This is a genomic window from Chitinophagaceae bacterium, from assembly GCA_016710165.1.
GTDB lineage: Bacteria > Bacteroidota > Bacteroidia > Chitinophagales > Chitinophagaceae > Ferruginibacter.
Genome location: JADJLJ010000005.1, coordinates 1 through 115,343, shown reverse-complemented (window position 1 = coordinate 115,343; position 115,343 = coordinate 1). Strand labels below are relative to the sequence as shown.

At 46.3% G+C, this 115,343-nt stretch carries 111 protein-coding genes, 1 tRNA gene, 1 other RNA gene and 5 pseudogenes (1 of these 118 running past the window's edge); 50 read left to right on the top strand and 68 right to left on the bottom strand.

The annotated features are described in order from the left end of the window. A protein-coding gene (locus tag IPJ02_16570; protein ID MBK7377094.1) for an acyl-CoA carboxylase subunit beta crosses the window boundary here: on the top strand, window positions 1-100 show its final stretch. The gene continues 1,529 nt to the left of window position 1, outside the view; 100 of the gene's 1,629 nt are visible here — the last part of the coding sequence; the start codon falls outside the window, past its left edge; its stop codon occupies window positions 98-100. Window positions 101-283: 183 nt separating this feature from the next. Further along, a pseudogene (locus tag IPJ02_16565) lies at window positions 284-669 on the top strand (ribonuclease HI). Window positions 670-699: 30 nt separating this feature from the next. Here the strand turns inward: IPJ02_16565 and IPJ02_16560 are convergent. Beyond that, entirely contained in the window at window positions 700-1,239 is a 540-nt protein-coding gene (locus IPJ02_16560) for a hypothetical protein (protein MBK7377093.1), read from the bottom strand. 108 nt (window positions 1,240-1,347) lie between these two features. Here IPJ02_16560 and IPJ02_16555 point away from each other — a divergent pair, with 108 nt between their 5' ends. After that, on the top strand, window positions 1,348-1,704 hold the full coding sequence (locus IPJ02_16555; GenBank protein MBK7377092.1) for a YraN family protein: 357 nt from the start codon (window positions 1,348-1,350) through the stop codon (window positions 1,702-1,704). 102 nt (window positions 1,705-1,806) lie between these two features. On the opposite strand, the gene IPJ02_16550 is transcribed toward IPJ02_16555, so the two are convergent. Continuing rightward, window positions 1,807-2,313, bottom strand: coding sequence for a YkgJ family cysteine cluster protein (locus tag IPJ02_16550; protein ID MBK7377091.1), 507 nt, complete (start codon window positions 2,311-2,313; stop codon window positions 1,807-1,809). Window positions 2,314-2,407: 94 nt separating this feature from the next. Between IPJ02_16550 and IPJ02_16545 the strand changes: the two genes are divergently transcribed. Both IPJ02_16545 and IPJ02_16540 read left to right on the top strand, forming a co-directional pair. Then, window positions 2,408-3,085, top strand: coding sequence for a tyrosine-type recombinase/integrase (locus IPJ02_16545; GenBank protein MBK7377090.1), 678 nt, complete (start codon window positions 2,408-2,410; stop codon window positions 3,083-3,085). Beyond that, the gene (locus IPJ02_16540; GenBank protein ID MBK7377089.1) at window positions 3,085-3,306 is read left to right on the top strand and encodes a tyrosine-type recombinase/integrase; all 222 of its coding nucleotides are present in this window, start codon (window positions 3,085-3,087) and stop codon (window positions 3,304-3,306) included. The genes IPJ02_16545 and IPJ02_16540 overlap by 1 nt, the downstream gene beginning before the upstream one ends. Before the next feature lie 103 nt (window positions 3,307-3,409). Here IPJ02_16540 and IPJ02_16535 read toward each other — a convergent pair whose 3' ends face one another. The 3 genes from IPJ02_16535 to IPJ02_16525 all read right to left on the bottom strand — a co-directional run bounded on the left by IPJ02_16535 (window position 3,410) and on the right by IPJ02_16525 (window position 6,744). Further along, a complete protein-coding gene (locus tag IPJ02_16535; protein ID MBK7377088.1) occupies window positions 3,410-5,005 on the bottom strand; it encodes a carboxypeptidase-like regulatory domain-containing protein in 1,596 nt (531 codons plus the stop codon). Between the two features lie 96 nt (window positions 5,006-5,101). Next, window positions 5,102-5,896 (bottom strand): polyprenol monophosphomannose synthase, encoded by a 795-nt coding sequence (locus tag IPJ02_16530; GenBank protein ID MBK7377087.1) that lies wholly within the window; start codon window positions 5,894-5,896, stop codon window positions 5,102-5,104. A gap of 77 nt (window positions 5,897-5,973) precedes the next feature. Then, a complete protein-coding gene (locus IPJ02_16525; protein MBK7377086.1) occupies window positions 5,974-6,744 on the bottom strand; it encodes a 3'-5' exonuclease in 771 nt (256 codons plus the stop codon). Between the two features lie 309 nt (window positions 6,745-7,053). On the opposite strand from IPJ02_16525, the gene ytxJ reads away from it, so the two are divergent. Beyond that, the gene (gene ytxJ / locus IPJ02_16520) at window positions 7,054-7,395 is read left to right on the top strand and encodes a bacillithiol system redox-active protein YtxJ (GenBank protein MBK7377085.1); all 342 of its coding nucleotides are present in this window, start codon (window positions 7,054-7,056) and stop codon (window positions 7,393-7,395) included. Here the strand turns inward: ytxJ and IPJ02_16515 are convergent. After that, entirely contained in the window at window positions 7,388-9,889 is a 2,502-nt protein-coding gene (locus tag IPJ02_16515; protein ID MBK7377084.1) for a cation-translocating P-type ATPase, read from the bottom strand. The two genes, ytxJ and IPJ02_16515, sit on opposite strands and share 8 nt — an antisense overlap. A gap of 101 nt (window positions 9,890-9,990) precedes the next feature. Here IPJ02_16515 and IPJ02_16510 point away from each other — a divergent pair, with 101 nt between their 5' ends. Beyond that, window positions 9,991-11,256, top strand: coding sequence for a PAS domain S-box protein (locus IPJ02_16510; protein MBK7377083.1), 1,266 nt, complete (start codon window positions 9,991-9,993; stop codon window positions 11,254-11,256). A 24-nt stretch (window positions 11,257-11,280) separates the two neighbouring features. After that, entirely contained in the window at window positions 11,281-12,339 is a 1,059-nt protein-coding gene (locus tag IPJ02_16505; GenBank protein MBK7377082.1) for a response regulator, read from the top strand. A 2-nt stretch (window positions 12,340-12,341) separates the two neighbouring features. Here IPJ02_16505 and IPJ02_16500 read toward each other — a convergent pair whose 3' ends face one another. The 13 genes and pseudogenes from IPJ02_16500 to IPJ02_16440 form a co-directional block, all read right to left on the bottom strand. Continuing rightward, the gene (locus tag IPJ02_16500; GenBank protein ID MBK7377081.1) at window positions 12,342-12,722 is read right to left on the bottom strand and encodes a hypothetical protein; all 381 of its coding nucleotides are present in this window, start codon (window positions 12,720-12,722) and stop codon (window positions 12,342-12,344) included. A 120-nt stretch (window positions 12,723-12,842) separates the two neighbouring features. Continuing rightward, window positions 12,843-13,556 carry a sulfite exporter TauE/SafE family protein gene (locus IPJ02_16495; protein MBK7377080.1) on the bottom strand — a complete coding sequence of 238 codons (714 nt, stop codon included), beginning with the start codon at window positions 13,554-13,556 and terminating at the stop codon, window positions 12,843-12,845. Between the two features lie 27 nt (window positions 13,557-13,583). Further along, window positions 13,584-14,015, bottom strand: coding sequence for a FixH family protein (locus IPJ02_16490; protein ID MBK7377079.1), 432 nt, complete (start codon window positions 14,013-14,015; stop codon window positions 13,584-13,586). Between the two features lie 11 nt (window positions 14,016-14,026). Then, on the bottom strand, window positions 14,027-15,508 hold the full coding sequence (locus IPJ02_16485) for a 4Fe-4S binding protein (GenBank protein MBK7377078.1): 1,482 nt from the start codon (window positions 15,506-15,508) through the stop codon (window positions 14,027-14,029). Window positions 15,509-15,512: 4 nt separating this feature from the next. After that, window positions 15,513-16,706 carry a c-type cytochrome gene (locus IPJ02_16480; GenBank protein MBK7377077.1) on the bottom strand — a complete coding sequence of 398 codons (1,194 nt, stop codon included), beginning with the start codon at window positions 16,704-16,706 and terminating at the stop codon, window positions 15,513-15,515. A 10-nt stretch (window positions 16,707-16,716) separates the two neighbouring features. Next, the gene (locus tag IPJ02_16475) at window positions 16,717-16,908 is read right to left on the bottom strand and encodes a CcoQ/FixQ family Cbb3-type cytochrome c oxidase assembly chaperone (GenBank protein MBK7377076.1); all 192 of its coding nucleotides are present in this window, start codon (window positions 16,906-16,908) and stop codon (window positions 16,717-16,719) included. Window positions 16,909-16,911: 3 nt separating this feature from the next. Beyond that, entirely contained in the window at window positions 16,912-19,047 is a 2,136-nt protein-coding gene (gene ccoN / locus IPJ02_16470) for a cytochrome-c oxidase, cbb3-type subunit I (protein ID MBK7377075.1), read from the bottom strand. Window positions 19,048-19,059: 12 nt separating this feature from the next. Beyond that, complete coding sequence (gene ccoS / locus IPJ02_16465; GenBank protein ID MBK7377074.1) at window positions 19,060-19,251, bottom strand: cbb3-type cytochrome oxidase assembly protein CcoS; 192 nt, start codon at window positions 19,249-19,251, stop codon at window positions 19,060-19,062. Window positions 19,252-19,335: 84 nt separating this feature from the next. Further along, window positions 19,336-21,770 (bottom strand): annotated as a pseudogene (locus IPJ02_16460) (heavy metal translocating P-type ATPase metal-binding domain-containing protein). A gap of 56 nt (window positions 21,771-21,826) precedes the next feature. Then, on the bottom strand, window positions 21,827-21,967 hold the full coding sequence (locus tag IPJ02_16455; GenBank protein ID MBK7377073.1) for a hypothetical protein: 141 nt from the start codon (window positions 21,965-21,967) through the stop codon (window positions 21,827-21,829). A 101-nt stretch (window positions 21,968-22,068) separates the two neighbouring features. Then, on the bottom strand, window positions 22,069-22,788 hold the full coding sequence (locus IPJ02_16450) for a TIGR00730 family Rossman fold protein (GenBank protein ID MBK7377072.1): 720 nt from the start codon (window positions 22,786-22,788) through the stop codon (window positions 22,069-22,071). 58 nt (window positions 22,789-22,846) lie between these two features. Beyond that, window positions 22,847-23,314 carry an OsmC family protein gene (locus IPJ02_16445; protein ID MBK7377071.1) on the bottom strand — a complete coding sequence of 156 codons (468 nt, stop codon included), beginning with the start codon at window positions 23,312-23,314 and terminating at the stop codon, window positions 22,847-22,849. 6 nt (window positions 23,315-23,320) lie between these two features. Further along, entirely contained in the window at window positions 23,321-24,145 is an 825-nt protein-coding gene (locus tag IPJ02_16440) for a hypothetical protein (protein ID MBK7377070.1), read from the bottom strand. Window positions 24,146-24,380: 235 nt separating this feature from the next. Here IPJ02_16440 and IPJ02_16435 point away from each other — a divergent pair, with 235 nt between their 5' ends. Then, window positions 24,381-24,953, top strand: coding sequence for a fasciclin domain-containing protein (locus IPJ02_16435; GenBank protein ID MBK7377069.1), 573 nt, complete (start codon window positions 24,381-24,383; stop codon window positions 24,951-24,953). Between the two features lie 68 nt (window positions 24,954-25,021). Here IPJ02_16435 and IPJ02_16430 read toward each other — a convergent pair whose 3' ends face one another. The 8 genes and pseudogenes from IPJ02_16430 to IPJ02_16395 form a co-directional block, all read right to left on the bottom strand. Beyond that, a complete protein-coding gene (locus IPJ02_16430) occupies window positions 25,022-25,417 on the bottom strand; it encodes a group III truncated hemoglobin (protein ID MBK7377068.1) in 396 nt (131 codons plus the stop codon). An 11-nt stretch (window positions 25,418-25,428) separates the two neighbouring features. Further along, on the bottom strand, window positions 25,429-25,863 hold the full coding sequence (locus tag IPJ02_16425; GenBank protein ID MBK7377067.1) for a hemerythrin domain-containing protein: 435 nt from the start codon (window positions 25,861-25,863) through the stop codon (window positions 25,429-25,431). Window position 25,864: 1 nt separating this feature from the next. Then, a complete protein-coding gene (locus IPJ02_16420) occupies window positions 25,865-26,632 on the bottom strand; it encodes an ABC transporter permease subunit (protein MBK7377066.1) in 768 nt (255 codons plus the stop codon). Between the two features lie 8 nt (window positions 26,633-26,640). Then, window positions 26,641-27,347, bottom strand: a pseudogene (locus IPJ02_16415) (ABC transporter ATP-binding protein). After that, window positions 27,344-28,579 (bottom strand): nitrous oxide reductase family maturation protein NosD, encoded by a 1,236-nt coding sequence (locus tag IPJ02_16410; GenBank protein MBK7377065.1) that lies wholly within the window; start codon window positions 28,577-28,579, stop codon window positions 27,344-27,346. Before IPJ02_16410 ends, IPJ02_16415 begins: the two are co-directional and overlap by 4 nt. Continuing rightward, entirely contained in the window at window positions 28,576-29,586 is a 1,011-nt protein-coding gene (locus IPJ02_16405) for a nitrous oxide reductase accessory protein NosL (GenBank protein MBK7377064.1), read from the bottom strand. The genes IPJ02_16410 and IPJ02_16405 overlap by 4 nt, the downstream gene beginning before the upstream one ends. 66 nt (window positions 29,587-29,652) lie before the next feature. Beyond that, window positions 29,653-31,647, bottom strand: coding sequence for a Sec-dependent nitrous-oxide reductase (nosZ, locus tag IPJ02_16400; GenBank protein MBK7377063.1), 1,995 nt, complete (start codon window positions 31,645-31,647; stop codon window positions 29,653-29,655). Between the two features lie 29 nt (window positions 31,648-31,676). Continuing rightward, window positions 31,677-32,156: a cytochrome c gene (locus IPJ02_16395; GenBank protein ID MBK7377062.1), complete on the bottom strand. Its 480-nt coding sequence runs from the start codon at window positions 32,154-32,156 to the stop codon at window positions 31,677-31,679. A 266-nt stretch (window positions 32,157-32,422) separates the two neighbouring features. Here IPJ02_16395 and IPJ02_16390 point away from each other — a divergent pair, with 266 nt between their 5' ends. The 5 genes from IPJ02_16390 to IPJ02_16370 all read left to right on the top strand — a co-directional run bounded on the left by IPJ02_16390 (window position 32,423) and on the right by IPJ02_16370 (window position 38,097). Then, window positions 32,423-33,016, top strand: coding sequence for a Crp/Fnr family transcriptional regulator (locus IPJ02_16390; GenBank protein MBK7377061.1), 594 nt, complete (start codon window positions 32,423-32,425; stop codon window positions 33,014-33,016). 61 nt (window positions 33,017-33,077) lie between these two features. After that, complete coding sequence (locus IPJ02_16385) at window positions 33,078-34,304, top strand: hypothetical protein (GenBank protein ID MBK7377060.1); 1,227 nt, start codon at window positions 33,078-33,080, stop codon at window positions 34,302-34,304. 49 nt (window positions 34,305-34,353) lie between these two features. Next, the gene (gene ric, locus IPJ02_16380; protein ID MBK7377059.1) at window positions 34,354-35,082 is read left to right on the top strand and encodes an iron-sulfur cluster repair di-iron protein; all 729 of its coding nucleotides are present in this window, start codon (window positions 34,354-34,356) and stop codon (window positions 35,080-35,082) included. Window positions 35,083-35,330: 248 nt separating this feature from the next. After that, a complete protein-coding gene (locus IPJ02_16375) occupies window positions 35,331-36,704 on the top strand; it encodes a tryptophanase (protein MBK7377058.1) in 1,374 nt (457 codons plus the stop codon). A gap of 10 nt (window positions 36,705-36,714) precedes the next feature. Further along, the gene (locus IPJ02_16370; GenBank protein MBK7377057.1) at window positions 36,715-38,097 is read left to right on the top strand and encodes a tyrosine phenol-lyase; all 1,383 of its coding nucleotides are present in this window, start codon (window positions 36,715-36,717) and stop codon (window positions 38,095-38,097) included. A 59-nt stretch (window positions 38,098-38,156) separates the two neighbouring features. On the opposite strand, the gene IPJ02_16365 is transcribed toward IPJ02_16370, so the two are convergent. The 7 genes from IPJ02_16365 to IPJ02_16335 form a co-directional block, all read right to left on the bottom strand. Next, the gene (locus tag IPJ02_16365; protein ID MBK7377056.1) at window positions 38,157-39,974 is read right to left on the bottom strand and encodes a hypothetical protein; all 1,818 of its coding nucleotides are present in this window, start codon (window positions 39,972-39,974) and stop codon (window positions 38,157-38,159) included. A 105-nt stretch (window positions 39,975-40,079) separates the two neighbouring features. Then, complete coding sequence (locus IPJ02_16360; protein MBK7377055.1) at window positions 40,080-40,532, bottom strand: pyridoxamine 5'-phosphate oxidase family protein; 453 nt, start codon at window positions 40,530-40,532, stop codon at window positions 40,080-40,082. Beyond that, window positions 40,529-40,750, bottom strand: coding sequence for a ferredoxin (locus tag IPJ02_16355; GenBank protein ID MBK7377054.1), 222 nt, complete (start codon window positions 40,748-40,750; stop codon window positions 40,529-40,531). The genes IPJ02_16360 and IPJ02_16355 overlap by 4 nt, the downstream gene beginning before the upstream one ends. Beyond that, complete coding sequence (locus tag IPJ02_16350) at window positions 40,722-41,993, bottom strand: U32 family peptidase (protein ID MBK7377053.1); 1,272 nt, start codon at window positions 41,991-41,993, stop codon at window positions 40,722-40,724. The genes IPJ02_16355 and IPJ02_16350 overlap by 29 nt, the downstream gene beginning before the upstream one ends. 97 nt (window positions 41,994-42,090) lie before the next feature. Continuing rightward, entirely contained in the window at window positions 42,091-42,573 is a 483-nt protein-coding gene (locus IPJ02_16345) for an acyl-CoA thioesterase (protein ID MBK7377052.1), read from the bottom strand. A gap of 12 nt (window positions 42,574-42,585) precedes the next feature. Beyond that, entirely contained in the window at window positions 42,586-43,005 is a 420-nt protein-coding gene (locus IPJ02_16340) for a putative zinc-binding protein (protein ID MBK7377051.1), read from the bottom strand. Between the two features lie 103 nt (window positions 43,006-43,108). Beyond that, a complete protein-coding gene (locus tag IPJ02_16335) occupies window positions 43,109-45,391 on the bottom strand; it encodes a cbb3-type cytochrome c oxidase subunit I (GenBank protein MBK7377050.1) in 2,283 nt (760 codons plus the stop codon). A 56-nt stretch (window positions 45,392-45,447) separates the two neighbouring features. On the opposite strand from IPJ02_16335, the gene IPJ02_16330 reads away from it, so the two are divergent. From IPJ02_16330 to IPJ02_16315, 4 genes are all read left to right on the top strand, one after another. Then, a complete protein-coding gene (locus tag IPJ02_16330) occupies window positions 45,448-45,864 on the top strand; it encodes a cytochrome c (protein MBK7377049.1) in 417 nt (138 codons plus the stop codon). Continuing rightward, window positions 45,839-47,257: a cbb3-type cytochrome c oxidase subunit I gene (locus IPJ02_16325; GenBank protein ID MBK7377048.1), complete on the top strand. Its 1,419-nt coding sequence runs from the start codon at window positions 45,839-45,841 to the stop codon at window positions 47,255-47,257. Before IPJ02_16330 ends, IPJ02_16325 begins: the two co-directional genes overlap by 26 nt. Further along, on the top strand, window positions 47,258-47,710 hold the full coding sequence (locus tag IPJ02_16320) for a 6-carboxytetrahydropterin synthase (GenBank protein MBK7377047.1): 453 nt from the start codon (window positions 47,258-47,260) through the stop codon (window positions 47,708-47,710). 195 nt (window positions 47,711-47,905) lie between these two features. Beyond that, window positions 47,906-48,349 carry an Rrf2 family transcriptional regulator gene (locus tag IPJ02_16315; protein ID MBK7377046.1) on the top strand — a complete coding sequence of 148 codons (444 nt, stop codon included), beginning with the start codon at window positions 47,906-47,908 and terminating at the stop codon, window positions 48,347-48,349. A 5-nt stretch (window positions 48,350-48,354) separates the two neighbouring features. Here the strand turns inward: IPJ02_16315 and IPJ02_16310 are convergent, their stop codons facing one another. From IPJ02_16310 to IPJ02_16300, 3 genes are all read right to left on the bottom strand, one after another. Further along, on the bottom strand, window positions 48,355-49,113 hold the full coding sequence (locus IPJ02_16310) for a DUF2236 domain-containing protein (GenBank protein MBK7377045.1): 759 nt from the start codon (window positions 49,111-49,113) through the stop codon (window positions 48,355-48,357). Window positions 49,114-49,235: 122 nt separating this feature from the next. Next, window positions 49,236-49,724, bottom strand: coding sequence for a YbhB/YbcL family Raf kinase inhibitor-like protein (locus IPJ02_16305; GenBank protein MBK7377044.1), 489 nt, complete (start codon window positions 49,722-49,724; stop codon window positions 49,236-49,238). A 23-nt stretch (window positions 49,725-49,747) separates the two neighbouring features. After that, window positions 49,748-51,085, bottom strand: a complete 1,338-nt coding sequence (locus IPJ02_16300; protein MBK7377043.1) for an erythromycin esterase family protein — start codon at window positions 51,083-51,085, stop codon at window positions 49,748-49,750. Window positions 51,086-51,310: 225 nt separating this feature from the next. On the opposite strand from IPJ02_16300, the gene IPJ02_16295 reads away from it, so the two are divergent. Genes IPJ02_16295 through IPJ02_16285 form a run of 3 tightly spaced genes read left to right on the top strand, consistent with a single transcriptional unit; the run spans window position 51,311 to window position 53,141 of the window. Next, the gene (locus tag IPJ02_16295) at window positions 51,311-51,835 is read left to right on the top strand and encodes a DUF892 family protein (GenBank protein MBK7377042.1); all 525 of its coding nucleotides are present in this window, start codon (window positions 51,311-51,313) and stop codon (window positions 51,833-51,835) included. Between the two features lie 10 nt (window positions 51,836-51,845). After that, complete coding sequence (locus IPJ02_16290) at window positions 51,846-52,487, top strand: dienelactone hydrolase family protein (protein ID MBK7377041.1); 642 nt, start codon at window positions 51,846-51,848, stop codon at window positions 52,485-52,487. A gap of 21 nt (window positions 52,488-52,508) precedes the next feature. Continuing rightward, on the top strand, window positions 52,509-53,141 hold the full coding sequence (locus tag IPJ02_16285) for a phosphoribosyltransferase (protein ID MBK7377040.1): 633 nt from the start codon (window positions 52,509-52,511) through the stop codon (window positions 53,139-53,141). 57 nt (window positions 53,142-53,198) lie between these two features. Here the strand turns inward: IPJ02_16285 and IPJ02_16280 are convergent, their stop codons facing one another. The 4 genes from IPJ02_16280 to IPJ02_16265 all read right to left on the bottom strand — a co-directional run bounded on the left by IPJ02_16280 (window position 53,199) and on the right by IPJ02_16265 (window position 55,071). Continuing rightward, window positions 53,199-53,531 carry a hypothetical protein gene (locus IPJ02_16280; protein MBK7377039.1) on the bottom strand — a complete coding sequence of 111 codons (333 nt, stop codon included), beginning with the start codon at window positions 53,529-53,531 and terminating at the stop codon, window positions 53,199-53,201. 148 nt (window positions 53,532-53,679) lie between these two features. Further along, window positions 53,680-54,072, bottom strand: coding sequence for a hypothetical protein (locus tag IPJ02_16275; protein ID MBK7377038.1), 393 nt, complete (start codon window positions 54,070-54,072; stop codon window positions 53,680-53,682). 40 nt (window positions 54,073-54,112) lie between these two features. Further along, window positions 54,113-54,517 (bottom strand): hypothetical protein, encoded by a 405-nt coding sequence (locus tag IPJ02_16270; protein ID MBK7377037.1) that lies wholly within the window; start codon window positions 54,515-54,517, stop codon window positions 54,113-54,115. Between the two features lie 35 nt (window positions 54,518-54,552). Then, window positions 54,553-55,071, bottom strand: coding sequence for a nitroreductase family protein (locus IPJ02_16265; protein MBK7377036.1), 519 nt, complete (start codon window positions 55,069-55,071; stop codon window positions 54,553-54,555). Window positions 55,072-55,276: 205 nt separating this feature from the next. On the opposite strand from IPJ02_16265, the gene IPJ02_16260 reads away from it, so the two are divergent. After that, window positions 55,277-55,474 (top strand): hypothetical protein, encoded by a 198-nt coding sequence (locus tag IPJ02_16260; protein MBK7377035.1) that lies wholly within the window; start codon window positions 55,277-55,279, stop codon window positions 55,472-55,474. Window positions 55,475-55,530: 56 nt separating this feature from the next. Further along, window positions 55,531-57,210, top strand: a pseudogene (ftsH, locus tag IPJ02_16255) (ATP-dependent zinc metalloprotease FtsH). 55 nt (window positions 57,211-57,265) lie between these two features. On the opposite strand, the gene IPJ02_16250 reads toward ftsH, so the two are convergent. Both IPJ02_16250 and ssrA read right to left on the bottom strand, forming a co-directional pair. Continuing rightward, the gene (locus IPJ02_16250; GenBank protein ID MBK7377034.1) at window positions 57,266-58,198 is read right to left on the bottom strand and encodes a 1-phosphofructokinase family hexose kinase; all 933 of its coding nucleotides are present in this window, start codon (window positions 58,196-58,198) and stop codon (window positions 57,266-57,268) included. A gap of 76 nt (window positions 58,199-58,274) precedes the next feature. After that, window positions 58,275-58,647: a transfer-messenger RNA gene (gene ssrA, locus IPJ02_16245) on the bottom strand. A gap of 251 nt (window positions 58,648-58,898) precedes the next feature. Between ssrA and IPJ02_16240 the strand changes: the two genes are divergently transcribed. After that, window positions 58,899-60,689: a hypothetical protein gene (locus IPJ02_16240; protein ID MBK7377033.1), complete on the top strand. Its 1,791-nt coding sequence runs from the start codon at window positions 58,899-58,901 to the stop codon at window positions 60,687-60,689. A gap of 203 nt (window positions 60,690-60,892) precedes the next feature. Here the strand turns inward: IPJ02_16240 and rseP are convergent, their stop codons facing one another. The 12 genes from rseP to IPJ02_16180 all read right to left on the bottom strand — a co-directional run bounded on the left by rseP (window position 60,893) and on the right by IPJ02_16180 (window position 74,375). Further along, entirely contained in the window at window positions 60,893-62,278 is a 1,386-nt protein-coding gene (rseP, locus tag IPJ02_16235) for an RIP metalloprotease RseP (protein MBK7377032.1), read from the bottom strand. Window positions 62,279-62,358: 80 nt separating this feature from the next. Next, entirely contained in the window at window positions 62,359-63,528 is a 1,170-nt protein-coding gene (locus tag IPJ02_16230) for a 1-deoxy-D-xylulose-5-phosphate reductoisomerase (GenBank protein MBK7377031.1), read from the bottom strand. 27 nt (window positions 63,529-63,555) lie between these two features. Then, entirely contained in the window at window positions 63,556-64,887 is a 1,332-nt protein-coding gene (argH, locus tag IPJ02_16225; protein MBK7377030.1) for an argininosuccinate lyase, read from the bottom strand. Window positions 64,888-64,957: 70 nt separating this feature from the next. Continuing rightward, entirely contained in the window at window positions 64,958-66,040 is a 1,083-nt protein-coding gene (locus IPJ02_16220; GenBank protein MBK7377029.1) for a M20 family metallo-hydrolase, read from the bottom strand. After that, window positions 66,040-66,855, bottom strand: coding sequence for an acetylglutamate kinase (gene argB, locus IPJ02_16215; GenBank protein MBK7377028.1), 816 nt, complete (start codon window positions 66,853-66,855; stop codon window positions 66,040-66,042). Before argB ends, IPJ02_16220 begins: the two co-directional genes overlap by 1 nt. Beyond that, window positions 66,855-67,808 (bottom strand): acetylornithine carbamoyltransferase, encoded by a 954-nt coding sequence (locus IPJ02_16210; protein MBK7377027.1) that lies wholly within the window; start codon window positions 67,806-67,808, stop codon window positions 66,855-66,857. Before IPJ02_16210 ends, argB begins: the two co-directional genes overlap by 1 nt. Before the next feature lie 98 nt (window positions 67,809-67,906). Continuing rightward, complete coding sequence (locus IPJ02_16205) at window positions 67,907-69,037, bottom strand: aspartate aminotransferase family protein (GenBank protein MBK7377026.1); 1,131 nt, start codon at window positions 69,035-69,037, stop codon at window positions 67,907-67,909. A gap of 81 nt (window positions 69,038-69,118) precedes the next feature. Then, window positions 69,119-70,096, bottom strand: a complete 978-nt coding sequence (locus IPJ02_16200) for an N-acetyl-gamma-glutamyl-phosphate reductase (protein MBK7377025.1) — start codon at window positions 70,094-70,096, stop codon at window positions 69,119-69,121. Then, window positions 70,086-71,339, bottom strand: coding sequence for an argininosuccinate synthase (locus IPJ02_16195; protein MBK7377024.1), 1,254 nt, complete (start codon window positions 71,337-71,339; stop codon window positions 70,086-70,088). Before IPJ02_16195 ends, IPJ02_16200 begins: the two co-directional genes overlap by 11 nt. An 11-nt stretch (window positions 71,340-71,350) precedes the next feature. Further along, the gene (locus IPJ02_16190) at window positions 71,351-72,049 is read right to left on the bottom strand and encodes a GNAT family N-acetyltransferase (protein ID MBK7377023.1); all 699 of its coding nucleotides are present in this window, start codon (window positions 72,047-72,049) and stop codon (window positions 71,351-71,353) included. A gap of 251 nt (window positions 72,050-72,300) precedes the next feature. Further along, entirely contained in the window at window positions 72,301-73,851 is a 1,551-nt protein-coding gene (locus IPJ02_16185) for a GH3 auxin-responsive promoter family protein (GenBank protein ID MBK7377022.1), read from the bottom strand. Between the two features lie 71 nt (window positions 73,852-73,922). After that, window positions 73,923-74,375, bottom strand: a complete 453-nt coding sequence (locus tag IPJ02_16180) for a DUF4258 domain-containing protein (protein ID MBK7377021.1) — start codon at window positions 74,373-74,375, stop codon at window positions 73,923-73,925. Between the two features lie 123 nt (window positions 74,376-74,498). Between IPJ02_16180 and mtaB the strand changes: the two genes are divergently transcribed. The 10 genes from mtaB (at window position 74,499) to IPJ02_16130 (ending at window position 83,099) form a co-directional block, all read left to right on the top strand. Next, window positions 74,499-75,782, top strand: coding sequence for a tRNA (N(6)-L-threonylcarbamoyladenosine(37)-C(2))-methylthiotransferase MtaB (gene mtaB / locus IPJ02_16175; GenBank protein MBK7377020.1), 1,284 nt, complete (start codon window positions 74,499-74,501; stop codon window positions 75,780-75,782). Continuing rightward, entirely contained in the window at window positions 75,770-76,084 is a 315-nt protein-coding gene (locus IPJ02_16170; protein MBK7377019.1) for a hypothetical protein, read from the top strand. Before mtaB ends, IPJ02_16170 begins: the two co-directional genes overlap by 13 nt. 86 nt (window positions 76,085-76,170) lie before the next feature. Further along, a tRNA-Val gene (locus tag IPJ02_16165) sits at window positions 76,171-76,245 on the top strand. A gap of 99 nt (window positions 76,246-76,344) precedes the next feature. Then, entirely contained in the window at window positions 76,345-76,638 is a 294-nt protein-coding gene (locus IPJ02_16160) for an ATP-dependent Clp protease adaptor ClpS (GenBank protein MBK7377018.1), read from the top strand. Window positions 76,639-76,647: 9 nt separating this feature from the next. Next, window positions 76,648-77,295 carry a leucyl/phenylalanyl-tRNA--protein transferase gene (locus IPJ02_16155; GenBank protein ID MBK7377017.1) on the top strand — a complete coding sequence of 216 codons (648 nt, stop codon included), beginning with the start codon at window positions 76,648-76,650 and terminating at the stop codon, window positions 77,293-77,295. Between the two features lie 37 nt (window positions 77,296-77,332). Further along, on the top strand, window positions 77,333-78,487 hold the full coding sequence (locus IPJ02_16150; protein MBK7377016.1) for an acyl-CoA dehydrogenase: 1,155 nt from the start codon (window positions 77,333-77,335) through the stop codon (window positions 78,485-78,487). Window positions 78,488-78,596: 109 nt separating this feature from the next. Next, a complete protein-coding gene (locus IPJ02_16145; protein ID MBK7377015.1) occupies window positions 78,597-79,655 on the top strand; it encodes a hypothetical protein in 1,059 nt (352 codons plus the stop codon). Between the two features lie 20 nt (window positions 79,656-79,675). Continuing rightward, window positions 79,676-80,710 (top strand): hypothetical protein, encoded by a 1,035-nt coding sequence (locus IPJ02_16140; GenBank protein ID MBK7377014.1) that lies wholly within the window; start codon window positions 79,676-79,678, stop codon window positions 80,708-80,710. 2 nt (window positions 80,711-80,712) lie between these two features. Next, window positions 80,713-82,374, top strand: coding sequence for a hypothetical protein (locus IPJ02_16135; GenBank protein MBK7377013.1), 1,662 nt, complete (start codon window positions 80,713-80,715; stop codon window positions 82,372-82,374). Between the two features lie 71 nt (window positions 82,375-82,445). Continuing rightward, the gene (locus tag IPJ02_16130) at window positions 82,446-83,099 is read left to right on the top strand and encodes a YggS family pyridoxal phosphate-dependent enzyme (protein MBK7377012.1); all 654 of its coding nucleotides are present in this window, start codon (window positions 82,446-82,448) and stop codon (window positions 83,097-83,099) included. Window positions 83,100-83,103: 4 nt separating this feature from the next. On the opposite strand, the gene IPJ02_16125 is transcribed toward IPJ02_16130, so the two are convergent. Next, window positions 83,104-84,630: a hypothetical protein gene (locus IPJ02_16125; GenBank protein ID MBK7377011.1), complete on the bottom strand. Its 1,527-nt coding sequence runs from the start codon at window positions 84,628-84,630 to the stop codon at window positions 83,104-83,106. A gap of 258 nt (window positions 84,631-84,888) precedes the next feature. Between IPJ02_16125 and IPJ02_16120 the strand changes: the two genes are divergently transcribed. After that, window positions 84,889-85,707, top strand: a complete 819-nt coding sequence (locus IPJ02_16120; GenBank protein MBK7377010.1) for a hypothetical protein — start codon at window positions 84,889-84,891, stop codon at window positions 85,705-85,707. A gap of 36 nt (window positions 85,708-85,743) precedes the next feature. Further along, a complete protein-coding gene (locus IPJ02_16115) occupies window positions 85,744-87,039 on the top strand; it encodes a bifunctional folylpolyglutamate synthase/dihydrofolate synthase (GenBank protein ID MBK7377009.1) in 1,296 nt (431 codons plus the stop codon). Between the two features lie 78 nt (window positions 87,040-87,117). Here the strand turns inward: IPJ02_16115 and IPJ02_16110 are convergent, their stop codons facing one another. Then, entirely contained in the window at window positions 87,118-88,467 is a 1,350-nt protein-coding gene (locus IPJ02_16110; protein MBK7377008.1) for an MFS transporter, read from the bottom strand. 118 nt (window positions 88,468-88,585) lie between these two features. Beyond that, window positions 88,586-89,338: a hypothetical protein gene (locus IPJ02_16105; GenBank protein MBK7377007.1), complete on the bottom strand. Its 753-nt coding sequence runs from the start codon at window positions 89,336-89,338 to the stop codon at window positions 88,586-88,588. Window positions 89,339-89,574: 236 nt separating this feature from the next. Here IPJ02_16105 and IPJ02_16100 point away from each other — a divergent pair, with 236 nt between their 5' ends. Beyond that, the gene (locus IPJ02_16100; GenBank protein MBK7377006.1) at window positions 89,575-93,669 is read left to right on the top strand and encodes a response regulator; all 4,095 of its coding nucleotides are present in this window, start codon (window positions 89,575-89,577) and stop codon (window positions 93,667-93,669) included. Between the two features lie 137 nt (window positions 93,670-93,806). Here the strand turns inward: IPJ02_16100 and IPJ02_16095 are convergent, their stop codons facing one another. From IPJ02_16095 to fbp, 7 genes are all read right to left on the bottom strand, one after another. Next, window positions 93,807-94,349, bottom strand: coding sequence for an NUDIX hydrolase (locus IPJ02_16095; protein MBK7377005.1), 543 nt, complete (start codon window positions 94,347-94,349; stop codon window positions 93,807-93,809). A gap of 106 nt (window positions 94,350-94,455) precedes the next feature. Then, window positions 94,456-94,980 (bottom strand): putative metal-dependent hydrolase, encoded by a 525-nt coding sequence (locus IPJ02_16090; GenBank protein ID MBK7377004.1) that lies wholly within the window; start codon window positions 94,978-94,980, stop codon window positions 94,456-94,458. A 5-nt stretch (window positions 94,981-94,985) separates the two neighbouring features. Then, the gene (locus IPJ02_16085; GenBank protein ID MBK7377003.1) at window positions 94,986-95,456 is read right to left on the bottom strand and encodes an FKBP-type peptidyl-prolyl cis-trans isomerase; all 471 of its coding nucleotides are present in this window, start codon (window positions 95,454-95,456) and stop codon (window positions 94,986-94,988) included. Beyond that, window positions 95,357-95,737, bottom strand: a complete 381-nt coding sequence (locus IPJ02_16080; GenBank protein MBK7377002.1) for an FKBP-type peptidyl-prolyl cis-trans isomerase N-terminal domain-containing protein — start codon at window positions 95,735-95,737, stop codon at window positions 95,357-95,359. The genes IPJ02_16085 and IPJ02_16080 overlap by 100 nt, the downstream gene beginning before the upstream one ends. A 59-nt stretch (window positions 95,738-95,796) precedes the next feature. Beyond that, the gene (locus IPJ02_16075) at window positions 95,797-96,558 is read right to left on the bottom strand and encodes an ABC transporter ATP-binding protein (GenBank protein ID MBK7377001.1); all 762 of its coding nucleotides are present in this window, start codon (window positions 96,556-96,558) and stop codon (window positions 95,797-95,799) included. A 1-nt stretch (window position 96,559) separates the two neighbouring features. After that, a complete protein-coding gene (locus tag IPJ02_16070; GenBank protein MBK7377000.1) occupies window positions 96,560-97,024 on the bottom strand; it encodes a GNAT family N-acetyltransferase in 465 nt (154 codons plus the stop codon). A gap of 1 nt (window position 97,025) precedes the next feature. Further along, window positions 97,026-98,018 carry a class 1 fructose-bisphosphatase gene (gene fbp / locus IPJ02_16065; GenBank protein MBK7376999.1) on the bottom strand — a complete coding sequence of 331 codons (993 nt, stop codon included), beginning with the start codon at window positions 98,016-98,018 and terminating at the stop codon, window positions 97,026-97,028. Between the two features lie 273 nt (window positions 98,019-98,291). Here fbp and IPJ02_16060 point away from each other — a divergent pair, with 273 nt between their 5' ends. Next, complete coding sequence (locus IPJ02_16060) at window positions 98,292-99,554, top strand: aspartate kinase (GenBank protein MBK7376998.1); 1,263 nt, start codon at window positions 98,292-98,294, stop codon at window positions 99,552-99,554. On the opposite strand, the gene IPJ02_16055 is transcribed toward IPJ02_16060, so the two are convergent. Continuing rightward, a complete protein-coding gene (locus IPJ02_16055; protein MBK7376997.1) occupies window positions 99,551-100,318 on the bottom strand; it encodes a L,D-transpeptidase family protein in 768 nt (255 codons plus the stop codon). The two genes, IPJ02_16060 and IPJ02_16055, sit on opposite strands and share 4 nt — an antisense overlap. 160 nt (window positions 100,319-100,478) lie before the next feature. Next, window positions 100,479-101,612, bottom strand: coding sequence for a 4-hydroxyphenylpyruvate dioxygenase (gene hppD / locus IPJ02_16050; GenBank protein MBK7376996.1), 1,134 nt, complete (start codon window positions 101,610-101,612; stop codon window positions 100,479-100,481). Between the two features lie 417 nt (window positions 101,613-102,029). Here hppD and IPJ02_16045 point away from each other — a divergent pair, with 417 nt between their 5' ends. The 10 genes and pseudogenes from IPJ02_16045 (at window position 102,030) to IPJ02_16000 (ending at window position 113,224) form a co-directional block, all read left to right on the top strand. Next, window positions 102,030-103,535, top strand: a complete 1,506-nt coding sequence (locus IPJ02_16045; protein MBK7376995.1) for a 5-(carboxyamino)imidazole ribonucleotide synthase — start codon at window positions 102,030-102,032, stop codon at window positions 103,533-103,535. A 205-nt stretch (window positions 103,536-103,740) separates the two neighbouring features. Then, window positions 103,741-104,679 (top strand): efflux RND transporter periplasmic adaptor subunit, encoded by a 939-nt coding sequence (locus IPJ02_16040; protein ID MBK7376994.1) that lies wholly within the window; start codon window positions 103,741-103,743, stop codon window positions 104,677-104,679. Between the two features lie 11 nt (window positions 104,680-104,690). Further along, a pseudogene (locus IPJ02_16035) lies at window positions 104,691-107,779 on the top strand (efflux RND transporter permease subunit). Window positions 107,780-107,792: 13 nt separating this feature from the next. Next, window positions 107,793-109,118 carry a TolC family protein gene (locus IPJ02_16030; GenBank protein ID MBK7376993.1) on the top strand — a complete coding sequence of 442 codons (1,326 nt, stop codon included), beginning with the start codon at window positions 107,793-107,795 and terminating at the stop codon, window positions 109,116-109,118. 96 nt (window positions 109,119-109,214) lie between these two features. Next, on the top strand, window positions 109,215-109,613 hold the full coding sequence (locus tag IPJ02_16025) for a four helix bundle protein (GenBank protein MBK7376992.1): 399 nt from the start codon (window positions 109,215-109,217) through the stop codon (window positions 109,611-109,613). Between the two features lie 90 nt (window positions 109,614-109,703). Further along, window positions 109,704-110,273, top strand: a complete 570-nt coding sequence (purE, locus tag IPJ02_16020) for a 5-(carboxyamino)imidazole ribonucleotide mutase (protein MBK7376991.1) — start codon at window positions 109,704-109,706, stop codon at window positions 110,271-110,273. A 267-nt stretch (window positions 110,274-110,540) separates the two neighbouring features. Continuing rightward, window positions 110,541-111,275, top strand: a complete 735-nt coding sequence (locus tag IPJ02_16015) for a hypothetical protein (GenBank protein MBK7376990.1) — start codon at window positions 110,541-110,543, stop codon at window positions 111,273-111,275. Window positions 111,276-111,385: 110 nt separating this feature from the next. Next, window positions 111,386-111,889 (top strand): GNAT family N-acetyltransferase, encoded by a 504-nt coding sequence (locus IPJ02_16010; GenBank protein MBK7376989.1) that lies wholly within the window; start codon window positions 111,386-111,388, stop codon window positions 111,887-111,889. A 176-nt stretch (window positions 111,890-112,065) separates the two neighbouring features. After that, window positions 112,066-112,431, top strand: coding sequence for a DUF2200 domain-containing protein (locus IPJ02_16005; protein MBK7376988.1), 366 nt, complete (start codon window positions 112,066-112,068; stop codon window positions 112,429-112,431). Between the two features lie 343 nt (window positions 112,432-112,774). After that, complete coding sequence (locus tag IPJ02_16000; GenBank protein MBK7376987.1) at window positions 112,775-113,224, top strand: FKBP-type peptidyl-prolyl cis-trans isomerase; 450 nt, start codon at window positions 112,775-112,777, stop codon at window positions 113,222-113,224. Between the two features lie 134 nt (window positions 113,225-113,358). Here IPJ02_16000 and IPJ02_15995 read toward each other — a convergent pair whose 3' ends face one another. Further along, complete coding sequence (locus tag IPJ02_15995) at window positions 113,359-113,775, bottom strand: hypothetical protein (GenBank protein ID MBK7376986.1); 417 nt, start codon at window positions 113,773-113,775, stop codon at window positions 113,359-113,361. A 641-nt stretch (window positions 113,776-114,416) separates the two neighbouring features. Between IPJ02_15995 and IPJ02_15990 the strand changes: the two genes are divergently transcribed. Further along, complete coding sequence (locus IPJ02_15990; protein ID MBK7376985.1) at window positions 114,417-114,560, top strand: hypothetical protein; 144 nt, start codon at window positions 114,417-114,419, stop codon at window positions 114,558-114,560. A 293-nt stretch (window positions 114,561-114,853) separates the two neighbouring features. Further along, window positions 114,854-115,069, top strand: coding sequence for an alpha/beta hydrolase (locus tag IPJ02_15985; GenBank protein ID MBK7376984.1), 216 nt, complete (start codon window positions 114,854-114,856; stop codon window positions 115,067-115,069). Window positions 115,070-115,343 lie beyond the last annotated feature (274 nt).

Sequence of the window (115,343 nt, the reverse complement as noted above, 5' to 3'; positions counted from 1 at the left end):
TGACCCGGGAGAAACAAGGAAATACATTTCAGAAGGCATTGCTGCAGCGGATCACAACCCGGATATCCCGGAATTTAAAACAGGGGTTTTCCAGGTTTGATGAACGTTTCCACGTTTAAGGATTTAAGCCATTTAAAGGGTTTAAAAAATTTATACCTTCTTTAAGCCTTCAACCCTTAAACGACTTAAACCTTTAAACGATTACTAATTGTCTGAAATAAAGATCTATACCGATGGTTCTTCCCGTGGTAATCCCGGCCCCGGTGGCTTTGCCGTTATACTGATGTGGAATCATCACCGCAAAGAGATCTCCAAAGGCTTTCGCCTTACTACCAACAACCGGATGGAATTGCTGGCCGTTATCACCGGGCTGGAAGCCATTACCAAAAAAGAGCTGCCGGTGGTCATTTATTCCGACAGCCAGTACGTGGTGAAGGCCATTGAGGAAGGCTGGCTGAATAACTGGATAAGAACAGACTTTAAAGGCGGAAAAAGAACAAAGACCTTTGGACCAGATATTTTCATCTTTCCCGGAAGATGAAAATAAAAATGAAATGGGTGAAAGGCCATGCCGATAACCCCTTTAATAACCGCTGCGATGAACTGGCCACGGCTGCAGCCGACGGGAAACATCTTGCCGTTGATGAAGGCTATGAAGAATTGATTTGAAGATCAGTTAATCTTCAGATATCAAATTATTCAAGCTACGACTTTCTTTCTGGCAGTCTTAAACAAAAACACATAGCTTCCAAAAAGAATTGTACTGAAAATAAGATCCTGTACCCACTTGATAAAAGGAATCCCTGCGGTCATGCAACTAATGTACCCGCTGAAAATATTATCGTAAGCATTTAACGTATCAAAAAAGAAGGTGTTGGTATTACTGAGAAAATAAAACAAAAGCGATGAAACCAGTGAAAATCCGGCCACGGTAATAATGTTGATCTTCTTCATTGCAAACCCAAGCAGGGTGATGAACAACAAAGCGGCATAGTTGCCTATCTGCTCTAACCCATAGAATCCGGGGGACGTAGTGAAAACTTCCAGGATAATATCCGATGCAAACATGGCGAACAAGGGCATGGCAAAAGAAAGTCTTTTATCTGTTATAACTACCCCGCTGAATAATGCGATCGCTATGATCGGACTAAACGTATGTGGATGGGTTGCTACTTTTAAGATCACCGCAAAAATTACCAATACAGCAGCAACCAGTAAATTCAGTTTATTTTGTTTCATACCTTCTGGAAGATTTTCACAAAAATAAGCAATAATATTTTTCCGGTGGCATTTTGTAAATGCAGTTATCCTCAGCCTGTGAATTAAGCAAATCAATAACTTTGAACCATGGCACAGCACAATAAGACCGGCAGCCTGGGGGAAAACATGGCCGTGGAATACCTCTCCGGCAAAGGCTTTGCTGTGCTGCACCGGAACTGGCGTCATTTGCACTGGGAAGTGGACATCATTGCCCAAAAAGACGGCATCCTGCATTTCGTGGAAGTGAAGACCCGCCGTACAAAAAAATTCGGCCACCCGGAAGAAGCGGTTTCTAAAAAAAAGATACAGAACCTTATAAATGCCTCAGAAGAATATCTTTACCAGCAACCCCAATGGAAAAGGATACAGTTCAACATACTCGCCATCACGATCATAAAGGATGAACCCGTTGAGTATTTTCTGATCGAAGATGTGTATTTGTGAGAGGGAATACGGGATACGAGATACAAGATACAGGATACAGGATACTGGATCAGGGTTCAGGGATCATGGATCTTAAACAAGTATTCTCCTAATGACCAATGCCTAATGCCCAATTTCCATTGCTTCCTGCATCTTCTCCACCAGTTTATACGTAGCCGGGCAGTATTCAATGTTCTGCTTGTGTATGTGCATATAGTCCAGCATCTTTCTTTTGGGTAAATGAGGAAAGCCGGAACAATCGGCAGGCCTTATTTCGTAAATGGAACATTTATTATCCGCTAAATTCAGGAACTGGCAGGGCTCCACCTTGTTGAGCATGTCGCCGATCCTGTCCTTACGAAGCCATTTTTTAGTGAACTCCTCCGGCGTTTGTCCAAAATGTTTTGATATCCGTTTGATATCGGTTTTGGTGAACGTAGGACTCATCGTCTTGCAGCAGTTGGCGCAGCTAAGGCAGTCCACTTCCTTCCACACTTCGGGCTCCAGTGACCGGGTAAGATTATCCAGTCCCCGTGGGGGATCCTTCTCGATCTTTGTAAGAAATGCTCTCAGTCTTTTTTTATTGAAACGTACTTTTTGCCTGAACGAACGGAGGTTAACTGCCTGCATATTGTATATTGATGACTATTGACGAAATTTAGGCTGCGAAAATAGTGTATATTGACTTTAATGAATAATCTTAATTTTCAAACGCCTTCGCCGCATGTGGGAACCCTATAAGAAAGGATTTAAAGCCTGGCTGCAGCTTGAAAAATCACTGGCCGATAACTCGGTAGAGGCATACCTGCGTGACATTGAGAAACTGACGGATTACCTGCAAACAACAAGAAGAATGGTAACCCCGCAGGAACTTAAGCTGAAAGACCTGGAAAATTTCGTGCAATGGACAGGCGAACTGGGCATGACCGTTGCTTCCCAATCGAGGATCATTTCGGGCATGAAAAGCTTTTACCGGTATTGCGTTATGGAACAGATCGTTACAGCAAACCCCACGGAACTGCTGGAATCGCCCAGGCAAAAAAGAATGTTGCCCGACACCCTGAGTTTTGAAGAGATCGAAAGCATCATTGCACAAATTGACCTGAGCAAACCCGAAGGCGGCCGCAACAAAGCCATACTGGAAACCATGTACAGCTGCGGGCTACGGGTGAGTGAACTGGTGAACCTGCGTATCAGCTGCCTCTTCCTGGATGTGGGTTTTATCAGGGTGATCGGCAAGGGCGATAAGGAGAGGCTGGTGCCCATTGGCAGCGAAGCCATCCGGTACATCAACATTTACCGGAATGATATCCGGGTACATATAAAAATCAAACCCGGGCAGGAAGATTTTTTATTCCTGAACAGGCGGGGTAGCAAACTCAGCAGGGTTATGATCTTTTGATGCTGAAAGAGCTGGCACAGAAAGCTGGCATTACCAAGAATATCTCCCCGCATACCCTGCGCCATTCCCTTGCCACACACCTGGTGGAAGGCGGGGCCGACCTGCGGGCCGTTCAGGAAATGCTGGGGCACGAAAGCATCACCACCACCGAGATCTATACACACCTCGACCGGGAATACCTGCGGGAAACCCTGCACCAGTTTCACCCGGCTTTTAAATAGTACCTGGTCAGACGGGACGCCAGGCCATAAAAAACCGGTCAGTTGCTCCTGTATTTATTAATCAGTTTCAGGCAGCAAACATGACCGGCGTAAACAACCATCACTATCGAACTATGAAACTACTTTTACTTATTAACTGGTTTTTGTCATCGAATACCCGGATATAATAAACGCCCCCACTCCATTTACTGTCGGCAATTATTTTTTCTGTATGACCGTTTACTGTTGCAGTGATCTGTTTTTGCAGCATGATACGCCCGGAAGCATCCGCAATTTGAATAGTGTGAATGCCTGCTTGTTTTAATTTTAATGATACATTGATTGCATTGCCCCGCTGAACGGGATCGGGAAATATTCTTATGGAGTCGGTCAGCAAAGTATTGATACGGGCTTTTACTTCATTATATGCGGAGATCTTTTTTACCACACTCACCGCACCAACCATTCCGGCCACTCTCCTGGTTCCGAAGTCAGAAATAACTGTCACACTATCCAGCGTCTTCGCTTTTGCCTTCCGGGTGGTTATAACTATTGCCCCGTTTGAGCCATCCGGGCCAAATAAGGCAGTTGCTTCGGGCCCCTTGAGTATTGAGTATTCTTCAACGTCATCCGGGTTAATATTAACGCTGCCTGGCATGATCGTACCATCCACCACATACAGAGGCTCACTGCTATTTGCAATAACACTTACAGCACCAAGCAGTACCGTTGCGCCTGGACAGTTTTTTCTTGCCGGCGGTTTATTACCAGGCAGCTCCTTTAATTGCCTGGTCAATAAAACTTCCCAGTTTTTTTTCTTGTCCTTAAAATTATCGGCGTTGATGGTAAATTCACTAACACCATAACCTTCAGCTTCTACTTTAATAAAATACTCCTCATTTCCTTTTAACCCCTTCAGTTTATATTCTCCTTTCTTATCTACTAAAACAGTATCTGCGTCATTGTTACTTCCTTTTATAACAATAATTTTAGCGTTGCCAACAGGCTGTCTGGTTTCATCGTCTTTTACATTCAGTACAGCAACATGTTTTGAGTTATTCATACTTTTCCTGCCTGCTACAACTATTTCCATAAGTCCGGATGCATATCCATAGTCCAAGATGATATTTATTATTCGTTGCGTTCCTATCGCGACTTCTGTTTCCCGGAAACTTGCACCTGCAACAAGAAGTATGTCATTTGGTTTTACTTTAATTGAGTAGCTGCCATTGGCATCCGCTGAAATTCCATAGCGGGTACCTTTAATTTTAATTGAAGCAAAAGAAACAGGATTGCCATCAATATCGGTCACGTTACCCTTTACAACCCAACTGGCCATTGCCGGCTCACCAATATTATCAACAGCAGGCTTAACCGGGCTTAGCTCAGTAACCGTCCTGATCCCTCCCTGCGATTTCACTGTATTTGCTTTTGAAAAGAACATAAAGAACATCAGCAGGTAATTCCAATACCAGAACAGCCTTTTCTTAGGTTCTTTCGGACGGAAAATGGTCCTGTTCAATTGAGCGGGTAAAGCCCGGCCGCAGACTTTTTCGTGGGTGAGCCTGGTAAAATAGTTCAGCACTTCGGTATCGGTCATCATGCTGAAGTCAACCACTTCCTTTGCACAGGCATTGCAATAGCGGCCCTGTTGCGTGGGCGTCATGTGGTGCCAGTTCTCGTGGCATGGATCGGGAATGGAGAGATGTAACTTCTGCATAACAGCCGGTTTGCTATACGGATGCCGCATCAGAAATCATTACATAAATTGGATGGAAATATTTTCAGAGAAAGGTTGGGTGCAGTAAGGAAAGGATCATTTACTTTCCAGCACGATATCGGGTTGCTGAAAACTCACCCGGTCATCGTAAACACTCCTGGTGACCTTCTTACGGTAGTTCTTGAACATGCTTTGCCAGCGCAGTTTTAAAACTCCCAGCACGCCTTCCTTGATGATGCCTTTGTTCATCTTGCTGGCGCCAAATTCACGGTCGATGAACGTGATGGGTACCTCGGTTATCTTAAAGCCCAGTTTCCAGGCGGCAAATTTCATTTCGATCTGGAAGGCATAGCCAACGAAACTGATCTGGTCCAGGTTGATGGCCTCCAGTACTTCGGCCCGGTAACAGACAAAGCCGGCGGTAGGGTCTTTTATCGGCATCCAGGTTATGATCCTTGTATAAAGCGAGGCTCCTTTTGAAAGCATGATACGGTCCGTTGGCCAGTTGGCCACCGCCCCGCCTTTTATGTAACGGGAACCTACAGCAACCCCCGCCCCGTTCTTACAGGCCAGGTACAGTGCATCAAGGTCTTTGGGATTGTGTGAGAAATCGGCATCCATCTCAAATATAAAACGGTAACCTTTTTCCAGGGCCCAGCGGAAACCATGTATATAGGCAGTGCCCAGCCCCAGTTTACCGATCCGTTTTTCCAGGAATAACTGCCCGGGATATTTTGGAATAAGGGCATCGATGATATCAGCGGTGCCGTCCGGGGAATTGTCGTCGATGATAAGCAGGTGATAACCCGATCGCAAACCAATGACCGCATCAATTATCTTTTCGATGTTTTCTTTTTCATTGAAGGTTGGTATGATGACTAACTTTTCCAAAAATACGGGAAGGGGTTTGATCCAAATTTACAATAAATAACACATTGCCCTGGCAACTTGTTTTCTACAACCTGTATTTAATTATTCTTTAACAGGGTCCGGTTCAGTATCTCGGTCAGTTTCTGCTTGGTATGCAACGGAAAATCGCCCCGCATCATCCAGTCATAATACTGGGGCTCAGCCCTTAGTACATCCGATACTGCCCTCCCCTTGTGTTTGCCGAAATTGAATATTTCTTTACCATGATCGTTGTAGCTGAACCGGCGGGCATAGTCCACGATCTTGTCTTCGCCGATCACGCCGAGTATCGAGTCGACCGAGTCGCCCAGTTTTTCATAGCGTTTCAGCTGGGCCATCAAAACATCAATGGTTGCATTCACATCCGTCTCGGCACTGTGGGCACCTACCAGTTCCTTTTCGCAAAAGAATTTGTAGGCGGCAGTAAGTGTCCGTGGCTCCATGGTATAAAAAATATGCTGCACGTCGATCATCTTACGGGTACTCAGGTCAACATCCATGCCAGCCCTTAAAAATTCTTCCATTAAAATGGGAATATCAAAGCGGTTGCTGTTGTATCCACCCAGGTCGCAGTTCTCAATGAACATCTTTATTTCGTTGGCAGCCTGCTTGAACGTGGGGGCATCTTTTACCATTTCATTGCTTATGCCATGAATGTCGGTTGATTCCTGCGGGATAGGCATTTCGGGATTGATCAGTTTTCGCTTGGTCAGCCTGCTTTTGTCGGGCATTATTTTTACCAGGGCGATCTCTACAATGCGGTCTGTGGAGAGGCTTACTCCGGTTGTTTCGAGGTCAATAAAAACAATGGGACGTTTAAGTTGCAACATGTTGGATTTTATTTTATCAGATGAACATTCAGTTTTCACAGGGCGGCAACCCGCTTTTGGGTATAAAATTGATGCCGAAGGTAATATTAATTGTATTTCGTCGTTTACCGTTGATAAATTATCTTTGCGGAAACCCTTATCTGCAATAATAGGTTTTTTAATCTCAAAAGAGAAATGATGAAAAAATTATTTTTTGCCCTGCTGGTAATTCTTACTGTTTCAGCCATTGTAAGCAGTTGTGCCCCAAGCCGCAAGTCAGGTTGCCCCATGAATGAAGGCATCATTCACTAACCCCAGGTACCATATTATATGAACTGGATCGAACTCAACAGCCTGCAGCAGCTTTCCCGGATCAAAGAACTGTCTAAAACCCGTGTACAGGTCATCTTTAAACACAGCTCCCGTTGTTCCGTCAGCAGTATGGCCAGGAACCGGCTGGAAAGAAATGTACACGAACAACCTCCCACGACTGATTTTTATTTTCTTGACCTGCTTCGCTTCCGTTCCCTTTCTGACCAGGTCGCCGAAGACTTTTCCGTTCATCACGAATCGCCGCAGGTACTTTTAATAAAAGATGCGGAATGCTTTTATGAAGAAAGCCATGGCGGGATCGATATGGCTGACATTGCAGAACAGGTACGCCTTAACTGACCTTCCTCCTTTTAAAGAATTTTACTCCCTCGAACCAGGCAACCGAAATAAACCCGGTAAGTATACCGATCGCCGCCATGACCAAACCGGGATTTTCAAACTGGAATAATCCTGCAAGCAGGGGAATGCTTACAAATAAAACGGTGAGTAAAACAGTAACAGCAATTATGATGACGACCAGGTTATTCCTGTACCTGCTTGTTTCCAGCACGGAATAGTAGAAGGAACGGTTCACAAGTGTTAAAAAAACATTGGCGGAGATGAGTGTTATAAAGACCAGGGTACGGGTCGTTTTTTCATTGCAGCCCTGTTGTACGGCATACTGGTAGATAAACAAGGTGCCGGCAGTGATAACAATTCCCTGGATGATACTTGTCAGAAGTTCCTGCCAGTTGAAGAAAGTGGTGCTGAACTCCCGGGGCTTCTGCTGCATCATGTTCTTTTCAATGGGTTCATTCTCGTAAATGATGGAACAGGTAGGGCCCATGATCAGTTCAAGAAATATCACATGCACCGGTGTAAAGATATTCGGATATACCCAGCCAAGGGCAAGGGGTATAAAAACAGTAAGTATAATGGGTATGTGAATGGAGATGATGTACTGGATGGCTTTTTTCAGGTTGCTGTAAATTTTTCTTCCCATGGCCACGGCATCCACCATCTTTGCCAGGTCATCATCTGTAAGGATCAGGGAAGAGGCCTGCTTTGCGATCTCACTTCCCTTTTTTCCCATGGCGATGCCGATGTGTGCCGATTTTAAAGCGGGGCCGTCGTTCACCCCGTCCCCGGTCATGGCCACGATCTTTCCATTTCCCTTCAGCGCATTGATGACCCGGAGCTTGGCATCCGGAAACACCCGGGTAAAAATGTTCACCGCATTTACTTTTGTCACCAGTTCCGCATCCGTCAATGCATGCAGCGCTTCCCCGTCAATGATCCTGTCGGCTCCCTTAAATCCCGTTTGCATGGCAATGGTATGGGTGGTGGCCATATTATCGCCGGTGATGATCTTTACATCAATGCCGGCATCCTCAAAGGCCTTGAAAACTGCCTGTATGTTCTTCTTGGGAGGGTCATAAAATGCAAGCAGCCCCTTGAATGAGAACCTGAACTGCTGCTGTTCCTTTGGAAAAGTACCTCCTTCATGGCTTGTTTCGGCAACAGCCAGTACCCGGTATCCTTTTTCAGACAATTCATTCACGGCTGCCGTTATTATATTCTTCTCCCCGGCAGATAAAGCAGAAACCTGTATGATGGCTTCTGGTGCCCCCTTGGCTGCAATAATGCGGTGCCCTGAACCATCTTCAAACACATGCGTCATCATGGGGGGCCTTCCCCCCAGCGGGTATTCATGAACCATTTTGTAAAAAGGACGTTCATCTACTGCATACAGATCCTGGTACCATTGGTGCAGGGCCACTTCCATCGGGTCGAAGGGGATCGGTTCGCTGGCCCACATGGCCGTACGGATGAGTTCCTTTTCTTTCCCGGATAACGAATTACCGGGAATGGAAAAGCCTTTCTCCCCGGGTACAAAGATCCGGGTCAGTTCCATCCTGTTCTCGGTAATGGTCCCCGTCTTGTCTACACAAATGACCGAAGCGCTGCCCAGTGTTTCAACGGTTCTTGTTTGTTTTACGATAACCCCTGTTTTCATCAGCCGCCAGGCGCCCAACGCCATAAAAGTGGTGAAGGCAACAGGTATTTCCTCGGGCAATATGCTCATGGCAAGCGTAAGTGCTTTCAATAAACTGTCGAAAATATTGCTGGATTGAGCGTAATTGATGCCCCACACAATGAGAAAGATGATGATGCCGGCAACAGCCATCTTCTTTACGAAATTGTTTATCTGCAACTGAAGCGGCGTTTTTTCTTCTTCAATGGAAGAAAGGGCGCCGCCTATTTTTCCCAGGTTGGTCTCGTTGCCAATAGCTGTTACCCGGCAAATGGCCAACCCGCCCGACACAAACGTTCCCTGGTAAACCTTGTTATTCTGGTCCTGCTCCGACTTGAACACACTCAGCGATTCACCTGTGAGTATGGATTCGTTGACCGAAAAATCATTTGACCGGATGATGACCCCGTCTGCAGGAACAGAACCTCCTTCTTCCACGATCATCAGGTCACCCACCACGATCTCTTCACTGTTTATTTCTGCTGTTACCCCGTTTCGTATCACTTTGCTCATGGGCCGGGTAAGCGCCCTCAATGCTGCAATGGCATTGCGGCTGCGAAAGTCCTGGAAAATGGATATGGCAGACACAAAAACAATGGCTGCCGACATAAAAATACCGTCGTTGCGGTTGCCGGTGATAAAGTAGATGGTGGCTGCCAGCACCAGCATGATGAACATGGGTTCTGCAGCTACATCTTTCAGTACCAGAAAGAACCCCGATTCCTTCTTAAAATGCTGCCGGTTGAACCCGTATCTCTTCCGGGAATCAGCTACCGCCTGCTGGTTCAAGCCTTCCGCTTTAAAATTAATGTCTGCCATTACCCGCACGACTGCCTGTTTTTGAGCCGCAATTAAAATTAATGCAATTACCTGTTCGGCATGTATTTCCTTTATTGTAATTTTAGCACCACAAATCATACATGCCGCCAAGCACATTTACATCAACGGAAAACCTGCAGCAGGAAAAAGAAAAATTTGAGGCCCTGTTTCAATTTGCCTCCATGGGCATATTGGTTGCCGGCAAGGGGGGTGTGATACTCCTGGTGAACAACTTCCTCCTTTCACAGTTTGGATACAGCCGTGCAGAGGACCTGGTTGGGAAAAAAATTGAACAGCTTATCCCCCATCGCTATCACCCCCAACATACAAAATACCGGGATAACTATAATAAGAATCCCGAACCCCGGCCCATGGGGGTAGGCAAAGACCTTTTTGCAGTGAAGAAAGACGGTACCGAGTTCCCGGTGGAGATAAGCCTGAGCAATTACATAATGGACGGCGAAAGTTATACCATTGCATTTATCATTGACATAAGCAAGCGAAAAGAATATGAGAATGCCGTTATGCAGCAGCGGGAACAACTGGCAGAAACAAATAAGAAAATCGAAGAGCTCAACGATGAACTGGAAGAAAAAGTGGAACTGCGTACCCGGCAGTTAAAAGAAACCCTGGCCCAGCTGGAGTCATCCAGGGACGAGCTCACCAAGGCACTAAGCAAGGAAAAGGAACTGAGTGACCTGAAGAGCCGCTTTGTTTCCATGGCCTCACATGAGTTCCGGACGCCGCTCAGCACCATACTCTCTTCCGCCTCGCTGGTGGCCAAATATACCGAAACCGAAGAGCAGGAAAAAAGGGACAAACACATTCAACGGATCAAATCATCCGTAAATAACCTTACCAGTTTACTGAATGAATTCCTGTCCATCGGGAAAATTGAAGACGGGAAGATCCTCGCCAATAATATTTCTTTCAATATCAAAGAACTCATTTCCGCTCTTTGTACCGAAATGGAGGGCATAGCCAAAAAAGACCAGCAGATCATTTACACACATACGGGCGACGAAATGGCCTTCCTGGACCCCTCGCTGCTTCGGAATGTGATCACCAACCTGTTATCCAACGCCATCAAGTTCTCGTCCGACAACGGGATCATCCAGGTAAAAAGCACCACTTCGGCCGGCGAGATAGTAATAACGGTCCAGGATAACGGGGTGGGCATATCAAAAGAAGACCAGGAACACCTTTTTGAACGGTTCTTCCGGGGTGCCAATGTGATCAATATACAGGGTACGGGACTGGGGCTGCATATTGTAGGCCGTTATATAGAGATCATGGACGGCAAAATTGAATTCAGCAGCCAATTGGAGAAAGGGACCAAATTTATCATTACATTTAAGAAAGAATAACCGGATTAAACTGTCTTTTTATATATGAAACAACTACTGCTGATAGAAGACAACGATGAAATAAGAGACAATACGGCCGAGATACTTGAGCTGGCCGGTTATAAGGTACGTACAGCCGAGAACGGTAAAGTGGGCGTGGAGATGGCCCTGGAAGAGAAACCCGACCTCATCATCTGCGACATCATGATGCCCGTGCTGGATGGCTATGGCGTGCTGCACCTGCTGAACAAGAACCCGGACCTGACCGGCATCCCATTCATTTTTTTGACCGCCAAGGCCGAACGCGGTGATTTCAGGAAGGGAATGGAAATGGGCGCCGATGATTACATCACCAAACCGTTCAGCGATATAGAACTGCTGAATGCGGTGGAAAGCCGCATCCGCAAGACCGACCTGTTTGCCAAGAATTACGAGAGCAATGCAGCAGGCATGCACCAGATGCTGAATGATTTCCGGGGTGATAATGCCTTAAAAGAACTGGCATCTGACCGGCACATCAACCATTACCGGAAGAAACAGATCATATACTCCGAGGGCAACCACCCGAACCGTTTATTCTATATTCAAAAGGGAAAAGTAAAAACTTTCAAGACGAACGATGCCGGCAAGGAATTGACCGTGGGACTTTACAACGAAGGTGATTTTTTTGGCTACACCGCCCTGCTGGAAGAAACCGTGTATAAAGAAACCGCAGAAGCCATTGAAGACTGCGACATTTCCATCATACCGAAAGAGGAATTTGAGAATTTGCTTCTCAATAACCGGGAAGTGACACATAAGTTTGTAAAACTGCTGGCCAAGAACATCTCGGAAAAAGAAGAACAACTGCTTGGCCTGGCATACAATTCCCTCCGTAAACGGGTGGCCGATGCGTTGCTGACCCTCCAGCATAAATATCAACGGGAAAACCAGGATAAGTTCTCCATGCACATATCCAGGGAAGACCTGGCCAATATTGCCGGCACCGCTACCGAATCCCTCATCCGCACCCTGAGCGATTTTAAGAGTGAAAAGCTGATCGAAATTGCCGAAGGGAATATCATCATCACCAATCAAAAGAAACTGGCAGCGATGCTGAACTGACCTTACAGGTTCGTGGAAAGGTACTTGTTGAACTCGTTCTTGAGTTTTGCAAAATCGGCTTCCAGGTACTCCATCTCGTTGCGGAGTTTTTCCTGCTTCTTTACTATCTTAGGATCCAGTACGTTCTCATCTTTACTGGTCAGTGACTGGGCCTGTATGTTCACATCATGGCGCAACTCATCAATGAATTCATCTTTTAAAATGAAACTGTTCTGAAAGTGCTCTGCGTGCGCCAGGAAACCTTTATCGGTCTTGTGATCCAATACTTCTGCCAGCCGGTTTTTCAAAACGGTATTTTCCTGTTTAAAGAATTCCAGCAAGCGCAGCCAGGTTTTATTTTCATGATGAAACTGCCCTGGTTTTAACATTTCAACAGTTGCCATAATTATCATTTGATCTTTTCTCCTTTCTGTTCCACTTATATAGTCTCTATGGATGTTACAAATCTATTTTCTAATAGTGCCGGGATAAAGGACAAACATCACCCCGATACCTGAGATTAATCAGGGTTTCACACAGCATTCAATTGCATCCACCTTTTTTTCCGCAGCTTTCGGACTCACATACGGTATACCCAGTCCCATTCCCCGCAGAATGAGCAGGCAGGCCATACCTGCCATCATATAGGGATATGCTTTACGGATCCTTTTCCGGATACCCAGGCTTACAAAATTGCCCAGGAATGCAACGCTCCACATGACCGGCAAGGTACCCAGTCCGAAAAAAGCCATGAACACAATACTGTAAACAATGTCGCCGGTGGCAACCGCTCCCGCCGCAGCCATATAAACCAGCCCGCAGGGCAATAAGCCATTCAGCAACCCGATGGAAAATAAAGATGCACCGGTACCCTGCAGGAAAAGCCTGCCGATCGCTGAACGTACTTTTTCATACAGCCACAAACCGGCATTACGGTTCTGCAATGCCGATATCCTTTTCGGCAGAATGATGAATACAATGATAAGCACTCCCAATACAATGCTCAACCATTGCTGGTAACCAAATAACGAAAAGGTCTTTCCTATGGCGCCAAACAGCAGTCCAAACACAGCATACGTTACAATGCGGCCGGTGTTATAAATCAATGCGCCTGAAAATTTAGACCAGTGGCTGTCGGTGCGCAGGGGCAATGACATGGCCAAAGGTCCGCACATGCCTACACAATGGAAACTTCCCAGTATCCCCATGGTAAATGCCGCAAGTATCAGTTCAGTCATTTTCCGGTCTGCTTTTTTTGGATCGTTTTATATGAATATCCTCTTCTCAAAATAATAGCTCACGGTACCCTCCTTCCAGCTTAGCTGCAACTCATACATTCCCGTTTTGCCCTGCCCCAGCGGGATGCTCAGTGGTTCATCCTGCACAGAAAAATTCTTTTTTATGTCCTTGTTCTCATCGGAAGGACAATAAAGTACGGCCTCGCCAACCAGTTTCTTACCCGTGAAATCCTTCGGGAAGGAAATGACCAGTTTATCGTCCGTAAGCTCATACGTTACCGGCGCCGATAATGCGGCAACCCGTCCCAACTCATCGATCTTATCCTGGTACTTCAGCTCTTTGGCATAATAATCCGGCGTTACCAGGTCTACTTTCTGAGAAGATGATCCGAAGACCATTGCCAGGATGCCCGCCACAAATGCGATGTACACAAACAGTATTTTATATCCCCAGTTCATAATAGTTGGTTTTAATTATATACTTCCGGCCCGATAAATTTGGCCGTGATCGTCTTTATTTTTTTCCCCTTCTCATACATACCCATCCGGATCTCTGTTTTCCAGCCCTTCAGTTGTTTGGGATCCAGTATGATCAGGAACTGCAGGTTTGAATAGGCTTCTTTCCGCACCGTCATACTACCGCTTCCCACAAAGGAGATATCGCCCTTCAGGCCTTCCAGCATCAGGCTGAAATCAATGTCCTGGTGGGTCTTATTCGCCAGCTTCAGGTTGTAGAGGTTGCTTATCCTTCCGTCCGGCAACGTGGTGTATGTCATTCCTGCCGTACGCATTAACCGGGCATCCAGGTCGGTCCTGCTTACAATTAGAAATGCCAGCAGGGATAAAAGCAGAAGAAGCACAGCAGAATAGGCTTTGATCCTTGCATTGATCTTCAGTTTCACCCCACTGCTGATGCTGTTCTCCGATGCATAGCGGATGAGGCCCTTTGGCTTTTCAATGCTGTCCATGATCGCATCGCAGGCATCAATGCAGGCGGTACAGTTCACGCATTCAAGCTGGGTACCGTTGCGTATGTCGATGCCCGTAGGGCAAACCCGTACACAGGCAAAGCAGTCGATGCAATCTCCCTGCCTTATCATTGCCTCCAGTTTCGAATTCATGCTTTTACAGGCACCCTCTTCCTTGCAATCAACACATTTGCAGTCGTGGTCTTCGGCCTTTTTAAGCTTGCCCCGTGGTTCCCCCCTTTTATGATCATAGGCAACCACGATGGAATTTTTATCAAGCAACACCCCCTGCAGCCTGCCGTAGGGGCAAACCACAATGCATGCCTGCTCCCGGAACCACCAGTACACAAAAAAGAAAACACTGGTGAATACCAGCAGGGAGATGAGCGTACCAACATGTGCTGCAGGATTTTCAATATACCCGATCAGCTTATCCATGCTGATGAGATATGCCAGGAAGAAGTTTGCGATAATGAAAGAGATGAGGAAGAACACAACGAACTTCACGACCCGCTTTCTTATCTTCTCCCCATTCCACGGCATTCCTTTTAACAAACGTTGTTTATTTGAATCCCCGTCGATCCAGTATTCAATTTTGCGGAACACCATTTCCATAAAAATGGTCTGGGGACAGGCCCATCCGCAGAATACACGTCCGAAAACGACCGTGAAGAGAATAACGAAGACAATGAACGCAAGCATGCCGATCCCAAAAATGAAAAAGTCCTGCGGCCAGAAGATCATCCCGAAAAAGATGAACTTTCTTTCCAGCACGTTGAACATGAACAGGGGTTCATCATTCACTTTTATGAAAGGCAGGGTGAAAAAAATGATAAGATAAAAGATGCTGAACCAGGTACGGAGGTTGTACAGCCTGCCCCTGGGCTTTTTGGGCATGATAAAATTACGTCTGCCCTCCTTGCTGATGGTAGCAACCGAATCCCGGAAGGATTCCTTTTTATCTTTTACAACAGTTTCTGCCATTTTTTTATTTTTTTACCGAAACCGAGTCTGCCTTCACGGCAGCCACTGAATCGGGCCTTGCAACCGATGCTGAATCCTTTACAGCCGCAGCACCTTCCACATACAAATCGCCCTGGGGCGCTTTTGCACCGGGTGGATTGGTTCCCCGCAGGGTTTTGATGTAACTGGCCAGGTAGCTGATCTCCTTGGGAGTAAACTGGTTGCTCCACGATTGCATACCCTTGTCGGGATAACCCACTTTGATGGTATGGTATATATCATTCAGCGATCCTTTGTGCAGCCAGTAATCGTCTGTGAGGTTCGGTCCAACATTTCCTCCCCCGCTTTTTAAATGACAGGCAACACAATTCAGTTCAAAAAGTTTTTCCCCGGCTTTGAGGCCGGCTGCATCTGCCATGGGCACATTATTCTCATCCACCTTATCCTTGTTGCTGGCCTCGTAAATCTCTTTTTCGATCCGGGCCTTTTCCATTTCGGCATTGTATTCTTCGGTAGGGTTCTTACCAATGCCAAATACATGAAAGTTGAGCAGGTAAACAAAAGCAACCACGATGGTAATATAGAAACCATACTTCCACCAGGGTGGTAATGCATTATCCAGTTCCTTGATGCCGTCATAATCGTGATCCAGCAAAACATCTGCTTCCTGTTCCACCGCCACGGCCCTGGTAAATATCCTTTTATCCATACCCGACCACCAGGTTGCAAATTTTGACCGCTCCTTTACTGCTTTTGCTTTCTGCGGCAACAGGTCGGTATATATCCTGCGGATCGAAAAGGCAAGAAAGAGGATCACCAGGATCTCCAGCCCTATTACGGTAACAAAGAGGTAAAAGGAAGTGGAAGAAAGTCCCCCGAAATTTGGTTCTGCCGCTTTAACAGCACCAGCATCCTGAGCAAAACCCAACTGGCTCAGCAGGGAAAGACCGGTAAGCATGATCACCGGGAGCGCCCTGGATGCTTCTTTGCTTTTATCAAGCAATAGCCTGCCCAGCGCAGTAAGCACACGGCCCATGCCCCAGATGACGAAAGCCAGTGCAATGATCATCACCACCAGCAGAACAGCCAGCTGGTTGTACCCCGAAGAAGCCGGCTGGGCGGTTGCCGGCGTAGTGGTCTGTGCTGCCAGCACATTGCCTGCAAGCAATGCCAGGGCAGTGAATGTAATTTTATGTTGATTGGATCTGTTGCGTATCATACTGTAAATTTTAACTGATTGAGTTGGTTGTTTCTTCGTTGTCAAAAGGAATATTGGCCAGCGTTTCCACCCGTTCCTTCTTCATCCGTTTAACCAGCACCAGCAATACCACAAAAAAGGTAAAAAAGATGAACAGGGAGATGATCGGGTAGATGTCTACGTTGTTGATCGTTTCGGCATATTGTTTTATGAATTTGAACATGGCTTATTGATTTACGGTGGCGGTTTTATTTTTACTGATGTCTTTTCCCAGGCGCTGCATGTAGGCGATCAACGCGATCACTTCCCGGTCGGCAGGTATCTGGATGCCTTCCACTTTTAAGTTGATGCGGATACCATTTGCCTGCTGCATCAGTTCTTCGTTGGCATATTTTTCATACCCCTTATCATAAGGCACTCCCAGCTTGCGCATGGCATTGATCTTTGCCGCTGTGCTTGAGGTATCAATCACCTGTTCCATCAGGAAGGGATAAGAAGGCATGATGGAACCCTCGCTCATGGAAGAGGGTTCCCGGAAGTGGCGGAAGTGCCATCCATCGGATTTTTTCAGGTCGCCCGTGCCTTCTCTTGCCAGGTCAGGGCCGGTACGCTTACTGCCCCAAACGAATGGCCGGTCGTACACAAACTCGCCTGCTTTTGAATATTCGCCATAACGTACGGTCTCACTCCGGAAGGGCCGTATCATCTGAGAGTGGCATACATAACAACCTTCCCGCACATAAATATCCCGGCCCTGCAGTTCAAGAGCTGTATAGGGTTTTACCGCAGTGATGGTTGGCACGTTTGATTTTATTAAGAAGGTCGGAACAATTTCAATGATACCCCCGATCAGTATCACCACTAAACTCAGTATCATGAACTGAACGGGTTTTCTTTCAATGGCACGGTGCCAGTGTTCGCCGCTGTGTTTTACATATTCCTTGGCCAGCGGGGCGGCTTCTGCTTCTTCATTGGCTACCAGGCTTCCCTTTTTAACGGTCTTGTAGATATTATAGAACATGATGAACACCCCGATCAGGAATAAGGTACCGCCTACAGAACGCATCGCGTAGAAGGGTTTCAGGTACGTAACTGTTTCCAGGAAAGTATATTTCAACTGGCCGGCTTCGGTAAACTGCTTCCACATGGAGCTTTGGGTGAAACCAGCCCAGTACAACGGAATGGCGTAGAACAGAATACCCAGTGTGCCCAGCCAGAAATGGTTGTTGGCCAGTTTCTTTGAATACAGTTCGGTTTTGAATATGCGGGGTATCAGCCAGTAGATCACCCCAAAGGTCAGCATACCGTTCCAGCCCAGTGCACCCACATGTACGTGGGCAATGATCCAGTCGGTAAAGTGTGCCACGGCATTTACATTTTTTAGGGAAAGCATCGGGCCTTCAAAAGTTGCCATACCATAAGCGGTAACCGCCACCACAAAGAATTTCAGGATCACATCATCCCGTACCCTGTCCCAGGCGCCACGTAAAGTGAGCAACCCATTGATCATACCGCCCCAGCTTGGAAAAATAAGCATCACCGAAAATACAACACCCAGTGATTGTGCCCAGTTTGGCAAAGCGGTATATAACAGGTGGTGCGGACCGGCCCAGATATATAAGAATATCAGCGCCCAGAAGTGGATGATGGAAAGCTTATAGGAATAAACAGGACGGTTGGCAGCCTTGGGCATGAAGTAGTACATCAGTCCCAGGTAAGGCGTTGTTAAAAAGAATGCCACCGCATTGTGGCCATACCACCACTGTACCAATGCATCCTGTACGCCGGAATACCAGCTGTAACTGTGCAGCCAGGAATAAGGCAATTGCCCGGAACGGATGATGTGCAGTACAGCAACCGTTACAAATGTGGCAATGTAAAACCAGATGGCCACATACAGGTGTTTTTCCCTTCTTTTGATGATGGTACCAAACATATTCCAGCCAAATACCACCCAGATGATGGTGATGGCCAGGTCAATTGGCCAGATGAGTTCTGCATACTCGGCGCCCTGGGTCAATCCAACCGGGAGTGTAATGGCGGCAGCAACAATGATGAGCTGCCATCCCCAGAAATGGATATTACTCAGTTTATCGCTGAACATCCTTGCCTTGCACAGGCGTTGCAGCGAATAATACACACCCATGAAAATGCCGTTTCCGACAAAGGCGAATATCACTGCATTGGTGTGCAGCGGACGAAGTTTGCCGAAAGAACCATACTGGGTTATGTTAAGCTGCGGAAATACCAGCTGCAGCGCAACCCAGAGGCCGACAAGCATTCCAACAGCGCCCCACAGGATGGTAGCGTATGTAAAATTCTTTACAATACGGTTGTCATAATAAAATTTTTCTACCTGCATGTTGTTATTTGGTTATTTGGTTTGAGTTAAAGTTGTATCAGTGGATGAGGAGGATTTTGGTTTTTTCATATCGTCAAACAATATCCTTACAGAAGGGGTATAATCATCATCGTACTGGCCGTTTTTAACGCTCCATAAAAAAGCAGTTAAAAAACCTGCCGCTACCAGGATACTTATCCCGATCAAAATGAATAGTGCACTCAAATGAGGAAGTTTTTATAGATTTCAAAAATAAAATTCGCTGTACCCTTCCGGGATGATGACTATCAAAGTGAAATATGATTTTGGTCATGTTGAAATTCCGAGGCCTTTTTGCCGGGCAACAAAGGAGGAGAGCAGGGTCACAAACAGCACAATACTGATGCTGCTTGCCGGCATCAGTATTGCGGCAACAATGGGAGAAAGCGTTCCCTGTACGGCAAAGGACAACCCAACAATATTGTACAGGATGGAAAGTATGAAACTGGCAAGTACGATCCGTTTACCCGCCCGGGCATACGCAATGAATTTATCCACCGATCCTGCTTTGCTGCTGTCCAGTATGGCATCGCTTGCCGGGGAGAACCGGGACGAGTTTTCACTCACGGCAATGCCCACATTGCTCTGCATCAACGCACCGGCATCATTCAGGCCGTCGCCAAGCATCAGCACATTTCTTCCTTCCTGCTGAAGGCTTTTTACAAAATCAAGTTTTTGTTGCGGGGATTGATTGAAATAAAGCGGGGTCGATTGCCCGAATATCTTCTCCAGGTTTGGTTTCTCAGCGTTGTTATCGCCCGACAATACGAACAAGTCGAAATGCTCACTGCGCAGCTGGCCGATCATCTCACTGATCCCGTTCCGGTACCGGGTACTCACCGTGAACCGCCCCATATGCACATTATTCAGCATCAGGTGAACATGGGAGCCCGTATCATAGGACGCAAAACCCTGGCTGAACTGATTGATGAATCCTGCAGAACCGATCTTTACATCGATATCGTTCACCGTTGCTTCCAGGCCCTTGCCGGTATATTCCCTGAAATGATCAATGGTCATTTCTTTCAGCCCTGCCGGCTTTAATTCCGATGCGATGATCTTGCTGAGCGGGTGTGATGACTGGCGGGCTATATTCCTTACTGCAACCAGTTCCATCTCGGTAAGCGGGGTGCCTTCATAGCTTACCACCGAAGATTGGCTCTGGGTAATGGTGCCGGTCTTGTCAAAAACAATGCTGTTCACATTTGCCAGGGCCTCGATCACGCCGGCATTCTTCATGTACAACTTGTTGCGGCCAAAAATGCGGAGCATGTTGCCGTACGTGAATGTGGCGGAAAGCAGTAAGGAACAGGGACAGGCAACGATCAGTACCGCGGTCACCGCAGGCAATATCTTTGAGGGATCGGATATCCACCAATAGATCATTGCGCCGGCCGCAACGGATAATAATACCAGGGTGAAATACCGGCTCCAGGGATGAATGAATGATCTTTCTTCGTTCTTCCTGCTGTTGAATACCTCATTATTCCACAAACGGGTGATATAACTCTGCGATGCTTCTTTAATGATCTCCAGTTCAATGGCGCTGCCCGTTTGTTTACCGCCGGCATAGATCAGTTCGCCCTTTTGTTTCTCCACCGGCGTATTCTCGCCGCTTACAAAACTGTAATCAATGCGGGCAGTACCTTTCATAAGCACGGCATCTGCCGGTATCATTTCTTCATTGCGGATGATGATGCGGTCGGATACTTTCAGCTGGGTGACCGGTATATTCCGCTCGATCCCCTTTTCAATAACAGTAACACCCAACGGGAAATAGGACCGGTAATCCCTGTCAAATGAAAATGAGTCGTAGGTCTTGTTCTGGAACCAACGGCCTACCAGCATGAAGAATACAATGCCGGTCCCGGAATCAAGGTAACCGGCACCGGTGCCGCTGATGATCTCGTAATAACTTCTTGCAAAGGTAACGATGATGGCCAGCGCAATGGGGGCGTCAATGTTCAGGAATTTCTGCCGCAGCCCCTTCCAGGCGGAAATAAAAATGGATGAAGAGCTGAAAAACAGGACCGGGAGTGAGAGGAGCAGGTTGATCCAGGTAAACGTTTCCTTCAACCCCGCTTCTTCAATATTTCCCGAAGAAAAATATTCGGGAAAACTTAACATCATGATGTTGGCAAAACAAAATCCTGCCACCCCGATCCTGTATAGCTGGTTTTTACTGAAGTTGTTTTTCTTCTTCGCCACCGTATCGTTCAGGCTTATATAAGGTTCATACCCGATGAAGGCCAGCAGTTCCACCACGGTACGCAGCGATACCTGCTGCGGATCATACACCACGAAGACCTCCTTCTGCTGAAAATTCGTTTGCGACTGCTTGATGCCGGGTTCAATGCGATGCAGGTTCTCCAGCAGGTAAATGCAGGATGAACAGTGCATCTGCGGTATGGAAAAACTGATATTGACCTGCCGGTCGCTTTTGAATTGTGCCAGTTTCTGTACAACGGATCCGTCATCCGGTAGGCGAAGCGGGCCGAAACAAATTTTCCCTTTGCTTTCAGGCCCGGGGTTTTATCCAGGTCGTAATAACCGCAGAGATTATTTTCATTCAGCAGCAGGTAAACCTGTTTGCAACCCTGGCAACAGAAATCTTTGTTTTCCACCCGGATGGGTGTGCTGTCGCATACGTCTCCGCAGTGATAACAATTAACCGGTATGTGTGATGACCTGCTGATCTTTTTAATTTTAAGATAAAAAAAGCCGCCGCACAAGAATATGCAGCGGGTAAAATAAACAGAAACTACTGTACACTTTTGGTTGAACTGATGTCCAGCCCCGAAAATTTAAAAGCAGGACCATTTGAAACAGCACCGGTAACCGGCGGCGCCATCCCTATGAAATACCCCCTTGTCCTGCTGGCGGTTCCATAAATATTTTGCATAGCCAACGATTACAGAACAAAAGTGGGGAAACTCTGAAAGCAATAAAATGACGGGTATCAAAATAAACCATGACTTTGGTCATGTAAGGAGAAGAACAGGTTCAGCCTCTTTCAAACAACCACCGGAAGGGCTTGAACGGTTTTTCAGGGCGGAGGTTGAATTTTTTGATCGCATTATGCTGAATGTAATGTACGGCCTCGTCAACATTATCGGTAAAGAAAAAAAGGTTCATGTCATCGGGGGAGATGGTGCCCTCCTGTTTCATTAAATAGATGTGGGCAATGATGTGTTTGTAAAATTCCTTGTCCATGATAACAACCGGGAATTCGCTGATCTTTTTTGTCTGGATCAACGTTACGGCTTCAAAGTATTCATCAAGGGTGCCAAAACCACCGGGGAATACCACGAAGGCGTAGGAATATTTTGATAACAGGGTCTTGCGGATAAAAAAATAACGGATGGAGACCCATTTATCCATGTACGGATTGGGTTTCTGTTCATGCGGCAGTTCAATATTACAGCCCACGCTCCTGCCGCCTGCTTCCCGGGCGCCCCGGTTGGCTGCTTCCATGATGCCGGGCCCGCCACCGGTCATGATGGTAAATCCGAGCTTGGCGATCTTACCCGAAAGTTCCCGGGCCATTTCATAATCAGGATGCCCTTCTCCAAAACGTGCGGACCCGAAGATCGTTACACAGGGCCCTACAAAATGAAGGGCACGGAGGCCCTTGATGAATTCGTACAATACAGTTATGGTAAACTTCAGTTCTTTCCAGCGGCTCTGGGGGCCTTCTAAAAAACGGATCTCAGTTTTCGACATACGTACTCTTTATTCCTTTCAAACTTAGGTAATTTAAAAAGAAATAAACGGTTAAAATTCAGGCAACCTGCTGCTTGCTCAGCAATACCTCCCCGTGATGGACCAGTAATGGCTTTACCGAATTGGCAATGATGCAATGCTTGTAGGTCTTTAACAACGTTTCATTGGCAACGGGGATATCTGCTTCTGTTTCCACGTATATTTTCGGGAACAGGTCGATGATGGTGAATTCCAGGTGGCCTTCATACAACCGTACCTGGCCAATACTGCTGCACTCAAAATCACTGACCTGCAGATGCTTTTTTTCTGCTATGGCAAGAAACGTGGTCATCAGGCATCCGCACAGGGAACTCAGGAACAGGTGCTCGGGACTCCATTTATCCGGAACCCCACCCGCAAATTCGGGTGGTGTGGCCACTTCAATGGTTCCCTTCACATCTTTAGCCGACAGCGTGCCGATCCTTCCTTCCTTCCGGTTCAACTGCACTTCAAAATAATACTGGTGCTGTTCTGTTTTGGAAATCATGACTGTTTATTTATGTGATATAAAAATGGGCATCCTGATATCATGGATCACCCGGTTCGCAAAACTCTTTTTGAACAACTGGGAGAACAGGGACCGGGAAAATGCACCCAATACAACATACCCGGGCTGTTGGTTTTTTATCCAGCTTGAAAAATCCGTTCTGTTAACCAATGGCAGCGACATGATCCTGAGGTTGGGGTAATGCCTGGCCACCAGTTCAGATATCATGCTGTATTTCGGCATCTCATTCTTTTTGCCAACGGCGGATAAAAGCGTTGTTTCATTGTCAGAAAGTTCAGGGAAAATATACGCAAACTGCTTGATGGCAAAAACAGCGGATTCACTTCCGTCATAGGTAAGGAAATTCTGCGCCGGTTCTTTGTAATTCTCGGGCACCAGCATCACCGGGCATTCTGCTTTCTTCAGCACTTCCTCCAGGTAAAAGTTGGGTTGTTCCTTCTGCACATTCTCATAAAAAAGGTCGCTGCTCACCACCAGCAGGTCGGCAAAGCGGGTCTCCTCTATCAGCGAAGAAATGGCCATCATATCGGTATCCTTGTGTACCCTGTATTCTATCCCTTCTGCAATACAGGCTTCTTCAAAGACCTGGATGTTTTTACTGACGATCACATCGTCATCATTCCGCATAAGCCACTCCGGCATCAGGGCCACTCCTTCCATCCCCGTAAAGGCCAGCACTTTTGAATAATCCACCGGGCTGAGGAAAACACCTGCCAGCAATACCTTGCTCCGGTTATTGATGCTTTTAACAAATTCAAATGCGCCCTGGGGGAAATGTTTTCCATCCAGCGCTATGATTATCTTTTTCATCGTGAATGGTTTTATTGCCTGACAAATCTATTCTTAACCCGCGCCAAATTTACTGATAACAGGTGGCAGCAAAAATGATCCTCATCATAAACGCTCGCCCCAAAATCGTACCAACGATGGCCGGCTTTCCCCTTTTGCTACGGGCTATTTTTATCAATGTGATTAAAGTCATAAATGATTGTGGTTTCATCTGTTAGATTTACACAAAACTTTCTTAAAAGAAAAAACATTATTTATGAAAAGTAAACTAATTGCAACTGCTTCCATAACATTCCTGCTTCTTGCCGCTTCCTGTAATTCGGGCGATGAAACCAATGCTGCGGCAGCATCTTCCGCTACCGACAATACTCCTGCGGTAGGACAATCGGGTGTAAAGGATGACCTGTCTGCAAAAAACGTAGTACAGGTGGCTGTTGGAAGTAAAGACCATACAACGCTTGTTACGGCTGTAAAAGCAGCTGAACTGGTGGATGCCTTGAGTAATGCAGGGCCTTTCACTGTTTTTGCACCCACCAATGCCGCCTTTGATAAATTACCTGCCGGAACCGTTGATGGCCTGTTGAAACCCGAAAAGAAAGATGGCCTCACCGATATTCTGCAGTACCACGTTTCCGTGGGCGTATTAAGAGAAGATATACTGCAGGATGGCCAATCGATCGGGCAGGTAAATGGCGGCAATATAACCATCACCCGAAAGGCGGACGGCATCTATGTGAACGGAACAGCAAAGATCATTGCATCTGTTCCTGCTTCCAATGGCATTGTACATGTAATTGATGGGGTATTATTACCCCCGCCGGCAAAATAGTTTTGTAGTGAAGTGATATATGGAAAAAGCGTCCCGGTAATTACCGGGACGCTTTTCATTTTGTGCAATCAGAATATCCTGTCCATCGTGGAGGTATCCAGTATCTTGATCTTCATAACAGCGGAGATGCTTAATGCCCGTTGCTTCACCAGGGAAGCGGTTTCCCCTTCAAACAATTCATCCACCGTATTGCAAAAGAGCAGCTCCCATTGCTGAAAATGTTCCCTGGTGAGAGGCAGGAGGCGGTTAATGTGCCGGTGCAGTTCCATCGGGTTGCCGGTATAGCTGCCGGTGTAGAATAACATGTTCTCAAAGAAATCATACATCACCGGTAAATGCTTTTCCCAGTTCACCTGGGCTACGTCTGTAAAGATAAAGCCAATAACATCGTCCTGCTTTACTTTATCGTAAAAGCTGTTCACCAGCAATTCAATATCTTCTCTAGAGGTTATATCTTTTTTCATACATGGCTGATTTAATGTAAAACAGTATGGATCTGTTCCAACACATCCCGGGAGCAATATTGCTGTAAAAGCGGGAAAAGGACCCGTTCCTCCTTCCGGATATGTGCTTCCAGTTTTGTACCCAGTTCATCCATTTTAGTTTCCTGGCCGGTAGCAGGGTCCAGGGAAAGAAACAAGGCTGCCAGTTCTCTGTGTTCGGCCTTTATTTCGCTGCAAAGGCGCCCGATCACTTCGCTGCAATCCTTTGCTTTGTCCAGCACCCGCTCTTCTTTCTCAAAATGATCCCTGATCTCTTTTTCAAACAGTTCCCTTGCATATACCGACCTCCCTTGCATGGTATCCGGCAAACCTTTATATGCAGGCGCTCCTCTCTTTAACAGTTGTGCCAGGATAAGAGAATTGTGATGGTCTCTCGACAATGGGGCCAGTGCTTCTATTCTTTTCATGTTACAGGTCTTTCCGGTTGAATTTTCTGAGGGAGAACCAGGCGGGCATGATCACCCAAACCAATAAAACAACAAAAGAAGCGATCAGCCCCGCCTGCGTTCCGAAAAAATCCTTGAAAATGGCGCCGGTATATCCCATCATTACCGATACATCCATTTTAAGCAGTATCAGTATCCTGGCCAGGTCAATCGGGTTTAAAGCGGTTAAGCCGATCATCGGTCTTTCAAGCGGGTAATCAGCGAACTGGAATAAGATGAACAGCACCAGCCCGTCGAAAATGATGGAAAAATAAAGCCACAGCAAGATAGATACGCCGATGCCCTTCGCCTTATCCCTCGTTTTTACAGCAGCCAGCATGGCGATCGCGACAAAAATAATTGACAGGAACAAACCGGTACCAAGCATCATGAACCCGGTAGCTGTTGCTTCGAACAGTATGATGGGAATGCCCACGCCCACAAAGAATGCCGTTGCCATGCTCACGGAAAGGCCGGCAAAGAGACTAAGCCAGATGGTCCTTCTTTTCAAAGGCTGGCTTACCAGCAATTCCAGGAACTCGGCGCTGTTGTAAACATAGATGGCAGAGAATAAAAGGCTCACCAGCGGCACAATGATCAGGATGATATTCAGCAGGCTCAGCAAACCCTTGGCAGAATTATCTTCCAGGTTGAATATGCTGAATGATATCAGGAACAGGAACAAAGTATACCCCAGCATGATCTTGTTGCGCAGGATATCTATTATGACATATTTGATTATTTTTTTCATGGCCTGTTTTATTTACCCAGCATTACCCGGGCAATGGCTTTTGATAATTTTTCTTCACCGGTCTCTTCCCGGAGTGATGCGATGTTCTTATGAAAGCACAACCTGCCCTCCTGCATGAAGATGACCTGTGTCACGAGGTCATCGAGTTCACTTAATATGTGTGAAGTGATGAGCACCAGTTTACCCTTGCTTTTTTCAGCGATGATCTTTTCTTTTAAGATCTCGGAAGATACCGGGTCAAGCCCTGCCGTTGGCTCATCCAGAATCAGCACATCGGGATCGAACAAAAAAGCCAGTGATGCACTTACTTTCTGCCTGGTTCCGCCTGATAAGGTACGCATCCGCTTATGCATGATCTCCTTCAGTCCAAAAGGTTTACCAGTTCTTCATCGGGCTGCCCGGCTGACCTGCCCCGGATATCTTTCATCATATCCAGCACCTGGCCAATGGTCATGTTCTCGGGGTACCTGCCGATCTGCGGCATATAGCCGATCTTTGCACGGTATTGCCAGTCGTGCGATATATTCTTACCATTGAACGTGATGAAACCGCTGTTGGGGATCACCATGCCCAGGATGCATTTGATCAATGTTGTCTTACCGCATCCATTTGGCCCGATAAGCGCAATGCATTCCCCTTTGCCGCAGGTGACAGACACATCATCGAGTGCCTTCAGTTTACCAAACCGCTTTGATACGTTGCTTGCAATGATCATAATGGTAAAGATTTCATGAACGGGTGATCGTCTTTCAGGTCTTCGGGCGTTAAGGAAGGCATTATCTTCTCGGTTTTATCCAGCAGCGAAGACATAAAACTCCGGAACAGGATCATGGCCGGCGGGTTTTGTTCAATGATCATGGCATACATGCTTACCGGCCGGTAAGGAACATCCCCGAGTTTATCTTTATCCAGGTCGTATCCCTCGTACTTATCCCAGTAATTATTATTGAATTTATTCAGCACCAGGCTGCCGTTGGTACCCACATCAAATGTATTGGAGAGGAAATTGTTCCTGAACACATTCACTTCCATGCAACTGGCCTGAATCTTCATGGCCCAGCCGTTGCTTTTAAAAACATTTCTTTCCAGTTGCACCCTGCTTACGCCTTCCATAAAGATGCCGGTGGTATTTTTCACAAAGCGGTTGTTCTCAATAGAACTGTTGCTGATCTCCTTGAGCAGCAACCCATAGGAACCATCGCCCCAGTTCTCCTCAAAATAGTTATTCTCCATGGTCACATACTTCGAAAACATCACGGCCACACCGGCCCCGTTATTGGCAAATACATTACTGTAATAGGCATCGTTGTTGGAGAACATAAAGTGCAGCCCGTAGCGGAGGTTGTTCTCAGAAATATTCCGCCAGATGACCGAATGGGTGACGAACTCAAAATAAATACCATCCCGGTGCCCCGTGATGGTATTGGCAATGACCTGCATGCTGTCGCTTTTCCAGCAGTGAATGCCGTTGCCGCTTTGTTGTTCTTCTACACCATAGGCTGTTAATTGGTTGTCGCGGATGATGCAGTTGGTTCCATACTGGATATAAATACCAAAGAAAGTATCTTCCAGGATATTATCCCGGATGGTCACATGGCCGACGTTATAAATCTTGATACCGGCAATGTCTTCAATACTGGACACTCCCGAATGCACGATCTTAAAACCTGCAACCAGCACTCCTTTCGTTTTCACGGAGATCACTTCGTATTTATGATCGCCATCGAGTACCGGGTAATTGATCCCGATAAGGAAAATGGACCGGTGGATCACCAGGTTGCCTTCGTGATAATGACCGGCATCAACCAGCACGGTATCGCCATCCACCGCAAGTTTCAGCGCCTGCTGGATGGTACGGATGTTTTGTTCTTTCCCGACCCGTATCGTCCTGCTCCATGCGCTGCACGAAAAAAACAACAGCATTGATATAATGATCACCCGGTTCATTGCTTGCTCAGTTCATTCCAGGTATAGGTATTTCCCGGGTACTTTTTCATCACAAAAGCCATGCTGTCCCTGTTATCGAACGCAGCGATATTTCCACCCATGGGGCTTCGCAGGTCATTGGCTTTTAACAGCAGTGCATCCTTTACATTGATGAGGGGGTGACCGCCGCTGTAACTGGTAACATAAACATCCCCGACCTGCTCCTTTCCAATCATATCAGAACGAAGAAAGGTAAGCAGGCAGTGCATGTCATCAAATTTGTACACCTTCCCTTTCTTTGTCACGATCTCTGCAGCAAACCGTATATCGCTGATGGTCATTTTGCAGAAATAGCAATTATCAACACCCGGGTTGATGGTTTGTGGCCCGGTATTACATGCCGAAAGGAATAACGGGGATACCAGCAGCATCACGATCCCTTTCCGGATCTTTATGGAATGTCTCCATTCCATGATAAAGCAGAAAAGCAATACTGCTCCCACAGCCACAAATATCCAGCCACCCACATCGGGCATGGAGTAAGCCCCGAAATTGAGCAGTTGTTTAAAGCCGATCAGGGGAGGCTGGTATGCCATCCCCGGAACGATGATGGCTGCATCCGGATCCAGGTTATGTCCGTAATTGTATTCCCAGCGCCAGAAATCATACATGGCAAGTATGCCGAAAGAAACAAAAAGTATAAAGAGTATATAAAGTAACTTCCGTTTCCCTGCAATGGCAGTTGCCAAAAAGAGCAAGGAGAAGAAGCCAATAATATAAGGAAGTAAGGTAAACTCAATGAAGTCTTCTGTATGCAGTGTCTTCATTCCAATATAATGGTTAAGCCCGTTGATGATATCAACATTGCCGCCCAGTTTGGAAGGGTAAATGAGAAGCATCAGCCCCTCAGGATATTGTGGTGCCTGCAGGTCAATACGCCACAGGGGTACAAATATAACGGGTACCAGTGCAAGCCCGCAAAGAACCAGGAGTAATCTTACCCAGGTTTTCATTCTGTCATTTTTCATCGTATCAGGTTTTCAGGCGTCATAAAGAAGAACAGACTGCTTTGCAGTCTGTTCCTTTATCATTTCTTATTTCTTGACCGCAGAATCAGACGCAGGCAGATTTTTACCGGTACTGAATAATAATGGTACCGTGCTTCCGGCAGGCGATACCCGGATGTAACCGGTCATCTCCTGGTGCAATGCACTGCAGAAATCGGTACAATACATCGGGAATATGCCGACTTTATTTGGATTCCATTTCAATGTTTGTGTTTCACCGGGCATGATCAGCAACTCTGCATTGGCGGCGCCTTTGATCGCAAAGCCATGCGGTACATCCCAGTCCTGCTCAAGGTTGGTAACGTGGAAATAAACTTCGTCCCCCATTCGTATGCCTTCTATATTATCGGGTGTAAGGTGAGAGCGGATAGCGGTCATGTAAACATCTACCCTGCTCCCGTTGCGTACCACTTTGGTGGCCGCTTCACCGTTGGCGAAATAGGGATTTTTATTCTCTTCCATCTTAAAGAACTTCTGCGAATTACCTTTTACCAGGTCGGCTGGTATGATCTGGGCATAGTGTGGTTCGCCAATGGTTGGGAAATCCAGGATCAACTGCATCTTATCCCCGCTGATGTCATATAGCTGTGCGCTTTGTGATAATTCAGGACCGGTTGGCAGGAACCTGTCTTTGGTGATCTTATTATAAGCAACCAGGTATTTACCATTCGGTGTTTTGGTATCGCCGCCCGCTACGGTCAGGTGACCAACGGAATAATAGGTTGGCGCCCTGTCTACCACTTTCAGATCTTTAATATTCCATTTCACCACTTCAGAAGAAACAAACATGGACGTATAGGCATTGCCTTTGTTATCAAATTCGGTATGTAAAGGGCCCAGACCCGGTTTCTTAACTTCCCCATATAAAACGGATTCATATTTCAGAACAGGGATACCGTCATAGTCCCCGATAAAATCTTTTGCAGCAATGGCCTTCAGCATTTTATCAAAACTGAAAACAGGGATCAATGCAGCCAGTTTACCGCTGCCTACGATGTATTCGCCTGTGGGGCTTACGTCACAGCCATGTGGTGATTTAGGACATGGGAAAAAATAGCAAATGTCTTTCAGGTCCTTTGCATCCAGCACGGTGACCTCTGTTTTTATTTCTGAAGTGGCAGAGTGGGTGATATCGCTGTAGGTATTGTGTGCATACCGTACGGATTGTTTCCTGCCTTTGCCTGCTTTCAGGTATTCTTCCGCCTTCTTCCAGTTCACGGCCATTATAAAATCCTTGTCCTTCTGTGAAGCATTCACTTCCAGTAAGGTATTTGCCTGTTCGGTATTATAGCAGGAGAAGAAGAACCATCCATGAGACACGCCTTTGCCGGCACGGCTCAGGTCGAAGTTAACACCGGGGCACTGGATCTGGAATGCGATCTCCATCTTGCCATCTTCCTTTGCCACGCTTATAAAACTGATGGTTCCTTTAAAATTCTGTTTGTAGGTATTGATCGGAATGTCCCCGTTCTTATCATCCGGCGGCACACTGAAACGGGTGCCTGCCACCACATACTCGGTATTTTCGGTGATGAACGGAGAGGAATGGTTTCCACCGCTGTTTGGTAATTCAATGATCTCGGCAGTACGGAATGTTTTGAGGTCGATCCGTGCTACCCGGGGTGTATTATTGGCATTGCCAAAGGCCCATTTACCGTCATAATCGCCATTTGTTTTTGACATCTGAACGTGATGCAGGTCATCCCAGGGTACAAAACCATGCGACGTATTGAGCATGGGCTTGGTCTCTTCACTGTAACCATAACCTTTTTCCGGGTCAACAGAGAATACCGGGATAACACGAAGCAAACGGCCCGATGGTAAACCATACGCACTCATTTGTCCGCTGAAACCACCCGATACAAAATTGTAAAACTCATCGTACTTACCCGGAGCCACATAGACTTTGGCCGCCGCATCTGAACTTACTGCTGAACCGGCATTTTTTGGTTTACAGGCTGTAAAGCCCAACAGCAGGCTGAATGCGAAAACAGCAAGCGTTATTACTTTATACTTTTTCATATTGAGATTGTTTTGTGTTGTAGTGTTAATTATTTAACGCCGTCATTTTTACGCATGAACTCATACAGGGCACGTGCGTCTTCATCTGACAAATTCTGGTTCGGCATGCGAACCAGGCATATCTCCAGCTGGGCCTGGGCTTTGGGGTCCTTATCCAGCATGGCATCGGTATTGGTGGTAAAATTCATGATCCAGGGAGCGGTATGCCTCTCGGTCACTCCCAGCCATCCCGGGCCAACGAGTTTTTCGCTGGTGAGCTTATGACAACTGCCGCATTTTACACCATATACTTTCTCCCCGTTTAGAGCCATGGCTGCATCAAGTGTTGCACCAACTTCAACTGAAGTAAATTTTCCTTCGCCCCTTTCCGGGTCGTATGAAGGATTACCATTTGCTGTTTTTTTTGCTTCCGGCGCAGGAGTTTCTGTACTTGCCGTATTGGTATCTGAACCGCCGCCACAGGCAGCTGCAAAAAGGCCCAGAAAAAGAATGACTGCAATTTTTTTCATAAAAAGGAATGTTTTTTGTTAAATTTATGACACAAGATTACTGGCATATACATTAAATTTTTATGCGTAAGGTCATATCCTTTACAAATAGTTAGCAGGATGAACCTTCCGGAGCCCGGAATCCCTTTGCAGCAAAGGATTTGGTCAAACCCTTCCATTAAAATGTACTAATATGACTTTAATCATAGCCCAAACTGCCCCCGGTCATTCAGCCCATCCCGGGGCCCGTATATATTTGCTCACATTAACTAAACTACTTTACCATGATGATTGATATTGACATGCTGCTTGCATGGGGGGCAGCCTACAAAAAGGTAAGTGCCGGGGAAATGATCTTCCGGGAAGGCACCCAATCTTCATTCTATTATCAACTGGTAAGCGGTACGGTAAGGTGGGTCAATATTGATGAGGAAGGAAGGGAATTCATCCAGACCATCATTGAACCGGGTGAATGTTTTGGCGAATTCCCGTTGTTTGATGACGAACCATTCGCAGCTTCAGCCATTGCAGACGAAGACTCCGTCATCATACGGCTTCATTGTTCTTCTTTTCACCAGCTCATTAAAGAAAACCCCGAAATACATTTTGCATTCAGCAGGCTGCTTACCCAGCGGCTGCGTTTCAAATTCCTTATCCTCAAAGAACTGGCAACCCATAATCCCGAGAACAGCATCTCTACTTTACTCAGTTATTTTAAACAGCACCGGAAAAATATCTGCACCAAGTGCAACCGGTTGAAATTAACCCGCCAGCAGATCGCCGACATGACCGGCCTGCGGGTGGAAACCGTTATCCGGACCATGCGGAATATGCATTCGCATGGCCTCCTTCGTATTGATAAAGGCAAAGTGTATTGCTGAATGTGATTGAAATCATACGGTTTTAAATTACACGGTCGTTAATTTGCCTGAAATAGAAATTATGGTATTACCGGTTCAGCGCTGGGTCAGGATCGCCCTGTTCAATTTACTGATAGTAGCCAGCCTCGGCGTGATTCTCCGTTATAAGATCCTTTACCCGCTTCCCTTTGTTGACCAGAAACACCTGCTGCATGGCCACTCCCACTTTGCTTTTGCCGGATGGATATCGCAAGCCATCATGACATTGCTGGTTACGTACCTTTCCAGGCAGGGTGGTGAAGTTGTTTACAAAAGATACCAGTGGCTGCTATACGCCAATCTTTTTACTGCCTATGGAATGCTGGTGGCATTCCCGATAGAAGGATATGGATTGTATTCCATAATTTTTTCCACGGCTTCCATTGTTGTTTCCTATGTATTTGCCGTTTTAATATGGCGTGACCTGAACCGGCTCCCGCAAAAGAGTCCAACTCATTTATGGCTCAAGGCCGCTGTATTCTTCAATGCCTTTTCATCGCTGGGTGCATTTGCACTTACCATTATGATGGTGCAACGGGTCGTTTTTCAGAATGCCTACCTGGCGTCTGAATATTTCTACCTGCATTTCCAGTATAACGGCTGGTTCTTTTTTGGCTGCATGGGCTTATTGAGTGAAGTACTCCGCAAAGTGGAAGTGGACCCGAAAATACTTACCCGCATATTCTGGATCTTTTTCTTTGCTGCTGTACCGGCTTATTTCTTATCTGCCCTGTGGATGGACCTCCCGGTATGGGTTTATATCCTGGTAGTGATCGCCGCCGTTGCACAGGTAGCCGGCTGGGGCATGGTATTGATCCAGCTGAAAAAGAAATGGGTGGTGCTGAAAAATACCCTGCCCTTAACGGCAAAATGGATCATGGGGTTCTCCGCGGTTGCTTTAACAGCAAAATTATTACTGCAACTCGGCTCAACGGTTCCCTCACTGAGTGACCTCGCTTTTGGCTTCCGGCCTATTGTAATCGGCTACCTTCACCTGGTATTGCTGGGCGTTATTTCTTTATTCCTGCTGGGCTATTTCTTTGCCGGGGAGTATATACACGCAAACAAAAAAACATCTTTCTCCGTTTTCCTGTTTGCCTCCGGGGTCATCCTGAACGAGATACTGCTCATGGTACAGGGCGTTTCGGCCATGAGCTATACAGGGGTCCCCTTCATTAATGAATTGTTACTGGCTACCGCTGCTGTTTTATTTTCCGGGGCGTTCTTATTATTCGTTACCTCATCAAAAATTTTCAGGAAAGTGATTTGAATCACAGTTTGCTCTTTTTAACCGCTGCAACTTTGGCAAAAATCATCTTATGTCAACAATCGCAGAACAAACATTAGCATCCATTCTAAGCAGCAACCACCAGTCCGTACCCGTATTGGAGAAATACCATCTTGATTTTTGCTGTAAAGGAAAAAGGACACTGGCAGAGGCCTGTACAGAAAAGGGCCTGCCGGTGGAGGCCATCGCGGAAGAACTGGAGAACAGGATGAAGGCTGAACAGGGAAAGATCCTGCCTTTTGGTTCCATGACCGCTGAACAACTGATCAGTTATATACTCATCCATCACCATTTTTATGTAAAACAGTCCATGCCAACCATACTTTCGCACCTGGAGAAAGTGGCCATGAAGCACGGTGAGCGTTTTCCGTATATGACAGAAGTGCTTTACCTGTTCCGGAGCATACAGGAGGAAATGACCATGCACCTGCACAAAGAGGAGGTCATTCTTTTCCCCCGCATCAAAGAGATCGAAGCAGTGTCTTCCATAAAGCAGAAACGGAACTTTACCGAAGGCTATATTGCCGGGCCTATCCAGGTGATGGAAACAGAGCATGATCATGCAGGGGAATTACTGTACCGCATCCGTGAGCTGACCAATGGATACACGGCACCCGCTGATGCCTGTACAACCTTTAAAGTAAGCCTTGCTGAATTAAAAGAGTTTGAAGAAGACCTGCACCGGCACGTGCACCTGGAAAACAACCTGTTGTTTCCCCTGGCAGAAAAAATGCTGTCGCAGCAAACCATGCTGAACTGATGTGAATATAAAAGATTCCCGCTTTATTATCTTTCTATGAATATCCCCCGGGTGGTACTGGTTATCTTTTTAACAGATCACTGATCTTTATTTTTCTGCTGCATGACGAAAGTCATTTCCCCGGGTTGACCCGGCATATAACTTTGCCCCATGCAGATCTGGAAAAATATAATCAGCCGCCCGTCTTGATCTTCCCCTCCCGCATTACTGCAACAGCCTGTATATTTTTTTTAACGTTAAACTTTTATATGAAAACCATCATAGAACCATTCCGGATAAAATCTGTTGAACCCATTTATTTCAACAGCAAGGAAGAAAGAAAAGCCATTTTAGAAAACGCTTTTTACAATCTTTTTTACATACATGCCAGTGATGTACTGATCGACCTGCTTACCGACAGCGGGACCAGCGCCATGAGCAGCAATCAATGGGCCGGTATCATGCAGGGCGACGAATCGTATGCCGGCAGTTCCAGTTTTTTTCATTTTGAGAAGACCATTAAAAATATAACCGGCATGCCGCTGGTGATCCCCACGCACCAGGGAAGGGCTGCAGAAAAGATCCTGTTCAGCATCCTGGGCGGTAAGGGAAAATATTTTGTAAGCAATACGTTGTTTGACACCACCCGTGCCAATATTGAATTCACCGGTGCCGAAGGAATTGACCTGTTGTGCGAAGCCGGAAAACATGCTTCGGTACCGGCACCATTCAAAGGGAATATGGATACAGAAGCCCTGGAAAAGATCATCGCGGAAAAAGGGGCTGCCAATATTCCGCTCTGCATCATTACGGTAACCAACAACTCCGGTGGCGGGCAACCGGTAAGCATGCAGAACATCAAGGAAGTAAAAGATATCTGTGCAGCAAATAATATTCCCCTCTTCATTGATGCCTGCCGGTTTGCTGAAAATGCCTACTTCATCAAACTGCGTGAACCGGGTTATGCCGATAAAACAGTTGCAGAAATAGCGCATGAGCTTTTTTCCTATGCAGCAGGATGTACCATGAGCGCCAAAAAAGATGCGTTTGCAAATATCGGCGGGTTCCTGGCTATGCATGATAAAGAACTTGCCCAGCAATGCCGGAACCTCCTGGTCATCACCGAAGGATTCCCGACATACGGCGGCCTTGCAGGCAGGGACCTGGAAGCCATTGCCATTGGCCTGGAAGAAGTGCTGGATGAAAGCTACCTGCAATACCGCATCCGCAGTATTGAATACCTCAACAACAAACTGGTAGCTGCCGGTGTGCCGGTGATGCAGCCGGCCGGTGGGCATGCGGTTTACATTGATGCAAAGGAAATGCTTCCGCATATCCCTGTTGACCAATACCCGGGGCAGGCACTTGCCGGGGCTTTGTATACAGAAGGCGGTATCCGCTCGGTTGAAATAGGCTCCCTCATGTTTGGCAGGTATGATGCCGGCAAAGAATTAATCCCTGCACCGATGGAACTGGTCCGTCTGGCCATTCCAAGAAGGGTGTACACACAAAGCCATATTGATTATGTGGCCGAAGTGATCATTGAAGTATTCAAAAACAGAAATGAGATAAAGGGCCTGCAGATCATTGAAGAAGCACCGGCACTCCGGCATTTCACCGCAAAACTAAAACCCGTTAATTAAATCAATAAAAATGAAGAATATAAGAAAAAGCTGGGCCGAGCCCTACAAGATAAAAATGGTGGAGTTGCTGAAAATGACAACGGCAGGCCAGCGTAAAAAAGCATTGCATGAAGCGGGGTTCAATACGTTCCTGCTGAGATCGGAAGATGTGTACATTGACCTGTTAACCGACAGCGGAACTTCGGCCATGAGCGACCGCCAATGGGCCGGCATGATGATGGGTGATGAAGCCTATGCTGGAAGCCGTAATTTTTATAACCTGGAGAAAGTGGTAAAAGACACGTATGGTTATAAATACCTTGTGCCTACCCACCAGGGCCGTGGTGCTGAGAATATCCTGTCGAAGATCCTCATCAAAAAAGGGGATATCATCCCCGGCAATATGTACTTCACCACCACCCGCCTGCACCAGGAACTGGCCGGAGGAAAGTTTGAAGACATCATCATTGATGAAGCGCACGACCCGGAAAATGAATTCCCGTTCAAGGGAAACGTTGACCTGGAAAAACTGGAAAGGCTTGTTAAAAAATACGGCGCTGAGCGGATCCCGTACATAAGCATTGCCACCAGTGTGAATATGGCCGGCGGACAACCCATCAGCATGAAGAACCTGAAAGAACTGCGGGCATTCACAAAAAAACACCGCATCCGCATCATTCACGACATGACGAGGGTGGCAGAGAATGCATACTTCATTCAGCAAAAAGAAAAGGGCTATGAAAGGAGATCGATAAAAGAGATCGTAAAGGAGATCTGCTCATACACCGACGGGGCCACCATGAGCGCTAAAAAAGATGCGCTGGTGAATATCGGTGGCTTCCTGGCCGTGAACGATTGGGATGTTTTTGAAGAAGCAAGGAATATGGTGGTGGTGTATGAAGGGCTGCATACCTATGGCGGCCTTGCCGGCAGGGATATGGAAGCGATGGCCATTGGCATTGGCGAAAGTGTGAGTGATGCCCATATCCGGGCAAGGGTTGGACAGGTCATCTACCTCGGCAATAAAATGACGGAATACAATGTCCCGATTGTGAAACCCATCGGGGGGCACGGAATTTTTGTGGATGCAAAAAAATTCCTGCCGCACATCAAACAGGATCATTTCCCGGCACAGACACTGGCCGCAGAGATCTACCTTGATTCCGGGGTACGTACCATGGAGCGGGGCATTGTTTCTGCCGGAAGAAAAGCGAATGGCGAGAATTATTATCCGAAACTGGAACTGGTACGCTTCACCATCCCCCGCCGTGTATATACCCAGGCACACATGGATGTGATCGCCGAATCGGCTGCCCGGGTGTATGAGCGCAGGAACAGGATCAACGGAATGAAAATGATATACGAACCGAAGTACCTGAGGTTCTTCCAGGCAAGGTTTGAAAAATTGCCCTGATGGACCCACATGAAATTGAAAGTAAAAGCCGGCAGATCAATTATTGAAGTGCCAGCTTTTTATTCAGACTGCGGCCTTATAAAAGGATATTGAGAACCCAAAGCATCCAGTTCAGATCCGGCATTTTTCAGTGCCTGCTTAAACGGATCGCCTGCTGAATGAGCCAAACAGGAAAGTTTAAAATAGTACCTGATGCCGTCCCGCAGATTTTGATAAAACGAACTATAATACTTGATCATTCTGGGTATCTTCTGTTCAAAAACCAGATCCTCCAGTTGCTCTTTCAGGTATTTGACATACAGGTTTAATTCGGCAATGAACATATGGGGCCTTTCAGGATTGGAAATGATATTTTCCCTCCCATAGATGTGATCAACCATGGTTTGCAATGAAACAGTTTTGGAAAAATTTGCAATATTCGGGCCCGGACATACCGCAACAGCCTTCAGTTTTTTGATCATCGTTCCGGAATAATTAAGCATAGCAGCATTACTCAGTCCAATACACAGGCACTCCTTATCCAGTACTTCCGTTAGCTGCTTTTGGTAAACCGGCCCGGGTAAGCCAAGTGATTGCAACTGGGCGATCTTCAATTTCTGGTATTTCCGGGAAGCAGTACAGATGGGCTCTTCCGTAAATTCTGTATTGAATGCCAGGTGTTTTTCGGTACAGGGACTCCCGGGTTTCCCGGTTGAGATTCTTGCCTGTTTTTCTTTTTCAGAACTGGTGCCTTTCAGGTAATGGAACCTGACACCGAACGGGGAGTTCTTACTGAGCTGAACATCCTCCTCTTTTGCTTTGCACAAAAGGGCCAATGTTTCTTCATCAACGGTTGTGGCTTCCGGAACCAGCAGGAATGGGGTTCCCCAGCCTGTGCTGTCCATTTTATAATGCCGGCGCAAAAAGTCATCCTCCGCATGCGTACCGATACCACCCTGGACAGAAAAGCTTATCCTGGGTGGATAAACAAATTTTCTTTTGTACTTTTCAAACAAGACCCTGTTATAAATATCAAAAAGTGTATCAACCAGTTCCTGTCTTTTGTTCATGAACTCATCCAGTATTGGCCCCAGCAGGTAGCCTTCTGTAGCAAAGGCATGACCCCCGCAGTTCAATCCCGATTCGATCCGGAACTCACTTACCCAGATCCCTTTTTTAGCAAGGTATTTACCCTGGATCAGCGCCGAACGGTAATCACTCACTTTAATGACCACTTTTTTTGTGAACACCCCGTCTTCATTAACATGAAATGACGTACAGTTTTCGAGGTAATTGAATAACCGGAGGTTTGTACCTGCAGAGAATATCACGGATGAGTTTTTCAATTCGCTTCGTTCATATCCCCGCAGGGCAGCTACCGCATCCGACCCGTCTTCAAGCAATGTTCCTTTTTCATCATAATTATTCCGGTCGGTCTTGGTCATAATATTTACATCAATGCTGCCCGGGCGTATCTGAGCCCGCAATTGTTCCTCAAGCTTTTTCTTTTCCGCCAACCCCGCCGTATTGGTCATTTTATGATACAACTGTTTGACCGCACTGTCATCCGGCAGCATTTCAAAATACCTGACGATCTCTGATCCCTTTTCAAACGCAGATCTTCTGAGTTCTTCTACCTGGGATTCTACGATCTTATTTACCAGGTTGAGATAATCCGTGACCCGTTGGGCCCGGAAATCCTTTTCCCTGGCCGAAATAGCGAAATATTCCCGGCTGATATAAGGATAGTAATGTTTTCGCATCATTTCGATCAACCTGCTTTCCACAATGGAAATAACAGAAGAGATACCGAAGCGGGCGATCTTCACCGGGGTGTCGATGGTAAACGCCAACCCCATTACCGGGATATGGAATTTATGGTGACCTGGATAAAGCATGAAAGTTTTTTTTTACACTGCGATCCGGCATAAGCTGAATGGCAGCAATGGTTACTATTACCGGCAACGGGCCTGGTTCAAATCTGATCCCGGACCTGCCCCTGTTTATTTATCGATGAATAAAGGTTTTGGTAGCTCATTCCTGTACCAGATAATTTTTTTCCCGAAACCCAATGTATTGTCGGTCATTTTGATACGGTCAATTTGCAAAGCCCAGATCTGGCCAGGCATGGCCAGGGCCATGGGATATTTTTTAAAGTAATCGTTCAGTCCCCTATTGACCTCCGGGAGTTCAGTGTCTAAAACGATCCCTTCAAACTGTATTCCTTTAATTGCCAACGTATTCAGTTTATCAGGTAAAACGGTTCCGGCAATGAATGGGTTCTTCTTCATAAACCCGGCATGATGAGAGTTTACAGATGACTTAAAGTAGATCAGCGCCTGTTTACTGTTGAATACATAGAAACAACTAAAACAGTAAGGCCTGCCTTCTTCATCTATACAGCAAATACTTGCACAATTTTGCTCACAAAGAAATTGAATGATGGTCTTGTTCATGATATTTTTATACTTTTTACCGGGCAGACCTGGATCACTTCGAGTGTTTTTTGGTGAGCTGAATTGTTCATTGGCAATACAAATATTTCCTTCTTCTTCACCGCCCTTAATAAAATAGCTTTGCCGTCTTTTCTTGACATACGCCAGAGTTCCGGTTGTTGTTCTGCACAAACACCACAACCGATACACTTATTTCTGTATTGAACTATCTTCTGCATGGCTGACTGTTTCAATAATTTTATAAAGCTTGTCACTGACGGTGACTTTTGAATCCACCAGAAAAGTAATTCTATCACCCTTAACCGCTTCATTACCATCTATTCCATTTACCCGGAATGTCTTTATCCTATCTTTCAGCATTCCACATTCCGGCCCTGTTCGCAACATTGTATCTCCAGCTTTCAGATTGCCTGATTCAAGAATAAATTCCCCGATATGAATTTCTGGATAATACCGCACCCCTTTACCGATATAGATTTTCTTTTCCGTAGCCGCAGAACCGGGATGAAGTGTCCACTCACCGAACTTTCTTCCAAGATAATAACCTTCCCAGAAGCCACGGTTATAAACCTTTCGCAATTCATTTTTCCATCTTGTCACTTTTTCTGCTGTAAATGTTCCTTCCTTCACTGCCTGTATTGCTTCACGATAACACTGTGTAACCACCCGGACATAATCGGCCCCTTTGGTTCTCCCTTCAATTTTTAAAATGCCTGCCCCGCTATCGATTACCCGGTCGAGTATCTCAATCGTACACAGATCTTTTGGTGACATGATGTATTCATTGTCGATGCTGAGTTCGTCTCCCGACTCAGCATCCCTTACCAGATAAGCCCTTCTGCAATTCTGCATACAGGCCCCCCGATTTGCAGAAGCATTTTGTACGTGCAGACTTAAATAACATTTTCCTGAAATGGCCATACATAAAGCACCATGCACAAATATTTCAATCCGGATCAAATCACCGGAAGGTCCTACTATTTTCTTCCGTTGTATTTCACGTGCAATATCCTTTACCTGTTTTAATGTAAGTTCCCTTGCCATTACGATGGCATCTGAAAAACCGGAAAAGAACTGTACTGATTTAACATTGCTGACATTCGCCTGGGTTGAAATATGCAACGGTATATCCAGCTTTTTGCAATATTCGATCACAGAAAAATCCGATGCAATCACAGCATTGATTCCGTATTTCTTCACTTGCCGCAATATGACTTTCAGCAGTTGCATATCATGCTCATACATGACCGTATTAAGCGTGATGTACGACTTCACACCACTCGTTTTGCAAATATTGCTTATTGTTTTTATATCAGTAACGGAGAATGAACCGGAGGAACGTGCACGCATATTTAGCTGCTCCACCCCGAAATAAATGGAATCCGCGCCTGCGACTATTGCTGCCTGCAGGCTTTCGTATGACCCTGCCGGGGCTAGTAATTCAATTTTTCTGTCATTCATCCGAAATTTTTTATTCCACTGGAATTCCAATAAATCAACATTATGCCATGATGTACATGAGATAGTCCATGCATTTTCCGGTTTACCAGGATGCAGATTACATGACCGAACGAATAAGCCTGTTGCGCATCTTCCGGTGAAGTGCAGCTGCATATTGCCTTTTTTCAGAAGCAGCTACGGGCTTTAATTTCAAAACGGATGTTGCTATGCCATTCTCATCAATAGCTACGAAAGTGAAATAAGCCTCACTGATCAATGAATTTTTCAGGCTGGCCACTTTCCTTGCAAAAGCCTGTACAAAGATCTCCATCGAAGTGGTAAATGCCCGGGTGATCTTTGCATGGATTGTGATGATGTCACCCACCGTTGCTGAAGTGTTGAAATCAACATGATTGATGGATGCAGTAACACAGATATTTCCAGCATGCGTTTGTGCACATACCGCTGCCGTTACATCCATCCATTCCACCAACCTGCCTCCTTTCAACATGCCCATCGGGTTTGTATCATTGGGACAAACCACTTCAGTTTTAATGATACTAGATTCTGCAGCCGTTTTATTATTCTTCAGCTTCTTCATTTAATCCTGTTTTTAATATTGTTTTGTAAACGCGGCCACTTTTGCCTTTACCACATTGAATACCGCATCAGCCTGAAACAGGTCAAAATCTTCATGTTGTATTTTTTTAACCCCCATACTGGTCAATTCAAAATGCATGGCAGGTTGCAATAAATGATTACCCAGGCATGCTTTAGAGCATGCCAATGGGCAACCATCAATGGTAATTATTCCCCTTCCGGATAAAGCAGTATGTACCAGTTTCTTTACATTGCCTCCTACACCAACTATGCACGACATTTCCGCCAATCCGTTTCTGTCAAGCCGTACAGCAAGGTAATTGGCCATTTGTGCAGCACTTGAACACCCCGAACAGGAATATACCAATGGTTTATCACAGGTGCTTTTTTTATTAAATGACAATTCCCCTTTGGCTTTTTTTGCACCAGCCATCAGGAAATAATGTGTTGGCCACCAGATAATATTTATTTTAATATTCAGCCAGAGGCGCTGTATTCTTTTCATCAGATGATTGTTTCAATATACCGGACCCTGTTTATATTTTCAACCCTTTTCTTCCCCGGGTGATAAACCAAACCAGGGGTATCACTCCTCCCAATGTGAATAGCGAACCACCTGCAATACGTAGCCAGGTCAGGGTTTGAAATCCGTTACTTTCTATAAATGAACTGCTACGGGCATACCATAGGCCCTGCTCCGTTACTGTTTTAAACTGGTAAATTCCTGCAGGAAACAGATCAAGGAAAACCATCAGCAACAGGCCTATGTTGATCGACCAGAAAACAGTTTTAATAACGCCGGGTTTCCACCAGTCTGCTTTAAATAATAACTGGCAGCAAAATAAAATAGTGGTCAATGCAAGGTTTCCGTACACCCCCATCAGTGCTGCATGACCATGCTTGTCTGGTAAATAGGTTTCAAGCTCATAATAATTAGCAATGGGAAGATTGATAATAAAACCCAACACCCCGGCTCCGAAAAAATTCCAGAAATTAACAGCCACCAAAAAAAGGAATACCCCTGAAAAACCAAACTGCTTTTGCTGGCCACCGTTTACTTTGTTATTATTTTCCAGCACGTTGGGGAATTTACTGAATCGCCACGCTTCCAATGTCAGCAATACCAATGGGATAACCTGAAGCGTGGAGAACACAGCTCCCAAAGCCATGGTACCAACAGGTTTTGCATTCCAGTAAAAATTATGCGAGATGCCCAGCAGGCCCGAACCCAGGAATAATAACGTAGCCAGGTAAATAACCCGAATCACTGCCTGCCTGCTTACCAGGCCCATTACCACCATAAAGTAACCGATCAGTACCGTAGTGAATACTTCGAAAAAAGCTTCAGCCCACATATGCACCACCATCCATCGCCAGAAATCAGCGATCACAAAATTCGTCTTGGGAGTTGCAATGAAACCGGATATCAATAACAGGATAATACTGAACGTTGCATACACAAGCCAGTTCGGCAAAGCCCATGGCTGTTTCAGTTTCATTACCGGTTTGATACCCCGGTATAGTGTTAATGCCCATATGATAAATATAACCGCAAGTATTACCTGCCATAGTTTTCCAGGTTCCATATACTCCCATCCCTGGTGACCCAGCCAGTACCAGTACTTTCCGATGATTCCCATTGGGCCCAGGAATATGCCCGCAAAGGACCCGGCCAACAGTAAAAAAGTAAGCCAGAAAACGGTATTGATAAGCGTAACCTGTTTTTTGGGTTGTTGTGGCGAAACCAATGACATCATAAAAAACGAAGCGCCTATCCAGCAGGCAGATATCCATAAAATAGATAATTGCACATGCCAGCTCCTGGTTACGGTAACAGGAAGAGATTCGGAAATATTGAATCCAAAGAAGTTTACCAATCCAACAAAATCATGAACCGTTAAAATACCTGACAGAACCTGGACAGCGAATAACAAAACCGCCACATAAAAGAATTTGTAGGTAGCCTTTTGAACAGCATCGGGTTGAAACTCATTTACATCGCCCCTTGACATAAATGGCTGGGCTTTGTTTGTAAAAGCCTCATCATCGAGTTTTTCCAATTTTCCATGGTAATACAATACAATACCCAATCCGAATATCAGCCCCAGCGAACCTATGATACTCCATAGTATGATGGCCGAACTGGGAGTATTTCCGGCCGCGGGATCATAAGGCCAGTTATGCGTATAGCTATACTGTTGCCCAGGTCTTTTCACACCACATACCCAGGCGCCCCAGAAGAAAAAGGCCGTCAGGGACCTGATCTCAACTGTATCCCTGATATACCCGGATGGTTTAAAAGCTCCCGGGAAGGAAGGGTTGGTAAATTTCTGATGATACAACCCAACCAGTTCAGAGGCTGCATAGACCTGGGCATCGGTAAGTACAACCTTGTTAACAGCCTTGTCATATTGGTTCGATTTGATCTCTGCTTTCACCTGTTCCATCACCCCTTTTCTCATCAGATCGCCTGAAGAATCGGCTTTCACCAGGGATTGGTAATATTCATTCATGTAATGGGAAACATAGTGCAAGGCTTCCGCTGTATAGTCGGGCCCACGGTTGGCACCATCCCCAAACATACTCCCGTATTCCATAAGTGCGTATTGCTGAAATACGGCTTGTCCTTTCAGCACTTCTTCGTCAGAAAAGATGACTTTATTTTTTGATGAAGTATAAGATGGAATGGGCGGGGCTTCTGTATATGTATGAATCCCGATCATCGTTACCCCTGTAATGCTGATCACAAAAATAACCAGTAGCGGCAGCCACCAATTTCTTGGATTAAGCAGGTAGTTGATAATGTTATACTTTGCCATGAAAGGGAAATTTTGGCAAATATACCAATTAAGGATAAATTTGTCCTTAATTATTTATGCGTTATCATTTATCCAGCGACCGGCAGCGGATCTCAGTACTGATTCTTTTACTGTCATCCTTCCTGTGTTATTCCGTTTACCTGTATTCCAACCTGCCGGTAAAAAGGATCAAACAGGACCTGGAAGCCGCTGCCGGGAAACTGTCATGGCAAAAATATAATTGCAATGCATGCCACCAGGTATATGGCCTGGGCGGATACCTGGGCCCGGACCTCACGAATGTTTACTCGGTAAGAGGGCCGGCATATATTGAAGCATTCCTCAAGAACGGGACCAGCATCATGCCCGATTTTCATTTGGACCAGTCGGAGATAAAAAACCTGCTGGGATTTTTCAGGCAACTGGATGCCTCCGGCAGGTCGGACCCAAAAACCTTTACGCTCAGTTATGATGGAACCATTGAACAGAAATAAACCCGGTGTCACAAAATTTTTCCTGGTAGCCGGTATGCTATTACTTGCAGCCGGTATGTTATTCGGGCTCACTGGTGCTTTACAATACCTGGTACCGGGGTTCTTAAAATCACATCTCTCTTTTGAAATGACCAGGCCCCTGCATGTATCTTCCATGGTCTTCTGGATCATACTGGGTGCTATGGGAGCCGTGCTCACCTATTTACGGGAATATACGGGCAGGGAACTTTATTCACCCCTTCTCGCCAGGATCCAATTGTTCATTTTTGTGATCTCCGTTCTTGCTATTTTGATATCGTATTGTGCCGGTGTGTTCGGCGGCCGGGAATACTGGGAATTTCACCCGGCCCTGGCCATGCCCATTGCAACCGGCTGGGTACTCTTCATCATTAACTTCCTGGGATCAATTGACGGCTTTAAAAAACAACCGGTCTACGTATGGATGTGGCTCACCGGCCTGGTCTTTTTCCTGTTCACTTTTATTGAATCCTATTTATGGTTATTCCCTTACTTCCGGAACAACGTAGTAAATGATATGACCGTACAATGGAAATCCTATGGTTCCATGGTTGGCGCATGGAACATGCTCATCTATGGCTGCAGCATATTCCTGATGGAAAAGATCAGCGGTGAAAAAAACTACAGCCGGGCCCCCATTGCCTTCCTGCTCTATTTCACGGGCCTGTTCAACCTGATGTTCAACTGGGGACATCATATTTATACCCTGCCAACCTATCCATGGGTGAAACACATCAGTTATGCCGTAAGTATGACCGAACTTTTTATTTTAGGAAGGATCATATGGCAATGGAGGTCCACGTTAACTGCTGCAAGAAAGCATTATCACAACACGGCCTACCGGTTCATCGTGGCGGCAGATATCTGGATATTCCTGACGCTGGCTTTGGCGATCGCCATGTCGGTACCCGCCATAAATGTGTATACACATGGCACACATATCACGGTGGCCCATACCATGGGAGCAACGATCGGCATCAACAGTTTCCTTTTGCTGGCCATGGCATCGGATATCCTGCAGGATACATGCATGCCGGTTAAGCAGCGGAGGAACTGGTTCAACCGTGGTTACCTCATTGCAAATCTCTCCCTGCTTATTTTCTGGATCAGCCTCATTACTGCAGGCATAGTAAAAGCCAAATGGCAGATGAGTTCGGCCAGGGTCCCTTTCAGCACGATGATGCTGCAACTGCGGCCTTACTTCATCCTTTTCTTCATAGCCGGAACAGTGATGACGGCAGGCTTCTACCTGCTGATCTTTCCCCTGCTGAGGAACCAGCTCGTATGTTTCTTCAAAACAGCCATCCGGAAAAGGAAGGAAAGCGCCGGGGAACAAACCAACTCATTAAACTGGTCAACCCAAATAAAAACATAGATGCTGAAGCTTACAAAAATATTTCACTTTGAAATGGCACATGCCATACACGGATACCAGGGCTCCTGTAAAAATATCCATGGCCATTCGTATGAGTTGCACGTAACGGTTTCCTCTGTTACAAACCGGGATGCTTATATACCTGCACCCGGCTTTGTGATGGACTTCAAAGAGATCAAAAAGATCGTAAGCAATACGGTTCTGGAAAAATTCGATCACAAGCTATTGTTGTCTGCCGGCTTTGTAGCTGCCAATCCCGGCTTTGCATCCATGGAAAACCTGGTTGTGTTTGCGGCTGAACCTACCGCAGAAAATATGCTGGTCTTTATAAAGGATGAATTAAGCACAAAACTACCCGGGAATACCCGCTTAGAATACCTGAAGATCTATGAAACAAAGGATTCGTATGCGGAATGGGCGCTGAACCCGCCGGCAGGTAGTGTCCTGTTTTGAATATTTTGTGACCTGTCATGCTGAGGAACGAAGCATCTCAGGTTAAGTAAACGATCCTGATCAGGAGATCCTTCGTACCCTGCCTACCGGCAGGCAGGCTCAGGATGACAATCATTCAAAATAGAACACTACCCGCTGGCGGATCAATGACCGGCTCATTAAAAAATATTGTAGTTTCCCGGTTTAATAAAAGCTATGTTTTCAAAAGCAACGGAATATGCACTGAGGGCCACCCTTTTTTTAGCCCAAAAAAGTTCGGAAGAGAATAAGATGGGTATTGAAGAAATTGCCCGGGCGATCGATTCTCCCCGCTCTTTTACGGCAAAAATATTACAGCAACTGACCCGGGGAAATAAGGTGGTCAGTTCTGCCCGGGGCCCGCAGGGCGGTTTTTTTATTCCGGAAAAGGCAAAACAATTACCTGTTCGTGTGGTTTTGGAAGCGATGGGCGAAGAGGAGATACTGGAAAAATGCGTGATGGGTTTAAAGTTATGTTCCGAAACCCGGCCATGTCCCATGCATGCACAATACAAAGTGATAAAAACGCAATTGATAAATCTGTTCACCGCAAAGACAATCCAGCAACTTGCTGATGAGATACAGGACGGAGTGATCTTCATCCGGAATAAAAAAAGCTGACGGCATCAATTATTGTCAAGTGCATTTATCTGTTCCCTGTATGCGGAAGGCAGTATGACAGACTTTATTAAACCATCCAGTTTTATTTTCCTGCTGAATTTATAAAATGGCAGAATGGATTTAAGCCAGTAATGTTCATTAAGGCCCAGCATTTTCTTTGCCGCTGCAGGCACAACAAGTTTTTGCGATTCCAGCAGCAATTTATACCTTGACCTCCCCAGGTGTTTTTTGTACTGCTTGTACAGGTCAACCGTGTAATCACTTTTTACCAGGTCAGTCTCCAGGTGCTTCTGCCGGCTGCTGAGCCAGGCGGTATAATTTTCCGGGAGTTCTTTTAAGTTCATCCGGGAGCCAAGCCGGAAGAACACATCATACAGTTCCTCTTTCTCAGCATCACTCAATTTTCTTTCCAGCAGTTCAAAAGAAGCGATGGAATAATGAATGAGCATGAACAAAACATCCCGGTAAGCCCAGTCTGGTATTTTTGCATTACGGCTTTTTTCCACCCCGTCATGAATGGCATTAATTCTATCAATCGCTGCATGCGCCTTACCCAGTTCTGAAAAAACGATCTGTCTTGCATACGAAACGGTGGAAAATAACCTGCCCAGCGGATCAGCCGGAAGTTTACCGGTGAAGTACAACCAATCAACGGCCTTGTTCAGAGCGAACTCTGCCGCAGAGCCGGCGAAGATAAAAAGGATGGTATCGGATTTCCCCCATATCGTTCTCACAATGGAGTCCTTCTGAACAAAATATTCAATGGATGTGCTCATCATTGGGTGAAATAAAAGAAAGATAGCCAACCGGTGAATTCAATACCACCGAAAACATCCGGAACCCTGTTGGTAATGATAACAACTAATCCGTACAAATATACCCGTCTTTATCTTATTCTTTTATACAAGCCGGTCAGTTCACCGAAAGCCAGGATATGTTCGCTCATTGCTTTTTCCAATTGCAGTTTATCCGTATCGGCAGGCAGCTCAAGTAATGAATCGAGGGCATATACTTTAAAGAAGTACCTGTGAGTGCCGGATGGAGGGCAAGGCCCGCCATAATGATGCTGCCCAAAGTCATTAAGGCCTTCCATACCATGTACATTATTCTCTTTCATGTGATGGGTCAGTGGGATATTCCAAACGATCCAGTGCACCCAGGTACCCCCCGGGGCATCGGGATCATCAACGATCAATACCAGGCAGCTGGCTTCTTCCGGAATATGTTCAATATCCAGCGGGGGATTGATGTTACTCCCATCACAGGTATATCTGGAGGGGATCATTTCCCCGTCGCCGAAGGCCGTACTGCTGACCTTTAACTGTATATAATCAACGGCCCTTGTTGCCCCGGTATGTTCCAATGGATTGTTCATGGTATTTTAGTTTAAGGTAATGGTTATACAGCAAATGGATACGTCTCAGGCATCTGCTGGCCGTCGGGTTCTATATGCAGCGGGTGCAATGCCCTGGTTTCATCTACGTAAATAAAAGCATCATACCGCAAAGGCAGGATAGTAGGCACATAATTCCCGTACTGCTCATATTCGGGGTTATATACCACGCCAATCGCCCGATGGCCGATGTGATGTTCCATCAGCATATCACTGCCGGTAAGGTCATCCATCAGCAATAACTTATTTTCCGTTCCGGCCCGGTGCAGTAAATATTCCCAGCTTCCCTTCCTGGCCTCCGGCACTTCCACCGTTTTCATTTTGGCACCCCAGCTTCTGCCCGCCGTTACCGTTCCTTTGTAAGAACCAAAGCCCACCAATACCACTCCTTTATCGTGATGCTGCATCCTGGCCAGTTCACCAATGTTGAACATGCCTTCATCCACCATATCCGTTGCCCTTGCATCACCTACATGGGTATTATGAGCCCACACGATCACTTTGGATCCTTCCCCGTGAAAATCCAGTAAGCGTTCCAGGGTATCGGCCATATGCCTGTCCCGTACATTCCAGCTGTGCGGACCTCCCTTGATCATAGCCCGGTAATATTTCTCAGCATGCACGGCGATCAATGCATTCTGTTCTGCACTGAAAACATTTTCATGATCCGTATTGTAGGTGGGCATTTTTTGCTGTATCTCTTTCAGCAAATGCAGCACTTCATTTTCGCATAATTCCGGAACAAACTGCGATGCCCTTGCATACGAGCGCCCTTCATCATCCTGGTAAGGTTCAAAACACCGGAACGCAGCCTCTGCCATTTCCAATGCTGCGGGATCCGTTTTTTTCAGGTACTGCATGATGCTTTGCATGCTTTCCCAGAGACTGTAAACATCCAGGCCATAAAAGCCGGCCCTTTTATTTACGGACAATCCTTTGTTGTGCCGGTGCATCCAGCCCGCCAGCGCCATTACTTCCCAGTTTGCCCACATCCAGGTAGGCCAGCGGTTAAATGAATGCAATACGTGAAATGCATTCCTGCTCTCCCCGTCATAGCCTTTTATAAAACGGTTGAGGCGGTAACAATCCGGCCAGTCACCCTCCACGGCAATGAACTGAAAACCCTTTTCCTCGATCAATCGCTTTGAAATATGTGTCCGCCAGGTGTAATACTCATGTGTACCGTGGCTTGCCTCCCCAAGCATTACGATCCTGGCATCGCCTACCCGGTCGAGCAGCGGCTGCAGGTCGGATTTATTTTGTAATGGATATGACCATTGTTTGATGGAGTTTATTGTTTCCCGTTCGTCCAATAAAACATCCCTGGTGAAGTAGCGTCGCATGATGTTTGGTTTTAACGGTTATGCCCGGTATCCCGGACGGGTTCCTTTCCCAAAGCAACGGAATCGGGCCCCTGTTTAAAATGCCGCCCATCAATGCATTTAATGATTATTATCAGTTAACGCCATCCAGGGCAGCATTATGAGGTCAATCAAAATTTTTGGTGACCAATATCATTCATTCCGGGCAGCAGGAAACGTAGATTCGTAGCAATAAAACTGAATATCATGGAAGCAAACTATCAACCCATCGCCACACTGCGCAACCTGCTGGATGATGATGCCCGTAAGTTCACCAGTGCAGAAGTGCAGTTAAAGAACAAATTACCGGAATGGATAAATAAAGCGGGCTCGCTAAAACTTAAAACGGTGCTGCAGCGGTATCTTTTGTACGTAGAAGAGCATATACAAAAACTGGAGGTCTTTCTTGATGAAGAGCATATCACTTCGCTCAGCGTTACAAACCGGGTAATGAGAGCCTTTATTGAAGACACGGAAGAAAAACTTTCCGGTTGCTCAGACGTTGAAATAAAAGATGCCTGCCTGCTGGCGAGCATACAGGCCATTAACCATTTTAAAATAAGTACCTATGGCACGGCAGCTGCATTTGCCAAAGTAGTAGGTACCGAACAACAGGCAGCCGTATTTCATGAAGCGGAAGTGAATGAAAAACAGATCGACGACCGGCTGACTCAACTGGCCGAACACGAGATAAACATCAATGCCCGGGCGCCCATCGTAATACCCGGATAAAAAATTAAAAATGGATTTTCGTCTTAACAGGGAAACAGACATTCCGCTTGGCAATGTAACGGTACAGGGGGAATTGATCATCCCGCTGAAGGCAAATGCCATTGTTATTTTTTCACACGGAAGCGGCAGCAGCCGGTTCAGCAGCCGCAACCGGCAGGTGGCAAGTTACCTGCAAGGGAAAAATATCGGAACATTATTGTTTGACCTGCTGACAGAGGAAGAAGACGAAGATTATTCCAACCGGTTTGATATCAATTTACTTTCCAAAAGACTGGCCGGTGCGACTGAATGGCTGGAAGGACTTCCTGCTGTAAAAGAATGCCGCATCGGCTATTTTGGCGCCAGCACGGGCGCTGCCTCTGCCCTGAGGGCTGCTGCATACCTGCCGCAGATAGCTGCCGTGGTTTCCAGGGGAGGCAGGCCTGACCTGGCAATAGATGTTTTACCCAGTGTACAGGCTCCTACCCTGTTGATCGTGGGCAGCCTGGATCACGAAGTAGTGGAAATGAATAAGAAAGCGTATGCAAAACTGCAATGTGAAAAAAAACTGGAGTTGGTAGAAGGAGCAACACATTTGTTTGAGGAACCCGGGAAAATGGAAATTGTTTCTGAACTCGCTGGCAACTGGTTTGAAAAACACCTGGCCGGGTAAGAATGAGAAAAAGTAAATTTTATGTTTCACGACAGACTGGAAGCAGGTTTATTACTGGCAGCCAAACTGAAAAAGTATAAGAACGATCCCGGAATTGTATTGGCAGTTCCCAGGGGAGGTATGCCGGTTGCTTATGCCGTTGCCCGGGAACTGGGCTTGCCGGTAGAAGTAATACTGACCAAAAAGATCGGCCACCCGATGAATAAAGAATATGCAATTGGCGCAGCAAGCCTTACCGATCATTTTGTAGTGCCGCATGAGGGTGTTACCGAAGAATATATCGAACAGGAATTACAACGCATCCGCAGCAGGCTGAAGGAGATGCATGCCCGTTTCATGGGTGATAAAGAACCGGAAAAACTCGAAGGGAAGACGGTCATTGTGATCGACGACGGCATTGCCACCGGCAATACACTGCTGGGTACGGTGAATGTGTTGCGAAAAAGTAATCCGGCTAAGATCGTGATCGGTGTCCCGGTGGCCTCGGAAACTGCGGTTCAAAAACTGGAAAAAGAAGTGGATGAAGTGGTGGCCGTTTTAATACCCGAAGATTTTTACGGGGTAGGTGCTTTTTATGAAGACTTTGAACAGGTAAGTGATGAAGAAGTGATGCATTACCTGGATAAACTGAAAGAACTGAAAAAAACAGGCTGAGATCATCCTCGCCGGAATGATCCCTGCACAATTTCTATTCCCGTTTATCCGCTCTCATCAAACCTTTACCGTACTGAGTTTTTGATCAGGAACTTCCTTTTGCTTCTTTACCTGCTGGCGTACCAGTCGTTTCAGTTCTTTCAAAGCGATCCTTGCTGCTTTCTCAAAGCTAACAGCCTGGCCATGTACAAACAGATTATCGCCGTAGATACTGAGCCGGATCTCGCAGACATCATTCTCTCCCTGCAGGTTGTTCATTTCCTCCCTCATCATCACTTCTGCCCGGGATATCTTTTTATTGATATGCAGAAGTTCGAGCACTTCGTTGCGGATGGTACTTACCAGTTTTTCAGGTACTTTTCCATGCGGTGTGTGAAATTCGATGGTCATAAAATATTTTTTATATGGTCTGAAAAAAAATCCTGCATTAAAAGTAAACGGACCGGGAGCCATTAACCATGATATCCATCAGCTAAACGAATGATACAGGAACCAGAACCCCCGTCGGGGATATTCAGATCGCAGAACCCGCTGCCGTTCATTTTTTCTGCAAAGTGCCTGCCAGGAATCCATAGCAATCAAACTTCACATCAATAAATTGCTTTTCTGCTGCCTGCATCCGCTGGCGTAATTCATTTTGCCTGTTCGCTGTTTCATGGTTAATATGTTCATTGTCAAGCAGGGTACTGTCCATTTTCAGTGCTTCTTCCTGCTGCTGTATACCCGTTTCCAGCCGGTAAAAATTATCGGCTGCCTGGTTCAGCATATCCTGGTGGACCTCCACCTTTTCCGCAATACCGGTAATGGAATTCCGGCGGATCACATCTGCCAGTTTTCGGGTCAGTTCATCTATCTCATGGTAACAGTGCGTTACCGAATCTTTCCATTCCGAAAGTTCATCTGTATAATATACTGCGATCGTATTGGGCATATGGCTGCTTTTTTTGAAATTGATCCATTAGTAATAACCTTTATTGTTCCGGGTATTCCGAATCGGGTTCAGAAAGAATATATTCATCAGAAGAATTCCTGCTCAGCACATTCAGTTCCTTCAGCGTAAAATCATCCATTCCGGTTGTCTGGACCCATATCCCCTTTTCTTTCCGCAGGATCTGTACGGAAAGTCCGAACCGTTGCTGGAATTCACTTTCAATATCCCGGATCCGTGATACCGGTGTTATTTCCAGCAGGGCCGATACATGTGTTTGCCTGACCTCACTGATCTTTTTAGCCGGAGAGACCTGGTCCCCCGGATCGGATGCTTCATATTTTTTATGCGGTTTACTGTAAAATTTTACCTGCAGGTACGGATAATAATCGGCAATTTTCTGCTGGATATCCCGGATCACGGTGTTATCATTTATTTCGATATACATGGTTCTTCATTTTAGTATTATCCGAATATATTTATTTACCATTTTTCCCAATGGACATTCCTGGGATCATATTTATCTGTTGCTTTCTCCTCCCCGGTTGGATAGCCGACCGGGATCAGGTTGAGCGGAATTACATTTTTGGGGATCCCCAATTCCTCCCTTACAAAATCCATCAGCTCCTGGTTGGGATATATAGCTGTCCACACTGCCCCCAAACCGAGCGCCTCCGCTGCCAATAATATGTTCTCACTGGCGCAGGCACAATCCAGCACCGCGTATGCTTCGCTGTTCATGGCAGCTTCCTCCGGCACTGCACAAACCACAATGCCGGTTCCTGCCCGGTTTACCATTTGAGCAAACGGCAGACCGCCGGCCAAAGCCTTTAGTCTTTCCTTATCGGTGACCACAATGAATTTCCACGGGAGCATATGAATGGCAGCAGGTGCAGCCATGGCCGCATGAAGCAGTTTATCAATGAATTCCCTGCTTACCGGTTCACCGGTATAACTCCGGACACTCTTCCTTTCGCGTATGGCATCCAATGTATCTTTCATAACTGATGGAGGCTGATCAAACCGATCCGGCCAATTCAAAGCTAACAACAGGATGCTGTCGTATGGATGATCGCAGATACCCGGTAATATGACAGTGGTCAATAAATTTCATTGCTGATCTGTACAGGCCATTCCATGAATCAAATCATTGACCGGATTGATCTTTATCATTTACAGAACAGCAAAGGATGTTAAACTTTACTGCATGAATAACACCAGGAACAAAGGCCCCCGCCGTTCAGATCCGCCGGGTAACCGTTTCAAGCGGTACTGGGTATACCTGGGGTTATTGGCGTTGGTTCTGCTGCCTTCCCTGCTGAATAATTTCACGGGTACGCAGGAGATCAGCTGGCAGCAGTTTGAAAAAGATATCCTGGCCGCAACGCGGTTGAAGAGATCGTGATCATAAATAATGAAAAAGCGGAAGTGTACATAAAGAAAGAAAGGTCGAATGACAGCATGTTCAGGGATGTCTTTAAGCCATTCATCGGACGATCCTTAAACCCGGGGCCCCACTATACCCTCCGCATCGGCTCGGTGGAATCCTTTGAACGGAAACTGGATGAAGCAGAAAAAAAATATTCTACCGGCGATGATATCAATGTACGTTACACCAGGAGAACAAACTGGTTCTGGAATATCGCCGGATGGTTATTGCCGTTCGTTTTTCTTTGCTGATGTGGGAATTTTCTCCTCAGAAGGTCCGGTGGAATGGGAACAGGTGGTTCATCTATTTTCAATTTTGGTAAATCAACAGCGACCCTGGTTGAAAAGCAAAAAAGCAATATAACTTTTGCGGATGTGGCCGGGCTGGAAGAAGCGGAAATGGAAGTAAAGGAGATCGTTGATTTTTTAAAGACCCCGGAATCATTCACCAAACTGGGCGCAAAGATCCCCAAAGGCGTCATATTGGTCGGTCCGCCCGGCACCGGAAAAACCCTGCTTGCAAAAGCGGTGGCCGGGGAAGCCCAGGTCCCGTTCTTTTCCATTTCAGGCTCCGAGTTTGTAGAGATGTTTGTGGGCGTGGGTGCTTCGAGGGTCCGGGACCTGTTCAAAAGAGCCAAGGAAAAAGCGCCCTGCATCATATTCATCGATGAGATCGATGCAATCGGGAGATCACGGGGGAAAGGTGCATTCCTGGGCGGAGCCAATGATGAAAGGGAAAGTACCCTCAACCAGCTGTTAACAGAGATGGATGGTTTTGGCACCAACAATGGCGTGATCGTGCTGGCCGCCACCAACCGGGCGGATATGCTTGACCCTGCCTTGCTGCGGCCCGGCAGGTTTGACAGGCACATATACCTGGAATTGCCTAACCTGAAAGAACGGGAAGAGATATTCAAGGTGCATCTCCGCCCCCTGATCGTTGACAGCGGGATCGATACCGCTTTCCTGGCTGCACAAACCCCGGGGTTCTCCGGTGCCGACATTGCCAATATCTGTAATGAAGCTGCCCTGATCGCTGCCCGGAAGAAAAAGCAATTCATAGACCGGCAGGATTTCCTCGATGCCATTGACCGGATCGTAGCCGGGTTGGAAAAGAGAAGCAAGATCATATCACCGGAAGAGAAGAAGATCATTGCCTACCACGAAGCAGGACATGCAGTGGTAAGCTGGCTGCTGAAACACGTTGACCCATTGATAAAAGTGTCCATCATTCCCCGGGGCAAATCACTGGGGGCCGCCTGGTATCTACCGGAAGAGAAACAGTTAAGGAGCAGGACCGCTTTTATGGAACATCTTTGTGCCACTTTAGGCGGACGGGCAGCCGAAGAGATCACATTTGGCGATATTTCCACCGGTGCACTGGATGACCTGGAAAAAGTCACAAAAGAAGCCTATATGATGGTGGTTTATTACGGGTTCAATAAGACCATCGGAAATATCAGCTTTTACGATTCCACGGGCCAGCGGGATATGAGTATTCAAAAACCGTACAGCGAAGAAACCGGCAAACTCATTGATGAGGAGGTTCGCAAACTGGTCAGTGATGCCTATGCACAAACGACCGCGTTGCTGCAGGAGAATAAAACATCCTTGAACCGGGTTGCTGAATTACTCCTGGAAAATGAAGTGATCTTTAAGGAAGACCTGGAAAATATTTTAGGCAGGCGGGAAACCGGCCCTGCTGCCCATTAACCTTCTGGCAGATTCATAAGGAGATATGATAACAGTTTTCCGATACCAGCCTGGGTCATAAAACTTTTTTCACCTGGTCATATAAACGGTCTGCATCTTCTTTTTTGCACAGTTCCGTTCCGGGATTCAGTGTGGCCGCGGTACCGCAGGCAACACCATATTGCACGGCTTCGCTGAGCGTTTTCCCCTGCGACAGGTAATGAACGATCCCGGCCACCATGCTGTCCCCTGCTCCCACGGTGCTTTTCCTCATCACCGGCGGAGGTGTGAATACCTCTGCCTGTTCATGGGTAACAAGCATCGCACCTGCTGCCCCCATGGAGATCACCATCACCGTGCAATTCCCTTTGGCAATGATCTCCCGGGCAATATCCCGGATCTCACCAGGCTTCAATTCGTTTTTACCCACCAGGGAACTCAATTCCCCGAGATTTGGTTTGAGCAGGTAAACCCCTTCATCCGCTGCATATTTCAATGGCTCACCGGAAGTATCCACTATGAATTTTGCCTTCCTGCTTTTGGCGATCCTTGCCAACTGAGCATAGATATTTAACGGAACTCCCGGTGGTAAGCTACCGCTTGCAATGATAAATTCAACATCACTCATTTCTTCCACGGCCTGCAGGCATTTTTTACATTCCTGTCCGGTTAATTCAGTACCCGGCATGCCAAAACGATACTGGTCATTGGTGGAGTCATCCAGCACAATGATATTCTCCCTGGTTTCATTGGCCGATTCAATGATCACCGATGGTACTTTTTCCTTTTCCAGCAGGTGGTTAAAGAATTTCCCGGTATAGCCACCCGAAGGAAATATGGCAATGGCTTCTCCCCCCAGTTTTTTAATAGCCCTTGCCACATTGATCCCCCCGCCTCCCGGCTCCAGTTTAGGGGCAGTGCATTTTAATTTTTTTTCAGGGATCAAAGCCGGCACGGTCGTGCTTTTATCAATACAGGGACTGAACGTTATGGTAATGATCTTTGACATAATGAGCGTATGAATAACGCATGATCCGGAGTAAATAAAAAGGGACAACTCTTCAAAAATACAGAGTTGTCCCGCCAGGTGGAGCTGCAGGAATCGAACCCTGGTCCAAACATATCCGCCGTAAGCTTTCTACATGTTTATTTAGTTATTGATTGTCGGGACAAAGCAGGAACCTAACCAACCAACCCTGTCCTTAGATGAATGGTCTTAAGCAATAGTCACATCATTCCACTGCAGCATTCCGTTTTGTTTTTGAGTCGGCGGCGGAACATGGTAACAGAACTGACCTGTTCGGCGGCCCATATGGATGTTAATCTATCGATTAAGCAGCCATGGCATACGAAGTATTGCCATTTAAAGTTTTCGTATTCATATTAAAGTGCTAATTACGCAACGCACTACATGCTTACACTTACAAAAGAACTATGCTGTCAAAACCGGTCAGCCCCGGATATATAGTTTAATCAACTTATCTTTTTTTCATACAAGGTTATCAACCTGGCAGGAATTTCAGCATTTCCGATCATATGTAATCCCGGTATTCATCGGGATAAAAAGAACTATGCTGTCAATCCCGATAGCTATCGGGAGGTCAGCCCCGGGAATTACCAAACAATACAAAATTACGAAAAGAATCCCGAAGACCGTTGATCGCAGCGTGAAACCAATTTGTAATACCTTCATTTAACAAATCATAAAAATGCAGCCGGAAACCTTTTATATACAACAGACCGAAAAGCTGAGAACAGATCTGAACACATTGCTCAATAAAAGATCGTTATTTGCCTGGCTTCGTTTTGCAACGATCATTGCTCTGGCCTTTTCCGTTTATTTCCTGGTCCCCTCCGGGTGGCCCTATGTGGCAGTTGCCGCCCTGCTTTTACTCACGCTTTTTACCCGGCTGGTCTTTGCAGACCTGGAAAACAGATCGGCCATTGAGCATACCAGGTTCCTGGTCGCCATCAATGAGAAAGAATTAAAAGCACTTGATCACGATTACTACCGGTTTGGAGACGGCCATGAATTCATACCCAAAGAACATGCATATGCCAACGACCTGGATATTCTTGGCCATGCGTCGCTTTATCAATACCTGAACCGGACCTCTTCTGATATGGGCAGCAGCACACTGGCAAACTGGCTTTTACAACCATCGGATGAGCAAACCATATTGCAAAGACAGGCTGCTGTGAAAGAACTGGCTGCACATACAGCATGGAGACAAAAATTACAGGCCCTCGGCGCAGCAAAAAAGATACAAACTGCCACACAAACCCGGTTGCTGGAATGGTTCAGGGAAGGAGACCGGTTCATCAATAATAAAATATGGCTATGGCTGAGGTTCCTGCTGCCGGCCCTTATTATCACCGTGGTGGTTTTAAACATTGCCGGTGTGGTGGACGATCACCTGCGGAATTATTTCCTGCTGTTATCGGCGTTGTTTGCCCTTTATCTCAGTAAAAAAGTAACCCCGCTTCACCAGCAGGTATCCAAAATGGCAGATGAACTGGAAGTGCTGGAAGACAGCATCCGGCTGATCGAACAAACAAAATTCACCGCTGAATTTTTACAAACCTTACAGTCGCCGTTTGGTCACCAGGATGAAAAAGCATCCGCAAAGCTTAACCGGCTTAAGAAAATTCTGGAGCGGCTTGACCTGCGTTTTAATTTCCTGGTTTTCATTCCGCTGGATATTCTGTTGCAGTGGGACCTGCAGCAGGTGATCGCCCTGGAAAAATGGAAACAGCAGAACAAGGAAAATGTGATGCACTGGTTTGAGGCGTTGGGCAGTTTTGAAGCGATCAGCAGCCTGGCCACTTTATCTTTCAATCACCCGGATTGGTGTTTTCCTGTCTTTGCGGAACAATATTTCTTTATGGAAGGAAAGCATGTTGGCCATCCCCTGATACCTGTTGAAAAGCGGGTGAATAATCCCGTTAAAATTGATAAGGCCGGAGAATTGATGCTGGTCACCGGAAGTAATATGGCCGGCAAGAGTACCTACCTGCGCAGCATTGGCATCAATACCATCCTGGCCATGGCGGGGGCACCGGTCTGTGCCGGGTACTTTTGCTTATCCCCGGTGCAGATCATCAGCAGCATGCGGATCGCCGATAACCTGGAAGAAAGCACTTCCACCTTTTACGCGGAACTGAAAAAACTAAAGACGATCATTGACAAAGTAAACAACAACGAAAAGGTATTCATCTTACTGGATGAGATCTTACGGGGTACCAATTCGCTGGACCGGCATACCGGATCGGTGGCCCTTATTAAACAACTCATAAAAAAGAATGCATCGGGGATCATTGCCACGCATGATGTGGAACTGGCAAAAATGAAAACAGAATTTCCTTCCAATATCCTGAACCATCATTTTGATGTGCAGGTAAACAAGGATGAACTTTATTTTGATTACCGGCTGAAGGAAGGCATCTGCACCAGCCTGAATGCCTCCATCCTGATGAAGAAGATCGGGATCGAATTATGACGTTGCAGGGTTGAAATCGTTGCAGGGTTTAAATCGTTGCAGGGTTGAAATCGTTGCAGGGTTTAAATCGTTGCAGGGTTGAAATCGTTGCAGGGTTTAAAAAGGTTGCAGGGTTTAAAAAGGTTGGAGCATCCTGCATGAAACGACTTCAACGACTCAAACGATTTAAACGATTTAAACGATTTAAACGATTTAAACGATCATTACTTCCCCCTTCCCCATCCAAACCAGTCATTGCCATTGGCATAAAGCATCAGCGCCAGTAAAACAACCATGCCGGCGATCTGTGCATACTCCAGGAATTTTTCGCTGGGCTTCCGGCCCGTGATCATTTCACCCAATGTGAACAGGACATGGCCGCCATCCAATGCCGGTATCGGTAACAGGTTCATAAAAGCCAGCACAATAGAGAAGAATGCGGTTATATTCCAGAAATGCCGCCAGTCCCATTCGCTGCCCGAGAAGACGGAGCCCATCGCTTTAAAACCTCCGACTGCTTTATAGCCGCCGGTGCTGGGAGAAAGTATGAGCTTGAACTGGTCAATATAATCCTTCAAAGAGGTAACAGCTAAATTAAACCCTGCCGGGAATGCCGTAAAGAACCCATAATCGGTGTGTTCAATTTTCAGTACACCCAAACTATCATATTGCCGGTTATTCAGTATGGTAGGATTCATTTTACCGTCTTCATCCAGTTGCACAGGCAGGCTCATCTCCGTTCCGTTCCTTATGACCGTGAGCATTACTTTCTGGTTCTTCTTTGTACCAAAATAGGCGGCAGCTTCATCCAGGAAGTATACCGGCGTGGAATCCACTTTTACTATCTTATCCCAATATTGAAGACCGGCCTTCTTTGCATTGGAAGTATCCGCTTTGTCAAAGTCACCTATGATTGCCGGGATCCTTGGAAAAAACAACCGGCCCCTGGATTTTTTCTTCTCCACCAACTGCCCGATAAGACTTCTTGGTATCTCGATACTGGTATCCTTGTTGTTCCGTACCACATTTATATGCCCGCCGCCGCTGAACAGTATCCGTTTAGGAATGTCTTCAAAATATCCGATGCTGTCATTATTCACCGCCATTATCTTATCACCGTCCCGTAACCCGATCTCATACATCAGTGAATCGGTGACCCACACACCGTTCTTTACCGACTGGTTCGGCATTTTATCTTCACCCCAAACCATCAATATCCCGGCATAGATCACAAAAGCCAGTAACACATTTACCGTAACGCCGCCCAGCATGATGATCAAACGCTGCCAGGCCGGTTTGCTCCTGAATTCCCACGACTGCGGGGGCAGTTTGAGCGCTTCCTTATCCATGCTTTCATCAACCATACCGGCAATTTTCACATAACCTCCCAGCGGAAGCCAGCCAATGCCATAAACGGTATCGCCGATCTTTTTCTTTACAATGGAAAACCAGGGATCAAAAAAAAGATAGAATTTTTCCACCCGGCACTTGAACCACCTGGCGGTAATGTAATGCCCGAATTCGTGGAGAATGACAAGGATCGACAGGGACAGGATCAATTGCGCTACTTTAAGCCCCACACTGCTCCAGTTTATTGCTAATAATTCCATTTAAAGATTTGTATTAATGTTTATTGTTGCTGAAAAAAACTCCGGCTTCGCCCGGTACAAAAGCGGTCTCATGATCCCGTTTACAGGTTTATCAGCGAAGCCGCAAAATTACGGGCTTCACCGTCGCTGTCAAAATATTGTTGCAGGGTTGGTTTTTCGATGAAAGATATTTTTTGCATGGTCTTTTCCACCATGGCTGTCATGTCTAGAAAGCCAATGCGGTTACGGAGAAAGGCCCAAACGGCTATTTCATTGGCTGCATTCAGCACGCAGGGCATATTTCCTCCCTGGTTAAGCGCTTCGGTTGCCAGCAGTAAATTTCTGAAAGTTTTAACATCCGGTTCTTCAAAAGTGAGCGAAGGATAGCGGCGGAAGCTGAAACGGGGAAGGTCGTTCTTTACCCTGCCCGGGAATGCCATGGCATACTGAATGGGCAGTTTCATATCGGGCAATCCCATTTGTGCTTTTATACTCCCGTCTTCAAACTGAACCATGCTGTGTATGATGCTTTGCGGATGGATCACTACCTGTATCTGGTCGGGCCGCAGGTTGAAAAGCCATTTGGCTTCGATCATCTCCAGGCCCTTGTTCATCAGGGTGGCTGAATCGATCGATATCTTGGCACCCATGCTCCAGTTGGGATGCTGAAGTGCATGCTCTCTCTTTACATTCACCAGGAAGTTCGGTTTCTTTCCGAGGAAAGGGCCCCCGCTTGCGGTAAGGATGATCTTCTCGATGGGATTTCTCATCTCACCGACCAGGCATTGGAAAATGGCAGAATGCTCACTGTCTACCGGGATGATAGGAACCCTTTTGTCTATGGCTGTCTGCATCACGATATCGCCCGCCACCACCAGGGTCTCCTTATTGGCAAGGGCCACAGCCTTTCCTTTTTCCACCGCCTTTAATGTGGGTTTAAGGCCGGCAAAACCAACAATGCCTGCCAGCATCATATCATAGGTATCAAAATCGGCCACTTCTTCCAGGGCAGATTCTCCGGCAAACACTTTGATGTCGGTGGAAGAAAGCGCTGTCCTGACCTTTTCATACCGGGTATGGTCGCCAATGACCACCGCATTGGGCCTGAATTCCATGGCCTGGGTGATCAGTAATTCATCATTGGTCTGGGCTGTAAGGATCTCCACCTCAAACAAGGAAGGATTGGCACGGATAACATCCAGCGCCTGGGTGCCTATAGAACCTGTGGAGCCAAAAATCGCAATTCGCTTTTTAGAAGCCTGATCAGTCATTACCAGAATACAGTTGTAGCGACAAATCTAACTTAATAATTGTTGCAACGCAATTTTCACTTTAGTAAAATTGAACTTTTGGATAATATCATCCATCATTTGCCGGATCGCATCATTGCAGAGATTACCGGCTGAACCGGCGTGTGTTTGCTGCAAAGTCTGTGTGGGACTGAATTTCCCCTGTTCAATATCCGCTGCCACTTTTTTATATGCATCCCGGAAAGGGATTCCCTGCAGCACGAGCTTATTTACCTCTTCCACGCTGAAAAGCAGTGCGTACTTTTCGTCTTTAAGAATGTCTTTTTTAACCTGGATGTTTGCCAGCATCAAGTGGGTCATTTGCAGGCAGTGCTGCAAATTTTCAAAAGCAGGGATAATGTGTTCCTTTATCAGCTGCAGGTCACGGTGATAACCCGACGGCAGGTTGGTGGTCATCAGCATAATTTCATTAGGCAATGCCTGGATGCGGTTGCAATGAGAGCGGATGAGTTCAAATACATCCGGATTTTTTTTATGGGGCATGATGCTGCTGCCCGTGGTCAGCTCTTCGGGGAAAGAGATAAAGGCAAAATTCTGGTTGAGATAGAGGCAGGCATCCATGCTCAGCCTGGAAAGGGTGGCTGCTATATTTGCCAAAGCCGATGCAACGATACGTTCTGTTTTGCCCCTGCCCATCTGCGCATACACCACGTTATAGTTCAGGGCATCAAAACCCAGCAGGTCCGTTGTCATTTGCCGGTTGATGGGAAATGATGAACCGTAACCGGCCGCCGAACCCAATGGATTTTTATTTACCACCCGGTAAGCCGCTTCCAGGGTGAGCATATCATCTGCCAGGCTTTCGGCATAGGCTCCAAACCATAAACCGAAAGAAGAAGGCATGGCCAGCTGCAGGTGTGTATAACCGGGCAGCAGATCGTCTTTGTATTCTTCGCTTTGGGCAATCAGCAGATCGAATAACCCTTTTGTTGATACAACCAGTTTTTCGATCTCACCACGCATATATAGTTTCAGATCAACCAATACCTGGTCGTTCCTGCTCCGGGCGCTGTGGATCTTCTTTCCAACATCGCCCAGTTTCTGCGTAAGCATCAACTCCACCTGCGAATGAATATCCTCCACCCCTTCATCCAGTTTAAAACGGCCGCTTGTTATTTGTGCATAGATCTCTTTCAGCGCTTTTTCCAATGACTGCAACTCATCTTCTGATAACAACCCAACCGACTCCAGCATTTTGATATGTGCCAGGGAACCCAATACATCAAAGGGGGCAAGATAGATATCCAGTTCCCTGTCATTGCCAACAGTGAACTGCTCCACTTCCTTCAATGATGCTTTTTCTTTTTGCCAGAGTTTCATACCCCCATCCCCTAAAGGGGAGCCAGCGCTTTCTGAGTTTACCATTTCATTTTTATTTATGGTGAATGATCTACATTATTTGTTGAAGTATGTTGATGTACGTTTCAATACCTTCCTTAATTTCTTCCAGGTAAATGAATTCGTCTGCTGCATGACTTCTTGCGCTATCGCCAGGGCCGCACTTTAAAACGGGCGCATGGATCAAGGCTGCATCGGAAGTGGTTGGTGAACCATAGATCTGCTTTCCCAGCATAATGCCAGCCTTTACCAAGGGGTGATCAACAGCTATTTTGGATGAACGCAACCGCATGCTCCTTGGCTGCACTTCACATTTCACATGATGCTTTATTGTTTCCAGTATCTCTTCATGCGTATATTCATCTGTAACCCGGATATCTACCACAAAGCTACAGATGGCCGGCACCATGTTGTGTGCCTTGTTCTCCGTATTGATGGAGGTTACAGACATTTTCACCGGGCCCAGGCTTTCAGATAGTTTCGGGAATTGATATGTTCTGAACCATTCAATACCAGGCATGGCTTTGTAAATGGCATTCACTCCTTCTTCTCTTGCAGCATGTCCTGCTTTACCGTTTGCAACGCAATCCAATACCAGCAACCCTTTTTCAGCAATGGCTAAATTGGTTTGCGTGGGTTCACCCACAAGGGCGCCACCCAACTCCCTGAATGGGGAAACGGACTCCGCTAAAGCCAGCAACTTTTCTATCCCATTTGTGCCGCTTATTTCCTCTTCAGCAGTCGCTGCTATAACAAGGTTATATTTCAAATTCTCTTTATTGTAGAAAAAAAGAAACGCAGCAATAAGGCTTACCAGGCATCCCCCGGCATCATTGCTGCCGAGGCCATAGAGTTTCCCGTCTTCAATAACCGGGCTAAACGGATCCCTTGTATACTGCGGGTTTGGCCTTACCGTATCGTGGTGTGAGTTGAGTAAAATGGCCGGCTTCGTGGGATCAAAATGTTTATTTACACAGTACACATTATTCAGCAGCCGGTTAACCGGGATTTTCCTGTCGCTGAAAAACTGCCCGATGATCATCGCGGTCTTATCTTCCTCTTTTGAAAAAGAAGGCGTGGCTATTAATTGTTTCAATAACCCCACGGCATCATTATATAATATGTCAGTATCCATTACCGGAACAGGGTTCCTTTTACATTTTCCGTAACATTCAGCAACAGATCATTTGCATCACCTATCAGAACTTCTTTTACGCCACTGTCGATGGCAGCAAACGCATTGTCGATCTTTGGAAGAATGCCATCCGCCAGTTTTTTACCTGCAATCAATTGCTGGTATCTTTCCTTATTTATCAGCCCGATCACCGATGACCCATCATCCACATTCTCCAGCACACCTTTCTTTTCAAAACAATAGATCAGCCTTACATCATAATGTGCCGACAACGCAATGGCCAAGGCCGAAGCAATGGTATCTGCATTGGTATTCAATAACTGCCCCTTGCCGTCATGGGTCAGAGGTGCCACAACCGGAACCAGATGATTAGTAAGAAATACCTGCAAACTACTAACTGATAACTGATAACTGTTAACATCACCCACAAAACCGAAATCAATGCCCCCACCCCCGCCGGCTTGCGGGGAGTTAGCAAAAGGTCTTTTTGTTGCTGGTATGATATTGGCATCCGCCCCGGTCAGGCCCAGTGCATTGCAATTGAACAGTTGCAGCCCTGCCACGATCTTCTTGTTCAGCAAACCGCCATACACCATGGTTACCAGGTCGATGGTCGCGGCATCTGTTATCCGTCTTCCATTTACATAATTCGGCTCAATGCCCAGTTGTTTACCAATGGATGTTGCGATCTTTCCCCCGCCATGAACGAGTATCTTTTTGCCCTCCACAGCAGCAAAATCAATCAGGAATGACCGCAATGCCTCTGCATCATCAATAACATTCCCCCCGATCTTTATGACAAATAATTTTTCCATCACACCGGCTTTAATATTTCGCTTAATACGGCCTGTGCAGCCCATACCCGGTTGCCCGCCTGCCGGGTTACAAGGCTGTTGCTGCCATCCAGTATGTCATCACCCAGTTCCACATTCCTGCGCACCGGTAAACAATGCATCAGTTTTGCATTATTTGTGCGCTCCAGTTTTTCATTGGTCAACATCCAGGAAGCGTCAGTACAGATGACCTTTCCATAATCGTGGTAGCTGCTCCAGTTCTTTACATATACATAGTCGGCATTTATTAATGCTTCATCCTGGTCGGCCGTGATGCTTGCCCCACGGGTGAATGCCTCTTCCAGTTCATACCCGGCCGGATGCGTGATCACAAAGTCTGCCTCTCCCCATGCATTGATCCATTGCGCAAAGGAATTGGCCACACACTGCGGCAATGCTTTTACATGCGGCGCCCAGGTTAAGACCACTTTTGGCCTGTCCTTTCCTGCAAATGTTTCCTTGATGGTAATGATATCGGTAAGGCTTTGCAACGGATGCAGTGTGGCACTTTCCAGGCTAACAATAGGTACCCCGGCATATTTAATGAACTGGCTGATCACCGTTTCCGCATAATCCTCCTCCCGGTTCTTTAGAGCAGGGAATGTACGGATGCATAAAATATCGAAGTACTGGCCCAGGGTTGGTGCCGCATCTTTGATGTGCTCAACCGTAACGCCATTCATGATGGCTCCCTCTTCAAATTCCAACGCCCAGCCTTCCTTGTCCACGTTCAGCACAATGGCTTTCATTCCCAGGTTCATGGCAGCCACCTGTGTACTCAGCCTTGTCCTCAGTGACGGATTCAAAAATAACAAGCCGATCCGTTTGTCAACACCGAGGTTCCGGTCGGCAAACGGATCGGCTTTATACGCCAACGCCTTTTCCGCCAGGGCGTTCACATCTTCAACATCGTTTACTGAGATAAAGTTTTGCATTGCTGTTTTCTTCGTTGGTCAGACGAGGGCGTCAGACCATGATTTAAATTGTTTTTTCTTCGTTGGCCAGACCTGCCTGCCGGCAGGCAGGCGGGGCGTCAGACCAGGTTTAACTCGGTTTTAATGGCCTGTAAAAAAAAATCCGCTTCGGTCCTGGTAATATTCAAAGCAGGCAGCAAGCGTATCACATTTGGTTTTGCTTCCCCGGTAAAAATTTTGTGTTTGAACAGCAGGTTCTTCTTCACTCCATTTAACTCTTCGGGTAATTCTATTCCGATCATCAGTCCTCTCCCCCTTACTTCTTTTATTGCTGGCAGTTTTTTCAGCTCATTGACCAGGTATTCACCAACCGCTCTGGCATTGTCCATTAATTTCTCTTCTTCCATCACTTCCAATACAGCCAGTGCAGCCGCACAAGCCAGGTGATTGCCACCAAAGGTTGTACCCAGCATGAAGTGCTTTGGCTTGATTTTGGGCGAGATGGAAATGCCGGCAACCGGGAAGCCATTTCCCATTCCTTTTGCCATCGTATATATGTCGGCATTCACGCCGGCATGATCATGTGAATAAAATTTTCCGCTACGCCCATAGCCACACTGGACACTGTCGGCAATAAAAACTGCATTATATTGATCACACAGTGTTCTTATCTTTTGGAGAAATGGATCAGCGGCAACATTGATCCCGCCAACTCCCTGTATTCCCTCGATGATGACAGATGAAATATCGTTTTGCTTAAAGGCTTCTTCCAACGCTGCTTCATCGTTGAAAGGCAGGAAGATGATATTGTCTGTTTCATTCACCGGGGCCACGATATTCGGGTTATCTGTTGCCGCAACTGCCAGGGAAGTCCGGCCATGAAATGCTTTTTTAAAAGCGATCACTTTTTTTCTTCCATTATAGAACGAAGCCAGCTTTAAAGCATTCTCATTGGCTTCTGCCCCGGAATTGCATAAGAAGAGCTGGTAGTCTTCCTTACCGGAGACCTTCCCGAGTTTTTCAGCCAGTTCAACCTGTAAGGGTATTTTTATTGAGTTGGAATAGAACCCCACTTTGTGCAGCTGATCTTCTATCCGTTTTACATAATGCGGATGGGTATGCCCGATGGAAATGACTGCATGACCACCATAGAGGTCCAGGTATTTTTCACCCTTGTCATCCCACACATAAGAGCCCAATGCTTTTTCAATTGTGATGTCATTGAGTGGATATACGTCGAATAGTTTCATTTTATTTTTTTTACCGCTAAGGCGCAAAGACGCCGAGTTAACTGATCTTTTCTTTGCGTCTTTGCGCCTCCGCGGTTAATTTTAAAAATAATTTGCTTTTAGTTTCAAACCAGCCATCTCGTCCAGGCCAAACATTAAATTCATATTCTGCACCGCCTGCCCGCTTGCTCCTTTTAATAGATTATCAATGATAGAATGAATAACAAGCTTACTACCCACTTTTTCCAGTTGGATAAAGCATCTATTTGTATTCACTACCTGTTTTAAATAGATGGACCCGCCGCTCAGCGATACAAAAGGATGCGTCGCATAATATTCATTATACAATACATTCAGTTCTTCCATACTTAATTCACATTTTACCTGGGAACTGATGAAGATTCCTCTTGTAAAATCCCCCCGCCAGGGAATAAAGCTCAGGTCTGCATCACCGGAAGGGTTCAATTGCAGGAACGACTGTCCGATCTCGGCAAGATGCTGGTGCGTTAATGTTTTATATGCCTGGATATTATTTGCCCGCCAGCTGAAATGCGATGTGGCATTCAATGCCTGGCCGGCACCCGTGGAGCCTGTAATGCCCGTTGTATATATATCCTGCAACAAACCAGCCTTCGCCAATGGCAAAAGTCCCAACTGGATAGCCGTGGCAAAACAACCCGGGTTGGCAACGTTATCTGCTGCCTTTATTTTTTCTTTATTCAGCTCCGGCAGACCATAAATGAATTTCCGGTGCTTAACAGATTCGCCCAGCCTGAAATCCTGGCTCAGGTCAATGATCTTTATCTTATCCCCGATCGTATTTTTTTCCAGGAAGGTCTTTGCTTCGCCATGTCCCACACAGAGAAACAAAACATCTATATCATCATTCATCTCTGCCGCGAATCTCATATCCGTTTCTCCCAGCAGGTCCTGGTGCACACTGTGCAGGAAATTCCCGGCATTGCTCTTACTGCGTACAAAAATCATCTCGGCCGCAGGATGATTCAATAATATCCTTACCAGTTCGCCACCGGTATAACCGGCACCACCCACTATACCTGCTTTTATCTTATTTGCCATCTGCCATTTGTTTAACAGCGTGATAGATCATGGTTTGATTGCCGAATATCTTTGAGAAGCCTCTCACATCCTCTCCCGTCCAGCCATTGTTCATCTCGCCGTATTTACCGAACGTAGTGCTCATCAGGTCATAGTTCGATTCAATACCGGTAACCTGGAACCGGTATGGCGCCAGGTTAACAAACACTTTACCGGTCACATTTTGCTGGGAATTCTCAAAGAAGGCTTCCGCATCCCTCATCACCGGGTCAAGGATCTGCCCTTCGTGAAGCCAGTTGCCATAAAACAATGCCAGCTGGTCTTTCCAGTTCAGCTGCCACTTGGTAAGCACATGTTTTTCCAGGGCATGGTGCGCTTTTAAAATGATCATGGGCGCCGCGGCTTCAAAACCTACCCGGCCTTTGATGCCGATGATGGTATCGCCCACATGTATGTCCCGGCCTATTGCATAAGGCCCGGCGATCCTTTGAACTTCCTGTATCGCTTCGGATGGATGTGTAAATGCCTTACCGTTCACGCTGTATAATTCTCCTTTGGTAAATCCCAACTCAAGATCCTCATTCCCTTTTTTTGACAAGGGTGTTGGCCAGGCCTCTTCGGGCAACATCCCGTTGCTGCTTAAGGTTTCCTTACCGCCCACGCTGGTTCCCCACAGGCCCTTATTGATGGAGTAAATGGATCTTTCAAAGTTCATTTCCACTCCCTTGCTCTTTAAATAAGCGATCTCTTCTTCCCTGCTTAATTTCATATCCCGGATAGGTGTGCAGATCTCCACGCCGGGGATCATGATATTAAATATCATATCAAACCGTACCTGGTCGTTGCCGGCGCCGGTACTGCCGTGCGCTACAATGTCTGCCTGCAGGTGTTGCACGTGTTCTGCAATAAAAACTGCCTGTGTAAGCCGCTCGGCACTCACGCTCAGGGGATACGTATTATTCTTCAATACATTTCCAAAAACCAGGTACCTAATGATCTTGTCGTAATAACTTTTAACAGCATCAACGGTAGTATGTGTTTTAACTCCCAGCTTGTATGCATGTTCTTCTGTTTTCTTCAATTCATCACCTGTAAAACCACCGGTGTTCACAATGATGGAGTGCACTTCATATCCCTTTTCTTCGGTGAGGTATTTTACACAATACGTAGTATCCAACCCCCCGCTGAAACCCAATACTACTTTGCCTCCATCCCCGCCGGCTGGCGGGGAGTCTCCAGAAGTTTCTATTTTATTTGCGATCATCTATACTGATTTTAAAAATTAAAAAACTGGCCAAGCAATGACCGCTTCATGCCATCTCCCTGTTTCTTCTGCAGGAACCCGATCAGCCTGCTTTGCTTCAGGCGCATGAAACGTTCATACAATTTCGAATGCCTCTTGAACTCTTCTTTTGTCTCTTCCGGTTCAAAATGATCGGCCGGGTCAAACAGCATGGCGGTGCACATGCAGTTCTTCCGCTCTTTGCTCACCAGGATGTCGTAGTTCACGCAGCTTTTGCAGCCGGCCCAGAACTGTTCATCATTGGTGAGTTCGGAATACGTGACCGGTTCATAGCCGAGGTCGGAATTTATTTTCATCACCGCCAGCCCGGTCGTCAATCCAAAGATCTTTGCATCCGGGTATTTTTCCCGGCTCAACTCAAAGATCCTTTTCTTGATGGCTTTGGCCACGCCTGTTTTGCGGAATTCAGGAGAAACAATGAGGCCGCTGTTGGCAACAAACCTGTTGTGTTCCCAGGCCTCTATATAACAAAAACCCACCCATTCACCGGAGTTGGTCAGGGCAATGACTGCCTTACCCTCTTCCATCTTCTGTTCGATGTACGCCGGGCTGCGTTTGGCAATACCGGTGCCACGGGCTTTTGCAGATGATGCCATTTCATCGGTGATGACGGGGGCATATTTTTTATCGGCGGGTATGGCAACCCGGATGATAATGTTGCTGTTTTCCAATTCTTACAATTGAAAGCGTGATAATAAATGATGTTAAAGGAAATGGTTCGGGGATTTTTTCACTGACAGGGGCAGCTTTTAACTGCTCGTCCTATCAGCATCCACGTCGGCATCGGGAAATGAACCGGGGCATGCTGCCTGCAGTAGGCAGCAGTTCAGATGCAGGAATATGTGCTTGAACAGGGTTCACTTGCTGTTAATGGTTATTTGCAGTACAAAAGTATGTTTTTTTGAAAAAAAACGGCCAAAAATTATTTCAAGCCCGAAAAGGGACCGGCTGTTTCAACAGAATTAACAAATGGAGTAAGTTCATCTGCAATGGTACGGTCATTGCTCAGCCGGGGCACTTTATTCTGCCCGCCCAGTTTGCCGATGCTTTTCATATAATCAATGAAGCCGTTCTTCCTGATGGGTGAGATCTTCAACGGTCGTAAAATATTGCCGCCCACCAGGTCATCGTAGTATACATTTTTGTTGCGCAGGTTATCATCAATCTTTTTTGCAAATGCTTCCAGGCCGGAAGGCATGTTCTCAAATTCAATGAACCATTCATGACAGCTCTTGCCGGCATCGGTGGATATCTTCGGGGCAACAGTAAATTCGGTGACCCGGATATTCTCCTCTTCTGCAGCCTTTAGCAAAGCAGCTTCCACTTCTTCACCGATCACGTGCTCGCCAAAAGCCGAGATGAAATGTTTGGTACGTCCCGTAACCACCAGCCGGTATGGATCGGTGGAGACAAAGCGGACGGTATCGCCGATATTGTATCCCCACAAACCGGCATTGCTGCTAACGACCAGGGCGTAATTCTCTCCCACTTTAACGTCTTTCAATGTCAGCCGCGTTGGATCCTCCTTGAAAATTTCTGCAGCCGGAACAAACTCAAAAAATATTCCGCTGTTCGTATTCAGCAACAAACCCGGATTGTCTTGCGAACCTTGCCTGCCGGCAGTCAGGTCCTGGAAAGCAAAAAAACCTTCGCTTGCCGGGAACAATTCGATGCAGTCGATCTGCCGGCCGATGCTTTCAAACAACTTTGCCTTGTACGGTTCAAAATTCACTCCGCCCTGGACCATCACACTGAAATTAGGGAACAGTTCCCCTACTTTCTTTCCACTCTTCTCTACCAGCCTGTCAAAATACATCTGCATCCATGGGGGTATGCCGCTGATGAGTGTCATGTCCTGGCTGATCGTCTCTTCCACGATCTTATCGAGTTTTTCTTCCCATTCATCAATACAGTTTGTGGTAAAGGAAGGCAACTGGTTGGCACGTAAATATTTTGGCACATGGTGATTCACGATCCCGCTTAGCCTGCCGGTAGGTATTCCGCCTACCCTTTCCAGGACAGGAGAGCCGCTTAAGAAGATCAGTTTGCCGTCGGCAAATTTTGTATTGCCTGTTTCGGCCATGTAGCACAACAAAGCATTCCGGGCCGTATTGATATGATTGGGAATGGAATCTTTTGTTATGGGGATATATTTTACCCCGCTGGTGGTACCGCTCGTTTTTGAAAAATAGATCGGCTGCCCCTTCCACAACACATTGTGTGTGCCCTGTTTTATTTTTTCGATGTAAGGCCTGAATGCTTCGTAATCACGCAGCGGGACCTTCCTTACAAAATCTTCGTGTGATCGTATGTTTGCAAAATCATGGTCTTTCCCAAAGACCGTTTTTGTGCCGACTTTTATAAGCTGGTTGAAAATAGATTGCTGGTCGGCTACCGCCGTTTCCATTCCCTTCTTTATCTGTTTGTATATATAACCGGCAAATGGCTTTGCCAGGATGGATTTGATATTCATTACTCAACCGTTCAGCAACAAACTTACACTGTTTTTATTGTTAAGAAAAGTGAAGATTTATGAACGGGAACTTATTTACAATCGCATGACCATTCTTTACCCAGGTCGATCACCGTTACCACCACCAGGGCATCGCCTTTTGGAGCAAAAACGATCCGTACCCGCTGCCCGTCGTGCGTGGTGCCCTCCACCGGGTAGGTCATACCCCGCTTATCCCGCTGTATCTTTTTCTTATTCACGGTTCCATTCTTCAATATCCCCCGTATTTCACTTTCATCGATCTTCCTGCAATCCATCCTGCACCTGGCATGTTTGCTGAAGACCAGGTTGGTCGTATTCCTGTTGAAACCTTCGATCTCTTCCGGTTTTTCGCCGGCAGGCACTACTGCCGGAACGGTAACCCGGTTATCGGCCTGTCCGGTGGCTGGCTTTACAGGCACTGCCCCCCGCTGGTTTCTCTTGATGAAGAACAGCAATAAAGCAGCGGCAACCAGGAAGATATAAGGGAGGTATTTCTTAAGCATGATGCAAGTTACTTTAATTGATAGAAACGCTGATGACACGGATTTAAGCAGATATGATCCGTGAATATCAGTTTCATCAGCATCATCCGCGTTTCTATTTTGGTTTTCGTTAATTTTGCCCCGATGAACAAGACCGTGGCATTACATACATTGGGCTGCAAGCTTAATTTTTCCGAAACATCCACCATTGGCAGGTTGCTGGAGAACGACGGCTTTGAGAAAAGGAACTTTGATGAAGTGGCCGACGTGTATGTGATCAACACCTGTTCGGTGACTGAAAATGCCGATAAGGAATGCCGGATGCTGGTACGCCGCATACAACGTAAAGCGCCGGAGGCCATGGTGGTGATCACCGGCTGCTATGCCCAGCTGAAGCCAAACGAAATTGCTTCCATACCCGGCGTTGACCTGGTATTGGGCGCTGCAGAAAAATTCAACATCACGCAACACCTGAAAGAGATCACCAAGGGCGACAGCACGAAGATCTGCAGTTGTGAGATCGGTGACCTGAATGAATTCACTGCATCCCATTCCATGAACGACCGTACCCGGATATTTTTAAAAGTGCAGGATGGCTGCGACTACAATTGTTCCTTCTGCACCATTCCGCTGGCAAGGGGCAAAAGCCGGAGTGACAGCATCGACAACATTATTGCCAATGTGCGGAGTATCGCTGAACAGGGAGCAAAAGAAATTGTATTGACCGGAATTAACCTGGGGGATTTCCGCCCCCCCACCCCCCAAAAGGGGGATTTAGAGCAAGTCCCGGTTAAAGAAAATTTTTTTACACTTATACAACAGTTAGATAAAGTAGAGGGTATAGAACGTTTTCGTATTTCTTCCATTGAACCGAACCTGCTGAGCAACGAGATCATTGAGTTTGTAAGCAACAGTAAAAGGTTTATGCCCCATTTTCACATCCCTTTGCAAAGCGGCAGCAACAAGATACTGGGACTGATGCGAAGGAGGTATAAAAAAGAATTGTATGCCGAAAGGACCGGGCTTATAAAAACCGTAATGCCGCATTGCTGTATCGGGGCAGATGTGATCGTCGGCTTTCCGGGTGAAACAGATGCCGACTTTATGGAAACGGTTGATTTCCTGCAGCTATTGGATGTATCTTACCTGCATGTATTCACGTATTCGGAAAGAAGCAATACACTGGCAGCAGAAATGAGGCCTGTTGTTCCTGTAAACGTACGGCACGAACGGAATAAAATGCTGCGTAACCTGAGTTACCAGAAGATGCAGTACTTCACAAATCAGCACATTGGTGAAACAAGAAAAGTGCTTTTTGAGACAATTAACAAGAACGGTATGATGGAAGGCTATACCGATAACTATATTAAAATAACAATTCCGTACCAACCCGACCGGGAGAATAAAATAGCAGAATGGAAAATATAAACGATACCCAATTGAATAAATACCAGGTTACCATCCGTTTTGAAATGGATGATGCGTTCATGAGTTTTGTGCCCCCTCACCGGGTTTACATCAACAGCCTGATCGAAAAGAATGTGGTTGATTACTATACCGTAAGCATGGAAAGCCAGCGCAGCTGGATGGTATTCAATGCCCCCAATAAGGAAGAAGTGGAGCATTATCTCAGCAAATCGCCCCTGTATAAATACTGGACCGTGGAGATTGATGAATTATTTGTATACGACGGGCAGTCTTACCGGCTGCCGGCAGTACAATTGAACTGATTCCAGCTAAAAAATTTTGCCGGAAAAATTTAACCCTTATCTTTGCCATCCGAAAATCCTGAGCATATATTGTCGAAGGGAAAAAAGGGAGTTTAGCTCAGTTGGTTTAGAGCATCTGCCTTACAAGCAGAGGGTCGGCGGTTCGACCCCGTCAACTCCCACTAAAAGGTTCACGTACCGTGAACCTTTTTCATTTAAAATACCCCTTCATTTTTTATCTTTTTAGTGAAATTTCAGCTTATTTTTGTCTTTCATACATGATGTCATCCAATTCAAATACAAAATTCAGTGAGCAAACCGGCCAGCTTACTGCTGTAGATGACTTCTGCACCCTCATTGTATGGAACGACGAGGTGAATACCTTTGAATGGGTGATTGAGACACTTATAAAGATATGCGGCCACAGCCCCGAACAGGCCGAACAATGTGCCATCATCATCGACTCCAAAGGCAAATATGCCGTTAAGGAAGGAAGCTACGACCTGTTGAAACCCCAGTGCGATGCCATTACAGACCGGGGTATCAATGCTACGATAGAAGTGATCGCCAATTAATTTCAATCCATGTACCTGCTCAGCGCCGAACTGGTATTTCCTCCTGTAGAAATGGCGGATGAAGATGGCCTGCTTGCCATTGGCGGCGACCTGGGTACTGAACGGTTATTACTCGCCTACAGCAAAGGTATTTTTCCCTGGTACAATGAAAAGGAGCCCATCTGCTGGTGGAGCCCCGACCCACGGTTTGTTTTATTTCCCACCGAACTGAAAGTGAGCAAAAGCATGCGGGCGATCCTCGGCAATGGTAAATTCCGGTTCACCATCAACAAAGTATTTGACCGGGTGATACAAAACTGCAAAACCATTACCCGGAAAGGGCAGGCAGGTACCTGGATAACTCCGGCCGTACAAAAAGCCTTCACCCTTCTGCATGAGAAAGGATATGCCCACAGTGCAGAAACCTGGCTGGATGGAAAACTGGTGGGTGGCTTATATGGCATCCGGCTCGGCAATATTTTTTTTGGTGAAAGCATGTTCAGCATGGAGAAGAATGCCAGCAAATTCACATTCCTGAATTATGTGCAGCATTTACAAAAGGAGGGTGTTCAATTAATAGACTGCCAGGTATATACAGAACACCTTGAAAGCCTGGGTGCCCGGATGATCAGCCGGGAGTCATTTACCCGGATAATTGCTGAAAATGCAGGGCAATAAACCCTTATTTTTTGCACCGGATCCAAAACCATTGCATATGCTGTTTCAACTAACTGAAGAACAACTGATGATCAGGCAGGCGGCCAGGGATTTTGCCGTAAATGAATGCCTTCCCGGGGTAATAGAAAGGGATGAACACCAGAAATTTCCAAAAGAACAGATCGAAAAATTAGCCGACCTGGGCTTTATGGGCATGATGGTGAAACAGGAATATGGCGGCAGCGGTATGGATACCATAAGTTATGTGCTGGCCATGGAAGAGATCAGCAAGGTGGATGCCAGCGTGAGTGTTTGTATGAGTGTGAACAACAGCCTGGTTTGTTATGGCCTGCAGGAATATGGATCCGAAGAACAAAAAAATAAATACCTGGCCCCGCTGGCACAGGGAAAGAAGGACGGGGAATTATACATCGGCGCTTTTTTGCTGAGCGAACCCGAGGCAGGCAGCGATGCCACTTCGCAACAGACCACGGCGGAAGATAAGGGCGACCATTACCTGCTGAACGGTACCAAGAACTGGATCACCAACGGCAACAGCGCCAGTGTTTACCTGGTGATCGCACAAACGGACCCTGCCAAGGGAAGCCGTGGCATCAATGCCTTCATCGTGGAGAAGAACCTGCCCGGCGTGGTGGTGGGCGCCAAAGAGAATAAATTAGGTATCCGTGGAAGCGATACCCACAGCATATTATTCAACGACGTGAAAGTGCCCAAAGAGAACCGCATCGGGGAAGATGGCTTCGGTTTCAAATTCGCCATGAAGACATTGGCCGGCGGCAGGATCGGTATTGCCTCACAGGCATTGGGCATTGCCAGCGGCGCTTATGAATTGGCGCTTGCATACAGCAAACAGCGTAAGGCCTTTGGCACCGAGATCATGAACCACCAGATCATCCAGTTTAAACTGGCAGACATGGCAACAAGGATCGAAGCTGCCCGTTTACTTTGTTTAAAAGCAGCCTGGGAAAAAGACAATAAAATCGACTATACCTTAAGCAGCAGTATGGCAAAGGTTTTCGCCAGCGAAACAGCCATGTGGACAGCCACCGAAGCCGTACAGGTACACGGCGGCTATGGTTTTGTAAAAGAATACCATGTAGAACGGCTGATGCGGGATGCCAAGATCACCCAGATCTACGAAGGAACGAGCGAAGTGCAGCGGATCGTGATCAGCAGGAGTATTTTAAAGTAAATAAAACATTATTTTAAAAAAAGGCCACCTTATCATATCGGTGGCCTTTTTTAAAAATACCCATAAGCGGGTATGAAGGTAAACCGGCCTGCGAATTAACTTTATCAGCATGAAACAGCTGCATCTAAGCTTTGGCTGGCTTGCCATTCTGTTTTGCCTGGCCATTGAATGTCATTCTCAGGTGGAAAGTCGTGAGTTTTGGCAGCACAATAAACGGTACCTGGTATGTAAAGATGGTCCAGAAAATTATTTTGCCCTGGAAATGGCCACCTGTCATCAGCTTTCAAAGCCGGAGGCCAAGAGAATGTGGGACAGCGCCGGTATTGCCCCAGGCCCTTTAAATTCTATACCAATAGCCTATTTTTTGGATACTTTTAATGTACAAAAGAACACTTGGTGCGCCTGGAACAATTGTGCAATGGGCCCTGTTTCTTATTCACCAAGGGTAAAGGTTTTGCCTGTTAAGAATAAACAGCCAGGTACAGTGTATGCTGGTACCATCCCTGGCTTTGACAATTTGTTGAAAAGAGAACAGGAACTTGTGAAAAACTGGAAAAAGCAAGATAAGAAGCGATCCATTCAACGCTGGTATTATGATCCCGTTATCCGTCACGACACCACTAATCGCCGGGTCTTCCTGGTTGGCTATGCTGGCATTGCCTGGGTATCTGAAGATTCGCTTGCCAATGGAGCCCGGCAGGTACTGGGTGAAATACCCGGCCTTCGGCTTCGAGGTGTGGCATCGCCTCAATACCACCGCTATATCTTCCTGCTCTATGTTCAGCAAGACGTGAAAGATGTGTGGCATGATGAAAAGACAATTTGCCGCGTTTTCGACACACATACAATGCAACTGCTCAAACTCCCCGAGTCGGATTATATGACCGATCCCCGCTTTGTATTTTGTCCATCTGGTGACTATGTTTTTGCTGTGCATACACGGGTCGTCCTGCCCTGGCAAACCTTCTCGCCCTGTGTAATCAACCTCCGCGATTGGAGAGTGGAAACAAAATTGCAGTTGCGTGGGGTAATTGAGGACATGCGTTTTTATCTGCACCGCAATTTGCTCTATTTGAATTCAACCTGGCATATAGGTGAAAGTTCCGTGTGGGTACTGGATTTTTCGAAGGGCGAAAAGGAGATTTTCAGGTACAATCTAAAAAGATAGTTTTATACAGTAGTGTAACTATGACATGCTATAAATACATCAGGCCCGCAAAATTCTTAAAGCCTTTGCTGTTTACCATCAGCAGCATTATGCTGTTTCCGTTTCTGGTTAACTCCCAAAGTTTTATTGTAAAGCAACGCTATCATGAAGGGAGCTATTACCTGGCTGCAGAAGACTATCGACCGGCGAAGAATAATAAATATTTTGCAGTAGATATGGAAACAGCTACGCAGTTACCGGATACTGTCTTTGGGAGGCAACTGTTCAAATTTCAGATTGGTACCGATGGCCCAATGCAGGATTTTATTAATGACACTGCAAGAAGCAAACAGAAGTACAAACTGATGAAATGGCGTGATAAGCAACCCGGCAGCTTGTATTACCGGGATATAAAAGCGTTTGACGAAATACTGAATCGTGATGAAAGCCTGATGAAAAAAAAGAAAAAAGAAGATAAACAAAATAATATACGCAACCAGTATTACGCCCCATCAGAAGTTATTGCTTTTCATGAAAGATCGGAACGATATTACCTGTTCAGCACGTTTGGTATTTTTTCCATTCACCAGGATTCGTTGCAGATGCCGGCCAGAACGGATTTTGAATATACCGGGTTCCGCTTCAAGGGATTGGCTTCTGCCAGGCTTTTCAACCCCGATGTGTATATCATGGAATTTGAAATAGGTCCCGACAGGAAATTCTATAAGATATTTGATATGCAGGCCGGCGCATTTGTCAATGTCCCCGGGCTTGATAAAATGAGCGATGTAAAATGCAGGTTCTCCCGCTCATCTCCTTATGTTATCTTTTTTGGAAACAGTACCGATAAGAACGATTTTCACCTGAGAACGATGCTGTTCAATTACGAAACCCTCAAAGTGGAATCCGATATCCGTTTTAGTGTACCTGATGATCAGTATAAAAACACCCTTTACCTGCATAAAAACCTGCTGTATTGCAGGTATTCTTATTTTTCTATGGGATGGCAGGATGGGCTTGATGCATACGACCTGAAAAATAATGGTAAATCCGTTTACAGTTTTAAAGTAAAATAATCATGACAAAAATCAGTATCTATATAAGCCTGTATATTATCCTGCTACTGAATTTTCAGCAAATACTTACTGCACAAACCTGCCTCAAGGGCGATTGTAAAAACGGTTTTGGGGTACAGCGCATCGGAACCGGCAGCAGTTTTTCTTACCTGATCGGCCATTTCAACAAAAAAGGAAAATTAGAAGGAAAGTCTGTATCCATGTCATGGAATTACAGCAAATTAAACAACGAGGTTGATTTTCTTTTTGCCCTGTCACAGGATATTCCATCCATCGAAAAACTCTGGGATTTCAAGCCATCATTTATAAAATCGGGCAATTTCGTAAACGGCCAACTGGAAGGCCCCGGTATCATGCTGATGGAAAATGTTATCTACCCTTCCATTACATGGATCCCTGAAAAATGGTTTAAAAATACCAAACTAAGATATATCAGGTACGAGGGTAATTTTGTCAATTCGGTTAATCAGCAGGCGGGTGTGGTAACTTTCATGTATCCAAACGATACTTTGATCTGTGCATCCGACAACCTTTTCCAGAATAATGTATATCAATCTCATGAAATGGTGATTGACATCCGCCATAGTAACCCATTATACAATCAACTCATCCGGGCAAATTTTGTCAACAGAAAAATGCACGGCTGGGCGGTGAAAAGTGAAAGAAAATCCGGCATCAGCAAACCGTCCTTTTTCCGTCAGCTCTGGTGCTATGGCCAATTGATCTATGAGGACAATGGCGGTGCCTACCCCTATGATATGGACAATCCGCAAACCATTAAGGACGAAAATGGCCGTGTGATCACCGGCCCGCTGGTAAATGGCAAAGTCAATGGCTTTGGTACCATCCGCTATGTTGATATTAATAACCAGTACCAGGGGTACATTAAGGATAACCGGCCTGATGGATTTGGCATAATGGATACCATCGGTGCAAGAAAGTATGGGTTATTCAGTAACGGTTTTTTTGAAGAAGGCACCTGGATGAGTTATTGGAACAACAGGTTCATCATTACATACGGGAAAAAAGATAATTTCAGGGAAGGAAACCTGAAGGAAGCTACCTATGAAAACCTGGAAGATTACCTGGCAGGAAAACCACCTCGGTGGAGTTATGAAGGTTATATGATTCAGGCTACCGGCTGGCAGGGTAAAGTTATCAGTACTGATTTTAATAATGAAACAATAACCTGGTACGACAAAGGCAAAGTTGTTTCTTCCGCTTCATCTATCAATAACATCAGTGTTTGGCAGGTTTATGCAAAAGATGGCCTGGCCAGTGTGGTGGTTAGTTACGACCCCTATGCCCGGGAAGGCACGCTGGCTGATGGCAGAAAGATCAATGAGTCTAATAAGCAGCAATACAAACCCAGTAAATATTATGTGGGGCATTTTTTTGACCTATGCCCCTGTGGAGGCGATGCTAAAACGACCAAAACCGCAGAAGTTTCGGGATATACAAATAGCTGGACCCGAACGGAGCAGGTAAACAAAAGTGCGGTAGTAGGCTACTGGCAGGGCACACAGCAGGTAACTTCCACGTATTATACACCGGGTTACACCATGACAATAAAAGTGGCTTGCAGCAATCCGGATGCTGTATGGGCACCTTATGGTGTAGGTACCCGTCATTCTGTTTTAAGAACCAGATCGATGAAAGAGTAAAATCATGGCTTAGGGTTCTTCCATTTTTTCTTTGCGCCTTTGCGTTAACTTTACCCCTTTGCGTGAAATTCATGAGCATTAATACAAAAAACTACCAGGAAATTATAACCGGGTTAAGCGGCAAGGCCACATTGGTTGCCGTCTCCAAAACAAAATCCGTTGAAGACATCCGGGCTTTGTACGACCTGGGCCACCGCGACTTTGGCGAAAACTACGTGCAGGAACTTACTCAAAAATATGAGCAACTGCCCAAAGACATCCGCTGGCATTTTATCGGTCACCTGCAAAGCAATAAAGTAAAATACATCGCCCCCTTCGTTCATCTTATTCACGGGGTGGATGGTTATGGTTTGCTGAAAGAGATAAACAAACAGGCGGCAAAGAACAACCGGGTGATCGATTGCCTGCTGCAGGTATACATAGCCAAAGAAGAAACCAAATTCGGGCTGGATGAAAAAGAGTTACACGAATTGATCGAATTACACCAATTACACGAATTAAAGAACATCCGCATCACCGGCCTGATGGGTATGGCCTCTTTTTCGGATGATACAAATTTGGTAAGAACCGAACTAAAGTACTTAAAAAGCCTGTTCGACAAATTCAACATTCAACATTCAACATTCAACATTTTGAGCATGGGCATGAGCGCCGATTACCAGATCGCCATGGAAGAAGGGAGTAATATGGTGCGTATCGGCAGCCTGCTTTTCGGTTCCCGTTAATTGCCTACCGGCTGATTACGTCAATCTCCAATCCTGCATCCGGTTTCTTGTATCCATCATCCCCTACACAATACTTAAGGTGGATAATAGTAAGCGAATGGCTGCAGCACATCTTCGATCCCTTGCAGTAGAAGAAGGCATCCATGCATTGGGTCTTTGCATCGTAAAAGCCGATGGCCGACACCAGGCAATAGCCGCACATCCTTTCCGGGAACTCCACCACCTGTATCTCCCCTTTTGTCACGGCATCGGCAATGGCACCGGCGATATCTTCCGCTTTCTCCAGTTTATCAAACTTGTCTTTAATCCAGCCCAGTGCCCCTCCGGCCTTTCCTACCAGCAGATCAACATAGTGCTCCATCAATATTTTCCCGATCTCTCCCACCAGCGCCACCTTTCCTTCATCCAGCATGCTTTGTATACAGGTCAAACAACTTCCGCACCCATCCAGTTCGGGGTAATTATTGGCCCGGTTACCGGTTACTTCGATCACCGCTTTTTTAAACGCATCCGACATGCCGTTCTTCAACCCATCCACTTTTAACGGGTGCAATTTTATACCACCCGCATCTACGCCTTTATTATCGGCGTATACAAGCGGTGGCTCGGGCAGATCAAGTTCCACATTCACCATAAAACTTCCTGGCTTCATACTCTGTACATCAAAATTATTTTCGTAGCGGCCCGTGTTCACGCTGTCGGGGTACAGCATTTCTATAAAATGATCCGAGGGTTGCAAAACCACCACATCCGCCGACAAATTGGTCAAGGTGAGCTTTGCGGCAGCTGGTAAATTCTGCAGCCCGCTTATCTCCACTTTAATGAAAGTCCGTTCCCCTCTCCGCAGGCTTAATTTCCCGGTTGTTACATGCAGGTCTACACCTGAAACGGTCCCGGTACATTTCTGCTGATCATTTTCGGTTACCTGCATGGTTTGTTTTCCACCTGCAGTTTCCGGGAACCGGATGATGCACTGCCGGGGCGACTCAGCCAGCACGGTTGCTTCTTTGCCGCTAAAGGTACAGGTAGTGTTGCTGCTGTTCCCGTCAAACGGACCTGTTATCCGCAGGGGCGCTGCTGTTAAAGCATGCGTGGGAATACGGCATGCCGCGGCCGGTGGTTTTGCTTCTGCAGCAGGGATCTTGATACCAACTTCCCCGGCATTCACGCCTTCCCCGTTGATCACACTCAGGAACCGTTGCAGGGGTTTATTGTCATTTGCCCGGTACTGTACCCGGCCATTGGCTTCTGCCACCGGTAATTTCTGCCCGTCGAATTCAATGGAATATTTTTTTAGTGCCGAAAGATTTTTACGGGTCTGCCTTGCGTTTTTACCGCCGGCCACGGCCAGTACAGTTCCTGAGACCAGGTCGCCGGCCCGGATATCATCCGGCAGGTAAACGGTGATCGTTCCTTCCGGTAAATTGAATGAGGCCGTGGTCAACCCCTTTTGCGTGGAAATAGTTTGGGCAAACAAAGGATGCAGGCCCGCAAAAAATAAAAAGGCAAGCAACAGGCAGTTTTGTTTCATAATAAAGAATTTAAGCAAGCCGAAGAACGGGCAGTTAAAGAAGCAGGCGGGGTACCTGGTTACTCATGAAGAAATGCCTTAGCCGTTGTAAAGCCAGAAGAAAAGTACGGCGAATCCCGGCCAATGTCAAGGATATTTTTTCAGTAAGATCCCGCCGGAGTTTCAGATTTGTTAAAACCTTAACAATCATCATTAAATACGGCACGGTATTGTATCGTTTGCCGGTAATTAAATAACTTTGGGATGTATACCAGCTTCATGTCAGCAACATTTGAAACAGAAAAGAACCGGAAAGCATTAATCTACACAGTCATCATCTGTGGCAGTTTGCTGTTGCTGGCCTTTCTCATCTCCTGGACACACCAGCATACCCCACCCCCTGTTTTACAAGACCTGATCGAGATCAACCTGGGCAATAATGCAGAAGGTTATGGCGAAGTACAGCCATTGGTAAAAGGCGAAAGATCTCCCGGGGAAGAAAATGCAGAACAACCAAAGACGGCGGCGGTAAAAACACCGGCGGTTGAAGATACAAAGACCGATGACCTGGCAGATAAAGAATCAGCGCCGGTTAAAACCCCGGTAAAGACAACCGTGAAAGTAAAGGAACCAACACCGGTTGTTACCAAACCCGAACCCAAACCGCAGAAACCGAAGATAGCCGGGTATGGCGGACCAAAGAATGGTACCGGCAATGGCGCCACGGAAGACAATGGTTATAAATACCAGGGAAATAACCCGGGTGGAAAAGGCGATGCAGGAAGCCCGACGGGTAAACCGGATAGTTATGGGAACAACCCGGGTGGAAGAACGGGTGGCGCACTGAGGGTATCAAAGGGCGACCGTACCATTGTAAATAATTATATTTTCATGGGCGACCTCCCGAGGGCTACCATCAATGCCATCATAAAAGTTTCTCCGGCAGGAAGGGGAACCTTTGTTACGTTCGACAAAGGTTCAACCAGCGCCGATCCGAAATATGCGAATGCCATACGGGGTTACCTTCCCAATATTGAGTTCAATAAATCAGACCACGAGTCCATTGTGACCGTTCCGTTCAACTTCCGGGAACAATAATCCTGTTTCAGTTACATCGTGTTTATATTTGTGCCGATGAACTATCAGCAGACCATTGATCATTTATATGCACAGCTCCCCATGTTCAGCCGTATCGGCGCAGCGGCATATAAGAAAGACCTGCACAATACCATTGCCCTTTGTAAAGCGATCGGCGATCCGCAAAAAAGATTCAAAAGCATACATATTGCCGGCACCAACGGCAAGGGCAGCACCAGTCACATGCTGGCAGCCATATTGCAGCAGGCAGGATATAAGACCGGTCTCTATACCTCCCCGCACTTAAAGGATTTCCGGGAGCGCATAAAAGTGGATGGCGAAATGATCCGGAAAGAATTTGTGGTAGATTTTGTGGAAAGTACAAAAGCCCTGACTGACGAGATCCAGCCTTCTTTCTTTGAACTCACCGTGGCGATGGCGTTTGATTATTTTGAAAAAGAAAAGGTTGATATCGCCGTAGTAGAGACCGGCCTGGGTGGAAGGCTGGACAGTACGAACATCATCACCCCCATACTTTCCATCATTACCAACATCGGTTACGACCACATGAACATACTGGGTAACACGCTGGAAGAGATCGCTGCCGAAAAGGCCGGCATCATCAAACCAGGAGTACCGGTTGTTATTGGCGAATACCTGCCTGAAACAAAAAGCATATTCCTCAACAAAGCAAAGGAAGTGAATGCACCCATTCATTTTGTACAGGATGAATACAAGGCAACCGGCATCCAGTATGCGGCAGATTTTCTTTCCCTGGATGTAACCCATACAACCCATAACACAACCGGACATTTCAGATCAGACCTGAACGGCATATACCAGGCTAAAAATATATGCACCGCTTTATGTGCTGCAGACATTTTAAGGACCAAGGCCTTTATTCTTACAAAACCCGGCGAAAAGACCGCGTTGGCCAATGTGAAAAGACTCACCGGTTTACACGGCCGCTGGGAGGTGATTGCAAAAGATCCAACCGTTGTAATTGATGTAGCCCATAATGAAGACGGAATGAAACAGGTGCTTGGCCAGTTATCCCTCGTGTGCCCCGATGCGGGCAGTTATCATTTTATACTCGGACTGGTAAAAGATAAAGATGTTGAAAAACTGCTTTCCCTGTTACCCAAAAATGCACATTATTACTTTACCAATGCGCATATACCCAGGGCATTACCACATACCGAGTTAAGGCAAAAGGCACGGGCCCATCAATTAACCGGGGATGGTTTTGATGATGTAAATGCGGCCATTGCATACGCAAGGCAACAGGCAGCTCATACAGATACCATTGTGGTCTGCGGCAGCGTTTTCCTGGTTGGAGAAGTTGCGTATTGAACTGGATCAGTACATTACAGCCATTGCCACAACGTTTACACATTCAACAAATACCGTACGCATTTCGCAGGCTTTACATTACCCGGCATGCGGATCTTTACTGTTTATATGAATGATGCTTGCCACCTGTTTATTGATATTCAAAAAACGCAGCAGCAATAAGGCCACTGCAATCATAACGGCAAAAGAGAACAGCGTGATCTCCCAACTGAAATTTGCCTTTATGGGGCCCAGCAGCGCAGCAAAAGCAATACGCCCCAGGTTACCAATGGTCATGTATAATGTAAACTGGCTGGCCGAGACCTTCTTCCAGCAACATTGCATGGCAATGGCAAAAATGCCGATACAGGCAAATGTGTACAATACGTTATGCAGGATCATAAAGCCGTAAATTAAGGCGGTGCTTACCCAAAATGTTTTTAAGAATGCCAGCCCGGAAGTTAACAGGATCATGAAGAAAAAATAAATACTCATCATATTCTTTTTACCGAACCGGTCGATCAGGATACCCCCGATGAGCATACCGCCGATCCCCCCGATCAGTTTGGCGCTTGCATAGTATTGCGAATAGGTAACATTGGTCCAGCCCAAAGCCTTCACGGTAAAAATGGGCAACGCTGTATCAATATAATTATATGCACCCTGGGCTACAAACAATATGGATGTCAGCAACAGGGAATTGCGTAAACTGAAAACCCGGTACAGCGATCTGAAAATAGTGGCCCAGCTGCCCAACTGCATTTTTTTGGTTTCCGGAGCTGCCGCCCCTGCTGACCAGGGTACGATCTTTTCTCCCTGCCGCTCCCTTAAAAAGACGGGGACCAGCATAATGGTACCGATCACCAGTGCAAGCATCAGTATAGCAACGGAGAAACTGTATTTGTTCAGAAGCCAGCTGCCCAGGGCCAGGGATGCAGATATGCCGATTATTTTTGAACCCCACATCAAACCATTGGCCCGGGCCTGTTGGTGAATGGGAATAATATCAACCGCCATTCCATCCGTTGCTACATCCTGGAAAGCCCCAAAGAAAGATATCACAAAACCTGCTGCCATCAACAGGTTCAGGTTGTTTAAGGGGTCGGGCAGATAAGCCATGGCGATACAACCTGCCATCAACCCCAACTGGCCAAATATAACCCAGGGCCTTTTACGTCCCATCGGTAAATACGTATACCGGTCCATCAGCGGCGCCACGATGAATTTAAAACTCCAGGGAAGTCCGCATACAATGGCAAAGCCCGCGATCTCGCCTGCTGTTTTACCATTCATGGCCATCCAGGCCGGGATCCCGAAGAACAACATCCCTTCAGGAACGCCTTGTGCAAAATACAAAGCAATAAAGTTGAAATACCTTAAAAAGGTATTATCAGAAAGGGCCGGCAGGTTGTTGCCTTTCTTTAACGGGATGCTTACCGAAGGTTGCATTTTATCACTTGCTTTAAATGAATAAATAAAGGAGGAGTGCATCAGATCACTCCTCCACCGGTTAAGAGCCTGAGGGTTGCCGGTTAATACCGGCTGAGTATTTTCCCGGATACCTTTATTATTTTGAACCCAGATCTTTACGCATGAACAGTAATTCACTCCAGCTTTCGTCAACATATTCAGCAAGGTCTTTCAGGTACTGAGCATAAGAACCTTCTCCGTTCACAGATTCATAGGTTTCCCTGAATGGTTTACGAAAACCGGCTGCCCGCTCCTTTAAACCCTGCTTATATCTTGTTACCACGGTATACTGCGCCTTCCCGGAAGAACTGGCGGTGTAAACAGCAACGGTTACCCCGGCTGCTGTCCAGGTCTTTTTCAATTTTTTTATGATGCTGACCACATTCTCGCTCTTACCCACTTTGGGATATACGTGGGTAATATTGATCTTATCAGAAAAATCGCCCAATGCCACGGTACTTAATGAATCGAGATAAACCGAATAACCACCCGATTGCCTGTCTGTTAAGTAAGCAGATACATTTTTATTCCAGTCTACCATATGCTCGGTACCCAGGTCGCCCCTTGTATCCTCATCTTCCCAACTGGTTGGTCCTTCCGTGATGTGATAGCCGCCCATATCGGGTCCGGACTGTATGGCAAATACCCGCCACTGTACCTTACCACTATTATGGTATTTCTGGGCGTGGGCTGCCAGCGCTTTTTCAAATTCCATCACTTTGTCCATTTTGGGGAAAACCCGTTGGGTGGAGATCACATTTTGGGTTTGGCCGATACCAAGTATGGGCAGGAGCATTGCAAGAAGAATGCTGATCTTCATTTTTAATCTGGATTGGTTGTTCTTTTGCATGTTAAAACATTTAGTAGTGAATAAAAGCCAACAATTGGAGTTCAATTTTGACAAAACAAAGGTCTGCTCGGAACCGGTTTTTTGTTAGTACAAACCTGACATTCTACCCTATATACTGAGCATTTAACCGGACAAACTGTGCAGCAACAGGATAAATTCATCATTTTGCCCCGCCAGGTCATTTTTGTTTTACCCGGCAGTATAAAAAAACCGGAATGCAATTATCTTTATAACCTATGCGCAAAACCGGTTTCCGTTTTACCTTGCTTACTACGATCGCCTGTATTTGCCTGGCCTTTGTTTCATTTGCCCAAAAGGAAAAAGACTACGAAAGCATTTCCATTGCCCATGGTTTATCGCAAGGGATGGTATTTGACATGCTGCAGGATGCGGACGATTTTATCTGGGTAGCCACCAAAGACGGGTTAAACAGGTATGACGGTTATAGTTTTAAGGTTTTTACGAATGACCCCTATAATATACACTCCCTCAGCAGCAATACCATCAGTAAACTGTTTGAAGACAGTAAAGGCAGGATATGGGCCGGTACTGAAAATGCCGGGGTGAATATTTATGACAAAAGAACCGGCATTTTTTACCGCGTAACCCATATTCCATCAAACCCGTCCAGTCTTTCGGGAAACGGTATCAAGGCCATTGAAGAAATACCCGATGGGAGGATACTGGTTGCTACAGATGCCGCGGGGCTCAACATTGTGACCATTACGCCCGATCTTTTTGACAAAGACTCTGCCCCGCCTGTTACCCGGCTTTCCCTGCCCAATAATAAACAGGTATATGGTATGGGAAAAGATAAGAATGGCAATATCTGGATCGGTGGCATGGATGGTACCATCTACCAGTTCGATTACAAAAAAAACAGCTTTACGCCATTACCCGGCGGGAAACTGTACAATAATGGCTATCTCAATAAAGATGGATCTGTTGTAATAAACAACAACCTTTTCCTGGATGATGGAAAAGACATCATCCCTTTGTTTGATACCGGCCGGTGGCCCGAGGGCAATATCATCTTTAAACCGAACAGTGCGTTATGGGAATTTCATCACCGGGAATTATATTTTTACGATATCAGCAGTTGGAAAAAGGGCACAAAACCAAACTGGAATGAAAAACTGCCCATCGACCCTGCAACCAGGATCTGTTATCCGTTTATCATCGACCGTTCCGGTATATTATGGAGCGGCTCCGTTGGCTATGGCTTGCGCAAATACCATAAAGCCAATACCATATTTACAACACAGGCCAAAGGGAACAGCATACGCTTAATAGTACCCACTGCCGGTAACGATCTCTTCCTGGTTGATTATGCCTATAAATGGATGCAGTTAAAAAAAGATACATTGCTGACCGATGTATTCAGGAAAACACCTGCTGTAAGCCAGATTGATAATTTTATTATTTCCTCAACAAACGATTACTGGATAAAAAGTGATAAAACAGGATATTATTCCTATAACCCGGCCACCAATTTACTGGTACCTTATCCGCAGATAAATTCCAATCAGCCGTTTGGCAAAAAGCAGCCCTTCCTGGAAGACAGCAAAGGGAATATCTGGCTGCCCGGGCAGGATGGAGCCATTACCATCGTTCATAAAGCAGCAAACAAACTGGATAGCATTACGATCAACCCCGGGGGCGCTAAGATCATCTGCACTTTTTTGTTTGAAGATAAACAAGGGGTATTCTGGATCGGTACAGAAAATGGTTTCGTAAAGATCCGCATTGCAAACAATGACTTTTCGTTGCCGCAGGTACAATGGTTTTTAAATAACAGCAGCAACCGTAATTCGCTGAATTATAATTTTGTTTCCTGCTTCCTGGATGACCCGTCATCGCCTGAACGGTTCATCTGGATCGCCACCAAGGGGGGTGGTTTAAACAGGCTGGATAAAACAAACGGCGATTTTTTTCATCTCACCACCAACGATGGCCTGCCCGATGACGTAGTGTACGGGATACTTACAGATGATGCCGGTAATATCTGGGGCAGTACCAATAAAGGTATTTTCTGCATGACGGCAACCAGGGATGCCGGTAAAGCAACCTACCATTTCCGGAATTTCACAAAGACCGCCGGCTTACAGGATGATGAATTCAACACCGGTGCATTTGCCAAACTACCTGATGGCAGGCTTGCGTTTGGGGGCATTAACGGAATAAATATCTTTAAGCCGGCAGCGGTTCTGCAAAACGGTTACACCCCCAATGTTTTTATCACCAATATCTTAGTGGGCAACCAGGTTGTTTTGCCCAACGACAGGACCGGCGTACTGCAGCATACCATTGAACAAACACGATCCATTACCCTGAATCATTTGCAGGATATTTTAACGCTTGAATTTTCGTCGCTTGATTTTACAGCGCCCGGTCAGAATAAATACCGGTATCAACTGGTGGGCATTGATGAAGACTGGGTGGAAAGCGGTACCAGGCGTTTTGCCACCTATTTGCATCTGCCGGCCGGCAAATATGTTTTTAAAGTACAGGGAAGTAACAGCCAGGGAGTATGGAGCAATAAAACGGCCACGTTAAAGATCATCGTAAACCCGCCCTGGTGGCTTAGCTGGTGGGCTTACCTGGGGTATGCCCTGTTGTTTATTTCCGGGGCAGGGATCTTCTTCAGGTTCAGAATAAATAAAGCCAGGCTGCAATCGCAGTTGATCTTTGAACAACAGGAAGCCAGGCGTATCAAAGAACTGGATACGGTAAAGACCCAGCTGTATGCCAACATCACGCATGAATTCAGAACGCCGCTTACGGTTATCCTGGGCATGGCCCAGCAGGTAAAAAATGATCCGCAGCAGCATGCACACAAAGGCCTGGATATGATCATACGCAACGGGGAAAACCTGCTGAACCTGGTAAATGAAATGCTGGACCTGTCAAAACTGGAAGATGGTAAAATGACCCTGAACCTGGTGCAGGGCGATGTCATTACTTTTTTACGATACGTGGTAGAATCATTTCAATCACTGGCCGCCAGTGAGCAAAAACAGTTTCACTTTTTAGCAGATACGGATGAACTGGTAGTGGCTTACGACGCAGAAAAGATACGGCAGATCATTTCCAATTTATTATCCAACGCATTAAAATTCACGCCGGCGCCGGGCAATGTATACATCAGCATTTCGCAGGAAAATACCGCAGATCCCGAAACCACCATCCTGGTATTAAAAGTAAAAGATACCGGCATTGGTATACCCGAAACCCAGTTAGAGCATATATTTGACCGTTTTTACCAGTTGGATAACAGCCACACCCGCAAGGCAGACGGAACCGGAATTGGCTTAGCGCTTACCAAAGAACTGGTAAAATTGATGAAGGGAACGATATCCGTAAAAAGCCCGCCGGTGGGTGCAACAAAGGGAACAGAATTCATTATAACCATCCCATTACACAAAGCAGGCACAACTGCCCATGAAACCATACCGGGGGCTGTGCTGAAACCAACTAAAACAGAGATTTCCAGGAACGGGGACATAGGTCAGCATGTAATTGCCAATACAAATTCCGATACGGCAGCCCCGTTGATCTTATTGGTAGAGGATAATGTTGATGTGGTAGCCTACACGGCAAGCTGTTTGCCCGATTATAAACTGGCAGTTGGTAAAGACGGCAGAGAGGGTTTTGAAATTGCGGTAGACAGCATCCCTGACCTGATCATTACGGATGTGATGATGCCATTTGTGGATGGCTTTGAAATGTGCCGTAAACTGCGGCAGGATGAACGTACCAGTCATATCCCCATCATCATGCTCACTGCAAAAGCAGATATGCAGAGCAAACTGGAAGGCCTTGAAAAAGGCGCCGATGTGTACCTCGAAAAGCCGTTTCATAAAGAAGAATTACTGCTCCGGATAAAGAAATTACTGGAGCTCCGGAAAAACCTGCAGCATTACTACAGTAAGCAGATCGGTATAACAGATAACACCGGAACATCCTCCAATGAAGAGATACAACCCGTTACGGATGAAAGAACAGAGCATGAATTTGTACGGAAAGTGAGGGAACTGGTGGAAGCTAATTTTACCAATTATGAATTCAGTGTGGAGCAGTTGTGCAAACTGATCTTTATGAGTCATTCCCAACTGCACCGGAAACTGGAAGCGCTTACCGGCAGTTCTCCCAACAAATTCATCCGCATGGTGCGTTTAAACAAAGCAAAAGAACTGCTGGCCGACCCTGCATTATCCATCGCAACCATTGCAGGGGAATGCGGCTATAACGATGCCGGTTATTTTGCACGGGTATTTAAACAGGACCATGGTGTAACCCCGCAGGAATGGAGACTGAAAAATCCGGCGTAAAGGAGGAATATTTGTCCCGGCACCTTCTATACCGCCGTAGATAAGCCAGGTAGGAGAAGAAACGTAACGTAATGAACTGCAGAGGGTATATTTATTGCTTGCGGAAATGAAGTTTTGGTGCCCGGGAGCATACACCGCTATTTAAGTCCATCCAGTTTACTAAACCCATAAAACATACAGATTGCATGCATGGCCTGTATGATCTCATTGTGCTGAAGCATCTGCCTCACTTCTTCCAGCGGAAATAGCTTTGCCTCTATCTCTTCATTAAGATCCAGACGCTGCTCCGCTACTTTTTTACCGCCGGTTGCCAGGTAAAGGCCTGTAAAATTATTCAGTACACCAGGGTTTGCTGCCGTGCGGCCCAAATAATAGAAATGGGAAAAACAATAACCGGTTTCTTCCAGGAGCTCCCGTGCAATGGCCGTTTCAGCTGTTTCGCCCTTGTTAACAAACCCCCCGGGTAATTCCAGGATACTTGCTTCAATGGGATGGCGGTATTGTTTTACAAGTATTACTTCATTGTTCTCCGTAACAGCCATGGCGCAGACAGATTCGGGCATTTCCACCACAAAATACGGATCCACAATCGTCCCATCCGGCATTTCGCAACGGTCTTCCCTTGCGGTAAAATAGATGTGTTTGCTTAAGTATTTTGAAGAAAGTGTTTTCCAGTTCATCGAAACGTTAATTGGTTGATTTGTTTACATGTTAATCCGTACTACCAAATTAACAGATTAACCAATTAACGAATTAACCAATTAACGGACTAACGGATAACATTCATTACCACTTCATGCGCTCCCTCAATGACGTAACATGCGCCACATGGTGCCTGCTGTGCCATGCATACATGCCCAGCAGTTCCCAGAGCGTAAATTCCTTTTTATGTTCGGGATGAAAAACGGTCCTGTCCAGTTCGTCCCGGCTCATATTTTTCAATACCTCGTACCAGCGCACATGCAGGGCATGTAAAATAGTAAGCGAGATATTTACAGGCAGGTTCTTCGTATCGGCCATCTCTGCCCAGGCGCTTTGATCGTATGGTTTTATTGCCGGGTTGTTTTCCGTAAGGCCCAGTTTAAAACGGATGTATGCATTCATATGACTGTCCGCCACGTGATGCACCAGCTGCTTCACGGTCCACCCTCCATCACGGTATGGGGTATTCAATTGAGATTCGTCTAAATTAAGCACCGCATTTTCCAGGTGCTGTGGCAGGTTCTTTATATCCACCAGCCATTCCTGCCATAACCTATCTGAGAATGGCTGAACGATATATTTACCGATCGGGTATCTTAAGTCTTCCATGTGCCTTAGTTATTTTTAGGTACATCAGCCGGTGCTGCTGCAACCCGGATCTTTTCCAGTACAATTTCAAATATCAGCACCGAGTTAGGCGGGATGGCGCTGCCGGCACCCGATGCCCCATAGGCCAGGTCACTGGGAATGTACACCTTCCAGTGGTCGCCGGGTTTCATCAGCTGCAATATCTCGATCCATCCTTTTATCACCCCGCCAACCGGGAACGCAGCTGCCTCCCCGCGTTTGAATGAATTATCAAATTCCGTTCCGTCTATCAGGGTTCCTGAATAGTTCACTTCTACGGTATCTGTGATCTTCGGGCTGCTGCCGTTGACGTCCCCGCTCTTGATCACTTCGTATTGCAATCCGTTCGGAAGGATAATCACACCCTTGCGCTTTTTATTATTCTCCAGGAATGCGACCCCCTTTGCCTTTGCACCCGCATCTTTTTCGGCTGAAAAAATATCCAGCTGCCGCTGCATGCAGGTGTTGTTGGCTTCCTGGTCCAGGAGTTGTTTGTTGTTTTAAATACATCATCGATACCTTTTACCATCATGGCGGTGTTCAGCTTGCTGATGCCCTGTGCCTTCATATTGGTAGCCACATTAACACCGGCGGCATAACTGAAACTGTCCAGCAGGTTCTTCATTACCGGGGCAGCTGGTTTGGCCGCAGGTTTTGCTTTTGGTTTTGCACCACTTTGTGCCGTTACAGATAAACCGGCAATACACAACACGATCGTACTTAAGAAAACTCTTTTCATAGATGTTTTTTTAGTTGAAAAATGTTCCGATAGCTATCGGAATGCAAATAAACGTCATTTTATTCTTCCCTCATTTCCTTTCCTGTTAAATGTATGAAAACGTCCTCCAGGCTGGCGGCTTTTACCTGTTTGGGCCGCTCAAAGCCGCTGTGTACAAGGTCATCGATCATTTTATCCGGGCTGTCAAGCGAAATGATCTTCCCTTCATCCATAATGGCAATGCGGTCGCATAGCTGTTCTGCTTCATCCATATAATGGGTGGTGATGATGACCGTGGCCCCCTGCGCCCGGATACTCCGGACCAGGTCCCACAGGTTGCGCCGGGCCTGGGGGTCAAGGCCGGTAGTGGGCTCATCCAGGAATATGATCTTCGGTTTATTGATAAGCGTGGTGGCAATGGAGAAACGTTGCTTTTGTCCCCCGCTCAATTCCTTGTATTTGTTTTTTGCTTTGTCGGCAAGGTTTACCAGTTTCAGTAATTCGTATGGGTTGACAGGCTGGTTGTACAAGCCGCCGAATAATTCGATCAGTTCCGTTAAACTGAGTCCCGGGTAAAAGCCGGATGTCTGCAACTGAACACCGATTATCTTTTTAATGTTGTCCGGTTCCTTATCCAGGTCCATCCCGCAAACCATCACTTGGCCACTGGTCTTGGTGCGGAGTGTTTCAATGATCTCCAGCGTGGTGGATTTACCGGCACCGTTAGGCCCCAGCAAACCGAATATCTCCCCTTCATACACGTCAAAGGAAATTCCTTTCACTGCCCGGAACGTACCATAGTTCTTTTCCAGGTTCTTTACCGAAATGATCGTATTCGTCATTTTATTGATTGGGGGATAAAGATAATTCCATTTTTACATCTGCTGTCAGCATGGGTGTATCGGTTACGGCAACGCGGTGAAATCCATATTTTTCATACAGCTTCAATGCGGCCTGCAATTGACTGTTCGAAAAAAGAGAGACCTTTTCTGCTTTTGTCTTTCTGGCTTCATCCAGGCAACGGTCAAGCAAATGTTTACTGATACCCCGGCCCTGGTATGCCGGGTGAACCGACATCTTTACCAATTCGTATTCCTTTTCATTTTTTTTCGATAATCCGGCGGTGCCGATCACCTGCCCGCCGTACATTGCCAGGAAAATACAGCCGCCCGTATTTATCAGGGTTCCTTCGGGATCGTTCAATATCTCCAGGTCATGACTCTCCGTGAGACCGTACTTATCAAGCCATTCCAGGTTCAGCCGCTTAAAATCCTCCCGGTACCTGCTTTCGTATTCAATTATTTCCATTTCAAGAAAGTAAAAAACCGTTTAATTCTTCCATCATCCCTTTACTGCCGATGAAGAAGGGGGTACGCTGGTGAAGCTCTGTTGGCTGGATATCCAGTATCCGTATCTTTCCATTGGTTGCAAGGCCTCCTGCCCTTTCCACAATAAAAGCAAAGGGATTACACTCATACAATAACCGCAGTTTCCCTTTTGGTTTATCTGTAGTACCGGGGTACATGAATATCCCCCCCTTGATCAGGTTCCGGTGCACATCAGCCACCATACTGCCGATATACCGTTGGGTATACGGACCGCCATTCGTCTTATCCTTTTTCTGACATGCCGTAATGTATTTTTTTACCTGCTCATCGTACTGGAAGAAATTGCCGTGGTTAACGGAATACATTTTCCCTTTTTCCGGGCAGGTGATGTTCGGATGGCTGAGTGTATATTCCCCGATGGAAGGATCCAGGGTAAACCCATTCACGCCCCTCCGTGTTGCATACACCAGCATGGTGGATGAACCATAGATCACGTAACCTGCTGCCACCTGCTTATTGCCGGGTTGCAGAAAATCTTCCTGGGTAGCGGGTTTGCCCAGTTCACTCACGCGGCGGAAAACGCTGAAGATGGTGCCGATGGAAACATTCACATCAATATTGCTGCTGCCATCCAGCGGATCGAAAAGGCATACGTATTTGCTGTTATTGCTCACGGGGTCGTCAAACACAACGATATCATCCAGTTCTTCGCTGCCGATGCCTGCACAACTGATCCCATGCTGCAGCACGCCCACAAACTGGTTGTTGGCATATATATCCAGTTTCTTCACCTCTTCTCCCTGTACATTGATGCTCCCGGCATCACCTAAGATATCCACCAGCCCGGCCTTATTCACTTCCACGTTAACCCGTTTTGCTGCCAGGCCAATGTCCCGCAACAGCCCGGCCAGTTCGCCGGTGGCATGCGGAAAATCCCTCATTTGCTGGATGGTGAACTCATCCAGTGTCTGTATTCTGCGGTTAATACTCATGATGATCTGTTTGATTAAGCAATTGTTGGTTTATTTAAAAAAGGAAAGTTACTTTCAGCATTTGCGGTTGGTGAGGGCACCAACCGCGGCGGTCCGCCGTGGCCTGTGTCCCCACCGGCCACTTTTGAAATGATAATAAGAAACCCTATGCAGCATTTTTAAACAGCTTATTAGTTTATTGGGCAAGATTAACGATTTTTGCAATCATTTTACCAGGGCTAAATTAACCCAATTTACTCAATCAACCCACACCGAATGAAGGTTTTTAAGTTTGGCGGCGCCAGTATCAGCACGGCAGAAAGGATACAGAACACAGGCAATATTTTAAGATCGTACGGCGGCGAAAAAATACTCGTCATCATCTCTGCCATGGGCAAAACCACCAATGCGCTGGAGAAAGTGGTGGATGCTTTTTTTGAAGGAAGGAAAGAAGATGCCCTGCGATTATTTGACCAGGTGAAGGAATCGCACCAGAACCTGCTTAAATACCTCATCCACATCAACTGGCAGCAGGCCGAAAACCAGCTGAAGGATTTTTTTACCGAAGTGGAATGGCTGCTGCATGATAAACCGGTAAGGGATTACGATTATTATTACGACCAGGTGGTTTGTTGCGGTGAATTATTAAGTACCTCGCTGGTGAGCAATTACCTCCAGGAAGCCGGCATAAAGAACAAATGGCTGGATGTGCGGGACATTGTTCGTACGGATGACAACTTCCGGGATGCCGCCATCGACTGGGATCATACCCGGCAGAAAATAAGAACAGTAGTGGAACCTTTGTTTGCGGCATACGATATTGTAATCACCCAGGGTTTCATTGGCGCTACCGGTGAGAATGAAAGCACCACCCTCGGACGGGAAGGCAGTGATTTCAGCGCCGCCATTTTTGCCAATATATTAAATGTCCAAAGCCAGACCATCTGGAAAGATGTGGAGGGTGTGATGAATGCCGACCCGAAAGAATTCCCGGATGCCGTAGTGATCAATGCCCTGAGTTACCGGGAAGTGGTGGAGATGGCATACTACGGCGCCCAGGTGATACACCCAAAAACCATCAAGCCGCTGGAGAATAAGAACATTCCCCTGCACGTGCGTTGCTTCCTGAAACCGGAGATCGCCGGCACGGTCATCAGCAATAAACCGGTTCACAACCTGCCTCCCATTATCGTGCTGAAGAAGAGCCAGGTGCTGATGGAGTTAAGTTCAAAAGACTTTTCATTTGTGGAGGAAAAACCGATCGCAGCGCTGCATGAGATATTCGACCAGGTCAAGATCCGTCCAAACATTTCGCAGAACGGGGCAGTAAGCCTGTTATGCTGCCTCGATGACAAACCGGATAAGATTGAAAAACTGGCGCTGGCTGCTTCGGATATCTTTGATGTGCAACTGGAAAAAGACCTTACGTTGCTCACCATCCGGCATTATTCGAGGGAGAAATACGAGGAGCTTACAAATGGAAAGACTGTTTTACTGATGCAACGTACACCCGAAACCGTGCAGGTATTGATGCGCTAATTGATCACGTACTCACCTGTTTTGCTGACCATGATGACAGGCAGCTGTCTCTTCTCTTCAAAATAATCAAACGCCTCTTTGAGGCGGATGGCAAATTTCTGTATCACCTGGTTACGGATGGTTGCTTCGGCAAGGTATAGAAGGGATTTTTTCACATCATACCGCACCGGGAACACATGCACCGGGATGAAATCCTGCCCGTTGGCCCTTGCCCGGGTAGCGATGATGAACAATTCTTCAATGGGAATATCGCTGATGGCAATACAGCCGGTGGAAACACAATTACCATGAATGTAGATGGACCCGCCGGGCCGGATCGAATCGCTCAATATCCTGTCGGATGCATTGGGATAATTGAGCCCGAGTGATAAATGGTATTTGCTGTTTGGATTGAATTCGTTGATATAATAAAAGCCTTCCGGGATCTGGTAGTCGCCTTCCATACGCTTCGGACCGGTGGTGCCGCTCTGCATGCAAACCTTGTATGTTTTAAAAAGTTTGAAGGACTCGTTGTTGCCGTTCTTCACCCACACTTCCAGCTGGCGGTCGTATTTGAATGAGCGGATATAAAGTGACTGGGGAGGCCAGGCAAGTTTCTTTTCTTCAAACTGCCTTTTCAAAGAATCCTCCAGTTTGTTGAATGTACCCCCCACCCGGTAATTGTTCTTTTGATTATCGTTGAATGCCGTTTGGGAAAAGCAGGCAAAGCTTGCAAAAACTGCAATGAATACCGGCAAACATGATTTGAGAAGTAAGCGGTTCATTAATTTTAAGTGGATTGATTTATTTATTAGCGACTTTAAAAGTAAAAAAAAATATTCAATATAAAAGCATCCAAAACGGGAATTCTTTCGGGCAGGATACCCAAAAACAAAAATAACTGCATGGTAACCATGCAGTTATTTTTAAATACGTGATCCGGTATCATAGATTTCCCCGTGCGTCCTGTTCTCTTTCCAGCGCTTCAAACAAGGCTTTGAAATTCCCTTTACCAAAGCTCCTGGCGCCCTTGCGCTGGATGATCTCGAAAAACAGTGTCGGCCGGTCTTCCAGTGGTTTACTGAATATCTGCAGCAAATACCCCTCGTCGTCCCGGTCGATCAGTATACCCAGCTTTTGCAATGGCTCCAGGTCTTCATCGATCTTGCCAACCCGTTCCAGAACGGTTTCATAATAACTGGGCGGGATGGTTAAGAACTCCACCCCCCTGTTTTGCAGTTCGGTCACTGTTTTAACGATATCGTTGGTGGCAATGGCCACATGCTGTACCCCTTCCCCGTCGTAAAAATCAAGGTATTCTTCCACCTGGCTTTTCTTCTTGCCCTCTGCCGGCTCATTGATGGGGAATTTCACATAACCATTTCCATTGCTCATCACCTTACTCATCAGTGCCGAGTATTCAGTAGATATATCCTTGTCATCAAAACTCAGGATATTGCGGAAGCCCATCACATCCTCGTAAAACTTCACCCAGGGATTCATCTGGTTCCATCCTACGTTGCCCACACAATGGTCAACATACAACAAACCGGTCTCTGCAGGATTATAGTTCGACCTCCATTCCCGGAATCCCGGCATGAATAGGCCCTTGTAATTCTTACGCTCCACAAAGATGTGCACGGTATCGCCGTAGGTATGTATCCCGCTCAGTACCACTTCGCCATCGGCATCCTTTAAAACCGTTGGTTCAAGATATGCTTTGGCGCCCCGTTTGGTGGTTTCTTCAAAAGCGCTGGCGGCATCCTCCACTTTTAAGGCAAGCACTTTCACGCCATCGCCGTGTTTATGAATATGGTCTGCAATGGGATTACTGCTCTTTAACGGTGTGGTCAGCACAAACGTGAGTTTGTTCTGGCGGATCACGTAACTCACTTTATCCCTCATGCCGGTTTCAGGACCTGCATAGGCCACCGACTGAAAGCCGAAAGCTGTTTTATAAAAATGGGCCGCCTGTTTGGCGTTGCCAACATAAAGCTCTACATAGTCGGTTCCCTGCAGGGGAAGAAAATCAGTTGTGCTGTTATTTACGGTTGAGGTTTGAACGGTTGTTGTTTGCATGGTAATTAATTTGAAATAAAAAATAGCCTGGGAGCTGCATTCAAATTAACCGGCCGAATCCATCGCAAGCGTAAGCATCAGCATAGAATAGCTGTTACGCTTGTCGGAAAAGAGTTTATGTGGATAATCGGGTGTCATTATTAATCCAAAGATAATAAAAGTTCTCAATCGCACTGAGCGAAGTCGAAGCCCGCACTGAGCGAAGTCGAAGCCCGCACTGAGCGAAGTCGAAGTCCGCACTGAGCGAAGTCGAAGTCTGCACTGAGCGAAGTCGAAGTCCGCACTGAGCGAAGTCGAAGTGTGGAAGCGGCAAGTACCGAGCGAAGTCGAGGTACGACCCAATAAGTCGGTGACAACCACATAAAACCATGCTGTTTTTCACTTCCCCTTTTAGTTGCCCGGCATTAGCTTACCGGCATGATCTATAATACCCAACAGGAATCATATTATATATATATCATCCTGTGCAATGATGGCTCTTACTACACAGGCCTCACCGATGACCTGGTACGAAGATTTGAAGAACATAAGACCGGGTACTATGAAACCTACTATACATTCAGCCGAAGACCATTGGTATTAAAGTATTACGAGACCATCCCCTTTTTGAAAGATGCTGTTGAAAGGGAATCACAGATCAAAGGCTGGTCAAAAGCAAAGAAAAAAGCACTGACAGAAGGGAATTTTCACAAGCTTCAGTTACTTTCGCAATGCAATAATTTTTCACACCATAAGTATAAAGATTTGGAAAAAGGTCCCGACTCCGCCCGGCCATCTGCCCTTCGACTCCGCTCAGGGCAGCCCCGGGTTGGCATTTTAGGGGGTGGCCAGTTAGGCCGCATGCTGTTACAAGCGGCTGCCAACTACCCCGTGGAAACCTTTGTAATGGAGAACGATCCCGCCTGCCCGGCAGCACACCTCTGTCATCATTTCACCAAAGGCGATATAACCAGCTTTGAGGATGTTTACAATTTCGGCAAAGGCCTGGATGCCCTCACCATCGAAATTGAATCGGTGAATGCAGATGCACTGGAAAAACTGGAAGCCGAAGGCATTAAGATCTATCCCAGGCCATCGGCCCTTAAGACCATCAAGAATAAAATACTTCAAAAGCAGTTTTATAAAGACAACGGGATCCCTACCAGTGATTTTGTGATCACAAACGATCTGGCTGAACTGAAAAAGCAGACTGGTTTTTTACCTGCTGCCCATAAACTGGCAATGGGTGGTTACGACGGAAAGGGTGTTCAACTGATCAAAACAGAAGCCGACCTGGACAAAGGTTTTAACGCCCCCGCTGTGCTGGAAAAACTCATCCGCATCAAAAAAGAAGTTTCCATGATCATCGCGGTGGACGACAAAGGCGAAACAGCCCTGTACCCGCCTGTGGACATGATCTTTGATAACAAACTCAATTTGCTGGAATACCAGGTAAGCCCGGCAGACCTGCCCCAAAAGGTATTATGGAAAGTGGAAGCAGTGGCACTGAAAGTGGTGAAGGATCTGAAAAGCCCCGGCATTTTTGCTGTGGAATTATTTGTTGACACCGACGATAATGTTTTCGTGAACGAAACAGCCCCCCGGGTACACAACAGTGGTCATCATACCATTGAAGCCAGCTACAGTTCGCAGTTTGACATGCTGTGGCGGGTAATGCTGGGTTACCCGCTGGGATGTACCGACCCTATTTTACCCGCTGCTATCGTAAACCTGATCGGTGCGGAGGGGTATACCGGCGAAGCCGTTTATGAAGGACTGAATGAAATTCTGCAGATCGAAAATGTGTTCGTTCATATCTACGGAAAAAAAGAAACCAAACCGGGCCGTAAGATGGGCCATATTACCATCCTGAGCAGGGAAAAACAGGAGCTCATCCACCAGGCCAACCGCATTAAAAATACCCTCTTTGTAAAAGCCCGTTGATGGCAGTTGCCGGTCATATAAAAAATTGATTCCGGGTAGTGAATATGGCTTAAATTTATCGCCTGAATCAAACCAACAACAGGTGAAAATATTCTTCCGCAGCATTTATTTTATTAGCAGTATCACGGTTACCGTTTTTTTACTTATTTCCTGCAAGGGCAGCGATAAAAAAGCCGATGCCCCCGCAGCACCTAAACCCACCGCAATGAAGGTGGAGGGCTATATCGTTAAACCCATGATGGTTAGCGACAAGGCCGAATTACCCGGTTCCATCATTGCCAACGAGGAAACAGAGATACATCCCGAGATCTCCGGCAGGCTGGTTTACCTCAACATCAACGAAGGAAAAACAGTAGGCAAGGGGGCTTTATTGGCTAAAATATATGACGGCGACCTGCAGGCCCAGTTAAAGAAATTACAGGTGCAGCTGGCCGTGGCCGAACAAACCGTAAGCCGCATGGGCGAACTGCTGAAGATAAACGGCGTGAGCCAGCAGGAGTATGACCTGAGCGCTTTACAGGTAAACACCATCAGGGCCGATATGGAGATTGTACGTACCGGCATCAGCCGTACAGAGATAAGGGCCCCTTTTGGCGGAACACTGGGTTTGAAGAATGTAAGCGCCGGTGCGTACATCAGCCCCGCAACAACATTAACCACCATCCGGCAGAACAGCCAGTTGAAACTGGATTTTACGTTGCCTGAAAAATACAGCAGCAGCTTCCGGATCGGGCAATCGGTTGACTTCAGCATTGAAGGCAATCCAAGAACCTATTCGGCCAGGATCATAGCAGCTGAATCGGGGATCTCAGAAAATACCCGCAGCCTGAACATACGGGCGCTGGTAAGCAACAACGATGGAAAATTACTGCCCGGCATCTTTGCCAAAGTGGCTACCAATTTCAATACCGATCCAAACGGGCTGATGGTTCCCAGCCAGGCCATATTACCGCAGGCCCGGGGAAAGAAACTGGTCATTTACCGGGGCGGTGTTGCCAGTTTTACGGATGTGGTGACCGGTTTACGGGATTCTGCCCTTGTACAGATCATCAGCGGCGTTAAACAGGGTGATACGGTGATCACCACCGGCCTGATGAGCCTCAAGCCGGATGCAAAAGTTTCGATAACTAAAATAAACAAGTAAGCCTGTAACGCATGAACATATCCGAATTCAGTTTACGGAGGCCCATTTTCGCCATTGTGCTCAACATCCTCATCGTGGTATTTGGCGCCATCGGCTTTTATTTCCTGGGTATCCGTGATTTCCCGGCGCTTGATCCGCCAAACATCAGTGTCCGTACCTCCTACCCAGGCGCCAATGCAGAGATCATTGAGACCCAGATCACCGAGCCGCTTGAAAAAGCAATCAACGGCATTGCCGGCATAAAGAACATATCCTCACAAAGTTCACAGGGAAGCAGCAACATCACGGTTGAGTTTGTACTGGGTTCCAACCTGGAAGAAGCGGCCAATGATGTCCGTGATAAAGTATCCCAGGCCACCCGTTCACTGCCCAGCGACCTCGATGCGCCACCGGTGGTATCAAAGGCCGATGCCAGCAACGACCCGGTCGTCATCATGCTGCTGCAGAGTAATATCCGCAATTCATTACAGATAACAGAATTTGCAAACAACAATATTGTAGAGCGTTTACAAACGGTTCCGGGAGTAAGCAACGTGGTGATCTGGGGCGAAAAGAAATATGCCATGCGTATCTGGTTCTCGCCATCCAGGCTCAGCGCTTTTTCGCTCACCCCTTCCGATGTACAGGCTGCATTGCTTAAAGAGAATGTGGAATTGCCTTCCGGGAAAATTTCCGGCGATGCCACCGAACTTTCCATACGCACATTTGGAAAACTGAACACCGAAGAAGAATTCAACGACCTGATCGTAAAGAACGTGAATGGTTCAGATGTACGGTTAAAAGATATCGGCGAAGCGGTACTTGGCCCCGAGAATGAAGAAAGCGTTCTGAAAGAAAGCGGTGTTCCCATGATCGCCATTGCGGTCATCCCGCAGCCGGGCACCAATTATATTGCCATTGCCGATGAGATCACCAAACGTATTGAACAGATCCGCAAAGACCTGCCCGCTGATATACGGTTTGAAATGTCCTGGGACCAGACCCAGTACATCCGGAAATCCATCAATGAAGTGGGTGAGACCCTGCTGGTCTCTTTTGTGCTGGTGGTACTGATCATTTACCTGTTCTTCCGCGAATGGCTCATCGCCATCCGCCCCTTGATCGATATCCCGGTTTCACTGATCGGCGCTTTCTTCATCATGTATTTCTCCGGCTTCACCATCAATGTACTTACATTACTTGCCATCGTACTGGCTACCGGGCTGGTGGTGGATGACGGCATCGTGGTAACGGAAAATATCTATAAGAAGATCGAAGGCGGGATGCCCAAGTGGCAGGCAGCCAAGGAAGGCTCCAAAGAAATTTATTTTGCGGTCATAGCCACTTCCATCACCCTGGCCATTGTGTTCCTCCCCATCATCTTCCTGCAGGGTTTTGTAGGCAGGCTCTTCCGTGAATTCGGGATCGTGGTGGCGGGTGCGGTGCTCATATCCGCCTTTGTATCGCTTACCTTAACACCGGTACTCAACGTATTCCTTGCCGGCAAGTCGCACAAACATTCCCGGTTCTATACCGCTACCGAACCCTTCTTCCGCAACCTGGAAAACGGTTACCGCCGTGCACTGACCGGTTTCATGAAAGTTAGATGGATGGCGCTCGTTCTCCTGGTAGTATGCTTCGGGGTCATTTTCCTGGTGGGCAGCAAACTGCAGAGTGAACTGGCGCCCATGGAAGATAAAAGTGCTTTCCGTTTATCCGTTACTGCACCCGAAGGGACTTCCTATGATGCGATGGATAAGTTCATGGACAAACTATCCAACTTCCTGCTTGATTCCATCCCGGAAAAAAGATACATGGTCAGCATGACAGCGCCCGGCTTCACCGGCTCCGGTTCATCCAACTCAGGTTTTGTGCGGGTGGTATTGACCAGTCCGTCTGAAAGAAAACGCAGCCAGCAGGATGTGGTGAACTGGGTGAACAGATCCATGTCACGCTTTACCGATGGAAGGGCCTTCGCCATTCAGGAACAGACCATTTCGGTGAACCGGCGTTCGGGCCAGCCGGTACAGTTCGTGTTGCAGAATGTGGATCCCGAAAAGATAAAGAAAGTATTGCCCCGGTTCCTGGAAGAAGCAAACAAGAGCACGGTGTTACTGGGTGTGGATGCCGACCTTAAATTCAATAAACCCGAACTGCGTATCACCATCGACCGCATGAAGGCAAGTGCATTGGGCGTGAGCGTGGATGATATTTCGCAGACCCTGCAGCTTTCCATGAGCAACCGCCGCATGGGCTATTTTACCAAAGAGGGAAAACAATACCAGGTATTGGGACAGGTGATACGTTCCGACCGGGATGACCCCGCCGACCTGAAGACGATCTATGTTCGCAACCGCAATGGGGAAGCCATTCCGCTGGAGAACCTCATTACCTATACCGAAGAAGTAACGCCGCCCACTATTTACCATTTCAACCGGTACAGGTCTGCCACCATATCATCAGGACTGCAGCCCGGTAAAACAGTAGGCGATGGAATAAAGGAGATGGAGACCATTTCAAAAAAACTACTGACGATACGTTCTCTACATCGCTATCGGGTACTTCCAGGGATTTTGCTGAAAGCTCCGGCAACACGTTCTTTGCGTTCATCCTGGCCCTGCTGCTTATCTACCTGGTGCTTGCTGCCCAGTTCGAAAGCTTCATCGATCCGTTAACGATCATGTTCACCGTGCCGCTGGCATTGGCAGGCGCCGTGCTTTCCTTATGGATTTTCGGCCAAACACTCAATATATTCTCACAGATCGGTATGATCATGCTCATCGGCCTGGTGACCAAGAACGGTATTTTAATTGTGGAGTTTGCCAATAAGAAACAACTGGCGGGCAATAAGAAGATCCCCGCTGTAACAGAAGCGGCTGTGGCCCGGTTCCGCCCCATCATCATGACAAGCCTTGCCATGAGCCTGGGTGCCCTGCCGCTTGCCTTATCATTGGGCGATGCATCCACCAGCCGCATCCCGCTGGGTATCGTGATCGTAGGAGGTGTGATGTTCTCATTGATCCTTACCCTGTTTGTAATACCAGCCATGTACTCTTACCTTTCAACAAAGAAAAAAAGGAGTGCCCTGGACGATATTCCGCAAACTCCCCAACAAGGATGATAAAATGTTTTAAATGAAGAATCGCTTTAAAATAACGGTCCTGTATCTTTTTATCCTCCTGGGATACCTGCCGGCATTTTCACAGGAGAAATTATCGGTGGAACAGGCCATCACGGCAGCACTGGAAAATAATTTCGACATCCAATTGCTGCGCAACGACTCCAGTTCTTATGCACTGGATAATTCCTATGCCCGTGCCGCCTTCTTACCAAGGCTGAATGCTACGGGCGGACTGGTATTCAATAACAATAACCAGAAACAAAAACTGGCGGATGGTTCAAAGCGGGAAAGCAAGGCCATCCGTTCCAACAACCTCTCCGGCTCGGTGCAGCTTAACTGGACCCTGTTCGATGGGTTTAAGATGTTTGCCACAAAAGATAAACTGGCCGAGTTCGTGAAACTGGGTGAACTGAACATCCGGAACCAGATGGTTACCACCGTTGCCGATGTGATCAACAACTATTACAACATCGTTCGCCAGAAACAACTGCTGAAAGCCATTGAAGAGCAGATGAGCATCAATGAAGAACGGGTGAAAGTGGCGGAGAAAAGATTGAGCGTGGGCCTGGGCGCCAAACCGGAATTATTACAGGGCAAGGTTGACCTGAATGCACAAAAAGCGGCCAGGCTGAAACAGCAGACCCTGATCGAACAGTTGAAAGAACAACTGAACCAGCTGATGAACGTGGTACTGAATACCCGGTACGAAGTGTCTGATTCCATCACCTTTTCAAACGACATCATCCTGGGCGACCTGCTGGGCGTTGTGGAAAAGACCAACCCGCTGTTACAACTCACCAAAAAGAATATCGACATCGGCAGGCTTACGCTGAAAGAAAGAAAAGCAGAGCGCTATCCCATCCTTACGTTCAACTCGGCATACAATTATTCCAAGACCGATAACAAGACGGTGATCAATCCCTTCACCCCGCTCTACAGCCGCAACAACGGGTTCAACTACGGCATCGGCATCAGCATCCCGATCCTGAACGGCTTCAATACCCGCCGCCAGATACAGCAGGCGCAACTGGATATTGATTACCTCGACATCACATACCGGAATCAAAAAGCACAAATAGACCTGAGCATCACCAATGCCTATAAGGATTATGAGCTGCAAAAGAAAACCCTGGCGCTGGAAGAAGAGAACATCGTGCTGGCAAAAGAGAATGTGTACATCGCATTGGAAAGATTGCGGCTCGGCATCTCCACCTATCTTGAATTAAGGGAAACACAGAAAAGCCTGGAACTGGCCTACGACAGGCTGATCGCTGCACGGTATAATACAAAACTAGCCGAAACGGAGTTGCTGAAGCTGAAAGGTGATCTGGTCAGATAATCGGGGATTTTCACCGGGAGAATATTGTTTGTGGTTTGTAGTTTGGGGTTTGAGGTTTGGGGTTTGAGGTTACCCTAACTACATATAACTTTTCCAATGGCTACCATTACAAAATTTGAGGATCTGGAAGTATGGCAACTTGCAAGAGCATTATCTAAAGAGATATATTCACTAACTTTTATTGAACCATTAAAAAGCGATTACCGGCTTAGGGACCAGATCCGGGGAAGTTCAGGCTCTGTTATGGACAATATTGCAGAAGGATTCGAAAGAGCAAGCAAACTGGAGTTTATTAATTCCCTCAGCTATTCAAAAGGAGAGATTGGCGAGTTGAAATCGCAACTATACAGGTGTGTTGACAATAAGTATTTAAGCCAGGAAGTATTCAACACGTTGTATCAAAAGGCAGATATCCTCGCAAAGAAGATCTATGCATTTATCACTTACCTTAACACTTCGAAAACCAAAGGGCAAAAATTTAAAAACAGGGTCTGATGGCTCAAACTTCAAACTTCAAATCTCTGCATTTATTTCATACCTTAACACTTCGAAAACCAAAGGGCAAAAATTTAAAACCAGAGTGTAATGGCCAAACAAACAACAAACCTCAAACATCAAACATCAAACATCAAACCTTTATCCGTCGGCCCCCTCGTAGCCATCGTGATGGGAAGCGAAAGCGACCTGGAGATCATGAACGGTGCTGCCGAGATGCTGCGCCAGTTTGAAGTGGAGCCGGAACTTACCATTGTATCGGCCCACCGCACACCCGAGCGCCTGCGGGACTATGCACAGCAGGCAAAGGACAGGGGTGTGAAAGTTATCATAGCCGGCGCCGGAGGCGCCGCACACCTGCCTGGTATGATCGCTGCGAATACCATACTGCCCGTGATCGGCGTACCCGTTAAATCCTCCAACAGCATCGACGGCTGGGATTCCATGCTCTCCATTGTACAAATGCCTTATGGCGTACCCGTGGCTACCGTTGCCCTCAACGGCGCCAAAAATGCAGGCATCCTTGCCGCACAGATACTGGCCCTGCACGACACGTCCATTGCCGGTAAACTGGAAGCCTTCAAAGAATACCAGGACGATATTGTGATGGAGAGCGTGAAGAATGTGAAGACACTCGGCTTCCGGAATGAGTTTGACTGATGATAAATGAGGCTGAATGGATAATATCCGTGGTTCCTGATTTTGCATTGGAGCAATAAGTCATACAAAATGTATAATACCAGTTCGCTGAAAATCAATGGTTGATTTAAACGGGATACTGCGTATGATTACATAAATACTAATGTTGCAGGCAAGGCTCTTCTACACAGCCTCCGGCTTGAAATACTTTTTATACCAAAACTTTAAATGGTCAAATAATAATTAAAAACGTTTTTCAACTCCAAAACCATTTACCTTCTATCAACAATGCAACAAGACGACATAAACCATCCAAAACAAATTAAGATTAAGACAATCATTGCTGGAATGATACTTATGTTTATAATTGTACACATTGGGTTTCATGCTACTTATTTAAAACATATTCCGGAATTTACCGGATTTTCTTGGGTACACCATATTCATGGAGCATTAATGGCTTCTTGGGTTTTCCTACTTGTTTTACAGCCAATATTGATTTATAAGAGGAAATATACAGTACATCATTTTTTGGGAAGGTTGACTTATTTAATTGCACCATTGATTGTTTTTTCTATGTTTCTTATTGCAAAGCAGAATTATCAAACCGGAATACTTAAAAAAGATTCCATTGATGTTATGGCAATTCAGTCAATAACATGGATGCAACTATTCATGTTTGTACTTTTTTATTCATTAGCAATCTACTTTAGAAAAAATACATATTGGCACATGCGGTTCATAATTGGTACTGCGATAATCATGATTGGTCCATCAATGAACAGAATCATGATTAGTTATTTTCCAGATATAGGAGCAACTAATATACTTCCCATTGTTTTATACTTTAAAACCGCACTGGCTGCTACCTTTTTTTTAAGCGACTTTACAAAAAAGAAAAATTGGACACCTAATTTAATTGTGTTAACAGCTTTCCTGTTTTCTGACTTAGTGTATCATGCCCGTTATTCAGATGTTTGGCAAGCTTTCGGAAATTTTGTTGTAAATAATTTGTATAAATAGGAGAGTTCAATTCGAAATAAAACACGTTTAAAATAATTTTTTGTTCCCCAACTGCACTAAAGGTCTCGAACGTTACCGGTCATTGTAAAAACACGATACACAAAATTAAAATGGACAGCATAAAAATAAAAGAAATTTCATCCGCACAAATTGAGGAGTACAAAATGTTCTTAGCTATCGGACTTCAAAGTGATGAGGAAACCCTCCTTATTACACCCAGGGATAACCTGAACGCACCATTTCCCACAAAGGACAGAACTGACAGCTTTACTCTTGGAGCCTATGCAAAAAATGTTTTAGCCGGCGTAGCAAGTTTTGCCCGTGACGGAGAGGATAGAGAAAAATTACGGCACAAGGGAATCTTGTTCACAATGTATGTTTCAAAAGAATTTCGTGGACAAGGAATTGCAAGACAATTACTTGAGGAGATCATTAAACGGGCAAAAACCATCCCGGGTATTGAACAAATTAATTTGATTGTACTAACCGGTAATTTAAGGGCAAAACAACTTTATGAAAAATTTGGTTTTGAAAAATATGGGACTGAGCAGAATTCAATAAAATGGAATGGTAACTATTTTGCAGAAGACCAAATGGTGCTACGGCTTACGTAGTAAAATCTGCAAACCAACCAAAGGCTAACATGAACTGTGTAAAAAAATAAATAAATTTTGCCCCCCACCCCCGTTCCTGGAACTCAAACCGGAATGATCACCAGCATCCTTCTTCATTGGTTGCTGGTTGCCGCCGGTGAAAACATTAACCAGGGTTGAACACAATAATACAAGCTATGAACAATTCCAGCACAACCAACCAGCGTATCGCAAAAATGAGCTTCGCCTCGGTCTATCCCATGTATCTCGCAAAAGTGGAGAAGAAGGGCAGAACAAAGGAAGAATTGCAGCAGGTAATAGAGTGGTTAACTGGTTTCAATTACAGGAAACTGCAGGAACTGATAAAAGAAAATGTAAGTTTTGAAATATTCTTCAAACATGCTTCGCTAAACCCCAATGTACACCTCATCACCGGGGTGATCTGCGGGTATCGTGTGGAGGAAATTGAGGATCCTTTGACGCAGCAGGTCAGGTACCTGGATAAGTTAGTGGATGAGTTGGCCAAGGGCAGGAAGATGGAGAAGATCCTGCGTGGCTCGTAGGGTGTTGGTAAATTCCTAAAGGTTCGTGAAGACAGCAGCCATGGTCAGGAACCCCTTTGCGTGCTTTGCGAAAAACTTTGCGCCCTCCTGCGGTTACCCTTCGGCTACGCTCAGGACAAGAAACCGCAAAGACCGCAGAGGAAATGCACACAAAGAACGCAAAGGAAATTCCCGTCCCGGTTCCTGACGCACGAACCAGAACGATTATGTTACCTGTGCAGAACCAGGTCGGGGTACTATTTGTATTTGCGAAATTTTTTAATACAAAACTCCCGTATATTCCGGAGTTGGCAGAAATACAAAATGACAGAAATAATTTCTTTTTAATAACAAAACAAAGAAAATGCGGTATTTTTTAATTCTATTCAGTTCCTATTGGTTTTTAAGTTGCTCCAGTCAAAATAGACTGACAACATCACATTCAGACGACGGCTATATAACCACCGAAACAGGACTTAAATATAAAATTCTTAAAAATGGTAATGGCCAAAAAGCAAAGGTTGGACAGGAAGTTTTGATTCGTGAGACAACCTCGTATTTAGACGGTACGGTATTATATTCAAACGAAAATTCAGGTAATCCTGTGAAAGTATTGATTGGTGGGAATCAAGCAACAAATGCTGTTGACGAAGGACTAAGGGGAATGCAGGAAGGAGAAATACGTTATCTTATTGCAAAGCCTGGTCTGGTAAAGCGCAGATCATACCCGCCAAATGTGTCTCCTGACTCGACTTTGACAATAAAATTATATTACGCAGATTTTATGACTGCCAGGCAAACAGGCCTAACATAGTATAGAATAGTGTTGTCCGAACCGGTTCGTGAAGGCAGTAGCCAGGACGAAGACCTGAAAATTGAAATCTGAACATTGATCATTGAATATGTGTACAGACTTATCGCCCTGGTCGGTGTCTTCACCGACCGGGATCAATTACCGCTAAGCCCATCACCCCGGTTTCGTATCTCCACCGGCCGGAGCGAAATTACTTTGGGCAGTTGTTCGTTCGCCGGATTGCTGTAGCCCCTTTGCTCCTCTGCCATTTCCTGCGCCGTTGCATTTTTAAATGCCAGCCAGAGCAGCGTGTCCGTCATCATCTTTGCACGTTCCTTATCCCGTTTCTCTTTCAGCATATAGAACTTAACGGCAGCATTAAATACCCCGTTGCGCCTGCGGAGTCTTTTTTGCCAGGCCGCTTTTTCTACCGGATCAGCTATCACCTGCTTTGCATATTCCACCGCTTCTTTAAAAAGGTTGCGGCATTTGCGTTGCTTTGCCGAAGCAATGATACGGGTCATATCCGGGTACCTGGTCCGGATAGCACCATAGCTGTAATGCTTGATCACAAACTCCTTTCCTATTGCCCCACGGATAAGGGTGAGTGAGAAGGGAGGTATGGTATGCGGCGGTATAGTTTTTTCTTCTTAGCCATGCTTCAAACATACGATCCCCAAGGGGGGCTTTCCAAATAAGTTGCCGAAATCGACCGTTTTTAGCCGTTTTATACCGTTTTTGCCGTTTTCAATCGTTTTACATCGTTTCAATCGTTTTACATCGTTTTAATCGCTACCGACTGGTCGGTGACCCATCAACCAGGGCCTCCGTAACAGTGCATGTTGACCATTATTTCCTCTTTTAGCAGCATATTCCATTGCGCATCCTTCGGAGCAATAAGCAAGTAACTAAGGTAAACTGCATGTTAACTGCACGACTCTATATTACCTGTATATTGCTTCCGCCCTGGTTCGTGAAAACAGCAGCCATGGTCAGGAAGCACTTTGCGCCCTTTGCGGAAAAAACTTTGCGCCCTTTGTGGTTACCCTTCGGCTCCGCCCCGGTTCGTGGCGCACGAAACAGAACAATTCCAACTATATTACGCCCCGGCTTTTGAACAAAGCAGAGACATGGTCAGGAACCACTTTGCGCCCTTTGCGGTTAACTTTCTTTAATCAAGGTTAAGGATCGAACCGCAAAGAACACAATGGAAATGCAAACAAAGGACCAGAAGGAATTCCACTGCTCCTGGCCGCCACCGGGCGGAAGAACCACCTCCGCCCCGATGGTGCACAAACCCCCTGATCCTACTATTAAAAAGATCCATATATTTGAGATCGCAGATCAAAACCAGTAAAGCAATTCAAATGAAAAATATTGTTGAGCACCCTTGCATTGGTTATTATGTCAGCCGGCATAGCCTATGCAGATGGTGGAAAAAGAAATACTAAGACTAAAAAACCGGTTCAGAAAAAAGAACGTACAAAAACAAAATGCCCCAACAGGCCAGGTTGCATTTGCAATTGAGCCATAACTGAATTCTTCAGCCCACCCTGCCGGTGGGCTTTGTTATTCAGTACATTTATACGCATGCACGATCGTTCAAAGGCTAAAACTTAAGATACGCATCCCCATGAAAAAGGGGCATTACTGGCTCCCAGCGACCTGGAAGCGCCTCAATATACTTTTCCCGCAACAGGCTTTGCCCCTATCCCGGTGGAGAAGATCCATTTCAAGACCATCGTGGTTGCCAGTGCAGATGATCCCTGGGTCTCATTGGAACGGGCTGAATATTTTGCGTCTTACTGGGGCAGCGATTCATCAATATCGGTAATGCCGGGCACATCAATACCGCCTCGGGCATAAAGAATGGAAGGAAGGTCTGGCGATATTGAAAACATTCAGCTGATAAAAATACCTCTATGCCGCCCCCGTTGTATGGCCTCCGGCCAGCAACTTTTTTTCAACCACAGATTTACACGGATTTGCACAGATTTTCTGTGGTCATCTGTGAAAATGATCCGTATAAATCTGTGGAAATTCCCGGTAACGGCTGATTGCTATTTTTTATACAACCGGATCAGATTATTCAGCAAGGTTACCAGGTATGGCCTGTCAAAAGCAATGTTACTGGTGAATT

Excerpts from the sequence above, each read along its gene's own strand:
- IPJ02_16560 (MBK7377093.1), bottom strand. The coding sequence starts at position 1,239 with ATGAAACAAAATAAACTGAATTTACTGGTTGCTGCTGTATTGGTAATT.
- IPJ02_16555 (MBK7377092.1), top strand. The coding sequence starts at position 1,348 with ATGGCACAGCACAATAAGACCGGCAGCCTGGGGGAAAACATGGCCGTG.
- IPJ02_16550 (MBK7377091.1), bottom strand. The coding sequence starts at position 2,313 with ATGCAGGCAGTTAACCTCCGTTCGTTCAGGCAAAAAGTACGTTTCAAT.
- IPJ02_16545 (MBK7377090.1), top strand. The coding sequence starts at position 2,408 with ATGTGGGAACCCTATAAGAAAGGATTTAAAGCCTGGCTGCAGCTTGAA.
- IPJ02_16540 (MBK7377089.1), top strand. The coding sequence starts at position 3,085 with ATGCTGAAAGAGCTGGCACAGAAAGCTGGCATTACCAAGAATATCTCC.
- IPJ02_16535 (MBK7377088.1), bottom strand. The coding sequence starts at position 5,005 with ATGCAGAAGTTACATCTCTCCATTCCCGATCCATGCCACGAGAACTGG.
- IPJ02_16525 (MBK7377086.1), bottom strand. The coding sequence starts at position 6,744 with ATGTTGCAACTTAAACGTCCCATTGTTTTTATTGACCTCGAAACAACC.
- ytxJ (MBK7377085.1), top strand. The coding sequence starts at position 7,054 with ATGAACTGGATCGAACTCAACAGCCTGCAGCAGCTTTCCCGGATCAAA.
- IPJ02_16515 (MBK7377084.1), bottom strand. The coding sequence starts at position 9,889 with ATGGCAGACATTAATTTTAAAGCGGAAGGCTTGAACCAGCAGGCGGTA.
- IPJ02_16510 (MBK7377083.1), top strand. The coding sequence starts at position 9,991 with ATGCCGCCAAGCACATTTACATCAACGGAAAACCTGCAGCAGGAAAAA.
- IPJ02_16505 (MBK7377082.1), top strand. The coding sequence starts at position 11,281 with ATGAAACAACTACTGCTGATAGAAGACAACGATGAAATAAGAGACAAT.
- IPJ02_16500 (MBK7377081.1), bottom strand. The coding sequence starts at position 12,722 with ATGGCAACTGTTGAAATGTTAAAACCAGGGCAGTTTCATCATGAAAAT.
- IPJ02_16495 (MBK7377080.1), bottom strand. The coding sequence starts at position 13,556 with ATGACTGAACTGATACTTGCGGCATTTACCATGGGGATACTGGGAAGT.
- IPJ02_16490 (MBK7377079.1), bottom strand. The coding sequence starts at position 14,015 with ATGAACTGGGGATATAAAATACTGTTTGTGTACATCGCATTTGTGGCG.
- IPJ02_16485 (MBK7377078.1), bottom strand. The coding sequence starts at position 15,508 with ATGGCAGAAACTGTTGTAAAAGATAAAAAGGAATCCTTCCGGGATTCG.
- IPJ02_16480 (MBK7377077.1), bottom strand. The coding sequence starts at position 16,706 with ATGATACGCAACAGATCCAATCAACATAAAATTACATTCACTGCCCTG.
- IPJ02_16475 (MBK7377076.1), bottom strand. The coding sequence starts at position 16,908 with ATGTTCAAATTCATAAAACAATATGCCGAAACGATCAACAACGTAGAC.
- ccoN (MBK7377075.1), bottom strand. The coding sequence starts at position 19,047 with ATGCAGGTAGAAAAATTTTATTATGACAACCGTATTGTAAAGAATTTT.
- IPJ02_16455 (MBK7377073.1), bottom strand. The coding sequence starts at position 21,967 with ATGCAAAATATTTATGGAACCGCCAGCAGGACAAGGGGGTATTTCATA.
- IPJ02_16450 (MBK7377072.1), bottom strand. The coding sequence starts at position 22,788 with ATGTCGAAAACTGAGATCCGTTTTTTAGAAGGCCCCCAGAGCCGCTGG.
- IPJ02_16445 (MBK7377071.1), bottom strand. The coding sequence starts at position 23,314 with ATGATTTCCAAAACAGAACAGCACCAGTATTATTTTGAAGTGCAGTTG.
- IPJ02_16440 (MBK7377070.1), bottom strand. The coding sequence starts at position 24,145 with ATGAAAAAGATAATCATAGCGCTGGATGGAAAACATTTCCCCCAGGGC.
- IPJ02_16435 (MBK7377069.1), top strand. The coding sequence starts at position 24,381 with ATGAAAAGTAAACTAATTGCAACTGCTTCCATAACATTCCTGCTTCTT.
- IPJ02_16430 (MBK7377068.1), bottom strand. The coding sequence starts at position 25,417 with ATGAAAAAAGATATAACCTCTAGAGAAGATATTGAATTGCTGGTGAAC.
- IPJ02_16425 (MBK7377067.1), bottom strand. The coding sequence starts at position 25,863 with ATGAAAAGAATAGAAGCACTGGCCCCATTGTCGAGAGACCATCACAAT.
- IPJ02_16420 (MBK7377066.1), bottom strand. The coding sequence starts at position 26,632 with ATGAAAAAAATAATCAAATATGTCATAATAGATATCCTGCGCAACAAG.
- IPJ02_16410 (MBK7377065.1), bottom strand. The coding sequence starts at position 28,579 with ATGAACCGGGTGATCATTATATCAATGCTGTTGTTTTTTTCGTGCAGC.
- IPJ02_16405 (MBK7377064.1), bottom strand. The coding sequence starts at position 29,586 with ATGAAAAATGACAGAATGAAAACCTGGGTAAGATTACTCCTGGTTCTT.
- nosZ (MBK7377063.1), bottom strand. The coding sequence starts at position 31,647 with ATGAAAAAGTATAAAGTAATAACGCTTGCTGTTTTCGCATTCAGCCTG.
- IPJ02_16395 (MBK7377062.1), bottom strand. The coding sequence starts at position 32,156 with ATGAAAAAAATTGCAGTCATTCTTTTTCTGGGCCTTTTTGCAGCTGCC.
- IPJ02_16390 (MBK7377061.1), top strand. The coding sequence starts at position 32,423 with ATGATTGATATTGACATGCTGCTTGCATGGGGGGCAGCCTACAAAAAG.
- IPJ02_16385 (MBK7377060.1), top strand. The coding sequence starts at position 33,078 with ATGGTATTACCGGTTCAGCGCTGGGTCAGGATCGCCCTGTTCAATTTA.
- ric (MBK7377059.1), top strand. The coding sequence starts at position 34,354 with ATGTCAACAATCGCAGAACAAACATTAGCATCCATTCTAAGCAGCAAC.
- IPJ02_16375 (MBK7377058.1), top strand. The coding sequence starts at position 35,331 with ATGAAAACCATCATAGAACCATTCCGGATAAAATCTGTTGAACCCATT.
- IPJ02_16370 (MBK7377057.1), top strand. The coding sequence starts at position 36,715 with ATGAAGAATATAAGAAAAAGCTGGGCCGAGCCCTACAAGATAAAAATG.
- IPJ02_16365 (MBK7377056.1), bottom strand. The coding sequence starts at position 39,974 with ATGCTTTATCCAGGTCACCATAAATTCCATATCCCGGTAATGGGGTTG.
- IPJ02_16360 (MBK7377055.1), bottom strand. The coding sequence starts at position 40,532 with ATGAACAAGACCATCATTCAATTTCTTTGTGAGCAAAATTGTGCAAGT.
- IPJ02_16355 (MBK7377054.1), bottom strand. The coding sequence starts at position 40,750 with ATGCAGAAGATAGTTCAATACAGAAATAAGTGTATCGGTTGTGGTGTT.
- IPJ02_16350 (MBK7377053.1), bottom strand. The coding sequence starts at position 41,993 with ATGAATGACAGAAAAATTGAATTACTAGCCCCGGCAGGGTCATACGAA.
- IPJ02_16345 (MBK7377052.1), bottom strand. The coding sequence starts at position 42,573 with ATGAAGAAGCTGAAGAATAATAAAACGGCTGCAGAATCTAGTATCATT.
- IPJ02_16340 (MBK7377051.1), bottom strand. The coding sequence starts at position 43,005 with ATGGCTGGTGCAAAAAAAGCCAAAGGGGAATTGTCATTTAATAAAAAA.
- IPJ02_16335 (MBK7377050.1), bottom strand. The coding sequence starts at position 45,391 with ATGGCAAAGTATAACATTATCAACTACCTGCTTAATCCAAGAAATTGG.
- IPJ02_16330 (MBK7377049.1), top strand. The coding sequence starts at position 45,448 with ATGCGTTATCATTTATCCAGCGACCGGCAGCGGATCTCAGTACTGATT.
- IPJ02_16325 (MBK7377048.1), top strand. The coding sequence starts at position 45,839 with ATGATGGAACCATTGAACAGAAATAAACCCGGTGTCACAAAATTTTTC.
- IPJ02_16320 (MBK7377047.1), top strand. The coding sequence starts at position 47,258 with ATGCTGAAGCTTACAAAAATATTTCACTTTGAAATGGCACATGCCATA.
- IPJ02_16315 (MBK7377046.1), top strand. The coding sequence starts at position 47,906 with ATGTTTTCAAAAGCAACGGAATATGCACTGAGGGCCACCCTTTTTTTA.
- IPJ02_16305 (MBK7377044.1), bottom strand. The coding sequence starts at position 49,724 with ATGAACAATCCATTGGAACATACCGGGGCAACAAGGGCCGTTGATTAT.
- IPJ02_16300 (MBK7377043.1), bottom strand. The coding sequence starts at position 51,085 with ATGCGACGCTACTTCACCAGGGATGTTTTATTGGACGAACGGGAAACA.
- IPJ02_16295 (MBK7377042.1), top strand. The coding sequence starts at position 51,311 with ATGGAAGCAAACTATCAACCCATCGCCACACTGCGCAACCTGCTGGAT.
- IPJ02_16290 (MBK7377041.1), top strand. The coding sequence starts at position 51,846 with ATGGATTTTCGTCTTAACAGGGAAACAGACATTCCGCTTGGCAATGTA.
- IPJ02_16285 (MBK7377040.1), top strand. The coding sequence starts at position 52,509 with ATGTTTCACGACAGACTGGAAGCAGGTTTATTACTGGCAGCCAAACTG.
- IPJ02_16280 (MBK7377039.1), bottom strand. The coding sequence starts at position 53,531 with ATGACCATCGAATTTCACACACCGCATGGAAAAGTACCTGAAAAACTG.
- IPJ02_16275 (MBK7377038.1), bottom strand. The coding sequence starts at position 54,072 with ATGCCCAATACGATCGCAGTATATTATACAGATGAACTTTCGGAATGG.
- IPJ02_16270 (MBK7377037.1), bottom strand. The coding sequence starts at position 54,517 with ATGTATATCGAAATAAATGATAACACCGTGATCCGGGATATCCAGCAG.
- IPJ02_16265 (MBK7377036.1), bottom strand. The coding sequence starts at position 55,071 with ATGAAAGATACATTGGATGCCATACGCGAAAGGAAGAGTGTCCGGAGT.
- IPJ02_16260 (MBK7377035.1), top strand. The coding sequence starts at position 55,277 with ATGAATAACACCAGGAACAAAGGCCCCCGCCGTTCAGATCCGCCGGGT.
- IPJ02_16250 (MBK7377034.1), bottom strand. The coding sequence starts at position 58,198 with ATGTCAAAGATCATTACCATAACGTTCAGTCCCTGTATTGATAAAAGC.
- IPJ02_16240 (MBK7377033.1), top strand. The coding sequence starts at position 58,899 with ATGCAGCCGGAAACCTTTTATATACAACAGACCGAAAAGCTGAGAACA.
- rseP (MBK7377032.1), bottom strand. The coding sequence starts at position 62,278 with ATGGAATTATTAGCAATAAACTGGAGCAGTGTGGGGCTTAAAGTAGCG.
- IPJ02_16230 (MBK7377031.1), bottom strand. The coding sequence starts at position 63,528 with ATGACTGATCAGGCTTCTAAAAAGCGAATTGCGATTTTTGGCTCCACA.
- argH (MBK7377030.1), bottom strand. The coding sequence starts at position 64,887 with ATGAAACTCTGGCAAAAAGAAAAAGCATCATTGAAGGAAGTGGAGCAG.
- IPJ02_16220 (MBK7377029.1), bottom strand. The coding sequence starts at position 66,040 with ATGGATACTGACATATTATATAATGATGCCGTGGGGTTATTGAAACAA.
- argB (MBK7377028.1), bottom strand. The coding sequence starts at position 66,855 with ATGGAAAAATTATTTGTCATAAAGATCGGGGGGAATGTTATTGATGAT.
- IPJ02_16210 (MBK7377027.1), bottom strand. The coding sequence starts at position 67,808 with ATGCAAAACTTTATCTCAGTAAACGATGTTGAAGATGTGAACGCCCTG.
- IPJ02_16205 (MBK7377026.1), bottom strand. The coding sequence starts at position 69,037 with ATGAAACTATTCGACGTATATCCACTCAATGACATCACAATTGAAAAA.
- IPJ02_16200 (MBK7377025.1), bottom strand. The coding sequence starts at position 70,096 with ATGGCAAATAAGATAAAAGCAGGTATAGTGGGTGGTGCCGGTTATACC.
- IPJ02_16195 (MBK7377024.1), bottom strand. The coding sequence starts at position 71,339 with ATGATCGCAAATAAAATAGAAACTTCTGGAGACTCCCCGCCAGCCGGC.
- IPJ02_16185 (MBK7377022.1), bottom strand. The coding sequence starts at position 73,851 with ATGAATATCAAATCCATCCTGGCAAAGCCATTTGCCGGTTATATATAC.
- IPJ02_16180 (MBK7377021.1), bottom strand. The coding sequence starts at position 74,375 with ATGCTTAAGAAATACCTCCCTTATATCTTCCTGGTTGCCGCTGCTTTA.
- mtaB (MBK7377020.1), top strand. The coding sequence starts at position 74,499 with ATGAACAAGACCGTGGCATTACATACATTGGGCTGCAAGCTTAATTTT.
- IPJ02_16170 (MBK7377019.1), top strand. The coding sequence starts at position 75,770 with ATGGAAAATATAAACGATACCCAATTGAATAAATACCAGGTTACCATC.
- IPJ02_16160 (MBK7377018.1), top strand. The coding sequence starts at position 76,345 with ATGTCATCCAATTCAAATACAAAATTCAGTGAGCAAACCGGCCAGCTT.
- IPJ02_16155 (MBK7377017.1), top strand. The coding sequence starts at position 76,648 with ATGTACCTGCTCAGCGCCGAACTGGTATTTCCTCCTGTAGAAATGGCG.
- IPJ02_16150 (MBK7377016.1), top strand. The coding sequence starts at position 77,333 with ATGCTGTTTCAACTAACTGAAGAACAACTGATGATCAGGCAGGCGGCC.
- IPJ02_16145 (MBK7377015.1), top strand. The coding sequence starts at position 78,597 with ATGAAACAGCTGCATCTAAGCTTTGGCTGGCTTGCCATTCTGTTTTGC.
- IPJ02_16140 (MBK7377014.1), top strand. The coding sequence starts at position 79,676 with ATGACATGCTATAAATACATCAGGCCCGCAAAATTCTTAAAGCCTTTG.
- IPJ02_16135 (MBK7377013.1), top strand. The coding sequence starts at position 80,713 with ATGACAAAAATCAGTATCTATATAAGCCTGTATATTATCCTGCTACTG.
- IPJ02_16130 (MBK7377012.1), top strand. The coding sequence starts at position 82,446 with ATGAGCATTAATACAAAAAACTACCAGGAAATTATAACCGGGTTAAGC.
- IPJ02_16125 (MBK7377011.1), bottom strand. The coding sequence starts at position 84,630 with ATGAAACAAAACTGCCTGTTGCTTGCCTTTTTATTTTTTGCGGGCCTG.
- IPJ02_16120 (MBK7377010.1), top strand. The coding sequence starts at position 84,889 with ATGTCAGCAACATTTGAAACAGAAAAGAACCGGAAAGCATTAATCTAC.
- IPJ02_16115 (MBK7377009.1), top strand. The coding sequence starts at position 85,744 with ATGAACTATCAGCAGACCATTGATCATTTATATGCACAGCTCCCCATG.
- IPJ02_16110 (MBK7377008.1), bottom strand. The coding sequence starts at position 88,467 with ATGCAACCTTCGGTAAGCATCCCGTTAAAGAAAGGCAACAACCTGCCG.
- IPJ02_16105 (MBK7377007.1), bottom strand. The coding sequence starts at position 89,338 with ATGCAAAAGAACAACCAATCCAGATTAAAAATGAAGATCAGCATTCTT.
- IPJ02_16100 (MBK7377006.1), top strand. The coding sequence starts at position 89,575 with ATGCGCAAAACCGGTTTCCGTTTTACCTTGCTTACTACGATCGCCTGT.
- IPJ02_16095 (MBK7377005.1), bottom strand. The coding sequence starts at position 94,349 with ATGAACTGGAAAACACTTTCTTCAAAATACTTAAGCAAACACATCTAT.
- IPJ02_16090 (MBK7377004.1), bottom strand. The coding sequence starts at position 94,980 with ATGGAAGACTTAAGATACCCGATCGGTAAATATATCGTTCAGCCATTC.
- IPJ02_16085 (MBK7377003.1), bottom strand. The coding sequence starts at position 95,456 with ATGCAGCGGCAGCTGGATATTTTTTCAGCCGAAAAAGATGCGGGTGCA.
- IPJ02_16080 (MBK7377002.1), bottom strand. The coding sequence starts at position 95,737 with ATGAAAAGAGTTTTCTTAAGTACGATCGTGTTGTGTATTGCCGGTTTA.
- IPJ02_16075 (MBK7377001.1), bottom strand. The coding sequence starts at position 96,558 with ATGACGAATACGATCATTTCGGTAAAGAACCTGGAAAAGAACTATGGT.
- IPJ02_16070 (MBK7377000.1), bottom strand. The coding sequence starts at position 97,024 with ATGGAAATAATTGAATACGAAAGCAGGTACCGGGAGGATTTTAAGCGG.
- IPJ02_16060 (MBK7376998.1), top strand. The coding sequence starts at position 98,292 with ATGAAGGTTTTTAAGTTTGGCGGCGCCAGTATCAGCACGGCAGAAAGG.
- IPJ02_16055 (MBK7376997.1), bottom strand. The coding sequence starts at position 100,318 with ATGAACCGCTTACTTCTCAAATCATGTTTGCCGGTATTCATTGCAGTT.
- hppD (MBK7376996.1), bottom strand. The coding sequence starts at position 101,612 with ATGCAAACAACAACCGTTCAAACCTCAACCGTAAATAACAGCACAACT.
- IPJ02_16045 (MBK7376995.1), top strand. The coding sequence starts at position 102,030 with ATGATCTATAATACCCAACAGGAATCATATTATATATATATCATCCTG.
- IPJ02_16040 (MBK7376994.1), top strand. The coding sequence starts at position 103,741 with ATGAAGGTGGAGGGCTATATCGTTAAACCCATGATGGTTAGCGACAAG.
- IPJ02_16030 (MBK7376993.1), top strand. The coding sequence starts at position 107,793 with ATGAAGAATCGCTTTAAAATAACGGTCCTGTATCTTTTTATCCTCCTG.
- IPJ02_16025 (MBK7376992.1), top strand. The coding sequence starts at position 109,215 with ATGGCTACCATTACAAAATTTGAGGATCTGGAAGTATGGCAACTTGCA.
- purE (MBK7376991.1), top strand. The coding sequence starts at position 109,704 with ATGGCCAAACAAACAACAAACCTCAAACATCAAACATCAAACATCAAA.
- IPJ02_16015 (MBK7376990.1), top strand. The coding sequence starts at position 110,541 with ATGCAACAAGACGACATAAACCATCCAAAACAAATTAAGATTAAGACA.
- IPJ02_16010 (MBK7376989.1), top strand. The coding sequence starts at position 111,386 with ATGGACAGCATAAAAATAAAAGAAATTTCATCCGCACAAATTGAGGAG.
- IPJ02_16005 (MBK7376988.1), top strand. The coding sequence starts at position 112,066 with ATGAACAATTCCAGCACAACCAACCAGCGTATCGCAAAAATGAGCTTC.
- IPJ02_16000 (MBK7376987.1), top strand. The coding sequence starts at position 112,775 with ATGCGGTATTTTTTAATTCTATTCAGTTCCTATTGGTTTTTAAGTTGC.
- IPJ02_15990 (MBK7376985.1), top strand. The coding sequence starts at position 114,417 with ATGCAAACAAAGGACCAGAAGGAATTCCACTGCTCCTGGCCGCCACCG.